Here is a 115,343-nt window from a genome sequence, read left to right on the forward strand (position 1 = left end):
AAGCAATCATCATTGATTAATATGAATATTTATAAAAAAGATAAAATTTGAGAATTAATTTTAGAAGAATTAAGTCATCAAATTGATAATAACATTTATTTAAAAAATTTTATTAATTGTAAAATCGATTTTAATGAAAAAAAAGGTTTAACAATTTATGGTTCAAAAATTAATATTGCCTTACTAAAAAATGATTTTTATTCGCAATTAAGTGCAGCAGCAGAAAAAGTCTTAAATACTAAAACTAAAATTGATTTTGTCATTATTAAACCAATTGATCATCATGGTGAAATTAGTCCTGAGTTACTAACTAAACAAGAAGAGTTAGGAATTGCTAGTTTTGATCTTGAAGAAGTTAATAAACCAGAAATCGTTTTTGATCAAATGTTAGAAAAAGACTTTTATCAATATGATAATTTCATTATTCATGAAGGTAATAAGTTTGCTGTTGAAATTGGACGAGGTTTTATTGACAATCTTAGTAACAAACTAATTAAAATTTGTTTTTTTTATGGTGGAATTGGAGTTGGTAAAACTCATTTTGCTTTTTCACTAATTAACTATGCTAAAAAAATTTTTAAAAACAGTAAAAAGATTTTATATTTTGATAGTTTTAAACTAACTTTAGAATATAACAACTTACTAAAAAACAAAGATTTTGATTTTCAAACTTTTATTGATAAATATTCTAAATGTGATTTACTAATTATTGATGATTTACAAAAATTTCAAGAATTAATTAAAGTTAATACTATTTTGTTTAACTTAATTGAATATATGTCAAAAAATGATAAAAAAATTATTTTCTTCTCTTCTGAACGAGTTCAAGATTTAGTTGGTTTTGATGAAGCATTAAGATCAAGAATTTTATCAGGCAGACAATGTGAAATTAAAAAACCAAATCCTGATGCAATTAAAATTCTAATTAAAAGTTATATTGATAAAGTTGCACCAAACTTAAAAATTACTGATGGTGCAATTAACTACTTAGCATTTTTATTAGGTAAAGACATTCGAGTTGTTTTTGGTCATCTATCAACTTTATTGTTTTATTTAGTTACAGGTAAGCAACTGATTATGGTTGATAGTAAAACAGTTGAAACAGTAATTGAGCAAACAGGAATTATTGGTACGATTCCTAAAAATGGTATTGATAATGAATATAATTACATTCAACGAATTTGTGAAAAACTAAATGTTAATCTTGAAGAAATTTTAAGTCCATCACGTAAACAAGATATTGTTAATAATCGTAATATTATTGCTTATATTCTCAAAACTGAAATGAAGTATAGTTTAGCTAAAATTGGTAAAATTTTACAAAGAGATCATAGTACAATTAGAAACTCATTAAACCAAATTAAATTGGAATTTAAAAATAATAAACATTTTAAAGACTATATTAAAAGTATTACTCCCTCAATTAATTCAACTGATAACTAAAAATTTGAATTAGTTATTCACAAATTACTCCTACTTTTGTGGATAATTACTCTTTGGGAAAACTTATTTGACAATAATTAAATTATTATTTATATATTTATTTTAATTATTTATTATATTTATTTTCTTAAATTATAAATAGATATTTAAAACCTAATCTTAAAAATCTTCTTATACAATTAATCTTATTAAGTAATAAATTAATAAAAGAATAAATAATATCACTATATGGGTCGTAGATGAAAGAGAAGATTAAGAAGAAGAAGAAAACCAAGATCACCAGAAGAAGTTTTATTATTAATAGTTAGTACTGGGATTGCAATTATTATTGCTATTATTGTTACTATTGCAATAAAATAAAACTTAATAACGATATCAAAATTAGCATTAGTAAATAAATTTATATCAGATATAATTACTAAATTACTTTATCTTAAAACCTTAAGATATTTTATTAATAAGAGTTTATTTTAATTATTAGCATGAAATTAAAAATCTCACTAAAAAACTTTAAAAAAATTAAAAATATTGCTAATATCTCAATTTCTAATTATTGGTTTAGAAGAGAGAGTGAAGGCGTTTTAATTATTTGTGAAAATAAGTATTTATCAGTATATGCTTCAGATAGTTTAATGAATGTTAAGTTTCGTATTCCTGAAGATAAAGATTCACTTCAGATTATTCAAGAAGGTAAAATTTTTATTGACGCTAAAATTTTAATTAATCTAATCGAACACTTAACAGATGATTATGTTGAGATTTTTAAAACTGAAAGTGATAATTTTCAACTAAATTGTGGTTCATATAATTGTAGTTTATCTTCATACAACCAACCTAACTTTAAGTTTGAAGATTTTGATACAACTAATTATCAAAAAATCGATTTTGAAAAAAGTTTTTTAAAAGAAATTTATTTACGCTTTAAAGACTTTGTTAAACAAAACAATGAAAACTATACAAGCAACGTTAATAACAGCATTATTGCAATTAATTTTAAGAACGTTGATAAACAATTAAAAATTTTAAGTACTGATGCTTATAGTGTTGTTTATGGTTGTTTTGCTCATGATAGTCTTGATTTTGAATTTAACATTATTCCATCAGTAATTAATAAAATTTTACGATTAGTTAATGAAAATGAGCAAATAATCGAATTTTATTTAAACAAAAATAACTTAATTATTAAAAAAGATGATGTTTGTATTAAATCACGTTTAATTGATGAAACATATCCATCAATTATTCATTGGTTTGAAAAAGAATATGATCGTAAAATCGTTGTTAATAAAAATAACTTAATTGATGCAATTGATCGTAGCTCACTTTTAAGTGATAGTTTACCAAAAATTATTTGTTGTGAAATTGCTGGAAACAAATTGATTATTGAAAATAAGGGTAGTCAACGCGGTTCATCTAAAGAAGAAATTATTGTTAAAAATATTACTAAAAAGAATATTTCAATTTCTTTTGATTCACAAAAACTAAAAGCCTTATTACGTAATATTGATTCTGAAAGTGTGATTTTAGCACTAACTGAACCAACTCAACCAACAATTATTAAGCCACTTAATACTGATTGTCCCTATCAAGAAATCATTTTACCAACAAGAAACCACCATCAATAATTAGTATATTTAACTGAACAACTTAATATAAGTTAGTAACTAAATTAATAATGTGATATAATAACTTAATTACTATCTTCTTAAATTTATTAAATTTAAGAAATTAGTAATAACTTATCAAAATAAGATTTAATATAAGTTTAGTTTATCTATCTTTCAGTTAAGTTTGTTATGAATCGCACGACGACCGCCAAAATTGGCTTTTTTACTTTATTTGCAATGTTTGTTGGATCTGTTATTGGAATTGGGATCTTTCTAAAAAACGGTTCTGTCTTTAAGTCTTCAGAATTTAATCCAACATCAATTCTTTTAGCCTGAATTATTTCTACTTTAATTTGTTTAGTTACAGCTCTTAGTTATGCTGAAATCGGCTTATCCTCATTTTCGCGTTTGGGCCTTGGGCGCTGATCAGAAAAATATGGTGGTAAAGGCTTAGGTTATTTTGTTAAGTTTAACTTACCAATTTTCTACTATGGCTTACTACTACCAGGAATTTCATATTATTCAGCAGAAATGTTATTATTAAACTTTACTGCTGTTAATGGTGGCATTTTAAAAGATGGTTTAGGTCAGTATTCAACAGTTAGTTTAGTTGTTTTCTTAGGAACAGCACTATACCTAATTTTTTTAATTCTTAACTATATTTCTTTGAAATTATCAGGACACTTTCAAAAATTTAGTTTAGTTGTTAAATTTATTCCATTAATTGCCGTGGTTATTTTTGGAGTTGTTTTTGGTGCAATTTCACCAAAAAGCAGTTTATTCTTTATTGAAAACAATCCTTCAGCAAATCCTAATATTGCAATAAAACCATTTAACTTTAATGCTGTTATTATTGGCTTACCTGGAATTTTATTTGCTTTTGATTCATTTTTAAACTTTGGCCCACTTGTGCCTAGCATGGAAAACCCAAGAAAAAAACTACCAATTTTAATTACTGTTTCAATTGTGACAATTGGTGCTGTTTATATTCTAATTACTATTGCCCAAATTTTAGTTCATGAAGGAATTTCTTGAAACGTTTTCAATCCTACTTTATTACAAGAAGCTTTTGGTGTTAGCAAATCTACTGCAGAAAGTATTTCTGGAGGAATTACTCAAGCCTTTTTTGCGCTAATTTTAATTTCTGTATTAGGAGTATTAAACGGTTTTGCTGCATCAAGCATTAAACTATTTGCTGGAACAGTTGCTGAACAGAAAATTGTTGGTACTACTTGGTTATTAGAAAAAGCTAGAGGAAATGAAGATTTAGCAGGATTATACTTACAACTAATTATTTCGATTTTCTGATCATTAGTTTATATTGCTGTTATTTATGGCTTTAATAGTGATGTTTATATTGATGGACTAACAAATGCGCCAACTTTATTCTTCTTTTTAATTTATGGTTTATTACCATTATTATCAGCAGTAGAAAAAATTAAGTTACGAGTTAAAAAAGATCGTAGATTTTGGATTCATATTACTTTCTGTATTATCTCTTTTTTAGGTTGTTGGTTAATTGTTTTCTATCAAACATTTTATGTTTTCATTATTAGTGCTCTTAAAAATTCTAACCAAACAGTTCAACAAGCTTTAGGTTGAGGTGGATTTGCTGATCTAACACCAACATCACCAGCTAATTATGAATCAGTTGCTTATGTTTTCATTGGTTTAGGCGTTGTGTTCTTGTTTTTACCATTATTAAACAAATTAATTATGGCAATTGTTAAATGACATTCTGATCGTGGTGATAGTGATGAAGCAATTTTTAAAGTTGAAGCACATAAAGAATTTAAAACTAACTATCCTAAACGTAGTTTTTCTAATCCAAACATTTCCAAACAAATTCGTCAGAACTTAAACTATGGTCTATCTAGTTTTGAAGAATTTATTCATAATAAAAGAAAATAATTAAACCTAAAAGTTAATTGATTATTTTTAATATTAACCACCTTTTAAGTAAGCAGTTGAAGGTGGTTTTTATTATGCCATCAAACAAAAAAAGAAAAATTGAATTTATGCAAGAAGTTATTGTTAAAACAAGTTATATTAAATTATCACAACTACTAAAATTAGTAGGCATAATTAGTTCTGGTCATCAAGCCAAACAGTATTTACTAAAAGAAAAAGTAATGATTAATAATCAAATTAGAACTGAACGTGGTGCCAAAATTTATCCTAATGACATTGTAATAATCAATAATCAAAAATTTATTATTAAACAAGGTTAAATTAATCGTTTTTTAGCAACAATTATAACCAAAAAATCACTTATTTTTTAGTTAAAAAATTCTGCTTTATTTTCGACTCATTTTTAAGTCAAAAATAGGGCTAAAAATAAGGGGTCAAAACTGCATTTTATTAAGGTATAGAAAGGATTTAATGATATAATTAGAACTAAGAAAAATATCATTTTTATTGAGTTAAAAAATTAGTAAATTTTTGGATTATTTAGACTAAATAAAAGCTATAAAAATTTTGTTAATTTTTTTCCAAATAATTGTTGCAATTTTTACTGCATTTTTTTTCTTCAAAAAGTGATATTTTTCATAATAAATTAATGAATCAATAATTAATGATATTGATTATTGATTAAATTAATTAGTAAAAAAATTAAGGTAATTTCATTAAATCAATAATGAGTGAAAATAATAAACAAAATTTATCTAATCCAAAAGATAAATATGATCATAGTGCGATTCGTGTTCTTAAAGGCTTAGAAGGGATTCGCATTCGTCCAGGAATGTATATTGGTGATACAGGAGAAAATGGTTTACACCATTTAATATGAGAAGCGATTGATAATGCTGTTGATGAAGCATCCCATGGTTATGGAAAGGAAATTGTTGTTCGACTTAAAGCTAATAAAGTTGTTTCAGTAACTGATTATGGTCGTGGTATTCCTGTTGATATTCATCCTGATACTAATATTTCAACATTAGAAACAGTTCTAACAACAGTCCATTCTGGTGGGAAGTTTAATAATAACACTTACACCCATTCTGGTGGAACTAATGGGGTTGGAATCACTTGTGTTAATGCTCTTTCAGAATGGCTTGAAGTAAATGTTTATCGTGATGGGAAAAAATACCAAGCGATTTTTACTGATGGTGGTAAAATCAAGCAAGCAACAAAAGTAATTAGTGAAGACATTGGTTCAAGAACAGGAACAGAAATTAGTTGAAAAATTGATGATACTATTTTTGATCCTGAAACTAAATATAATTCTGATGATATTAGCAATCGTTTAAAAGATTTGGCCTATTTAAATCCAGGAATTAAATTTGTTTTAATTCAAGAAGAAATTAACAAAGAAAACGCTTGAGAATCAGAAAATGGTATTGTTGATTGAATTAAAGAAATTAATAGTACTACTGATCGTCAAGGCTTGAATGGTGTTCCAATTATTTCTGGATCATCTACTTCAGCAATTAATAACTTAAAAGTTAATTTTGCCTTTCAGTATGTTAAAAATCTTGATCCAAAAATTGATGATTTTTCTAACAACATTGCTTTTTCTAACAACATTCATAACAAAAACGGTGGCGCGCACATTAAAGGATTTAAAAACGGATTATCTAAAGTAGTGAAAAAATGAATGTTAGATGATAAATTAATTAAAAACAGTAATGAAATTAAACAAGAAGATGTTACTAGTCCACTAATAGCAATTATTTCAGTTTATTCTTCTGATCGTAATTACAAAAACCAAACTAAAGATGAATGACCTTCACCAAAAAGTATTAAACCAATTGAATATATTGTTGCTGAACAATTTGAACGTTATTTATTAGAAAACCCCCAACAACGAAAATTAATTTTTGAAAGAATTATTGAGCAACGTAACTGAAGGCTAAAACTTGATCGCGATAAAGAAACCCAACGTAAAACATTATTAGATTCATTTAGTTCCCTACCTGGAAAACTAGCAGATTGTTCTACTAAAGACCCAAGTATTTCTGAACTTTATATTGTCGAAGGTGATTCTGCTGGTGGATCAGCCAAAAGCGGTCGTGAACGTGAGTTTCAAGCAATTTTACCCTTAAAAGGAAAAATTTTAAATACTGAAAAAAAGAGTGATACTAGCAGTTTTTCAAATAATGAAGAAATTAAAAGTTTAATTAATGCGATTGGTTGTCAGTATAGTGATAGTTTTAACTTAAAAAAACTCCGTTATAACAAAATTATCATTATGACTGATGCTGATGTTGATGGCTTACACATTCGCATTTTATTACTAACTTTCTTTTATCGTAACATGAGACAATTAATTGATGCTGGTCATGTTTATATTGCTCAACCACCACTGTTTCGAATTAGTTACACTAAGAAAAATTTGTATTTAGCAACAGAAGAATTATTAGAAGAATATAAAAACAAGCATCAAAATGAACGATATGAAGTTAGTCGTTTTAAAGGATTAGGTGAAATGTCACCAGAACAGTTGTGAGAAACAACAATGGATCCAAAAAACCGCACACTTTTAAAAGTAAATATTGCCGATGCAATTAATGCTGATCAAATGTTCTCTGCACTCATGGGAACTGATACTAAACCAAGAAAAGAATTTATTTTAAAAAACGATAAAGAAATTAAAGATTTAGATATCTAATTACAAATAATGAATAACAAAAATAACAAACAAAATAAAATTGATAATATTGCTGCATCATTAAGTTTGTCAAAAATTAATCCAGTTGAAATTACTGAAGAATTAAGTCGTTCGTTTCTAACTTATTCAATGTCAGTAATTACTTCAAGAGCTTTACCTGAAGTTCGTGATGGTTTAAAACCAGTTCATCGTCGCATTTTATATACAGCTTTTGTTGAAAAATTAACTAGTGATAAACGTTTTCGTAAATCAGCAAACTTAGTTGGGATGGTAATGGGGTTTTATCACCCTCATGGTGATGGTTCAATTTATCAAGCTTTAGTTCGTTTAGCCCAAAATTTTTCAATGCGCTATCCCTTAATTGAAGGGCAAGGTAATTTTGGTTCGATTGATGGTGATGCTGCTGCTGCAATGCGTTATACTGAATCACGACTTTCAAAAATTGGTGAATTATTTTTAGAAGGAATTGATGAAGATACTGTTGATTTTATTGATAATTATGATGGCACTAGAAAAGAACCAACAGTTTTACCAACAGTTGTTCCTAATATTCTAATTAATGGGATTCAAGGGATTGCTGTAGGAATGGCTTCAAATATTCCCCCACACAACTTAATTGAAGTTTGTAATGGTGCTCAAGCCTTATTAAAAAACCCTAATATTACTAGTAGTGAACTAAACCAATACATTTTAGGTCCTGATTTTCCAACAGGTGGTGAGATTCATAATGTTGATGGGATTGAAAACTATTTTGCTACTGGACGTGGTAGTTTTAAAAACCGTTCTAAAACCCATTTTGAAAAAATTAATAATCACAATTGTATTGTTGTCACTGAAATTCCTTACATTATAACTAAAGAGAGTTTAATTAAACGAATTGTTAGTTTAGCAAGACCTAAAGCTAATGAACCAATTGTTGAAGGAATTAAAGATAAAATCGATGACATTAATGATGAATCAAGTAATCGTGATGGCATTAGATTAATTATTAAACTAAAAAAAGATGCTAATCCTGATTTGGTTTTAAATGCCTTATACCGTCACAGTCCCTTACAGTGTAATTTTTCAGTTAATTTAACTGTCATTGTTGATCAAAAACCAAAAGTATTGGGCATTAAAGCAGTTTTAGAATTATATTTAAAACACCAGTATCAAGTATTAGTGCGCAAAACTAATTTTAATTTAACTAAATTTAAAAAACGCATGCACATTCTTGAAGGTAGAAAAGTTGTTGCTGATCATATGAATGATATTATTAAAATCATTCAAGAATCTGATCATGTTGAAATTGATTTAACTAATCTTTATCAGTTATCAAAAGAACAAATTAAAGATATTCTAGATTTACCTTTAAAAAATTTGCAAAAAATCGAACGACAAAAATTATTAGAAAATATTGCTGAATTACAACAAAACATTATTGATCACCAATTGATTTTAGACTCACATGAAAAACAAACAGAAATTATTAATGAGAAAATTGAAACAATTAAAAATAAATATGGTGATCCAAGAAAAACAGTGATTTATCACAATTCCACAGGCAGAATTGATAATCTAACTTTAATTCCTAATACTCCAGTTGTGATTACTTTATCTGATAAGGGTTTTCTAAAACGTACTACAATTGATGATTATCGCACTACTAATCGTGGTGGAGTTGGTGTTAGAGCTAATGCGATGTATTCAGAAGACTTCATTAAAATGGTTTTAGTTGCTAATGCTCATGATCAATTATTCTTTTTTAGTACTAAGGGAAAAGTTTATACTGCTCCAGTGCATAAGATTGAAAAAACTGAACGAGTTGCTAAAGGAAAAACTGTTAAAGAACTTTTTAAATCATTAGAAGATAATGAAAAAATTGCAACTGTTTTAGTCAATCAGTCAAACTTAAATCCTGAAACTAGTTATTTAGTATTTGCAACTAAAAAAGGAATTGTTAAAAAAACTAGTTTAGCTCATTTTATTAAAATTAATAGTAATGGTAAAAAAGCGATTACTCTTAATGAGGATGATGAATTATTATTCGTCTTTTTTGCAACTGATCAAGATGATATTTTATTAGCATCATCACAAAACCGCATGAACCGTTTTGCAGCGAAAAACTTACGCGCGTATGGCCGAACTGCTATGGGAGTACGTGGTATTAACTTAGCAGCAAATGATCAGTTAATTTCAGCATCTTCAACTCAAAGTGGTCATTTAGTATTATCAATTAGTGAAAATGGCATTGGTAAATTATCTGAAGTTAAAGATTTTAGATTAACTAAGCGAAACTCTAAAGGTTTAATTGCCCAAAAATCGAACGAAAAAGCGGGTAAAATGATTATGTGCTTAATTGTTCATGGTAATGAAGACTTATTTTTAATTACTGATAAAGGTTATACTAACCGTTTTAATATTAGTAGTTTAAAAGTTCAAGCACGAAATACGACTGGAGTTAAACTATTAAACATGGAAAAATTAAATGATCAAAAAATTGTTTATGCAACTAAATATTTTGATCCTGAAAACCAAAAAAACCAATCTGAAATTGAAGTGAATGCTAGTGATGTTAATAAAGAAACTAATCATGATTTAGAACAAAATGATCAAATAGGAAATGATGATTTTGATAATGATCATAATTTTTAGAAAAAAACTTATTTAAAAATAATTTATGCAGATTTCTAATTTATTATCAAAAAACTTAATCTTTTTTAATCAAAGCTTTAGTTCAAAAGCAGCAGCATTAAAATTTTTAAGTCAAAAATTAGTTGCTTTTAAGTATGCAAGTTCACAACAGAAAGTATATGATCTTTTTAGTGAACGTGAAACTATAGCAACAACTGGTGTTGGTGATGGGATTGCTATTCCCCATCTGCGTGATCCAGTAATGTTAAAAAGCACTATTGCTTTTATTAAAGTTAAACCATTAGACTGAAAATCTTTAGATCAAAAACCAGTTCAGTATATTTTTGCAATTGCCATGTCAAAAGCAGAAGGTGAAAGTTCTCATTTAACTGTTCTTGCTAATTTATCAAAATTATTAATTAATCAAAAATTTATTAATGATTTAAATCAAGTTAGTAATGCCAATCAATTAATTAACTTATTTAATCATTATGAAAACTTAGTTGCAACTAAAACTAACGATCTTATAACTAATGATGCTAATTATGATGTTGTAGCAATTACAGCATGTCCAACAGGCATTGCTCATACTTTTATGGCTGCAGAACAATTAGAAAAAGCAGCTAAAGCATTAAAAGTTAAAATTAAAGTTGAGTGTCAAGGAACTGAAGGTGCTAAAAATGTTTTAAGTGCACAAGAAATTAATCATGCTCAAGGTGTGATTTTAGCAATTGATCGCGCTGTTGCTACTGAACGATTTGCTTCATCTAATAATGTAATTGAAACTACAACTTCAAAAGCAATTGCTAAACCAACTGAATTAATTAAAGCAGTATTAGATCAAAAAGGAAGCAAACTAAAAAACATTACTAGTGATAGTGTTCAAGCAACTAACTTTAGTCAAGAAGGTACACTTTCTTTTAATGGTTTTTTCAAAAAAGGTTATCGTTCGATTCTTACAGGTGTTTCTTATATGCTACCATTTGTTGTTTTTGGTGGCATTATGATTGCTTTAGCGTTTTTAATTGATATTCTTTCACACTATACAGGAGTAATCAACTTAAATACAATTGGGTTTAATCAATTAGGTGGAGCGACTGCTACAGCAAAATGATTTGGTACAATTGGTCATCTTGGGTTTGATTTAATTGTGCCAATATTAGCAGCATATATCTGTTTTGCTATGGTTGGAAAAATGGGTTTATTAGTTGGTTTTGTTGTTGGTTTTATGGCAACAGGTAAGAGTAATAGTTTATTAAATTTAATTAACTTAAACCGAGTTGTTGTTAATATTGGTAATCAACCAATTAATATTATTGATGTTAATTCAGGTTTTTTTGGTGCAATTATTGGTGCGTTTATTGCTGCAGCAATTTTAATCGCTCTAAACAAATATTTATTCAAATATATTCCCCAATCATTAAGTGGGATTAAAACAATTTTAATCATTCCCTTAATTGGTACAATTTTAGTTGCTACTGTTTTCTGATTTATTAACATTCCCTTACAGTTTTTAAATTTAGGTTTTACTCACGTTTTAAACTTTTTAGAATCAAGACCTTATATTGCTTGATTACTTGGTTTAACTTTAGGGGCAATGATGGCGTTTGATTTAGGTGGTCCAGTTAATAAAGCAGCATATGTTTTTGGAACAACAACTTTAAGTACAGCATTAGCTAGTCAATTAAATAGTGATGGACCAAGTGGTTCAGTAGCAATGGCAGCAGTGATGATTTCAGGTATGATTCCTCCATTAGGGATTGCTCTATCAACTTTAGTTGGTAAAAAATATTGAACAGTTGAAGATCGTAGTTCAGCAATTTCCAACTGAATTTTTGGTCTAAGTTTTATTTCAGAAGGTGCAATTCCTTTTACTGCTAAATATCCTAAAATTCTTGTTCCTGCTAATGTCATTGCAGGAGCACTAACAGGATTAATTTCAGTCTTATTTGGTTTAAGTGTCCAAGCACCACATGGTGGCATTTTCGTCTTTTTATTATTTAATTCTAATTTAGTTGTTTCAAAAGGCGCTAGTTTAGGTTTAGGAATTGCCTTATTCATTTTAACTTTAATTATTGGCACAATCATTCATGCTGGATTTTTACAATTATTTTTCATTTTGAATGATCAAAAAGATAAAAACCGTGCTTTAATTAAATTAAACCAAATGACTAAACTACTAATTACTAAAACTAATAATTTGAAAAAAATTAAAGATCGTTTTAAAAAATAAGTCTTATTTAAATAATGATCTATACTATTACGTTTGCTCCAGCAATTGATTATTGGATTGAAATTAATGATTTTCAATTAAATCAAGTTAATCGTTTTCAAAATGCTAATTTATATCCTGGTGGTAAAGGAATTAATGCTGCAATTATTTTAAAACGACATCAAATTAAAACTACTGCAATTAGTTTTTTTAACCAACAATCTTTAGAATTAATTAATCATTTTTTAGTTCAAGAAGACTTAGTTTTAGAAAACATTGCAACTGAACCATTAACTCGAATTAATGTTAAGTGTTATAGTACTAATAATTACTTTGAATTAAATGGTGCTAAACCTGAAATTAATCATGATCATTTAGAACAATTATTTAGTTTATTAAATAAAATTCAACCTCATGATTTAGTGATGATTATGGGCAAGGTTGATCATTGCATTGTTTTAAGTGTTTTAGAATTTTTAGCTCAAAAAAAGATTGCTTTTATTATTGATACTGATTCAACTAATAATCATCAATATTTGCAATATCAGCCATTAGTAATTAAACCAAACTTATTTGAACTTAAAACAAATTATCATTTTAAAATTGATAATCAAAATGATTTATATCATGCAATGAGTTTATTACAACAACAAGGTGCAAAATACGTAATTGTTTCTCAAGGTGAAAACGGTTCAGTTTTATTAGATCATTTAGGTAATTTTTATCAAGTAACAATTAATTGCAACAATTTAAAAGTAGCATCAGCAACTGGTGCAGGTGATAGTTTAATTGCCCTTTTTAGTGCTTTAGTACATCAAGGAATTAATGTAATTGATGCTTTTGTTTATGCTAATGCTGCAGCAGTTGGCACAGTAAGTCAAAGTTGATTAGGTAATCAAGTATTAACTGAAAAATATTTAGCAGCAGTTAAGATTAAATTAATCAATTGCAAATCTTAATGCAAAATCTTAATGATAAACATAAATATTGATTAAAATACTACTAGTATTAATTTTTATGGTTTAATCATTAATGATTTTTTGGGATCATAGCTCAGTCGGTTAGAGCACGCTCCTTATAAGGGCGAGGTCATGGGTTCAAGCCCCATTGATCCTACCATTTATATTTTTAATCAACAATCTAAATAAATTAAAAAACTATTGCATATTTTTCATAAAAATGTTTGCAATAGTTTTATTTTTTTAATAATTTATTTTTTAATAGAAATTAAAAACAACTTTATTCATTAGTTTCATGATTAAATTGTTCAACAAGAGTTTTATCATTTAAAACTAAACCTTGAATTCTTGTGAAAAATTTTAAGGCTTCACGAATCCCTTGCACACCATAACCTGAACTTTTAATTCCTAAAAAAGGTAAAATATCAGGTCCACGACTTGAAGCACGATTAACATTAACAGTTCCAGTATCAAATTTATGAGCTAATGCTACTGCTTGATGATAATCTTGAGTAAAAATCGATCCTTGTAAACCATATTCTGATTGATTAATTAAACTAATAGCTTGATCAATGTTATGATAACGAATAATTGGTAGAATTGGTGCAAATGGTTCAGTTCAAGCAAGATCCATTTCTTGAGTGACATAATCTAATAAAACTGGACTAACTAAATGATTTTTAATTGTTAGTGGTGCACTTAAGTTTTTAGCACCTTTACTAATAGCATCATCATAAAGTTGCTTAATCAATTGCACAGAAGATGCTTCAACTAAAGGAGTAATATTACTATTATCCTTTGCTGATCCAACAACTAATTTTGCTACTTCTTTAACTAATTCAGGTACTAATGTTTTTGCTTTTTGATCACTAACAAAAACCCGCTTAATTGCAGTACATCTTTGTCCTGAAAAGTTGTATGCACCTTTAACAATTTCTTTAGCAGTAGCAAGATCATCAGCATCATCTAAAACTAATGCTGCATCTTTACCACCTAATTCTAGAACATAAGGTTTCATCATCATTTTAGCAGCAATTTTTTTTCCTGTTTCAGTTCCTCCAGTAAATGAAACAATTTGCACAGCTGGATGTTCAACTAAATAATCACCGATTTCTGAACCTTTACCAGTAACATAATTAAAAACACCAGGGGGTAGTTTTTTACCATCAACCACTAAATCAGCAAATAGTTGTGCTACATAGGCGCCAACTAATGATCCTTGACTAGCAGATTTGTGAACAATCGTATTACCAACAATTAATGCTGGAGCAATTTTTGCCATCATTAAATTAACAGGATAATTAAATGGTGAAATTGTTAGTGCTACACCATAAGGTTTGCGAAAATAAGTTGCTACTTTTTCTTTAGGCATACTAACTTCAGTAGCATGACTGAAAACTTCTGGTGTTTCAACTAGTTCTAAATAAGCATGAACAGTTTCAGTAATATAATCAACTGTTCTTAAAACTTCAGTTTCAGCCTCTTTAAAACTTTTAGCAATTTCTTGAACCATTAAATCAGCAATAACTTTAGCATGTTCTTTTAAACTAGCAGCAAAATTGAGTAAAAATTGCGCTCGTTTTTGATGATCAAATTGACTTCAAACTAAAAAAGCATCACTAGCAGCCTTATATGCTTGATCAATTTGGGTTTTTGATAAAGCAGGAAAAGTACCAATTAGTGCTTGATTTTCTGGATTATATACTTTTACTTTTTGCTCACTATTAACAAATTGACCATTAATATAGGCAGAAAAATCTTTCATAAAAAATTCCTTTTAACAAGATAAATAATTAAAATTATAAAATAAAATTATAAAATAGTATTAAATATAATTAAGATTATATTTAAGATAAACTGATCATAATCCTACTTTGATCAGTTTAGTTATTAATTTTTGCTTGCTTATTATTAAGATCTATAAGATAAGATTAATTCATGAATCATAGTTTAATTATTCATTCTCAAAAAATTTGACAATTAATTAGTGAAGCTAAAATAATTGTCATTTTTCATCATATTAGACCTGATGGTGATTGTTTAGGAGCACAATTTGGTTTAAAAAAAGTTATTGAAACTAATTTTCCTGACAAAATCGTTTATTGTCTTGGTGATAGTAAAAACTTATTTCCTTTTCTTGATTTTCAAATGGATTCAATTGATGATATTCCCATTGAAGCAATTAATGATCATTCTTTAGCGATTGTTGTTGATGCTAGTAATGCTAATCGAATTGAATTTGGTGATTTTTTAGTTAATGCTAATTTCACTAAAAGAATTAGAATTGATCATCATCCTAATGATCATGATGTTAATTATGATTATGCTTTTATTGATTCAAGTTATGTTGCTTGCTGTCAGCAAATTTTAGCATTAGTTCAAGCAAGCAACTTAGTAGTTAATCGATCAATTGCTAATTATTTATATTTAGGAATTAACACTGATTCAGGGGGGTTTAATTACAACCAATTAGATCAGAAATTTTATGAACTAATTGCTTGATTGTTTGAACAGACTGAATTTGATTTTTTTTATATTAATAAAAACTTGAAAATGAAAACAGTTAGTGAACTAAAATATGCAGCAGAAGTTTTAACTCATTTTAAAAAGGAAAATCGTGTTTGCTCTTATATTGTCACTGAACAAGTTTTAAATAAATTTAATTTAACTGATGCGGTTGCTAGTGCAGTTAATTTAATTGCTAATGTTGATGATAGTTTAATTTGATTATTTTTAATTGAAATTGACAATAACCAATATCGTTGTCGATTAAGATCAAATCAGATTAAAGTTAATCAAATTGCTATTCAATTTAATGGTGGAGGTCATGATTGAGCAGCAGGAGCAACAATTAATCGCTCAGATCAAGCAAAATTATTTCAAGTAATTAATGAGGCAATTAATCATTATGTCCAAATATCATAAACCAAATGAAATAATTATTTTTAAACAAATTGCACAACTAATCACCACTCATGATAACATTTTTATTTTTCACCACCACTATCCTGATGGTGATTGTTTAGGAGCACAATTTGGTTTATTACACTTAATTAAGACGAACTTTGCTAATAAAAATGTTTTTGCTGTTGGTGATCATGAAAACTTATATCCTTTTTTAACTAAAACTAATACTAATACTGATTTAAAAACAATTGATCAGCAATTTTTTAATAACTCTTTAGCAATTGTTGTTGATTCAGATAACATTAGTCGAATTAAATTAGCAGAATATTTATTTCAACCAAATCATTTTACAACATTACTAAGAATTGATCACCATAAAACTAAAGCAAACATTAAATATGATTTTGAATGGGTTGATCATACTTATAGTGCTGTTTGTGAACAAATCACTTGAATGGCTAAACAACTTAACTGAAAAATTAATTTAATTGGTGCACAATTTCTTTATTTAGGAATTTATACTGATTCAGGTTGTATGTCATTTGAAAAAACTAATGGTCGTACTTTTCAAACAGTTGCTTGATTATGTCAGCAAGGATTGCAAACTGATAAAATTAATGCATTATTAAACCATCAAAAAGAAAACTTATTACGCTTTTATGCTTTTGTTTGATCAAACTTTAAAATTGAAGCCCAGTTTGCTTATTGTTATATTAGCTTAGCAACAATTGAAAATTATCGTTTAAACATTGTTGAATCAAATGATGCTAATTTAATTGGCAACATTGAAGGAACAAAAATTTGGGCCTTTTTTATTGAACTAGATCAAACAAGAGTCCGAATTCGATTACGTTCTAATTCCATTAGTGTAGAAAATGCTTTAGCAAAATTTAATTCTTATGGTGGTCATCACTATTCAACTGCAGGAATTTTTGATAAATCTTTAGTTCCTAAATTAATTGAACACTTAAAAAATTTTAGTCTTAATGAACAATAAAGCCCTTTTTTATCAACTAGCAGAAACAATCTCTGAACATGATCAAATTGTTATTTTTCACCACACTCGACCTGATGGTGATTGTTTAGGAGCACAATTTGGTTTATTACATTTAATTAAAGATAATTTTCCTAACAAACAAGTTTTAGTTTTTGGTAATCATTATGATCATTATTCTTTTTTTAACTGAAAGTTTGATCAAGTTGAACAAGTTAGTGATTTTAGTCAGTATTTAGCAATTGTTGTTGATGTTAATAGTCATCAACGAATTGAATATGGTGATTTATTTTTAAAACACACTTTTAAAAAAATCATTCGTTTTGATCATCATGATAGTAGTTCTAACTTAAAAATCGATCTTGAAATTGATGATCCAAGTTATGGAGCAACTTGTGAATTATTAACTGATTTTGCTTTAAGTGTTAATTGGAACATTTCTGAACAAACAGCAACCTTTTTATATTTAGGAATTGTTACTGATACTGGTAATTTTTGTTTTAGTGCAGCATCAATAAGAACGTTTGCAATGGCTTATCAATTAATTAAAAATAATGCTAATAAAAACTGAATTTATCAAAACTTAAAACAACGTTCATTACATGATTTGCAAATCCAAAGCGAGATTATTAATAATGTTAAATGTGAAGATCGTATCATTTACTATTATATGGATTTAGCAACCCAGAAAAAACTAGGAATTAATTCACCCCTAAAAGCTAATTTAGTTCATCTTTTAAATAATATTGAGTCATATCAAATTTGAATTTATTTTACTCAAGAAAATTTAAACCAAATTCGTTGTGAATTTCGTTCGAATCAATTTAATGTTAAACAACTAGCAGAAAAATGAAACGGTGGAGGTCATATTTATGCTTCAGGTTGCATGATTGACACTAGTGATAAAATTGCTTTAATTGTTGCTGATGCTAAAAAAATTATTAACAACCAGTTTTAAAATTACTTAAATAAACCTTCTTTTTGATTGCACTAATTGATCATGTTCAGTACTTAAGTTTTTAATTCATTTAATTTTATGTCTTAAATAAATATAAAACCATCATTTAACTACATCTGAAGCAAAAAAGATTAAGTATGCTAAAGGTAAGTTTGCTCTAATTGCTGGTGCAATTGGTAAAATGGCATAAACTAAAATTGCTAATCAACCTAATTGCATTAAATTAGTTACCATATTAGCAATTGAAACAATATTATTTCTACCCCCTGAACCAATAATTCTTAAATTAGTTAGTAATAACATTCAAACAGGGTTATATAAAACTGCTACAAAAATGGTATATTGTAAAGTAGTTAAATAATACTGACCAGCTTCATGAGCAACTTGATTAACATTAGATAATTTATTTTTTTGATTAAGAATGACATTTTCTTCAACTCCTGAAGCAAACCCAGGCAGATGAACAAAACCAACAATTAAGATCATTGTTAATAATGATAGCATTAAAGCAGTTAAAAAATTAATTCCTAAAACTTTTTTAGCATTAGCTAGTGCTAATTCAACTTGATTATTAGCAATTTTTGTGCCAATAAAAAAGTTAATATTACCATTAATTGCTTGAAAACTTGAAGTCATTAAATTAGTAATTGCTAATGTTAAACTTAAAACAGCAGGACCTGTAATTAAATAATTAGGATCACCTAATGTTGCAAAGCCATCATTTCAAATTGAAGAACGAAAAACAACTAAATTAATTGCTAGTGAATAAATTAAAATGCCAATTAATCTTTTATTAAATTGAATTAAAATTGCTTGACTAAACTTTCAAAAAGTAAAATAGTTAATAACAAGATAATGATTAATTTTAGTCATTACAGCTACATTTAAAATTAAAGCAACAACTCGTGAAATAATTGAAGCATATGCAGTGCCAACTGCACCATATTTTGTAGCATAAACAAAAATTAAATTAAAACTAACATTAGTTAATAAAGTAATTAAGGTATTAAAAAATGAAGCTTTAGCATAAGCAACTTCACGTAACAAATTACCTGAATTATAAGTAAAAGCTAATAAAATTCAAGTAATGGCAATAATTCGTAAATAAGTAATCGTTTGTTCAGGTGCTTTATCATTATCATGTGAAAAAACTTCAAGAAATGGTTGGGGAATAATTCAAGCCACTAAAGCAAAAATAATGGCAATTAATAATGAAAAACTAATCCGAAAATTAACAACTTCAATTACTTGCTGATATTTCTTTGCGCCATAAAACTGACCTACTAGAGCAGAACCAAAAATACCAATACCAATAAAAAAACTGGACACCACAGCCGTTCAAGAATTAGCATATCCTAATGAAGCAACAGCATTAGGAATAGAAGTTACCATGAAATTATCAATAAAAGAATTTAATGCAAAAAAGACTGCACCAAAAACAATTGGTAAAGTTTTAGCTAAATATAATTTTCACTCTTGCTGATCAGTAGGAAAATATTTTTGAATTTGTTTGAAAATGTACATGGAATCACACTATAATAAAAAATACATGCTTTTTTAGGGGCATGTATTATTTTCTATTTATTAGTTTTTATATAACTGTTATAAAACAGAATAATTTTTTAACCCAATTTGTTTTCAGCTATTGCTTGTTTTAAAGATTCAAAAGCTAATGCTTCATCTTCACCATCAACAACTAATTCAACAACAGCACCAGTTTTAGCGCCTAATGCCATTAAGTTCATTACTGATTTAACATTAGCCTTTTTCTCACCAACAACTAATTCAATTTTTGATTCAAATCTTGTTGCTACAGCAACTAATTTAGTTGCAGGACGAGCATGTAGACCAATTGGATCTGAAATTGTAAACTTGTACTTTAACATATGTTCCTTAAATTAATTTTTAAAAATTGCTTGTTATTTTGTTTTTAATCTCTTGATTGTCACTAATCATTTTTTTGATCTTATAAAAAATCTAAAAATTAATTGAATAATGATTCAATCCTAATAAAAATTATAATCAATTAGTAGAATTAAAAAACGATTTTTCCTAATTTAAGAAAAACAATTTTTCAATTATCTGATTAATTAATAATGATTAACCTCTTAAATTCAACACTTTAATTAAATCACGATAGGCATTAATATTTTTGCTCTTTAAATAATTTAATAGCCTGCGTCTTTGAGCAACTAATTTAAACAAACCACGTTTAGAAGAATAATCTTTTTTATTATTTTTTAAATGTTCAGTTAAATATTTAATACGCTCAGTTAGTAGTGCTACTTGAACTTGCACTGAACCAGTATTAGTAGTTGAACCACCAAAAATCGTAATTAATTCGGTCTTTTTTTCTTTAGTAATTGCCATTTGTAATATAAGCAACCTTTCATCTATCAATTGATTAATTAGTAATTTAACCTAAAAATAATTAGTGAAAGGTCTAATCATAATTAAGTTAAAAAAGAAACTAAAAAATTATAACTTATTTTATTTGTTCTGTACTAAAAACTTTTTGAATTAATTCTTTTTTATTTTCTTCTCAAACTGGTAATTGACGGGTTTTATGCAACTTTGATTGCTCATTTTTTTTAGTTCACGTACTTAATAAATTAGTTTTTTTATTAATTAATTTGCTTCAAGAACGACTTTGAAAATTAATTACTTTTAAGTTTTTATCTGATAATAGTTCTAAATTAAATTTAGAATAATCAACGTGATTTTTATAAGCTAAAAAATAATCACTAATTGGATTAGTTGGTTGGTGTGATCATAAATAATCATTTTCATTTAACCACTGAATTCATTTTGATTGGTTTGGTAAAATAATTTGTGGTTCTTGATCATCACGATCATGATCTTTTAATAAGTTTTCTAATGATTCTTTTGAAGTTGCTGTTAAATAAACATATTTGTATAATTCTGGATCATAACAATTAACTCCAAGATACAAACAATTTTTTCTAGGATTAATTTTAAGTGTTTTAGCAATTTTAAATAAAGCATTAACCCGTTTAGCATTTTTAGGAGTAATGTATAAGTGCTGATCTGAAACAAAAATATCAGATTCAACAATTAAATTCATTTTTGATAAAAAATCATTTTTAATTTCAATCATTTTCTCTTGATTAGCTTCAGGAAAAATAATTTCTACTCCACTAACTTCTAGTGCATCAATCGCATTTAAAAAATCATTTCATTTTTGATAAAAAACAACTAATTTAATTCCTTCATTAAAAGTTTTATTTGTGAAATATTTACTAACTCAATTATTTAATTCATAAGAAATTTTCTGACCCTTAACATCATTAATAACAACATATAAATCACGTAATGTAGCAATATGAGCAATCGTTTTGACATCATCAATGGCAAACTTAATTTTAAACATTTGTGAATCTGCTGCAATATTGTAAATAATTGCTCCTGAATTAGCAATTAAATAACCACTACGTAAATTTAGTTTTTTAATTTCTTTAACAGAATCAACTAAATTTTCATTAGTCATAATAATTAAATTTTGTTCGCCACTAATTCGTTGTAATAAGTGTTTCATGTTATTTCGAGTATCAAGATCATATTCGAAATTATGAAAAAAATCAACGTCAATGACAATTAATTTAGAGTCAAAAATCATATTTTTTATTCAATTTTAGTTTTTGGTTTTTGATTTAAACTAGTTAGTTTAACAATGAAATCATCCAAACTAATTTTAACTGTTTTTTCATTACCATATTGACGAAAATTAATTTGTGATAAATAATTAGCTTCTTGATCACCAATAACAATTTGATAAGGAATTTTTTGCAATTGTGCACTACGAATTTTTTTGCTTAAACGCTCATTAGTATCATCAATTACTGCTCGAATTTGTTTTTGTTGTAATTGAGCTTTTAATTCTAATGCTGCAGTTAAATGTTTTTGATGATTCACAGGCAAAATAATTACTTGTTTTGGTGCTAATCAAAAAGGTAAAACCCCTTTGTATTGCTCTAATAACAAAGCAAAAAAACGTTCTAAAGTACCAATAATGCCAATATGAATTAAAATGGGTGTTTTAGCATCACCATTTTCATCAATGTAAGTTAAATTAAATTTTTTAGGTAATAAAAAATCTAATTGAATTGTTGCAATCGTAATTAATTTCTTACTAATTGTTCGCATTTGAAAATCAATTTTAGGACCATAAAATGCTGCTTCACCAACTACAGGATGATAATTAATTCCTAAACGTTCTAAAGCTTGTTTTAATTGACTTTCAGATTGTTGTCACATGATTGGATCATCAATAAATTTGATCTTATCATTAGGATCATGTAAAGCTAGATCAATTTGATCAAAACTAATTTTAAAACCACTAGCTGCAGTTTTAATCATACTATAAGCAGTATTAATTAAATCATTAATTTGGTTTTTGGCAATAAAAGCATGATTGTCAATAATTTCCATACAACGAACCCGTTCTAAACCAGTTAATCCTCCAGAGTGTTCATAACGGTGTAACACAGCATTTTCACCATAAATTTTGGGCAACATTTTATATGATCATAAGTTTTTTTGAAATAAAACGATATGGTGTGGACAAGTCATTGGTCTTAAAATATAAGCCTTATTTTCAAGCACAATTGGTGGAAAAATATTTTCTTGATAATGATCTCAATGACCTGAAGTTTGATAAAGTTCTTGTGAGCCTAAAATTGGTGTTGTTACTAAATCAACTTGATGAGCCATTTGAATTTCATTAACAAATTGTTTAATTAAATTTCTTGTAATATTACCATCTTCTAATCACATTGGTAATCCTGCACCAATAATTGGATCAAAACTAAATAGGTTTAAATCTGATCCTAATTTCCGATGATCATACATTTTTAAATCTTCTAAAATTTGTAAATGATTAACAAGATCATCAGGATGATCAAAAGCAACACCATAAATTCTTGTTAAACTAGCTTGATTACTATCATTGCGCCAGTAAGCAGCAGAAATTTTTAATAATTCAAAAGCTTTAATTTCTGCAGTATTTTTAATATGACCACCCTTACATAAATCAAAAAAATTCGATCCAGTATAAACAACTTGTAAATCTTCTTGATCTAAACTATTAATGATTTCTGTTTTATAAGGATTATTTTGATAAAAAGTTAACAATTCTTTTTTTGATTTTAATTGCTCACTAAATGGTAGTTTTTGATTAATAATTTGTTGCATTACTTTTTTGATTTTTTTAAAATCTTTACTTGAAACAACTTCATTACCAAAATCAACATCATAATAAAACCCTTCAGCAATAGCAGGACCAATTGCTAGTTTAGCATTAGGATAAAGTTGTAATAATGCTTGAGCTAATACATGAGCAGCACTATGATTAATTTCATATTTAATTTCAGGAAAATGGTTCATAAAAATAACAGATTGATTTTTTAATTAAAAATTCATTTGTTGATAAGTTCGCGGGAATGGCAAAGCGTCTTTAATATTTTCAGTTCCTGTAACATACATCACTAAACGATCAAAACCTAAACCAAAACCAGCTGATCGATAATAACCATATTTTCTTAAATCTAAATATCATTGTAATGATTCAATTGGAATGTTTAGTTCTTGACAGCGTTTTTTTAGAACATCATAACGATATTCTCGTTCAGACCCACCGACTAATTCACCAACACCAGGAACTAGTAAATCAGTTGCAGCAACAGTAATTTGATCATCATTAACTTTCATATAAAAAGCTTTTAAGGATTTAGGATAGTTATAAATGAAAACAGGGCCTTTAATTACTTTTTCACACAAATAACGTTCGTGTTCAGTTTTTAGATCCATACCAAATTCAATTCGTGATTCTTCAAACTTAACTAAGTTGGCTTTAATATCATTTTTAAGCACATCAATTGCTTGCTGATAACTCATACTAGCAAATTTTTGATGCAGAATCCGATTTAAATTATTAATTAAATCTGGTTTTTGGTTTGCTTTAGCTAAATAATTTAGTTCAGGCTTACAATTAACTAAAATGTGTGATAATAAATGTTTCACTAAACATTCAATTAAAACAAAATTATCTTCTAAAGTAGCAAAACTAACTTCAGGTTCTAACATTCAAAATTCAGCTGCATGACGACTAGTAAAAGATTTTTCAGCTCTAAAAGTTGGACCAAAAGTATAAACTCGTTTAAATCCTAAAGCATATGCTTCAGCATGTAATTGTCCTGAAACTGATAAATGTCCTGGTTTTTTAAAAAACTCTTGGTTGTGATCAACTGGTTTAATTTGAAACGTTTCACCAGCACCTTCACAATCAATTCCAGTAAAAATTGGCGCATGAAGTCACATAAAATTTAGTTTACTAAAAAACTCATTAATAGCAACACACAATTGGTTTCTTACTAATTGAATTGCTTGATAAAACTTAGTACGATGACGCACATGAGCAATTGAGCGTAAAAATTCAACAGTTTGTTCTTTTTTTTGAATTGGAAAATTGTGACAAGAAGCTAATAAAACAACTTCTTTAGCAACTAGTTCATATGGTTGAGCAGCATTTGGTGTTTTCTTAAAATTACCACTAATTCTAACTGCAGCACCAAGTTCTAGTTTTAGTGCATCATTAAATCCTAGTGTATCATGTTCTTTATAAACTACTTGTAAGTCTTCAAGACATGAACCATCATTAATGTTTAAAAAGCCTAATGATTTACCACTTTTACGATTATGATTAACTCAACCAACAACGTTAATGAATTCTAATTTATCTTGTTGTTCTCTAAGATCTTTAATATCAATAATTTGCATAATTAATAATTTTATTTCTTTTGTTCTAACTTACTAATTTTTTCAATTCGTTGACAGTGTCTTCCACCTTCAAATTCAGTGGTTAAAAAAGTTTTAATAATTTCTCTATTATCATCAAAACTACTAAATCGTGATGATAAGCATAAAACATTAGCATGATCGTGCGCAATTGCATAATAAGCCAATTCCTTACGATCAACTAATGCTGCTCGAATTTGAGCAAACTTATTAGCAGCAATACTAACACCAACACCTGAACCACAAATAATAATGCCATAACTTTGAGTATCATTTTGAACTTTTTGACAAACATTAGCTGCAATATCAGGATAATCACAAGCTTGAAAACTATTAGTTCCTAAGTCTTCAAAAGGACAATCAATTTCTGCTAAAAAACGCTTCATATCTTCTTTTTGACCATAACCAGCATGATCTGCACCAAGATATACTTTTTTAACTTGTAGTTTTAGTTTCATTGTTTTCTTCCTTTAAATTATTGCGTTGATAATCAGCAACAAAATAACTTCATTTATTAACATTCGTTTTTTGAAATGCTGATTTATTTTTACTAGCAATTTCATCTCAAGAATGATGGTAATTAAACAACTGGTTAGAAAATTGTTTAATTACATCTTCATTTTCATAACGAAAAACATGGTATGCTAAACTAAATTGGAAAAACGATCATAACACTAAAGTAACAATATTACTAATACCAATAAAAGTTAAAAAAATTCCTAAAAATCCAACATTAGAAATATTGCCAATTAAACTAAAATTATTAGCGCCAATGCTATGAGCGTTTTTAGCAACAACATAAGTAATAATAATTGCAACAAAATAAAATGTTTGACTTAATATTGAAAAATAAGCACCATTTCTTAAATATCTTGTTGGGTTTTTAGTAAGATTAGATAAGACAACTTTGGTTTTTTTAAAAAGATAATCTTTATTTGCTAATCACAAATAAAGACTCATTAAAACAAAATTAATTGTAATTGTTAAAAATAAGTATACTGGATAAAATGCTGTTTGTAATAAATCAGGATTTAAAAATCTGATTAAAATCATATAAATTGCTAAAAAGAAAAAAATTAAGACAACTGATACTAAAGCAAAATATCAGTATCAAATTTTTCATTTAAACTCAGGCAATTGATTTTGGTTTGTAATTTTTTGATTGGATCGCTCAGACATTAATTAAATACTTCCATCATAAAATACCAATAATTAATTAAACTAATCGCTGCTGTTTCACTGCGAAGAATATTATCATTCAATTTTATACTAATAACTTTATCTTTTAAAATTTCAAATTCATGAGTTGCAAATCCAGCACTAGGTCCAACAATTAAAGCAGCATTTTTAATTTTTTTATTAACTAATTGGTTGTTAATTTTTTGATTTCTACAACGTTCATCAGCTAATAAAACAATTTGATAATCTTTCAATTGCTCTATCATCTCTTTAAACTGAATTGGTTGCTTAACTTCAGGTAAATAATATCGGTTTGCTTGCTTAGCAGCGCTAATAATAATTTTATTTAAACGTTCAATTCGAATCAGATCATTTTTTTGACTGTAGTGAAAATAAACGGGAATAAAACAATCACAACCTAATTCAGTTAGTTTTTCTACCATTAAATCCCAATTTTTTTGCTTACTAACTGGTAAATAAAAAGTCGTCTGATAATTTTTAGTTGTTAGTGGCATTTTTGCTAAAATCAAACAAGCAATTTGATTAGAACTAATTTGATCAACTTGACATAAATATGGTTGGTTTTGATAAACACAACAAACTTTTTCTTGCAACTTAATTCTTAAAACATTAACAGCATGATGATAATCTTCTGCTGACAAATATAAAAGATCATTAATTTTAGTTTTAACAAAAAATTGACGCATTATAAACTTTTAAAATAATTCTCTAAAACAGCATTAACTAATTTATACTCACATTCACTAGAATATTTTTGTGTTGTAATTACTGCTTGTTGAATTAAAACGTTTTTCGGAGTATTTTTAACGTGATATTCAGCAACTGCTTCAAGAATAATTGATAATGTTGTTTGCTCAAGTCGATTAATCGTTCAATCACTTCTTAAAAATGCTGAAATTTGTTTAATTAATTGAAATTTATTAGCTAAATAATAATCAAAAATTGATTTTTCAAAATCAGTTCACTGATCATAATTAATGATCCGTGATTTATAGCCTCTTAGAGGAATTGCAAAAATTAAATCCGAAAAAATTGTTTCAATGACAAATATTCTTCTTTTTCAAAAGGGCAACCTTTCAGGTTGATCAGTACTCATATTTTTATTGTTCTTTTTCTTTTCTTTGTAAATATACTTTAAAATTGTGGTTTTTTAACCAACGGTAATGAATCATTTCATTTCTTCAAAAACCTAAAATGACATATTTTTTATTTTTGTCTAATAATTTTAAGTTTTTTTGATCATCAAAATTATCCATATAAATAAATTGCTGGTGAAATTGATAAAATTGATCTACTTCTTTATTATAAATAAAAACTAAAACTTGAATTTGCTTCTTAGTTAGTAACTGAATAATTTTTTTGTTAGTTAAAAAATTAATTCGATATTCTAAACCTAAAATATTTTTAAAATCATTTCAAGTTAATAAACTAAGTATTTTTTTTCAATGATTTTTTTGATAAATTAGTTTGCAGTATCAATATTTGGTTGATAAATAATTTAATCAATGTTTCATATTTTATCTAGGTAAAGATTTTTTATAAACAAAAGTAAGGATGATATATTTTTTTGCTTCTACTTTAACTAAAGCATAAACTGGCTCATCTTTATTTCAAAATTCTTCACTTAAAATGCAATAATCCAATTCGGGGGCACTGATATAATTAATTTCATATGCATCTTCAACAGCTTTAGTTATTATATAATCTAAATTGATTGAATCAACATTTTTTAGCATTGGAATTCTTTCTTGAGCACGAGTTCTAGCATGTTCAGTTAAAACAAATTTAGTTCTATGATAAAAGTGCATTTTAAGAATACCTGACTGAATATTTGTTTTAATTATAAATCAAAGCAAATAACTACAAAAAATTATTTACTTTTTTAATCATCATCACTAATAATTTTTGGTTAAAAATTATTAGAAATTTATTAATTATAGTTATTAAATTAGTAGTTTGACTAATTTTTCAATTGAAAAACAAGTTAATTTTTTAATCTTAAAAAAATGATCATTATTAATAATTTACTAATCTAATTTTAGTGCTTTAGATGACAATTAATCTTTTAGTTTGCTTTCTTTTTGCGATAAAAAAGATTAGAAAATTTTTTATTAGAATTAGTTGATTTTTTAATTAATTCTGATGATAGTTCAATAATTTTATTTTGACACCAAATAATTGCATCAAACCATTTTCTTTTATTAATAATTTCTAAAATGATTTGGTTTAAATTACTATCAAACTTATTGTTTTTATTAGTTAGTGTGTACCAGTAGCGATAAAGTTTTTGAGCAAATAGTTTATGACCAAGAACATTAGCAATCACTTCTTTATAAAAATCAATGCTTTCAGCAAAAGTTTCATATTCTTGATCAACAATTAAGGCTTCATCATAACTAGATAAAATTCGTTCAATAAATTTATTAGCTTCATCAAGATAGTTACTAATACTTTGAATTAATGAATCATCTGGTTCTAATAAGTTTTTTGCATAATCTAAAATTTGGATTAAAAAGATTTTAGCGGTTCAGAATTTTTTAACAATCATTTTAAATTGATCGTTTGATTGATAAATTTCTTGATTTAAATCACTTAAGTTCAAATTGGTTGCTACTAACAATTTGGCAATTTCAGTATTAAATTTTAGTAAATCGCGATTAGTTGTTTGGGATAAATTGTCTTTAGCATTATTTAAGTTTTTGACATTTAAACTTAAGTTTCGAATTGATTCAAACAATTTATCTGATTTTTCAAAAATAGCAACACTAGAATTTTCTAACTCTTGTTTTCATTCTTTAATAATTGCTCCAGCCCATCTGACAAATGACTCAAGCATGTAACTGCTTTTATTAATAATTTCTTCTTCTAAAATTTTTTGATTTAATAATTCTTGCTCAACTTTACTTAAATGAATTTTCGCATCATAAAAAAAGGCTGACTCAAGCATTAAGTTAATAATTTTTTTCGTTTTAGTAAATTCACCTTTTTTTAGAGCAACTAAAGTATTTTCATAATTAGTGCTAATTAGTTTATCACTTTGATTAATATCTTTTAATTCTTGAGCTGAAAAGTGCAAATTTAGTTCGTTTTTAGTTTTTTGGGCATTTTGAAAAACATCAGCAATTTTCTGCATTTTTTTTCAGTTTTCATAAGCATTAGAATTTCATTTAGCATAAATACAAATGTTTCTGACAACTTCTTCAAATTTTTCTAACAATTCTTGTTTATTAACAACACTAATCAAAAAATTAATTTGTTTTAAATCATTTTTAATAATGTCAATTAAACGGAATAAGTTTTTGTTAAAAAAATCTTGAGGCAACAAATTCTTAATATAAAAATTATCTATTTCAACAAAGATTTGTCTTAATTGAATTAGTAATTTTAAACTACTTTCTTTAAACGCTTTTGAATCTAAGGCATTTTTATCAATATTAGTAATTGATTCTTTTAACATTGCAACATCATTCTTAATTATGTTGAATCTTTTTTTATAATTGCTAAAATCAGATTCATTTTTAATTTTTCGCAGTAGAAAAATATTTTGTTTAGTAATTTTTAAATTTTGTTCATGCACTTTAATCGATCGTTTTAAAAAGTGAACAATCGAATTTAAGTGATAATCTTTTGTTGTTATTGAATTGATATATTTTTCTCTTTTAACGACTTGACTATTTTCTAAACGGTTAAATTGAATCAATAATTTATTTTCTTCTCGTTGAATTAATCAAATTTTTAATCATAAAAGAAAAATAATTAAAAAAATAGTGATGAATAAAATCGCTATTGTTAATAATGCGATTTGTAGAAAATTCATGATTAAACTTTTTCAATTTTTATTCTAAAATTTTGATATTTCTAATATAATATTTTAGTTAATTTTTTTATTGCAAAATTATTACATTTAATAAGTAATTTTAAATTAAAAAGTTAATCTTTATTGTCTATTTTTTAAAAATCTTAAAATTTGATAATAACGATTCAATTAATTATTATAGAGGCAAAAATGTCAAATTCAAAAACCGAAGTTGAATCAGTAGTTGCTGAAAATACTGAGCAAGCCCGCAACGATCATCGTGTTGAGGAAGCTAATTCAACTGCATCAGAAAATTTAGATCAAGATAAGAAAAAAATCGAAACCAATCCTTTAGTACCACTATCAAAACTAATTAATGGCGGTGTTCACATTGGGCTTAAACCAAATAAATGGAATCCAAAAATGAAACCATTTATTTATACAAAAAAATTTAATCACATTATTGATATTCGTAAATCAATGAGTTTTTTAAACACATCATTTCAATATTTAGTTGATTTGGTTCGTGCAGGTGGTGAAGCGCTTTTTGTTGGTACTAAAAACAAATTAATTAGTGAACTAATTAAATCAGTTTGTGAAAAAAATAACATTTATTATGTAACCCAGAGATGATTGGGTGGAACTTTAACCAACTTTAAGCACATTTCTTTTTCAATTAAGAAATTAAATTCTCTAAACACCTTATTAGCAGACGAAAAATTGCAAGAAGGTCGAACTAAAAAAGAAATTCTTGATTTAACTCGTGAACGTGATAAATTAGAAAAATTTTATGGTGGAATTAAAAAAATGACAAAACTTCCTCAAGTTTTAGTCTGTTTTGATCCCGTAGAAGATAAAAACTGTATTTTAGAAGCTAGAAAAATGGGCATTCCTGTTATTGGAATTGCTAATACTAATGCTGATCCGACAATCATTGATTTTATTATCCCTGCTAATAATTTTTCGATTCGTTCAGCCTACATTCTTGTTAATGTTTTAGCTGATGCTGTATTGTATGTTAATCAAAGTCCAACAACAATTGCTTTTAGAAGTGAAGATGAAATTGTTTTACCAGAAATTCAATCAAGAAATTATGGTTCAAAATCAAAACGAACAACCTTACCTTCATCCCATCATAGAAAAAATCAATTTACACCAATTAATAAAAACATTACAACTGAAAAAAGAACTGCTTAAAGTAATTTAGTTGTTATCAATTTAAAACAAACAATTTAATTTGTTAAAATAAAATATTAATTTATTTTATTTTAATGCGCCAGTAGCTCAGTAGGATAGAGCACAAGCCTTCTAAGCTTGGGGTCAGGGGTTCGAATCCCTTTTGGCGCGCCATTATATAATTTCTTAATGATTAATCAAGACAACTATTAACCAATAGTTGTTTTTTTATTGCTGAAAATGCTAAAATTAAACAATGAAAACAAAAATTATTTTTGGACTTGGCAATCCTGGTTGACAATACTATAAAACTCGTCATAATATTGGATTTATTATTATTGATCACTTAATTAAAAAATTTGATTTTAGTAATTCAGCCAATCGTTTTATTGCCGAATGTGTTTATGGTTACTATAATGATCAAACTAAAGTGATTTTGATTAAACCACAAACTTATATGAATTTATCTGGTGTTTGTGTTTTAAACATAATGCAATTTTTTAAAGTTAACTTAAATGATATCTTAATCATTTATGATGATTTAGATTTAACTTTTGGCAAAATCAGAATGAAACAAAATGGTTCAGCTGGTGGACAAAAAGGTATGGCTGATATTATTGAAAAACTAAAAACAGATCAAATTTATAGAATTAAATTAGGAATTGGACCTAAAAAAGGCGATGCTAAAAATTTTGTTTTAAGTAATTTTAGTGATCAAGAACTTTTAGCTATTGAGCAAATGTCAAAAAAAGTTTTTATGGCATTAAAAATGTTTTTAGATGATCAAAAACCTGAAAAAATTATGAACTTTTTAAACTAGGTTTTTTGTTTTTAATTATCAATTTAATTTTTCAAAATAATTTTCATAAAATAAAAGTTACTATTAATCCTAATGATGTTCCACTAGTAGCATAAGCAATTATTTCTTCTTGAGTTAATTGATTAGTTGAACTATTTGCTTTTTGATTAGTTTGTGTTTGCTCAATGAGTGAGGTTTGGTTATTGTCTTTAGTTTGATTATTGTTATCAACTTGATTAACTAATGAATTTTGATCTTCACTATGTTCAGGATTTTGATTATTAACAACTACTTGATCTTCTTGATCAGAAACTGCTTGATCTTGATTTTGATCATTATCTAATGTTGGATCATGACTACTTTGATTATCATTAGTATCATTTTGATCATTCTTATTAGGATCATTTTTACTAATAACAGGTTCATTACTAGAATTTTGATCATCACTGGGCTTTAAATGATTTTCAGGTTGAACTTGATCATGATCATTTTGATCATTAGAAACTATTTTTTAGGTTGACTTGGTTTTTGAGTTTCTAATTTATTAGAGTCATTTTCTTTTTTTCTAGTTTGATTTTGATAATCAAAATAATATTTTTTTACCCCTTTAATTCCATTCTTATTTAAAATCACAATTAGTTCTAATCGATCTTTTTCACTAATCAATTTCAATTGATAATCAGAACGAATAATTCCTTTCTGAATGCTATTTGATGGTAATTCTAATAGTTCTGATCAAACATTATTTTCATTATATGATGAAGGTGGATTTGTGATTTTTGTAGTTTTAGTTATTGGAGCTAATGTATTAGGATTATGAATTACAATTGGTTTTTGATAAAATTGTTTTCAAATATTTAAAGTTTTCTGATCAGGATTTTTAGGTTCAATTTTAATTGCAAATGTTTCTTGCAAATCATTAACATCATCAATAAACTTAAAATCTAATTTGTCTAAAGTACGAAAGTCCCAATTAAGATCTGCTTGAGATTGAAGCAATCTTTTAATTGATTCAACATTATAAATTTCTGAATTTAATTGATCAGAATTAACATTAATGTTTCTAGTAATTGTTTTTAGTTTTTTTAAACCAACAATTTCTTGATCACGATAAGCTGATTTTGTGAAATCAAAGTAACGAATTTTTAATTTACCATTTAAATCATCAGGTAAAACTTTTAGTTTTAATTCTTTAAGATATAAGTTATTATCAATTAATCCTGAAGCGTTTTTTAACTCAAAAACTTCTTTTAAATTTTTATAATCTAATAAATCAGATGGATAAAATTTTTTAGCTTCATCTGTTTTTAATTTAACTTTTTCAATTACTTGATAATTAAAGTTTTTTAGAACATAATTTTTTGTTGTTTCAAAAAAGGGATATTTTTTGGCATTAACTTCAAAATTTCAATCTTGTTGATTAAAACTAAGTAAGCGATATTTACTGGATTCAACTTTAGCATGAATTTTTAAATCAGTAATATTAATTTTGTCTTTAAAATTTTCAGAATAAATAATATGTTCAGCAGCACCATTAATAATTTCAAGCAAACTATAATATCGTGTATTAGCATTATGATTATTAATTTTATATTCTAGAGCAAACTTAAATTTTGAAGCAACTGCTAAAAACTTTTTTAAATTAATTTTTTTCTCTTTAATTTTCAAATCATTTAATAGAATTCTAATTTTGAAATTATTATCGATTTTCTTAATTGGTTGCACTGAAAATAAGTGATCAAAATTAACATGATAAACATCATCAAGATACTTATTTTTAACTTTATTTTTTTCAATTAAAGGAGTAAATTCTTGAACCACTTTTTTATTACTTTTTTGTGGTTTAATAAAAAATTGGAGATTAATTGGATCACGAAAATTTTTAATGTTTTGGGATGCAAAATATTTTGTTCCATAATATGAAGTACCATACTTTTGATCAATTAAAGTAAGTTTATGTGAATTTTTATCCCAACCGGTTTTAGTAATAATTACTTTTTTAGTTGGTTGATAATGAAGATAATTAATCATTTGTTTTGTGATATCATCAATTATTTCAATAACATAATTACTTTGATCATCATAACTGACAAATTTTGGGATCGTTTCATTTTTATTTAATAAATCATATTGAAGATAAACTGGCACTTTTGATGTGTTTTGCTCTAAATTAATTTTTAATTTAAATTGTTGTGAAGCAAAATCACCACGTTTTTTAAAACTAGTATAAAACTTTTCAGTGGCATTGTAACGATAAGTTCCTTTTGAATCAAGTCAATTAATTGGAGTAATTTTTAATGTTTTAGCAATATTTGCTGCTTCATTGGAATTAAATTTTTGATCAATGATATTTCATTTAGAATAATTAATGAGCGCATTGCGATCATTCAATGCAATCTTACTAACTGAGGTATTTTTATTTAATAAAAAATAAATTGGAACTTGATCGATTTGATAATTAGTTGTATAATAAATTCGTTTAATTTGATCTATAGAACATGATGGTGGTTGATTGTGACACAAATGAGCAATTTTATTAGCATTAGTAATTACTTCTGATTCAACTGAGAAAATACGACGATTATTAGATTGATTAAAATAAAATATATCATCACTTGCAACTTGACGATAAACTTTTAGTAGATTAGTTTTTCTTTTTTTAACAAATGTTTGATAATCTAATTCACCTGCTTTAAATTGTTCAACTAAAGCATCAGAAACTTTAATTTTAGAACTATCATATAACTGATAACTAGATTGATCTAATTGTTCTGAAATCGAATTAGTAGAACTATTATGTTGAATTATTTTTTGATTCAATCAACTTGAAGATGATCATGATTGATTGGAATTAACTAATAATGATGGAACTACTATAGGAATATAACACAATATTTTAATTAATGATTTTTTTAGTAATCACACAATAATTTCTTCTGCCTTTTATTTTTTACTTACTACTTATTCATTAAGTTAAAAATTACTAAAAGCAGAATTTGATTGATAATCATTTAAAAACTATTGATTTGAAATTAAATTATTATTCTTTAAATGTTGAATTATTTTTTCTTTAACTAACTTTTCTTTGAAAACTCATTCATAAGCAAAAATACTAAAAACCTTATAACCTTTGAGTTTTAATAATTGATCTAATTCTAATTGTTGATTAAAATCAATTTGATCATTATTAATTAATTTAATTAATAAAACAACGCGATTATTTTGATCACTAATTTGAATTAAATATTGTTTAATTGCTTGATTGAAAACTAATTTAACATGATATTGTGATGATAGGATTTGTAAAATTCAATGACCAATTTCTTGATAAAAATTTAGTGCTAAATTACTTAGTTTTTGATGATTGTGATTTTGGGAATTATGAACTAGACATTGAAAAAACAACTGATTAATTTTGTTTTTAAATTCTAATTTCTGTTCTTTTAAACAATGATAAACAATAATTTTATTTTTAGTTCAAAATAGAAATTTTTTAATTTTAATTAATGATTTAGGATCATTATAAAAATTTTGGTTATCTAAAATATTATTAGTTAATGAAATACGATCAGATAAAACTAAAATTAATCGATCAACAAAAAACTTAATTTCTTGATCTAAATCAACAATAATTAATCAACCCTGATGACAAGCTTGTAATAAACTAGAATTAATAACAATCATTTTTAGTAATTGGTTTTTAATTTTTGTATCTTTGACAACAACTAAACAAGTTGATTTTTGTTTTTGATAAGTTAATCATGTTATTAAATCACTCACTAATTTTTCTAAAATGCTTAAAAGATTTTTTTCAGGATAATTTTGATCTTTAATGGCAATTGAAACAAACTGATCATTAATGACTAAATTATTAGTATTAATAGTATGAAAATTAGGATCAATTAATTTAGCAATCGAATAATTATTAAGATTTAAGTTATAAGTTAAATCATTTTGAACAACATTATTTTGATTAATTGCTGCTAATATTTTTGGATTAAGATCATTTTTTTGATACAAATAAAACACTTGGTTATTATTAGGAAAACTTAAAATATCTAATAACATGTTTTGCTTAGTATGACTAATAAATCAGTATGAAGATAAAAATTGGTTGTGAGCAATTTTTTGATTTAATTGATGATGCTTATTTAAATCTCAAATAATAAAAGGGAATAAATCAATAATAATTTTTCAATAGTGTTTTAAGAAAACACTTGGTAGTAAACCGATTGGTCTTTTTTCAACTAAATCAAACATTTCAAAAATGATTTTTTGTTTTTGTTCAGAAGCTGATTGAATTCTCTTTTGTAAATCTAGAAAATAATTTTGAACTAAAATTTTGTTATCATCTTTTCAATTAATTGCTTGATAATTTTTATTAGTTAATTGCAACAAATTTAGTTTTTGAAATTTTTGAAAAATTGATAAATCTTTGATTCATTGATAATTAACTAATGCTAGAAATTGATGTTGATCTTTATCAGTAAAATTTAGTAATAGTTTTAAATCTTTTTGAGAAACATAAAATAAATTACTAGTTGCAGCATGATAGAAAAACTTATAAATTTCTGTGTAATAAATTTGATCTTCTTCAGTTAAAGTATAAATTCTTACTCGATCAGGAAATTTATGATCTTCAATGTATTTTTTTAAATAATATAAACCTTTAGCAACATTATTTTGATCATACTGAAATAAAAAGTTTTTATGAGTAGCTAAATTTTTTCAAAATTGATCATAACCATATGAATTTAAAAAATCTTTATTTTCTGTACTTAATTGACAAATTAATTTAATTTGTTGAAATAAGGATTTTAAATTAATGTTTTGTTCTTGACAATATTTAAAAGCAACTAAAGCTGCTTGTGATCAAGTTTTGTTTTTCTCTTTTTGATTAATTGTTACTAAAGCATCATCTAAACTTTGTTTTTGTAATGATTTTAATTGATACAATTGTTCAAAAATTTGATTTGCTGCTGGATTAAAATTTTGATTAGATGAACTTACTCAATTTTTTTCAAAAACTTGATCTAATTGTGCTTTAAAAGTTAATAATTGATCATAAAAATTTGTTGCTTGACTATCATCATAATTAAAAAAAATTAAACTTTTAAGATCATGATAATTATCATTCTTAGTATTAATCATTTCATTAAATAATTGATACTGATCATGAAAGACAATTGTATTTTTATTTTGCACTAAATTAGCAAACACTAAATCAAAAATTAGTTTGGCATTAATGATATTAGCAGCATTGTAGTGAATGATATTTTGTTTTTTAAAATTGAAAAGATTATTTTCATAATTAAAAAAGATTTTTGGTTGATGAAAATCAAATTTGAAATTAGTATTAAAACTTGCTAATGAATTAAATGATAAAGCATTTTTTCAATCAACAACCACATTAGTATGATCAATGTTAGATAAATAAAAAACTTCTTTTAAAACAAACTCTTGATTTGAATAATTTGCACCATTTAATTGAAAGTGATTTTTAGCAATTAAATTTGTTCTAATTTGCTGATAATTTAAAAAACGATCAAAATCATTGAAATTAAATTTTTTTAAAAAATTAATTTTTTCATTAGTTAATTCAGGATTAAATCAATAAGAGTATTTTTTTGCTTTAACTAGTTGAAGTTGATCATTAGCATCAATCAAAATTTCTACTGGAAAAAAAACTAAAGGAGCATTAATAATATTGTTTTTAGTTTGATTATGATTTGCAATAAAATTAGTACAAATAACTAATTGGTGAACTTGATTTAAATGAATGTTTTGATCATGAATTAATTGTTTTAACAATAAGTTATTTTTATATTTAAGAAAAATTTTTTTTCATTCAAACGCTTGTTTTCAAGCAATTAATTTATCTTTAGCATTTTTTAGTTCGACATACTTTAATTTCAGCACTTTTAACATTTCAATTAAAAGCTCAATATTTTGTTTTTTTAATTCAACTAAAAAATGATTAAAGTTTTTGGACTGATGAAAAATTTCAAAAATAATTTTAAAATGATAAGCAAAATCAAATTGCAAATGATTTTGATCATTATTTAAAAATGCAATAATATCTGCTTTTTTAAAATACAAACTTAAGTTAATATTTTTAGAACTAGAAAAGTTGTAATTTAGCATATGATTATTTTAATTGTTTTTTAAATTATGATTGATTTAAAAAAAGCTATTATTCAATTATTTACTGATTGAATAATTTTAAAAGATTAAAAATTGCGATTTTCTTAATTTTTTAGTAAAATCATTTATAATAAATAGAATAGTTTTATCGTTTATTTATAAAATTTAATAAGAGCAAAATAACAATTGGTGGTTCAATAATAAAAATTTACACTAATTAATTTTAAACGATTCAATTATTATCAATTATAAAAAAGGTAGACAATAAGAATTTTAGTTTTATTAGAACTTGATTTAAGGCACTTGAAGCAAAACTTAACAACTTAAACACTAATAGCATTGATTAGATATAGTTAATTGTTTTATTTTTGAAATAAACAATTATTTTTTATTGATTAAATTTTAACTAGAAATAATTTTATTTATAAGGAGTGTATAAACAAAATGGCTGTACAACAAAGAAGAGTAAGTAAAACTCGAAGAGACAAAAGAAGAAGTCATATGGCCTTAAAGGTACCGACTTTAACATCTTGTCAAAATTGTTCTAAATTTATTAGACCACACCGAGTTTGTTCATGTGGCTATTATCGTAATCGTAACATTTTAAATAAATAATTTATAAAAAGGAAATCTTACTATGTCTGATCAAGCTAAGGATGCATTAAAAAAATTAGAAAAAATTAATATTAAAAAGTATCAAAATTATAAAATTCGTGATTCATTAACGCTTTTTAATAGTGTTTTAATTTTAGATATTTTAATTATTTGTGTTTCGATTGGTATTATTATTGCCCATTATTTAATAAGATAGTAAATTAATAAAAAAGATAATAACTAATTATGACAGAGTTTAAACTATTAAAACTAAGTGCATTAGAAAAAATTTTGGATCAAAAAGACTCACTAACAAAACCTTTATTAGTTTTATTTAAGTGAGATCAATGTAGTTATTGTATTGATAATGTTCCTAAAATTGAAACAGAATTAAATTCTTCTCAATTTTCTGGTCTAACAGATAATTATTGCATTGATACTGATTCAGAAAAGATTTGAGCAGAAGATGGTTTAAATTCAAGATGAAAAATTAATGTGACACCAACTTATCAAATGTATGATGTTAATAAAAAACTAGTTTTTGAACAACAAGGTCCTTTATCACTGGAAACTTTAAGCCATGTCTTTAAAAAAATTATTCGAGAATAGTTTTTTATTATTTCAACAGTTAGTTAAACAATATTTTTTTACATTTCTTAGTTTTTTAGCAGGCTTAACCTTTTTTTTACATTTTATTATTTATAACAGCACTAGTGGAGAGTGAATTCATGCTTTAGTGCAATGAACAACACAAAGCAACATATTTGCTTTTTTGATTGTTGTATGTTATTGTTTGTTTAAAAAAAGTTTTCTTTTTAAAAACAATCTTTTAATTTTAGTGGCTATTAATATTTTGTTTGTTGCTGCAGTAGGGTTTTGATTAGTGTTGTTTCCCGTTGCTTTTGCAGGATTATCTTATTATTTATTTCAACCTAAGCCTAATGGCAGTCAGCATGAATCATTGTTTTTAACAAATTTCTTTTATATCTGAAATCATGGTGTGACTCAAATTTGTTATTTCATGTTTATGTTAGAAGCATTTAGAAATAACAAAAACAAAAATGATTCTTTAGTTCCTATTAATTTTAAAAAAATTATTTTAGTAACATTAGGATATGCTACATTTTATCTTTTAGTTTTTGGTGCCATTTTAACTACAACAACTAATATTTTTCCAGTTTATGGCATTTTTACTAATTTTAATCCTAATAAATTTGTTATTGATGATCAACAGCGAGAAATTAGATTATTTAATTTACAATTATTAGTAACCTCAATTGTCGGTTTATATTTAATTGTCAGTTTAATAACTTTTTTTAACTGAAGAATTTCATTACAATTAAATAATAAAACATCTAAAGAATTATTGAAAAATATTGTTTAAATCCATGAAAAATTATTGAAAAGATTTTTTTGAAAACTTTAAAACCAATTCTAATTCCACCTTTATTAAAAAACAGATTTTGAATGTTTCCTTATTTCATTTAATTTCTTTAGTTGCTCTTGTTTGTGCTATTGTCCTACTAGTTTTAGGATCATTAAGAGAATTAATTATTTTTGATGTTTTTGGTGCTATTTTCTTAATTTGTTTTTTTCTGTTAATGACTTTATCATGGGTTTTAATTATTTTATTAAACCAAAACACTTTTTTTGTTAAACGAATTATTGGTTCTAAATTCAATTACTTGTTTTTTGCTTTTTGATTAGGTTTTAGTTTTACTGATGCTATTACTAAATATGAATTAGAAAATAACTATGATTTTGGTCATAATGATAATAAGTTTTTAGCACCAACTAAAAAATCTGATTCAGTTAGTTCAATTAAAAATGCTAAATCTGAAACTGATATTACTGATAGTATTGTTACTACTGAAATTTTAGAAGCTGCAGCAGAAACCAAATTAATTGAGCAAAAACCAAAATTAGATGCTCAAGTTAATGATCAAGTTGAAATGGCAACTAATTCTTATCAAGATCAAGAAAGTAAGTTGCATGCTAAATTAGTTGAATATCAAGAATTACTAAAACATAAAGAAGAATTAGAAGCCAAACTTGCTAACTTAAAAAATAGTTTTGCAACTGATAGTCAAAATGAAGAAGAATTAGAAAAAACAATCGTAATTGAAGATGTGAAAACCCAAATTATGCAACAAACTTCAATTATTGTTGAAGCTGAAAAAGAAGTTGATTCACTATTAAGTGAAATTGATTTTTCTTCTCGTACAAAAATGATTCGTAAAAAAGGTGAGTTAGAAAACTTATTAGCTTATTATCAAAATAAGAAAAATAAGTTATCTTCTAAAAATTAATAATTTTATTTAATTTAATTATATAATTATTCATACCGGCAGGTTTTTAAATGGTCAATAGACAACCCCTGTCGGCTTTTTTATGCTTTGTTTTAGTTATTAATTTCAACTAAATCAGTTTCTTAGGATTAAAAATAAAATAATTCAATCTTAATAAAAAAACAAACGGATGTTAAAGTCCGTTTTTTTATTGAACAAATTTAGTAATTTTTATTATTGAAAATTGAATTAATGATAATAATTCAAATACAACCAGTTTAATAAATCTGAAGGCAGAATTTGATCTAAAGACACTTTAGTACTTAGTAAATCAATCATCTGATTAGGTTTAACTTGTTTTTGTCTCACCACAATCTGCTCCTTCTTAAAACCTTCAAGCACAACTGAGCCAAAATTAGGATGATAATATTTACCATTAGATAACACAGGGTTTTCAACATCAAAAATGACTTTTTTAATCTTTTCAACCTCCACCCCCTGATTAACCATTAAATACGGCTGATTGAAAATTAGTTGCTGACTAGTATTACTATAATACACATCATTAAAATTAATTACTGGTTTAATGCCAAAAGAAGTTAACATCATTTCTAATTGTTCTCGTGCCTGTTCTAATTGACTTTTCTCACCATTTTCTAATTCTTGATCACTAACAACTAATCCTGAACTATCAATTAAACCTCACTGGCTTAGTTTTATCTTATTGGGCAATTGATTATCACTTAAATCAATCACTTGATTATTAGTTTTATTTCTCAACTGCTCAAAATAATTTTGAGCACTAATAGTATTTAATCCTTGAAGTTGCACCACACCAAAAACACTAAAAGTTAATGAATTAAGCTCATCTTGATTTAGTACAACTTGTCGTGTTAGAGGATGAAAATTAGTTCAATTAGGCACTAATTGCAGTTTTAAGGCATTAGTAATACTAACTGTTCGTGTTGCAGTGACAAACTGAAAGTTTTTATTATTTTGATCAAACGATTGAATTGCATCTTTCACTCTAACTTTAATATTAACACTACCATTAACAAAATCAATGTTGTCAAAAGTAATTGATTCAAACTGGGTTTTAGGCACACTTTTAGTTGTTTTAGGACTTTGAGTAGTACTATCAAGATCACTGCTGAACAAGCCATTAGCAATACTATTGTTATAATATTTGTCATTCACTAATTGGTATTTTAGCAAATTAATCGCATCTAAAGATGATTGATATTGTTCAGGACTCAACTTGTTTAATTCAATTTCATTTGACACATACACCTTTTTAGCTTGATTTAATAAGCTTCTAAAACTACTAATAATACTAATGACATTTTGATTGTGTAAATTATTATTAATTACAGTTGTATCTTCTAAAGGAATAATATTTTTTTCTTTAGGTTCAAACCGATCAAAATAGTTTGATAAGAAAAAAGTAATTGGATCACTAAACCACTGATTAGCATTAGCAATTTCAGCACGATCATTACTATTAAAATAGTTGGTGACAAACAACGTGTTTGCAGGAATAGTAATTGACCCTGTTGCATCATTAATTATAATGTTACTAAAATTAAATAAATCAACTGTTGTATTATAAATCGGTTTTGCAGTTGAAGCAAACAAGACATGATTAAGAAAACCTGCTAAAGAACTAAAGTCATTATAATTAATGTTAGTAGTATTATTAGCTTGATTAAGTTTTAGTGCTCTTAATTGAGCTAATCATTCAGATGGTAGTAAGTGTTTTCATTGGGTGTTTAAAGCAGTGTTAATAATGGTTGTACCATCCTTAAAGCCACTAGTAGCACTTACTTGATTAGTTTGTGCTGTGCCTGGACTCACATTTTGGTTGTTACTACTTCCAATGACTTGCAACTTCGTTTGACTTGGATTTAGTTCAACATTAATGTTAGGTAATTTAGTTAGTGGGGTGTTAGCATCAGAACTATTACCAGCAAAAAACTTACCAAAATGATAACCACCCTTAATGCCTAAATTTTTAATTATTAGTAAGTTGGCATCTTGATTAACACTAATGGCTTGAGCTAAGTTAGTAGATGATAGAGGAGTGAAACTATTATTAGCATCAATAATGCCAAAAACTAGTTGGGATTTTTGATCATCTAAAAAAGTAGTACTTAAAGTACTATTAGTACTAGATTGGTTATTATTATTAAAATAACTAATTTTAATTAAACTTAATAATAAGTTGTTGACAGAGTTGGTTGAACTAGCATTGCTCTGAACTTGTCTTCGTGTTCTTCTAGGAGCAGTTGCTTGATTTTTTAAGCTTTCTTTTAATTGTGCTACAAACTGACTTGGATCAGTTGGAATGGTCCCATTAGATCCATCTGGCTTTATAAAAGCAATATTAGAGCGTTGATCATTTGTTTGAATTCACTCAAAAACTGAAGCAGTAGTATTAAAATGATCAATTGAACTACTAACACTTTTTAGTAATGTTTCAAATTGATCATCATTTTTTTGGTACCATCCCACACTAAAACTTAGCTTACCTGAAAAAGCATCAACAGTTAAATTAGTAATTTTCAAACTAGTATTTTTAGGTAATCAGTTAGATTGAACCAACTGATCACTATCTTGATTTTCTCCTCATGCTTGACTCATAGCTCCACCTTGCTGCTGCTTAATCATCCCTGTGCTCTGATCAACCACCCCTTGTTTTAGTAAAACAAGTGGGTGCAACTTCTTAATATCAAGCTGATAATCATAAGCTGATAAGGATTTGTTAGCCTGATCAGGTTTAATCTCATAATCAAACACATTAAAGGTGTTAATGCTAATGTTTTGATTGATATTAATAAAACCATTGGTTGAACTACCACTAATTTGGATGCTAAAGCTTAGTTTACCTTTTAGATGATCAATAATGATGTTTGATACATACTGGTTCTTATCTTTTAAATAGTCTAATAAGAAGACTTGGTTAGAAGCAACTAAGGGATCAGCTGAGTCTGGAATAACTGAAGAGGTGGTGAGAGAATTGGAAGCAGTATTGTTGCTTGTGGGTTGACCACCATTACTTCCCACAATTGCTTGTTTTTTACTCTCATCAACCTCCAAGCCAACAAAACTAATGCCAAAATGAGTATAAATCCATTGTCTTGCTGCACTTTCATCTTCAGGAACAAACTGGTTAGGATAATTATTCTGATCAGAATTAAAATCAGTCACAATCTTCCTTTGGGTAGAAGAAGATTGTTGACCGGTTTGCCCCTGCTGCTTACCCCCAGCCACAAACTCCACTTTCTGCTGCTTAAACCCACTTAAGATAATATCAACAAGCTTTACCTTCTGATTAAACTGGTCTTTAACATCAAAAGATAAGGTGACTGATTGAGCATTTTCATCTACTGATTTAACATTAATGACATTAACTTGTTGACTAATAAAATTTTTAACATAAGCTGAAGTGTCTGCTCACTCACTTAAATGGTCTTTAAGTACTTGAGAAGTAATCGTACTTGCAAAATAGTTTTTGAGATTAGTTGTTGTCTTAACATCAAAAGTTCTGGTGGTGGAAGAAGAAGAACTTCCACCATTCTTAGGATCCAATCTATACTCAATATTTTGAACTAAATTAAAATCATAACTATAGTTTCAGTTTTGTAAGGGCGCACGAATCACTAGTTTAATTTTGTTGTAGTAGAAGGAAGGGGTATTAGCATCAGTGCTAGTTTTATACTTCAACAAATTCTTATCAACCCCTAATGGGTGGATCGAAGATAGTGTTGTTGTCATACTTGAACCATTGGCAACTGTTCAATTGCCTGCCATTTTCCTGCCATTATAATAGGGCAGTTGGCCAATTAGTTGAACTAGGGGTTGTGTGCCATTGTTGATTTTGGAAGCAGCAGAACCCCCTTGAGCCCCATTATTAGTAGAGGTAGGCACCCCATTATTATCACCTGGTGAATAACTCATTATCATGCTATCCCCATTCTCTTTAAAACTCAAATCATATTCAAGCCCATTAGCATTCGCATAAAAACTCGTTCAGTCAACGTTGGTTCATTCATTTGGAGTTATTTCTTTCCCATCTCCATACAACTTAAATTCTAGTTTTTGTGGATGAGTTCTACCACTTAGTCTACCATTATTAGACCCTCATGAGTTTTGGTTGTTACCATTTTGCGGTAGTGTTCGTGTGAGTAAATAAGGAATAAAGGAGTTGAATGATTGATAGGCATCAGAATTAGTGAAGTTGGAAGTGCCAACTTGTTTGTATTTGTCTGAACCTGTGGAGGAAGATTGATTCGACCCACCCCCATTTCCTGTGGAGGGGTCTACGCCCCCTACCATGCCACCCCCACTGTTTCCCCCAAACCCTGGCAGAATTAATTTGTCAGACCCCTGCTCATCCACATGAAAATCAAACGCATAAGTACTAGTTTGTCCTTTAGATAACACTTCATTATCACTTAGTTGATTAAACCAGTGAGCATAAATCCAGCGATCAAGTGCAGCTGTGGCTCATAACTTGTATGAGTTATAGGCAGGAGTATTTGTTCCATCCAGTGTCAAATTGTTAATCCCTGCAGACATATCAATCCCATCAGAAACATCAGCCACTTGATAAGCAAAATCACGGTTAATCCCGCCTAAATAAGTGTGGCTGAAAAAGGGTGTTTTATCTCCATTATTAACCAATCCCGCTAAATTCGCTCCAACTCAAATTCGGCGAAAATAAGGGTTGAAGTCAGTGGAAGAAGATCCAATTTGGTTGTTTCATGGAGCAATGGGTTTAGCCATCACATTTGTTGGGTTGTTTTTGATCATAATTTGCTTGGAGGGGGTCCCTGTGGGTTGTGGCATACCACCCCCACTGTTTGGACCTCCGGTGGTAGACCCCCCACCAGAAAACCCATAAGTAATCTGTCCTTCTGGACCTTCCCGATCAGCTTCCTTGACCGTCAACTTCGGTCATAAATACCAGCTATCAGTTGGCTTTTGCTGTGGTCAAAAATCAAGCAACTGGTTGTTAGCAAAACTAATTTTAGGTAATGTTTGATTGACATCTGCTAGACCAATTCGTTGGATTTTGTCGTTGGCTAATCCATCACTGCTAAGACCAAACATCATGTTGCCCATTCCTGGCTTCTCATTCACCATCCCCGTACTATAATACTTATTCCAATTCTCTGGATTAGGTCCAGGTCCGTGCAAGGTTTCATAAAACCCTTGTTGATCTCCTGCCACCTTCATTAATGATTGATGATAAAACCAGAACTGCAAGTAAGGTAGTGGTTTAATCCCTAATGGAGGAACATATTTAAGCCTATTACTACTAAAATTGATATTAGTAAATAAGTTGGGAGAAACGGGGATTACTTCAATTTGATTATGACTAAAGTCAATATTATTAATGTCTTTAGTGATCATTAAGCGAACTGAACCAAAGTTGAGGCCTTTGGAACGGTTAGCATTATTACTTCCTTGGATTAATCCATTTTGGTCAGTAGTAATGCCACTTGATGAGTCATACATCATGGGAGAAGAACTGTTGTTGGCATTCATAGTTGTGCTTGGACCCACCTGATTAACATACACTCCTCCTTCCTTATTATTAAAATAAAAGTTGTCAGATGAGATGGCAGCAAGGAAGGAGGAGTAGTCTGTGATGGTTTTGTTAGCGATTTGATTTATCAACAAATTAGTGGTAATGATAATAACTTAATTAGTTCAAAAAACTATTTAATTGATCCACTTAAAACTAATCAACCTGATCCAATTAAACTAAAAAAATCAACTAATTAATTATATTGCTAATAAATCAAATGATTTTAATATTAATAATTATCAAATTCAAGCAAATGAATAAACTTGAAAATAATTAACTACTTTTAGTGAAAAAAGAAGAGCAAACAAAACCACAATTTTAATTGACTTTGGATAAAATCAGTATTATTAAAAACTAAAATTAATTTCAAATTCTTATAATAAAAAGAAAAAATAAATAATTAAAGAAAATCTTATGAATCATAAAAACAAAATTGGAGCAAAAACAACAAACAATTTAAATCATAATACTAGTGTTAAAAAGTAGAAAACGATTTTAAATCTTTAAATAATCTCAATTAACAATCTAAAAAAGTTAATAAATTGTTTAAAGAACTACAACATTTAAAAAGTGTTCATGAGGATTTATTAACTAAACAGAAACAAGCAGAACTTGATTTAGAGCAAAAAGTTCAAGAATATCAAGAAGCAAAACGAATTTTCAATAGTAATAAAATCAAAAAAATTTAATAAAATAAATCTAATTAAAAAGGAGTAAATAAAAATGAATATTGAAAAAATGAAGTCAATTGTACCTCAAAATAAAACTGACATTATTTTTAATGAATTGGGTCAAAAATTAGAACATCATCCAATTATTATTTTTTATTTTGAACGTAAAGATGAATATTGTTATTTAAAAATTCGTAGCGCTAAACACGATGATGGAAAATTTAAAAAACCTAATTTTAATGATGTTTTTCTTCCTGCAAATCCTAATGCTAAAGGCATATTAAAAAAGGATTGTTATGTTGATCCTACTAAAATTTATTACATTAAAAGGCGTGAATTTAGAGAATATGTTAAAGAAGATGATGTTTATATCATTGACCAAATTGATCCAATTAAAGGATTAGATATTTATTCTGAAGTATTACATAACTTAGATCAAGAATCGCCCTTTTGTTCAATAATGAAAGTTAGTTATGATCAAAATTTAAAAAAATTTATTAGTAAAACCGAGTATGCTCATGAAGAATTATTAAATCATGAATGAAGATTATTACAAAAAGAAATAAAGGAAGAATCTTCAGAAATTAAGGAGAAGTGAAGGAATCAATTTGAAAATTTAAAAAAAACCGTTCATAAAAACGCTCCTAACTTTTTTTGTCCTGAATGAACTAACAAACAACTTTGCGAAGATATTGCTTGTTGTATTTCTGAAGAAATTCATTATTATTGAGATGACTTTTTTTTATTATACGAGCCCTTAGATGCAGTTTATGAAATATATGCAATTTATGAAAAGTTGCGTGATCAAAAAATTAAAGTTCGTCAATCAGCCCTTGATTCTAATCGACCATATACAATTGAAAATATTATCGAGTTTGAGAACTTTTTAGAAGAAAACAATTACATTCAATATCATACTTATCAAGAAATAAAAAAAAGAAGAAAAGAATAGCAAGCAGAAAAAACCAAAAAATTCAATTCATACGAACGATAAGAAGTAATATTTAATAATAGTAATTAAAAATAATCAGCATTAATTGTGCTGATTTTTTTATCAAACAAACCTTATTTAAAAGATATTAATTAAGTATTGAAACAAATTTTCAATAGTGGTAAAATCAATAAAATTAAATGAAAGGAACTAATAATTATGAATCCAGATTTAAAATTAAAAGCGGTATTTCCTAAAAAAAGAACAGTAATAACTTTTAATGAATTAGGCAAGGGCTTAGGTCATCATCCAATTATTGTTTATTATTCTGAAGCTGAAGATGAATATTATTATTTAAAAATTCGTAGTGCTAGAGATAATGATGGAAATTTAAAAAAAATTAAAAATAAAGAAATTTTTGTTCCTAAAAATTCTAATGATAAACAATTATTATACAATGATTCTTATATTGATACAACTAAAATCTTTCGCATTAAAAAACCTGAACTTATTAGTATTATTGATTCTAAAAAAATCTATCATATAGAAAGAATTGATCCAGTATATGCAATATTAATTTATGAAACTTTAGGGAGAAACTTAGATCAAGAACCGCCCTTTTGCTCATTAATGAAAGTGAGTTTTGATCAAAATATTAAAGAATTTACTAGTGAAACTGAATATACTCATAGAAAATTAATTGATTCTGAATATAATGAATTAATTTCAGAAGACAAAATAAAGTATGATAAAACTTATCAATTTTTAATCAAAAATCGTTGTAAAACTACACTTGAAGTTTCAGAAATTTTAAATAATCTTGAGGGCAGTTTATATCATGATCGTCGTGATTATCGCTATCAAAATAGCTATCATCTTAATAGAAATAAAGAGTTTTCTAATGAGATTGAAAAATTATTTGTCCATAATTGAGATCATTTTAGAAACAAAAATTTATCTAATTTAGAAATAGAATCAGAATTAAAAATATTTAGTGATGATTTAAAATATTTATTAGAAAACAAATATGTACCACCAAAATCTATTTCATATGAAGAATTTCAAACAAGAGAAATGTTAATAAATCAATGATTAAAAAATCTAGATCCAACAAGATTAATTTTAACTCCAGCAGAATTAACGGTTTTAAAAAAGAATCCTAATTATGATTTAATTTATAAAGAATATGAACCAAAAACAAATGAAATATTATTTGAATACTTACAAGAACAAGGGATTCAAATTGATATTGATGAAGATTTAAGACTAAGATATTTTATAGAACATAAAATATTACGTGAATACATTAAAAAAGTGAATTTAGAATATTTAAAAAATAAATTCAATTCATACGAACGATAAGAAGTAATATTTAATAATAATAATTAAGTATTTGAAGCAATAATTTGATCTAAAAATAATTTCCATGAAACTGATCCATGTAATTTAAAAAGATTTATTGTTGATATTTCTCTTCTATAATTATCGTTATAACTACTATGTGTAACATTTAAAATAATAGTTTTTATTGCTAATATATTTTTTAAAAAAATCCTCTAGAATCATAATTAAAATATATTAATGGATGATCAAATAAAAAATCATCAAAAACTCTTTCAAATAGCAAATCATAATTAATTGTAAATACATTAATTCTTTTAAGTGTCTCATTACTTTCACTTTGCAAATAATCATAAAAGCATTTAATTAGTCTTAGATAATTTTTATATACTTCACGATTAGAAGAAGGGTTATCAAAATCATTTTCAAATATCGTTATTGGTTTAATCCACTTTAAGAAATAATAGACATACATCAATGCCTTTGCTTCTTTTGAAATTTTATTCTTAATAACAACATTTTTAAATGTAGGATAGTTTTCTCCAAGACTTAAACTGGGATAAATTGGCACACTTGCTTCTGCACCTATAAGAAAAATTTATATTTTTTCCTCTAATTAATTTATCTAATTCATCACACTTCATTTACTTATCTTTTTATCCCTTTATCAATACTTTCATAAACATTTTTAATAAATAGATAAAAAACTGGAATTGTATACTGAATTTGTTTTTTTAATGTAATTGTTATTAGCAAAAAATGTTTTTCACATATTTTGCTTCATATAGTTTTAAAATAAATCTATATTATGAAAACTAATTTTGTCTAAAATGTAAGTTATTTTCACATTTTCACTCTAACTATTTTCTTAGTTTTTTGCATTATTGAATGAAATAAGTAATCAGTTCAACATTAACAGCACTATCAAATTATTTGTTGATAGTTTTTCTACATATTATCTTTTAATTTTTTTATTAAGATATTTATTTTCGATATTTTTCTATTACTTATTTTTTAAGTATATCTTTTTAATAAATTATTTTCATTTGAATCAAATTAATCAATTTAATCAATAGAAAATTTTCACGTAAATCATAAATTCTTTAATAAATTTATAAATTCCTATTTTGATTGTTTGGTTTGTTAAAGAGTAATTAATATTGCGCTATCTATAAAGGATTTATATAATTGTGCAATAGATTTTTCTTTTATCTCAAAAAACAAAAAGGATAAATTTTCTCTCTAAATTTTTAGAGTAAAAATCTATCCTTCTTAGTAAGTAAATTTGTTAAATTTTTGAAAAAAACAGATTGTGAAAATCTGTCATTTATTTATTCAACTATACTTTTTATATGTTTTTTGATATTTGCTTTTCTATCAATAATAAATTCTTTGAAATCTTTTATTTCTAAACTAATTCCATTAGATAAAAATAAATCTTTATTTGTTTTATTTTCTTCTAAAACTCAATCTTTTAGAAATTTTTTATTCTTTGATTCATTTTTTTTGCCAATTAGTAGTTGTAGATTAGCAACACTATTCCAATTTTCAGATTTTTTTGCAAATTCTTGAATTTCACTTGGAATATATTTATTAAATTTTTCTTCATCAGTAAATATAGTTGCTGGATGAAGATGATCTTGATGGAAAGTTTGATTTGAAAAATCTAAATTTGAATACAATAAATGCAATACATAATCTGCATTATCAGAATCTTTTTCTGACTCTATTAAACCATCAATAAATTCATCATCAAAACTATAATTTCGTGCAGGATCATTTTTGAATGCATCTATTAATTCTTTATAAGGAAATATTTCTCCTAAATTTTTTGATAAAACAGTTCTCATTTTTTTAAAATAGAGTCTAACTGTCCACCAAATACAGATTTAATAAATGAAAGGATTAATCATTTAGTAATCTTTTCTTTATTTTCCCTATTTTTGTATGTTGGATTAATTATATTTTCTTCTAAATTATTATGATAAATATAGTAGATTATAGGTATTGCTGCATTTTTTGCTCTAAAAGTTTTATCATTAAATCCTAAGGACTCAAATAGAGTAAATGCAGATATTATACTTTTTCGTATTTTAATTCAATTTTTTTCAAATTTATTAACATTTTCATGGGTAAAATTTTTTAATCGAAATTTAACATCATCAATAAATAATACTAAAAACGTTCTTAGTACAAAATCTTTATTAATGATAAAACCTGGATGACCAATATCATATACTTCATCAACTAGTTTTTTAATTTCTTCACGCGCATCAATATTCTTTCAATTTGCTGATGCAATTGACATAAGCAAATCAGAAAAAGAGAGTGGAGTTCCACCACTATTTGTACGAATAAATATTTCAAGAATTTTATCTGAATCTTTTTCGTCTTGTGGATCATCTTGTAAATAATAGTTCAAGAGTTTTTCAATATGTATTACTGAAAATAATTTTGTTAATGTATCACATGCATATGCGTTCTTTACAAGATTGTTATCAACTATATATTTATTTACTTTTTGTAATGAATTTAAATCTAATATATCTCCAACTTCAAACCATATATATTTTAATGGATCTTTATATTTATCTAAATTTAAATCTGATTTCGAAAAGAAATCTAAAATCAAACTCTTTCTGATTATCATGTTCTAGATTTATTGGTGAAACCAAATTTAAGTATAGTTTCTTGTTGGAAGATTTTCTTCATTGTTTTTAAGCCATTTTTTTGGCGTTTTATACGCATAACTTCCTTTAAGTCCAATATACAAACTTGTCAATCTTTGTTGTCCATCAATAACAGCTTCAAAATCAGGAACAGCTTTTGTATCAATATCTTTATTAGTTGTAGCAAAAAATTCTCTGAACTATCTTATAAATTCATAAAATTTATATCCCGTTTTAATTTTGTCGTTGTTAATTTTCCAAAACATAAAAGAATTTATAGGATAACCGCGCATTATACTATCAAATAACATTTCAATTTGTTCGCTTTTCCAAATGAAATTTCTTTGAATATCTGTTAGTAAAAGTTTTCTGTCGAAAATTTTATCTATAGCATCTTTATATAGTGATTGGAGTTTGAAACCCAGCACTCATATTAATTACACTTTCAATTTAATTATTTTTGTTATTATGATTATATTATTTTAAGCATATTTTTCTATTATTCAAAAAACAAACAAATTAAACTCATGCTAATCATTTAAAAAATAATAAAATTACAAATTTTATCTCAAGTTTTTTATTTCAATTTTTGATGATTAATTTTTTGTAATTTAAATTATTTAAATATTAATTTTTAACAATTGAAAAAATTCAATTTATATATTATTAAATTTTGAAATATGTGAATAAACTAGAGTTAATCAATGTTTTTACTTAGTTCTTAAATAATTAATAAAAATTATTTAATATTATTTATTGATCACATAGTTAAATCAAGTCATTTTTTAACAGATCTGAAAATATTAGTTGATATATATTCATCAATTAAATATTTATCTAAATATAAATGAGCTTCTTCACAAACAGCAATTTCAAAACTAATGTTATATTTTTTTACTAAATCAATAATGATATTAATTGATTGATAAGTTGCAAAAAATATATTAACTTTTCTAGAAGAATTATTATATTGTTCAACGATTACTTCTAAATCACTTGTCATAGGAATTGGCATTTGAAATAAATGATCATCAGATTGATAATGATTTTTTTGATTTGCATCTTCATCACTAACACTAAAATCTGAACAAATTCCAAAAACTTTTAGATCATTAAAATCAGTTTGATTTTTTCATTCAAAAATAGTTTGTGATAATAAAAAAAATGAAGGAACTAAATAAAGAATGTTAAAAACTTGATTTGATTCATGATTTTGATTATATAGTTTTTCAACAATTTTTAATGCAGTAAAATTTCTATTAGTTCCATATTCCATATGTAATTTTCAACGATCATGGTTTTGGAAACTACTAATAGCATTATTAACAGCTTGAATTTGACGATCTGTTAATCTTTTCTTTTCAATAACTTCAAGTTCTGAATACTCATTAAATTCATTTAAATCAAATTTAGTTCAATCAATACCAATATTAGCCATTTTTTGTGGTCCAAAAATAGCAATCATTTCTTCTATATTAGTACTAATATGATCAGTTGTTGTGAAAAGATATTTTTGACTAAATTTATTAGTCATACCATCAATTATGAATTCAGTTGAACTTGCTGCAACAAAGTTATCAATATCTCTTTTGTTAATTGTATTATTAGGATGATAAAACTTACATTGAATTGCTCAATATTGATCATTATTATCTTGTACTACAAGATCAATTTCAGTATTAGATTGATTATCTTTACCAGGAAACTGATTTCACTTTCAAACTTGTTTAACTTCTTTATTAAAGAATGGTGCAGTTTCTAAAACTTTTTTACATAATGTTTCAAAAATTATTCTTTTTTGTGAATTATTAGTTTCTTTTTCTAGTTGATCAAGAATATTTAAAAATTTTTCTAAATTGGTCATTATTAATTTTTTTATCTTATTACAATTAAATTTATTAAAAACATTAAGTTATTAATAATGTTTTTTTTAAAGTTTATCAAGATATTAATTTTAAAAAAATTTTTTACTAATTCATAAAAATATTGTTTTACTTATGAAAAAAATTTAACTATAAAAATTAGACTAATTATTAACTAAATAAAATTTTATTGAATTGCTAAAATTTTAATAATAACTTAAAAAAGATCTCTTATGCAAACAAAGAGATCTTTTTTTAATGGATTTAATTAATTGTTTAGTGCAAATTAAATTTCTTGATATTCAGGTAATTGATCAATTAAATCTAGTGTTTCTAAACTTAATGTAATTAATGACAAAATTAAGTCAAAAACGTATTTACCACCTTTAATTTTATCAAATTTGTTAGGATCGTTGATAATTCCTGAATTTTTATCAACTGAATATTGATATTGATCAACAACTCATTCTAGTGGTGATTTGCCACTTATTTTGTATTTATATGTTTTTAAAGGAATATTATCAATAGTAATATATTCATTGAATATTATTGATTTATTATTATTGGAAAACGATAATTCTTTAACAGTGTAATCTTCTTTAATAATTTTAATTTTTACGCCTTGATAAGCATCAACTTTTTCATAATCAATATGCAAACTCATTAGTTTTTTACCAATATCAACATATTTTCAAAACCTATTTAAGAAAGGAATCTTAGGTAATTCTTTTATTAAATTCTTACAATATTTTCGTTGATAAATTTTGCTATGAAAAATTGCGTATATATATGCATATATATCATCTTCATTAATTTTTAAATCATTATTATATTTTTTCTGAAATAATTCAACTATTTCTAAATCAATATTAACTTTTTTATCATCAATTTTATCTTCATATCAATAAAATGGAAAACTTTGACTTCCAGATTTTAAAAAATTAAAATCTCTTATTTCATTTCCTGCTAAACAACTAAATCCCACTTTTTTTGGTGAATCAGGTATAGAAATTAATTTATTCTTTGTATTATTTGAAGGAAATATCTTTGGTCAAAGATATATAAACTCTAAAATTTTTTCATTAAAATAACAATAACGTTTAACAAAAGGTTTGTATTGACAAACACAAACATCATTTTTAGTATATTTTAATTTCCTCTTTTTTAAAGTTCGTTTAATTTGAAATTTGCTAATTTTAATTTTTGGTTTATATTTTTCTTGAATATAATTCATACGTTTTTTATATTCAAGATCATTTTCAATGGATTGAAATTCTAAATCATTTTGTAATAAATCTATTAATTTATTAAATTCATTGATATATTCAATCATTTTTTCTTTTAATGATTGCTCATCAAATGAATAAACCCAACCATTTTTAGATGTAGTTATTCCCAAAGAAAAATTTTTATTAAATATATTTTGTAAATTATTTATATTACCTTTTTTTGGAGATCCTAAATTAATAAATTTAATAGAATTAAGATCTATTTGATTTAATCAATTTTTTTTATAATCAGGAATAATTTTTTGAAATTCTAAATCATAAAAAGATTGATTTTCGTTAAATTCATTAAGTTTTTCTTTATTTAAATTTTCTGCAATTTGATAATAATTAATAAATGGTTCATTATTTTTAATATTATTTTTTACAAGAAAAACAATAGTAATATTATCTTCTTTAGATTTTGATTTTCTATAAACAAAAACTTGATTAAACTCTTTTTTTAAAGAATCTCTAAATTTTCCAAAATGAGGATTTTCAATAAAATTGTCATTAGTAACAAAGGCAATAATTCCCTTTTCACCTAAACGATCAGATGCTCATCTAAACGCTCTAATACATGAATTATGAAAAGATTTTGAATATTTAGAATTATTTTTTAAATATTTTGGATCATCTACATAATTATCAAAATACTTTGATCAAGATTTGGGTATTTTATTTTTTTGTTGTATGTGTTGTATTGGATTACCAATAATAATTTTAATATCTGCTTGATTTTCTTCTTTAGCTTTATTATGAACTTCTTGAAATAAGTTATCATTTTCAAATAAAGAAATGTTTTCATTAGAGCGTTTTTCTAATAACTGAAATGTATCAGTTAAAATAGCATGATTAAAAGACAAATATTCATTAGTTAATTTACTATAAGTATCTTCAATATTAATTAAGGAAATATAATATGCCAATAAACTTATTTCATTGCATCAAACATCATTTAAATATTTATTTCTTAAAGTTCATTATCAATTCCTAATTTTTTAAATTTTTCTAACAATCGAACAATAAAAGTTCCATCACCTGCAAATGGATCAAGAATTTTAATGTTCTCTTTTGCAATTGATTGATTAAATTCTTTTTTTAGAATTTCACTAACGGAATTAATAATAAAATCAACAATTTCAATTGATGGAGTATCAAATTTAAATAATTTTTCAAAAAGAGTTTTGATAAGTTTTTGTCTGTCTTCTATTAAATCTATTTCTTCAATTGATTTACAGAATTTTTGTAAATTTTCTTTTTCATTTTCAAGTCCATGAAATTTTCGCACCATCGATTCTATTAATTTAATTACTGAATTATTACCAATTACATTACGATCTTGAAAAATTGCTTGTAATACTGGTAAAATAACAATATGTTCAGCTAACATATTTATTAATTCTGAATCATTAATATTAGGATTTAATAAATATCTAATTGTTGTTTAATTTGTTTAATAATCTTATCAAGGTTTTTAGATCAATCATCTCAATAAAATCGATCACCACATTTTTCAACAGTTGCTGCTGTAAAACTTTTAGCAATTGATTTTAAATCTACTTCAGTTGCTAAAGTATATTTTAAAGCAGGATTTGTTGTAGGTTGATCAGTGTCAAATCCTTTTTGATCATAAAAACCATCAGGAGAATAAAATTGATTTAGTTTAATGACACAAATATTATCAGGTAAATCTCCTGTTACATCTGCTTTATTAATTTTCCAATTTAATCTTTCATCATGTGATCTTAATGCTTTAATCACTCTTCAAACAGTTTTATATTGAGCTTTTTTAACTATTTCTGTTTCAATTGATTGAACATCATTAACAAAAACAGGAATAATAACATAACCATATTTTTTCCATCACCCTTACGCATCACTCTACCAACTGCTTGAATAATATCAACTTGAGATTGTATATCATTCATAAAAATGACTCCATCTAATAAAGGCACATCAATTCCTTCAGTTAAACATCGTGCATTAGTTAAAATATGGCAATGATCAGGTTCAACTTCTTTACTTAACCAATTAATTTTTTCAGTTTTGATCTTAGATGGATCTCTACCTCTAATAACATCTGCAACAGGAATAACAATTCGATCATCATTTAAATAGTTGGCTTTAGAAAAGTGATTAAATGTAGCAGCAATATTTTCAGCCGTATCAATTCTTGAACAAAAAGCAATCACACGTTTCATTTTTTTAGGATCATAACTAAAATTATAAGTTTTGCTTGAAATTTTTGAAATCGCATTTAATGCTGCAATTACTTTAGCATTAGTATCAAAATCAATATCTAATGATCCTTTATCAATTACTTGATTATTGGTTACTTCAAAAACAATCACTTTATAATCAGTTAGTAAATCTAAATCAATTGCTTGACCAAAATTTAAACGATAAAAAAGTGGGCCATATTGTGATGTATCATCCATTGAATAAACATCATAACCTTCTTTTTTAGCTTGTTTTTTAGCACGTTCAGTATAAATTTTTTCAGTTGCTGTCATATACAAACGTTTTTTAGCAGGCACATAACGATCTTTATGAATTTTCATGAAATTAACATTTTCTTTTTCATCATGTTTAAGATAACCACCAATTGTTCTGTGTGCTTCATCACAAACAGCAATGTCAAAAACAAGTTTATGTTTTTTTGCTAGTTCAGCAATAACATTAATTGATTGATAAGTTGAAAAGAAAATATTAACTTTTCTAAAATGACTATGATATTGTTCAGCAATTTTTGTTGCATCAGTTGTAGCGCGAATTGGTAATGAATTTAAAATTTGATCACTTAATTGATCAATATTTTCAATATCAGCAGAACCAACATCTGAACAAATTGCAAAAGTTCTTAAGTCATCAATTTCTGCTTGAATTCTTCATTCAATAATTGTTTGTGATAATAGAGCAATTGAAGGAACTAAATAAAGCACATTAAATGCTTGATTAGGTTGATGATGTTGGTGATAAAGTTGTTCAACAATTTTTAGTGAAGTAAGTGTTTTACCAGTTCCACAAGCCATAACTAATTTCCCACGATCACTTGTTTTAAAACCATCAATTACAGCTTTAACAGCATCTTCTTGATCTCTTCTTAATTTCTTTTTTTCTAAGAAATTAATTTTCTGATTTTTAAAAAAATCTTTTCATTGAAATTGATCTCAATCAATATCTAATTTTGAGATTTTTTCTGGACCAAAAAAGATAAATTTATTTTGATCAATATTTTTACTAATGTTATTAGTAGTAGCAAAAAGATAGCGATCATTACTAAAAGAATGGGTTTGATTTGTCAATAACAAAATCAAAAGTAGTACTTTCAGAAACGAAAGTATCAACATCTTTTTTTTGAATTTTGTTATTGGGATTAAAAAACTTACATTGAATTGCTCGATAATTATTATCTTTATCTAAAGCAACAAGATCAATTCCCATATCAGTTTTCTTACCTCTTCCAGGAAATTGATCTCACATTCAAACTTCTTTAATTTCACTTTTAAAAAAGGGATCAGTTCTTAAAATCGCTTGACATAATAATTCAAAAACTCTACCTTTTTCACTAGTGTTTTTAACACGTTGTTCTAGTTGATTAAGTAGATCTGAAAATTTTTCTAAATTGGTCATTATTATTTTCTTTTTATCATCAAAATTTTTATTCAAGATATCAATTTATTGTTGACATCAATTATCATTATTATAGTTTTTTAACTAAATTAAACTTTTAAATCCTTAATACTATTTCTTTTCTTGTGATTTTAAATATAGTTGATATAAATCTGGACGATATTTTTTAGTTAATCGAATCCGTTCATTTAAACGATATTGAGCAATTTTAGCATGATGTCCTGATAGTAATATTTCAGGTACAGTTTGAGAATTGAAAACTGCAGGTTTAGTATAGACAGGATGATCTAATAAATAATCATTAAAAGATTCTGATGCTAAACTAACTGGATTAATTACATTAGGTATTAATCTTACAATTGCATCTAAACAAACTAACCCTGCTAATTCACCAGAAGTTAGAACATAATCACCAATTGATAAGTACTCATCAACATAACTATTAATTCGTTCATCAAACCCTTCATAATGACCACAAAGAAAAACTAAATCTTTATCCATATTTGCCAACTCAATTGCCTTTTGTTGGGTTAGAGTTTGACCACGCGGACTTAGTAAAATAATATAACGATTTGTTTGATCAATTGATGCTAAAGCTTTCACAACTGGTTCAATCATAAGCACCATACCTGCAGAACCACCATACTGATAATCATCAACTTGATGATAATTATTAGTACTAAAATCTCTAAAATTAATTGTTTCAACACTAATTAATTTTTTATTGATTGCTTGTTTAATAATTGATGTATTAACATAATGATTAATAACATCAGTAAATAAAGCACAAAAATAAAATCGACGCAAATTTATTAATTCTTTCAAAAAATTTTAGAATAATTACTTTAGTAGATAAATTTATTAGTAAATTTTATCTAAACGATTAATTAAAATTTTATTATAAAATTTAGATTAAAAAATTTAATTAATCAAGCATTATGATTGTTGTATTAAATCAAAATCAATGATTAAAATTAGTGCAAAGTGACTGATATCAACCAATTGTGAGTCAAATTAAAGATTTTCAACAATTTTGTTGCACTAATTATGATTTAATTTTGGCATATCAATTAGATGATAAAATTGTTGGTTTTATTACAATAATTAAATTAGTTGATCATTATGAAATTATTTGATTATTAGTGCATTCAGAATATCAAAACCAAAAAATTGGTACCAAATTAGTTCAAGCATTAATTCAATTCGTTCAAACAATTAATTCAACAACAAAAAACAATTATTCAATTTGATTAGAAGTAGCAACGTCTAATCAATATGCGGTTTGTTTATATCAAAAGCAAAAATTTAAAATTAATCGCCTTCGGAAAAAATATTTTAATAACCAACAAGATGCTTGAGAAATGGTTTGAAATCAAGAAAAATCATAATGATTAAAAAACTAAGGTTAATTAATCAATTTTTTCTAAAACATTCATTGTGCCAATAATTTGATTAATTTGAGTTACAGTAACAAATGCTTTTGGATCAATTTGATTAATTTTTTTAATTACTGTTGGAATTTCAATGTAATGACAAATTGTTTCCACTGTAGTAGTTTCTTGAGCATTAAAAGCACCAATTGCTCGATGATAAGTGAATGAATGCGAATAATCACTTTCAAACAAAGCTGTAACAATTTTAGTAGTATGATTAGAATAAATTTTTATTTTCACCATTTTATTTTTAGGAAAGACGCGATCAATCACAATTCCAGCAATAACTGCTCCTAATGCTGAAACAATTAAGTTAGGTGAAAATAACAACTCAAAACCCCAAGGGCTATATGGACGATTAATTGGATCAACATTAGCTAAACTTGCAGCAATATATGAGCCAATAAAAGTACCAATAAACAATGATACTGTATTAAAAATAATAACAGTTGTTCCTAATGGTTTATGTTTTTTGATGGAAAAATAATAAGAAACAAAATCAGTACCACCAGTTGATGAACCAACAATATAAATTACTGCATATGCAAATGGAGCAATTAATGAACCAACGACCGCATAAAAAAATAATGGTACAATTCTCACTAAATCATAAATTTTCTGATCTGGATTATATTCTCAAAGTAAAATTTTTACATCATATTTTTCTAATCCTGAATAAGAAGAAGATGTTTGACCAAAAATATCAACAATTTTTTCTACATTAGGAATAAAACTTAAGCCTAAACCAACAACATCAGAAATCAGAAATGAAATTACAGTAATTCTCGTGAAATTTTTACCAACACGATAATAAGAGAAAATAATTAAAGGAATGTTTAAAAAAGCAAACAATGTTCAAAATAAAACTGTTGAAACAATTCTAGATGTGATTTCATTATTAGGATTATGATTTAAAACTAAAACACTTGATAAACGACTAAATCCTTGAGCAAATGATGCTAATCCAGCAGTATATATTCCTGAATATTGAAAAAATAGTCATGCAGTAATTGCGATAATAATACTAGCAACAATCGAAATTAAATAACGTTTTCATCTCGTTTGAATGCCATAAAAATTACCAAAAAATAATTTTGGCACTGGCATTTCTGTTTTTCGATAATATTTTGCATTGTACATAAAAAATTAATTAACCATAGTAACAAAATTAAGTTTAATTATATTAAAAATACGATAAAAAAGATGCTGATAACAATTTCAGCATCTTATAAAATAACAAATTCTAGTTTAAAAATAGACAAATATTTAATTTATTATGCAAATTTTTTATTAGAACGACGTTTGTCTTCTTTAATTCGTGCTGCTTTACCTGATCTATTACGCATATAAGAAATATAAGCACGACGAACTTTACCATAACGTTCAACATCAATTTTTTCAATTAAAGGTGAATGAATTGGGAAAATTTTTTCAACTCTAACATCATTAGATGATTCTTTACGAATTAAAACATTTTCACTAACACCAGAACCACTACGTTTTAAAACAATACCTTGAAATTTTTGAATTCGAAACTTTTTACCATCAAAAATTCTTTCACTAACAGTAACTAAATCACCAGCATTAAATGAAGGATGGTGATTAACTTGTTTATCAGAAATCAATTTCAATAAAGTTTGTTGGTTAGGAATTTTATTTTTCATAATTTTTATCACATTAATTTTTTATAATTCAAAAAACGCTTCTAATTGTTTTTACTATCTTTAAAAGTTTTTCAAATGCCATTTTTTGATAATAAAGAACGCACAACATCAGTAGGTTGAGCACCATTATTTAAGTAATGTAAAATTTTCTCTTCTTTTAGAGTTGTATGATTTTTCATTGGATCATATGTACCTAATAATTCAAGATAAGCGCCATCACGACGGTTTTTAGCTTCAGTTACAACTACTCGATAAAATGGCAATTTTGTTCTTCCGAATCGAATTAAACGAATTTTAAGCACAATTAAGACCTCTTTAAATAGACATTTAGGTTATTCATTAAAATTTAATAAAATCAATTTTTAATTAGTTTTCTATTAAAAAAATGATTTTGAAACGACTAATAATTTTAATACTTTTTATAAAATTAATTTTAAAATTTTAACTTTAATAGGATTATTTAGCAAATAAATTAATGATAAGAATAATAAAATTAATTAAAATACTTTGATAAGAACAGAGTTTAAACTCTAACTGATCTATTGTATCACAAATTTCTTATTCAAAAATAAAATCTTTGATTCTAATTAATAATCATTAAGACAATAAAAATTTATAATTTAGTTTATTAATAAAAAGTATAAAATTGTTTTAATGTACAAGTTTGAAAACTTCATACTAACTTTATTGTAAATCTGATATTAGGTATATCTAAAAAAACATATATGAATATGATTAATTTAATTAAAAAACTGCGAAATGCTACGCAAGCTGGTTTTATGGATTGTAAAAAAGCCTTAGAACTTACTGCTGAAAAAATCAAGGCTGAAAATCAAAATTTTAGTGAAAATCAACATTTAGATGCAGCGATTAAATGATTAAGAGAAAATGGCATAGCTAAAGCTGCTGATAAAAATGCTAATAAAGTTGCAGCAGAAGGAATTACTTTAGTAGCTAAAGATGATAAGGGGGTTGCTTTGTTTGAACTAAACACCCAAACCGATTTTACTGCAGCAAGTGAATCAGTAGTTCAATTATCTGAAAAAATTTTAAGTGCGATTTTAGATCATCAAACAACTACTTTAGAACAAACTTTAGCACTAAAACTAGATGATAATACTACAATTAAAGACGCTTGTTTAGCCCTATCAGCAACTACAGGTGAGAAAATCGAATTACGTCGTTTAATTTATTATCCTCTAAAAGATCAACAAAGTGTTGGTTATTATGTTCATAATAATAAAAAAATTGCTGCATTTATTATTTTTGATCAAAATGCTGATCCTGAACAACTAAAAGGAATGGCAATGCATCTTGCAGCAATGGATCCGAAATTTTTAGATCAAAAACAAGTTGATCAAACATGGTTAAATAATGAACGTGATATTTTAATGACACAATTATCTAAAGAAGATAAACCAAAAGAATTTCAAGAGCGCATTATTAATGGTAGAATCCAAAAATTATTAGCAGAAGTATGTTTAGTATCACAATCTTATATTTTAAATGATACTTTAACTGTTGGAGAATTTGCTAAAAGTTTAAATGTCAAACCAATTTTTATGGCACGGTTTAAAGTTGGTGATGGCATTGAAAAAAATGAAGTTGATTTTGCTAGTGAAGTTGCTGCACAAATGCGATCATAAAAAATTTCTATCATTATAAAAATCAATTAATTATTAAGAAAGTAAATTAATTTTGAAAAAAAGAATTTTAATCAAAATTAGTGGTGGCTGTTTACAATCTAGTGATCAAAAAGAATTATTCGATCCTAAAAAATTAGAAAATTTATGTCAGCAAATTAAAATCATTGCTCAAAATTATACAGTTGGAATTGTTGTTGGTGGGGGTAATTTATGACGTGGTAAAAACAATTATTTAAACCAATTAAATGATCAAACTTCACATTATGTTGGCATGTTAGCAACAATTATGAACGCTTTAGTATTACATGATTTTCTAAAAGCAATTAATGTTCGTGCAAAAGTTTATTCAGCAATTGATGTTGCTAAAATAACTGAACCATTTAATTTTTTACACATTGAAAATGATTTAGTTTCAGATCAAGTTTTAATTTTTGCTGCTGGTACTGGAATGCCATATGTTTCAACAGATACTTGTTCAGCAGTAAGAGCAATTGAAATGCAAGCTGAATATATTTTAATGGGTAAAGATAATGTTGCAGGTGTATATAATCATGATCCTAAAAAAGATCCTAATGCCATTTTTTATCACCAATTAAGTTATGATAAAATAATTAATGATAAATTAGCTGTTATGGATTTAACTGCAGTTTCTTTATGTAAGGAGAATAAAATCAAAATTTTAGTTTTTAATCAATCTGAAAAAGACGCTTTTATTCGTGCTTTAGAAAATAAAATTACACTAACAACTATTTCCTAAGAAAAAACAAATTAAAATAAATTAATTCTTAGGAAAAATTATTATAAATATAAAGATAGATATTAATTAAAATTTACACAATTTTAATAAAAAAGATTTTTAGATATGAATCAAGAATGAAATGAATTTGAAACTAAGTTTTATCAAGAAGTTGATCATAGTTTTGAATGACTAAAAAGTGAATACAATAAAATTCGGGTTGGAAGAGCTAATGTTGCATTAGTTGAAGGAGTTAGGGTCGAAGTCTATGGAACTTTTACACCTTTAGTACAATTAGCAAACATTCAAATTCCTGATGCTAGAACTTTAATTATTAAGCCATATGATCCTAATACTTGTCAAGAAATTACTAAAGCAATTAATAAATTTAATAATGATTTAAATCCAATTATTGATAATAAATTAATTCGCATTGTAATTCCTGCACCAAATGAAGAAAGTCGTAAAAAGTCAATTAAAATCATTAAAGATTTTGCTGAAAAAACTAAAATTGCAATTCGTAACTCACGTAAAAATATTGTTCATGCAATTAAAGCTCTAAAATTACAAGAAGGTTTAGAAGTAAGTTATTTAGAAAATTTAGAAAAAATTGTCAAGAAATCTAATGAAAAAGTTGATGAAATTTTCAAAGCCAAAGAAAAAGATTTATTAACAATTTAGTTTTCTTATGAATTTAGTGATAAAAAAGTTAAATCAAATTAAAAACCCTCAATTAAAAACAGCAATTATTCGCTCAATAACTGCCTTTTTTTTAATTTTTTTTGTTATCATAATTTTAGTTTTAACTGTTTTATCCAATAATGCTTTTTTGCTTAATCAAACTAATCAAACTGATTGAGTTAGTGTTAGTAATAATCTTAGAAAAACCACTAGTACTTTATTAATGCTAATTATTAATTTCATTAGTTTTTTTGGAATTATTGAAATTGATCGCATTTTAGATCAAAAAAGAAAATTTAGTTTTAAATCAATTAATTTTGTTTGCTTATCATTAAATCATTATTTAATTGGTTTTATTCCTAGTTGATTGATTTTACTTAAAATTCTTGTTTTTAATCAGTTAATTACTAATATTTTTTTTCTAATCTTTTTTTTAGTTTTAGTCATTATTAGTTGCTGCTATTTTATGATTATTTGATTAATTCAAAATTTTAATCAACCAGCAAAAAATAATCGAATTGTTTTTTTAGTAATTAGCATGTTAGCATTTATTTTTTGAAATGCTTTTTATTATGTTGCCATTATTAATTCATGAGTAGTATTATTTTTATTAATTTTAATTCCAACTGTTAATGATAGTTGTGCTTATATTTTTGGATCATTATTTGGAAAAAGAAAAATTTTTCAAAATATTAGTCCTAATAAAACATTATTTGGTTTTATTGCAGGAAATTTAGTTGCAATTGTAGTTGCAATAAGTATTTTGAGTTTAATTATTTATACAGTAAATGCTAATTTGCAAACAGCAGTTTTTAATAATTTTTGATCGCTTAATCCAACAAGAAATAATATTCTTATTTGATGAGTTGTGATTACAATTAATTTAATTATCATTTCACTATTAAGTACGATTGGTGATTTATTTTTTAGTCAAATGAAACGTTGGATTAATGTTAAAGATTATGCTAAATTATTACCTGGACATGGTGGTTTATTTGATCGTTTTGATTCGATTATTTTTGCCTTTAATTATTTTTTCATTTTTAATCTATTGAATAATATAATTTTTTTTACTGATTTCAAATAGGATCAGTCATTAAATAACATGAATAATTTTTGAAATTATAAAGACACATTATTATCATTAGTTAATTACAATAATATTATTAAAAAATATCTTACTCAAGAATTATGTATTCTAAAAACTAGTGATTTTGATGATTTAACAAAAGTTGCAACAATTTATTTTCAAGCAAAAAAATTTAACGAAATTCACTTTCATTTAAAGTTTGATGAACTTCCTGTTTATCAAACTTTTAAAACTTTGTTAATGCATAAAAATCATTTATGTTTAGATCAAACAAAAATTTGTTTTAGTTGAAATACTCAAAACCTTTTTAATCCAAAAACAATTAGCAATATTTTAGAACTATATTTATTAGATCAATTTCCTAATAACCCTTTAACTTTAAGTTTAGCAACTCAAAAAATTCAGTTAGAAAATGATCTAGTCACATTTGTTTTTGATAATCAAAATTCTTATCAAGGTTTTCAATTCGTTCATTCTGATATTAATAAGTTTTTATCATTATTTTTTAATAAAAATAATTTAAATATCAATTTTGTTTGTTCATTTGATCAAGAAGAAAAAACACCAACTACTGAATCAGTTAAACTAGAAGTTGAGAATGAAGTATCAGATGTAACATTATCAATTCCATTATTGAAAATCGCACCATTATCATCTGAAAAATTTTATCAAGTTTGAAAAATTGAAACTAAAATTAATTTTAATAAATCCAAAAATATTATTTTACAAATTAAAAATGATAATTTATTTTATGCATGTTTACTAGCAAATAAATTATTAACTAAAGATTGTTTTAAAAAACTAAAAACTAATGATTGAATTCAAATTAAAAAATTTTCAGTAAGTGATGCTAAAGATGCTAAATCAAGTGATTATTTAGTTGATGATTTTGTTATTGTTGATCTTAAGCAAACTATTACTAAAAAAGAATCATATCCTAACCAATTTGCTAATTTAAGTTTACATACCAAATCATCATCTCATGATGGTTTATTCACTTATGAAGATTTTTTAGCAACTGCTAGTTTCTATCAACATAAAGCTTTAGGAATTACTGATTGAAATGCTGTAACAGAATATCCTTTAATTGAAAAACTAGCAAAAAAATATCAAATTAAACCAATTTATGGTGTGGAATTAGAAATTTTAAACACACCAATTGCCATTGCAATTAATTGTGACAATAAAACTGAAAAAATATCAGAAGTTAGTTATTGTATTTTTGACATTGAAACAACTGGTTTGAATGCTTTGTTTGATGATATTATTGAAATTGCTGTAACTAAATTTGATAATCACATTAAAGTTGATAGTTATCAAACTTTTATTCAAACAAACCAAAAAATTAAACCTTTCATTCAAGAATTAACTAAAATTAGTAATGAAATGCTTGATCAAAAAGGTCAACCAATTGATCTTGCTTTAAAACAGTTTTTAGATTTTATTGGTGATAGTGTTCTAGTGGCTCATAATGGTATTAATTTTGATTTACCTTTTTTAAATGCTAAATTAATTGAAAACAATTTAAAACCATTAAGTAATACTTTAATTGATACACTACAAGTATCACGGGCTATTTTTAGTGATGAAAGAAGTCATAATTTAGGTTCTTTATGTAAGCGTTTAGAGATTCAGTATGATGAAACTGTTGCTCATAGAGCTGATGTTGATGTTGAAAAATTAGCAGAAGTTTTTTTTAAATTATTTGATTTCTTTCCTAATTATCAAATTGATTTAAATGATGATTTTAATCAATTAAATCTTAAATTACAATCAAAAGAATTAATTAAAAGAAACTTTAGTAATACAATTTGTGTTTATGCTAAAAATCAAGCTGGGATTCGTGATTTATATTACTTATTATCATTAGCACATACAGAATATTTTTATAGAATTGCTACAGTTAATTGAAACATCATTAATCAAAAACGTGATAATTTAATTGTTACTAATGCAGTTGATAATTCAGAATTATGAAATGATGTTTTAATGAATAATCATGCTGCTTTTAGTGCAAAAATTAAAAATTATGATTATGTTTTTATTCCTCCACCACAAACTTTTGCTCATGAAATTAATCGTGATAATTACACTTTAGCACAAGTACAAAAAGCAATTAAATTGTTTTATCAATGAACAATTGCAGCTAATAAAAAACCAATTGCTACAGCAATGGTTAAATATTTAAATCCTGAAAATCAAAATCAATATAGTGCTATTGTTCATGCTAAACAAATTGGTTCAATTAATCACAAATTATTTAGTTATCAAAAATCAAATGAAGTTTTACCTGATTATCAGTATCGCACAACTGATTTACTAATTAGTGAAATGCAGTTTTTGAATTTATCAAAAGCAGCAATGGATGATTTAATTTTAAAAAATAATCAATCACTAGTTGATCAAGTTGATGATCAGATTCAAATTATTAAACCAAAATTATGTGCTCCTAATTTAGATAATGATCAAATCAATTTTATTAATACTGCTAAAAATAATTTTCAAAAGAAATATGGCAAAAATCCTGATCCATTTTTAGTTAAACGCTTTAATCGTGAATTAGATGCAATTACAACTCATAATTTCACAATTATTTACTGAGCTAGTTATTTATTAGTAAAAAAATCAATTGAAGATGGTTTTTTAGTTGCTTCACGTGGATCAGTGGGTTCAAGTTTAATTGCATATTTATTAAATATTAGTGAAGTTAATCCTTTACCACCACATTATTATTGTCATCATTGTCAGTATTTAGAATTTGATCATCATTTTGCTAATTCTGGTTTTGATTTAGAACCTAAATCATGTCCAAAATGTCAAACTAAAATTTATGGGGATGGTCATAATATTCCTTTTGAAACTTTCATGGGTTTTAATGCTGATAAAATTCCTGATATTGACTTAAATTTTTCAGGTTTATACCAATTAAAAGCTCATAATTTTTTACGCGAAATGTTTGGAATTGAATCATGTTTTCGTGCTGGAACAACAAGTTCGATTGCTCTAAAAACTGCTTATGGTTTTGCACGTAACTATTATGAATTAATTAAAACTGAGCCAACTGTTGGACAATTAGAATGAATTGTTAATCAAATTATTGATGTTAGACGAACATCAGGGCAACATCCTGGAGGCATTTTAGTCATTCCTAAAGAATATTCAGTTTATGATTTTACACCAATTAACTTTCCAGCTGATGATTTAGCAAGTGATTGAAAAACAACTCATTTAAAATATGATTATTTACATGATAGTTTATTAAAATTTGATATTTTAGGTCATGATGATCCTACTTTTTTAAGAATGTTACACACTTTAACCAAAATTGATCCTAGAACAATTCCTAATCATGATCCTAAAGTTTTAGCATTATTTACTGATTGTCGGGTGATGGATGTTTATCCTAGTCAAATTTTAAATGAAACTACAGGAGCAATTGGTTTACCTGAATTTGGAACACAATTTGTGCGGGGCATGTTACGTGATGCTAATCCTTATAGTTTTGCTGATTTAATTCGGATTTCTGGATTAAGTCATGGAACTGATGTTTGAACTAATAATGCTGAAAATTTAATCAAAAAAAATAATTTGAAATTAAATGAAATTATTAGTTGTCGTGATGACATTATGATTTATTTAATTAATCAAAAAATCGAACCATTATTAGCATTTAATATTATGGAAAGTGTTCGTAAGGGTAAACAAATTCCTATTAATGCTATTAATACTTTAATTGAACATAATGTTCCTCAATGATACATTGATTCAGCTAATTTAATTAAATACATGTTTCCTAAAGCTCATGCAGCTGCATATGTTTTAATGGCATGAAGATTAGCATTTTATAAACTTTATTATCCAAAAGAATATTATGCAACTTATTTTAGTATTCGCAATGATTCTTTTGATATTGAATTATTAATTAAAAATGATCCTGAATTAATTCGTGATAAATATCGTGATATTAAAAGAAGAATGAATTCTAAAAATTTCACTGAACGTGATAGTGTTAAAACTAAAGAAAAAAAATTATTAACAGTTTATGAAGTTGCACTTGAAATGTTAGCGCGAAAAATTTATTTTGCTAACATTGATTTAGCAAAATCTGAAAGTGTTGATTTTGTTCCTTTAAATCAAACAAATAAAATTTTAATTCCTTTTAATGCCATTGATGGTTTAGGACAAATTATGGCTAATAACATTGTTGAGCAAAGAAAAATTAAACCATTTATTTCTAAAAAAGATTTAAAATTAAGAACTAAAATTTCAGATACTTTAATGGGAGTTTTTGAACAATTAAAAATTGTTGATAAATTAAGTGATACTAATCAAATTTCAATTTTTGATGTTTAAAAAACTAATCATTAGTTTTTAAATAATGAGAATTGTATAATAAAAATTTTAAAATTTCTGTTTGAAATTGCACTAAATATTTATGTGAATTTAACTTAATTTTCCCTAATTCATACACAATTAATTGGTTGTGTTTTAATTCATTAATTTGAATTTTTTCATACAAAAACTTAGGTAATAAAACTAAGTCGAATTTCAAATCTTTTTTCTTTAAAAATACTTCTAGAAAATTAATTCGAGTCACATAAATTCTTGCATTAGGAAATAATTTTTTAACTAAATATTCAATTTCTAAAATTCCATTAAAAACTAAATCAACAAAAATATAAACATTAAAAATTTTTTGAGCATATGATTGAATAATATTTTCAGCTAAAAAATGTTTTAAACGGTTAAAAATTAAATCATCATATTTTTTAAAATTATCTAAAAAATCATAACGTTCAAAATAAGCACGATCAAAAATAATTAAATCGTTCAATAACTGATTATCAATAATTGGTTCATTAATTAAATAATCAATTTCTTTATTAGTTAATAAGTTATAAAGACAAATTTGTAAACTTTTATCAAACGATTGATAATGTTGGCAATAGTAAGATGAGTTTTGATTCAAACGACATTTTTGGTAAAATTTTTTTAGAAAAATTGTTTCAAAATTAGCAATTAATTTTTTATTTTGATGATTGATTTTAAGTTCATTAATCACAAAATTAAATTTATTTTTTAAAATGTCATTAAAATGATTACCATTAATTAAATCTTGTTCATTAAATTTTTGATAATAATTAGTAGAATCATAATTAAGAAATCGATGAGCATAGGTGATTGAAAAGTTAATATAATTCCATCGTTCTAATTGGTGTTGGTGACATCATTTTTTATTAATGTCACATAAAATTAAATCTTCATGATAATTATCAATTGATAAAAACCATCAAGCAGCTACAAATTTAGCAAGGCTTTTAGGACAGAAGCAATGATTTTTTAATTCAACATCTAATTCATCTTTAAAAACATCATTCATTTTCACCATGATTCGATGGTGTAAATTTAAAAAAATCCTAAACTTAGTCATTCACTTTTTTTCTTTTTGATTTAAAAAACCAATGACTAAATAAAAAACTTCAGAAGCAGAATATGAATAAAAATTTTTTTCGCGGATTTTAATTTCTTCTAATTTTCTAATCGTTTTAATCGATTTCTTGAAACACAAAGCGTTTTTCAACTTCAATTAGCCTTTAATTACATTTAATTTTTATTCCAAAATTCAAAATGATTTTTCTAAAAACTAGGGCAAATTATTAGTTATCAAATCAATAAAAATTTCACATAATTACACAACAATATAATGATTTTATACTAAAAAAAAGTGATCTTAAAAATTTTAATCTTATTAAAGTTAATTGATTTGTGGGTTTTATCATTAAATTTTTAATTAAAATCACTTTATAATTTAATTAATTAAAATCTTCTTAAACTAAAATTTATTTCCTTCTAAAAACAATTAAAAAGTTATTAAAATATGCCGTTTTTACCTTCGATTTATAATGTTAGTCAGTATAGTTTATTATCTTCTAGTTTAAAAATTGAACAAATCATTCAACATGCTATTACTCATCAACATACAAGTGTAGTAATTACTGATTATAAAAACATGTTTGGTTATATTGAATTTTATAATCAAGCAATTAAAAATAATTTAAAACCAATTTTTGGATTAGTGATTAATTATCAAAATCAAGCTGAATTAATTTTATTGGCAAAAAATAAAAATGGTTTTAATAATTTAATTAAAATTTCTAGTCATGATCAATTTGATCTGCAATGATTGACAGATTTAGTTGTTATTGTTAGTGAAGGAACATTTGAAAATGATCAGCTAGATGTTTATTATGCTGATCATCCAACTAGTCCTAAAAGAATTTATTTGCGTAAAAATTTGTTTTTTAATCAAGAAGATTATCAAACTTATTGTGCAATGATTGCAATTAAAAATAACACTACTTTAGAACAAGAATTAATTAATCAAAATTATCTAACTAAAAATTATTTAAATCAAGAAGATTTAATTGATCTTAATGATCTAGGAGTACAAAATTTATTTCAAGTTTTAAATCAGTGTCAATCATTTTCATTAAACCAAAAATTACAAATTTTAAATTTTCCTACACCAAATAAAATTAGTGCTGAAAATTATTTAATTAATTTAGCTAAATTTGGTTTAGAAAAAATTGTTTTTCAAAACAAAAAACTAACAATTGCTCAAAAAGAAAAATACATTCAACGATTAAATTATGAATTAACAATTATTAATCAAATGCAATTTGCTAATTATTTTTTAATTGTTCATGATTATGTTTCTTTTGCAAAAAACCAAGGAATTTATGTTGGTCCTGGACGTGGTTCAGTTGCTGGATCATTAGTAGCATATGTGTTAGGAATTACTTTAGTTGATCCTTTAGTTTATAACTTATATTTTGAACGCTTTCTTAATCCTGCAAGAACTAATATGCCTGATATTGATATTGATTTTATGGATACAAGGCGTGAAGAAGTAATTCAATATTTATTTGAAAAATATTCTAATGATTATGTTGCTCAAATTATTACCTTTCAAACCATTAAGGCTAGAAGTGCAATTCGTGATATTGGTCGAATTTTAGCAATTGATTTAAAAACTGTTGATCAAATTGCTAAAACAATTCCTTTAGCCTATAATGAAAATTTAGCATTAGCAATTAAAGAAGTTAAAGCATTAGAAATTTATTACAAACTCTATCCTAAATTATTTAACTTAGCTTTAAAAATAATTAATACTCCAAGACAAATTAGCATTCATGCAGCTGGTGTAGTTTTATCAAACCAAAAATTTGGTGAAAAAATTCCTGTGATTAAAAATGCTGCTAATTTAAATTTAACCCAATATAGTATGGAATATCTTGAAGATGTTGGTTTAATGAAAATGGATTTATTAGGATTAAGAAACTTAAGTTTAATTTCTGATGTGATTAAATTAATTCACCATCATAAAAATGAAATTATTTTTATTGAAACGATTGCTTTAGATGATCCAAAAGTTTTTGCTTCATTACTAACTCATGGTACTACTGGTATTTTCCAATTAGAAAGTGAAGGAATGACAAAACTAACAATGCAATTCAAACCAAAAACAATTGAAGATCTTTCCTTAATTTCTGCTTTATTTCGTCCTGGTCCACAAAAGCATATTAATGAATTTCTTAAATGTCGCTTTAATCAGCAAAAAAACCCACCATTACATCCTAGATTAAGTCAAATTTTAGATCAAACATATGGATTTATTGTTTATCAAGAACAATTAATTGCTGTAGTTGTTGCTGTCACTAATTGTGATTTAGCACAGGCTGATTTGTTTCGATGATCAATTGCTAAAAAAGAAGAAGCAAAATTAATAGCATTAAAAGATCAATTTTTTCAACAAGGATTAAAAAATGATTATGATCAAAAATCTTTAGAAAAAATTTGAGATTTTATTTATCAGTTTGCTAATTATGGTTTTAATCATTCTCATTCAATTTCTTATGCTATTGTTTCATATTGATTAGCTTGATTGCGTTATTATTATCCACTAGAATTTTATTGTATGCTTCTAAGTTCTACAGGTGATATTAATCTTTGTATTAATCAAATTCAAGCATTAAATTATGTTGTATTACCACCAGATATTAATTATTCTCAAGCTGATTTTGTAATTAATAATAATCAAATTTATTTTGGTTTTAGTGCCATTAAAGGTTTAGGTAGTGAATCAATTAAAAAGATTTTAAAGATTAAAAAAATGATGAAAAATCAATTATTTGTTGATTTAAATGACACACTTTTACATTTACTAAAAAATGGAATTAATCCTAGTATTCTAAAAATCCTAAATCATGCAGGATGTTTTAATCAATTATTTACTAGTGGACAAAATAATTTATATGTTGATTATTTAATTGAAAATCTAACTAAACCTGCTTTTCAATTAAAATTAGAAAATAACTTAATGGATCATATGGAATATCCAATTATGACTCAAGAAGCAAAAATTAAATATAATGAATACCAACAAAATTTATTAGGTTATTCTTTTCAAGATCATAAAGTGAAAAACTTTAGAACTAAAACTAAAATTCAAACTAAATTAAACCAATTAGTTAATCAAAAAACAATCTATGAAGATTATTTAGTTGTAATTGAAAATGTCAAAGAAGCTAAAACAAAAAACAATAAATCAATGTTATGAGTTTATGTTTCAGACGAATCACAAAATGGTAAACGCTATCCTTATTTTGGTCACAACCAAAATTTATTTTTAGAAGCAAACTTGACTAAAGAAGTGTGCATTTTAACATTTGAATCTAAAAATAAAGACCGAATTCGAATTAAAGAAATTAAAAAGATCATTCATGAATAAATATCAAGAAATTTTTAGTACTAAAAAAGCAATTGTGATTGATGGTTTATCACTAATTTATCGTGCTTATTTTGCTACTTGATCACAATTAGCAACTTATTCCAAAAATAATTGAGTGCCAACTAATGCTGTTAGAATGATGATTATTATGGTAAGTTCATTACTAAAATTAAAACAATATGATTATGGTCTAGTTGCTTTTGATTTATCACGCAAATCATTTCGTACAGAATTGTTTACTGATTATAAATCTAATCGTAAAACAATGGAACCTGACTTAGTTAATCAACTACCAATTATTCAAAAAGCATTAGAACTTTTAGGTTTTAAAATTATTGCGCTTGATAATTTTGAAGCTGATGATATTATTGGTAGTTTTGCTCAATTTTGTAATCAAGAAAAAATTAATGTTGACATTTTTACTTCTGATCGTGATTTATTACAATTAGTCAATCAGTTTACTACTGTTAATATTTTAAAAAAAGGTGTTTCTGATATTAAAATTTATAATTATCAAAATTTTGCTACTATGAATGATGGCATTAATCCTGATCAAATGATTTATGTTAAAGCATTAGCTGGTGATAGTAGTGATAATTATAAGGGCGTAAGTAATATTGGACCTAAAACAGCAATTAAGTTAATTAAAGAACATCACAATATTGAACAATTATTTGATAATTTAAACCAATTGCCAACTAAATTACAAACAACTTTAATTAATCATAAAAACCAAATTGAATTGTTTTTAAAATTAGCAACAATTCTAAAAGATGTCACAATTCCAAAACAACTAGAATATTATTTACTAAAACCAGATCAAACTGAAGCAGTTGATCATTTTCTTAAACAATATCATTTAATTAATTTAAAAAAATTTTTTTAATTTTTATGCCTGAATTACCAGAAGTTCAAGTTTTTATTAATCATTTAAAACCATTAGTTACTAATCATAAAATTATTGGTTTGCAATTGAATTGTCCTAAAGTTTTAAAAAACATTAGTTATCAACAATTTGCAAAAAACCTAATTAATTTTCAGTTTACTGATTTAACTAGAATTGGTAAATACTTAATTTTTCATTTAAGTAATCAAAAAGTTTTGGTTTTACATTTAAGAATGGAAGGTAAACCATTCTATCAACACCAAGATCAACCTTATGATCAAAAACATGTTTTATTTAAAATTCAATTTGATAATCATTATGAACTAAGATATCATGATATGCGCAGGTTTGGAACAGTTCATTTATTTGATCAAAAAGATTATTTAGCACAAAAAGAATTAGCTAAATTAGGATTAGATCCAACTCAAACTAAATTTAATGTCAAATATGTTAAAAACCAATTATCTCAATCACTAAATCGTAGTGTAAAAACGGTTTTATTAGATCAAACCAAAATTTCTGGAATTGGTAATATTTATGCTGATGAAATTTTGTTTGCTGCTAAAATTCATCCTAAAACTTTAGTTAAAAATCTTAATGATGCTGATTTTAAAATGATTACTAAAGCAGCAAAATCAATTATTAAAAGTGCAATTAAACATCATGGTACAACTATTTTAAGTTTTCAATACAAACACAATCAATCAGGCACATATCAAAATCGTTTGAAAGTGCATACCCGTAAAGGTTTAAAGTGTCATCATTGTCAAACTAAAATTAATAAAATTAAAGTTAATAATCGTGGTACTTATTTATGTGATCAATGTCAAGTTTGAAAAACTTAATTACTTAAATTATCATCTTTATCGATCAGGAAAATGTTCGTTTAAAAATTTAAGAACACCATCTTGATCAGCAGGATCAGTAATATATGTTGCAACTGATGCTAATTCACAACTAGTTCTACCAACATAGACACTATTTTTAATTTCTTTTAAGCACATATAATCATTTTCACTATCGCCAAAATAAAGTACTTCATCCATATCAGCATCAAGTTTTTCAATGACATACTGAATTGAAAAATATTTATCAACTGATTTACAAAAAATATCTAAAATATCACTTTCAGAAGTTAAGCATTCTAAATTAGGTAAATTTTTTTTAACATAGTTTTTAACAATTGGATTTTTTTCAGCAGTACAGACTAAAAATTTTAAAACCCCATCACGAGAAATTAGTTCTTGATCTAAAGGAAAATATTTTCACATTAGTGTTCCTAAATTATTTTTAACTGCAGCTTCATTTAATTGTTTAATTCTTCAGTTTTTTAAATTATTAGAATAAAGTCGTTGAGAACTGAAAATAAAAAAATCACATTGCAATGATTGTAAATAAGAAGTTAGTTTACTAACATCAGTAGGAGCAATTTTAGCAATATCAATATGTTTAAAATCTGAATAAGAAATGCTTGCACCATTATTAGTAATTGTTGGTAATTCAGGAAGAATTTTTGCAGCAACATATTTAACCATTAAATAATGTCGACCAGTAGCAATTCCAAATTTAATATTATATTGATTACGAATTTTAAAAATTTTTTCAACTAAATTAAACCTTAATGTTTTATTACGATCTAAAATCGTGCCATCAAGATCAAAATAAATGTACTTAATTTTTGTTTCCATATTTTTTATATCAATTTTATAAAATATTTAATCATTTTAAAAATTTTTAATAAATAGCTTCACTAATTGTTGAAATACTAATTTCACTTAAACGACTATGTGAATCCCGACTAATCATAATTAAATCATTATTTTGATTATATACTGCTTTATAAATATAGATTACAGGATCAAAATCAGTTATATTTGAATCATTGTCCTTACAAATTACAATTTTCGTATTACAACGTAAAACAATATGTCCATTAACTGCTAAAAATTTTAAAATATCATTTTTAATTAAATTTTTATCTCAATTAAAAAATAGTTTTTCAGCAAAACCCATTTTAAAAATTCGGGTTTTTTCACCCTTTTCTTTTTCATAAAAGATTTTTTTGCAATAGAAAAACTCATCAAAATTTAAAACTGTATTAGGTTGAAGAAAATCATTAAAAACATTTGAATCTTTTAGTAGTTCATTAATGTTTTTTAATCATTTTTTACTTACTGAAACATGAAAATAATAAGGGTTTTTTGAAGGAGGATCTAAACTTAAAATACTATTATTTGTTAAATAATCATCAACAATTCAGTATTTACAACGAACTGGTTTTAAAATTTTACTTTTTTCTAATCGACTTAGTAAAAAATGACAACGAGTTTTAGTGATTCCTAATTTTTCTGACAAACTTTTTTCAGAAATAATATTTTTACCAATTTTTCAATCGCCACACTGAATTTTCAACATTACATAACTAATAAAAAAATGTTTAGTATCATTTGTTTCTGGAATTAAATTAATTTCATTATGATTGATATCATTAAAATCAATTTGATAATTTGATTCATTATTTGAATTACTAGTTTTGCTTACTAATTTACCACGTTTTTTATTTATTTTTTCAACCATTCAATGAATCCTTTTCTAATTTAATTTAAAAGTTTTTAAGCGATTGTAAATAGTTATTAAGTGTTAATAAAATGATTTTAAACTAAAAAATTTATGCTTTGTTTTCTGAACCAAATAATTTAATTTTAGCTAAAACCACTGCTTCAATTGCATTAGTTCCATCTTTTAATAATTTACGAGGATCAAATCCTTTTTTGATCATATTTTCAGCATGACCTGCTTTTATATATTGTGATACAGCATTAGCAAAAGCCAATTGTAGTTCAGTATTAACATTAATTTTAGCAATTCCTAAACTAATTGCTTTTTTAATTTGATCATTAGGAATTCCTGAACCACCATGTAAAACCATTGGTTTTTTAATTGTTTGTGAAATCTGATCTAAAACAGTAAAATTTAATCCTTTTCAATTTGCTGGATAAACACCATGAATATTACCAATACCAGCAGCTAACATTGTAATATCAAGTTGAGACATTTGCACACACTGATTTAAATCAGCTAATTCTCCTGCAGAAGAAACACCATCTTCTTCACCACCAATTGAACCAACTTCAACTTCAATTGAAACATTTAGTTTTTTTGCTTGTTCAACTATTAGTTTAGTTTTTGCTAAATTTTCTGCAAAACTTAAATGTGAACCATCAAACATAATTGATGAATAACCATGTGCTAAAGCTTCTTGACAACCTTCATAAGTACCATGATCTAAGTGTAATGCAACAGGAACAGTAATTTTTAAATCTTGGATTAATCCTGTTAGCATTGCTGCAACTGTTCTAAACCCACCCATATATTTCACTGCACCTAATGAAGTTGCAATAATAATTGGTGATTTTGCTTTCTCAGCAGCTAATAAAGTTGTTTTGGTTCATTCTAAATTATTAATATTAATATGAGGAATGGCATATTTTCCTAAATAAGCTTTTTCGATCATTGTTTTTGCATTAGTTAAAACGGCACTAAATTTTTGATTCATATTATGTTGATTTTCCTGTTTTTTGATTAAATTAAAATGATTAGTTCAATTAGATTGGTATGAAAATGAGATTTTATTTTCAATTTAGAATTTAATAATTTAAAATTTTTATTGAATTTAATTATATATTTCTAAATTTAAAAATCGATATTTTAATTAAATTATCATTACTAAATAAATGATTATTAACAAAATCATTAAAAAATTAAATGATTGATTGATGATTAGTGCAATAAGGAATAAATTTATGTTAATTGGTGATAAACCATTTTCAAGAATTGCTGATTCAAATAAAGAAAAAGCATACCAATTATTTGTTGCTAAAATTAAACCAATTTATCATGAAAATAATTTTACAAAAATTTATATTAGAACGATTTATGATTATGTGGCAATTAATGAATTAGAGTTTTTAGAAATCTATCTTTTTTCATTACTAAAAAAATGAGTGGCAGTTAATGAAAAATATGATTTAAAATATTTAAAAAAGTATCAAAAATTAATTAAGTTTCTTGAAATTGAAAATAAATTTGGTTTTTTAGAATATTACTACTGAGAACATTTAAATAATATTATTTTCACTAAAAATAGAACTTTAAAATCATTGAATCCTAATTTTTCAATGCATAAAAAAGAGACTAATTATTTCTTTTATTCTGATTTAATTTTTCACAGTGACGCACCTAAATTACACATCACTCATTTACAATGTAGTTTATTTGTAACTAATAAACGCTTAATTATTGTTAGCCCAACTATGTATCTTGTTTTTAATTTAAAAGAATTAAAAAACTTAAAATTAAATTCTAATAACGTCCGTTTTGATTTTGAAAAAATTTATTTTATTTTAGAAACTAATATTCCTGAAGTGATTTATATTTCTTTAAATCGGATGATGCAATTGAAAAGATAAATAATCTCATGTTACCTAATCATCTTAAAGCAAAAATGAATATTGTGCCTAAAAAGCCAGGGTGTTATTTATGAAAAAATCAAAATCAAGAAATTATTTATATTGGTAAAGCAAAAAACTTATTTAATCGAACTCATTCATATTTTAGTAAATCAAATAATTTAAGAACTCAAAAAATGGTTTCAGAAATTAAAGATTTAGATTATTTTATTGTTAAAAACGAAAATGAAGCTTTAATTTTAGAATCGACTTTAATTAATAAACACCGACCTAAATATAATGTTTTATTAAGAGAAAATAAAAATTATCCTTATTTATTTTTAACTAAAGAAGCAAAACCAAGATTACTTTATACTAGAAAAAAAATTGCTAATTTAGCTGGGCAGTATTTTGGTCCTTTTGCTACTAGTGGATCACAACCATTTGAATTGTATAACCTTTTAAAAAAAATTTTGCCAATTCAAGATTGTAAACATAATTGAAACCAAGAATGTTTTAATTGTGAAATTTTAAAACGGATTAAAATTCCCCTTTTAGCAGAAGATCAGCAAGATTTTAAGAGTATTGTTAATTTAATTAATAAAATTTTACAAAGTAAATCAACTGATTTAATTGATTATTTAAAACAACAAGAAAATCAATCTAAAAATAATTGGGACTTTGAAACAGCACATAAATTTTTAAATTTACAAAAAGCATTAATTGAAATTAATCAAAATCGTTACATTCAAATTAGTCGTAGTCAAATTGATGTCATTGGATTTAAGGTTGATGAAAATTTTATTGCAATTACTATTTTTAGTTGGGTGAATGAAAAACTAATTGCTAAAACTGAAAATGTTTTTGCTTATGTTGAAGATTGGAAAAATAGTTTTAATTCTTTTTTATATGAAATATATAAACAACAAAAAACTAGTTTAAAAGTTTATTTATCATACAATGATGAATTAATTAAATTATTAGAATCAAATCTAAAAGTGAAATTTGTTGTACCACGAAAAGGGAAATTTTTAGAATTAATTACTATAGCAATGCAAAATGCTGAATCAGCATTAGAAAAATATTTACTAAAACATAATGGTCAAATTGCCCGAACTGCAGAAGCTAATCATTTACTAAAAGAATTATTAGAATTATCAAAACTAAAACGAATTGAAGTTTTTGATGTTAGTCAATTTTTTGGTACTTATCCTGTTGGAGCAATGGTTGTATATGAAAATGGTTTACCAATAAAAAATCAATACCGTAAATATTTAATTAAAAATGCTGAAGGCACTTCTGATTATCAATGTTTAAAAGAAGTCTTATACCGTCGTTATACTAATTTGACAAATCCTAAATTAACTTTACCTGATTTAATTATTATTGATGGAGGTAAAACCCACTTAAATTTATTAGAAAAATGTTTAGTTGATTTAGCCCTAACTATCCCTGCAGCTAGTTTAGTTAAAGATAATAAACATCGTACTAGAACAATTATTTATCAAAAACAAGAAGTTAAAATTGACAAACCGAATTTAATTTATTATTTAACTAACATTCAAGATGAAGTTCATCGTTTTGCGATTACTTTTTTTAAAAAACGAAACATTAAGGGTCAAATGAAAAGTGTTTTAGATGATGTTAGTGGTTTAGGCAAAACTAGAATTAAATTATTATTAGATAAATATCATGATGTTTATCAATTGCAAAAAGCTGAAACTGAAGAATTAAGTCAATTAATTCCTAAAAAAATCGCAATTGCTTTAAAACAAAAATTGCAAAATTGACTTGATCAAAAACAAAAAATAAAATAATTATTTAATTCTTATTTATAATAAATATAAATTAAGATATTAAAAATCGGTTATTTATGCTCTTAATAGTCTCAATTTGGAATCAATTAAAAAAATTAATCTAATTAAATAAATTTAAAATATAATAGTTTTATTATGAAAAAAGAAATGTACTTTCAAATCGAAATTTTTTGTTCATCTTGTTTAGCAAGTATTGATAAAGTTTTTAAAAAATATCACAATGTTGCTTATACAGTAGATAGTATTAATGGTATTTTAAAAGTAGTTGATAATCAAAATGAGTTAAATGATCAACAGTTAATCAAGGAGTTAAAATCTATTGGGATTAAAATCGAAAAATTTGAGTAAAACAACAAAAAATTTAATCAAACTATCTGTTATTTTATTACTTAGTTTATTTTTTATTTATACAGCTTCAGTTATTCTAACTGATCTTATTAAAAAAGGATCAGGAGTGCATTCAGGATTAGGATTATTAAATAATCAATTAGTAATTCCAATTATTGTTTTTAGTTTTATTAACATTTTTATTTTGCAGATTAAATTTTTTAGAGAATATAAATTATTATTTAAAAGAATTTTTCGTATGGACTTGCTAATTACTTTAGCTAGTCATATTACTTTTTTGTATGCTTTAATTAATTTGATTATTAATCAAGTTCAAAATAATCCAATTCTTGAATATCATTTTTGGGATGTTAATATTGTTTTATTTTTATTTTTTACAATTGGTAGTTTTTTAGAAAACAAACTAAAACAAAAAAATACGATCAATATTAGAGAATTATTGTTTTTTTTAAATAAAGAATCAACGATTATTAAAAATAATGAAAAAATTAAAGTTCAAAGAAGAGCAATTAAAAAAGATGATTTAGTGCTAATTTCTAAAGGTGAAATGATTTGTGTTGATGGCTATTTAATTGATCCAGTTGCCTCTTTAGATTATTCTCAAATTAATGGTGAATTTATGCCTAAAACACTTAATAAAGATGAAGTTGTTTTATCAGGTGCTGTTAATTTAGGTGAAACAATTAAAATAAAAGCAAAAAGTGATGTTAATGATTCTAGATTAGTTAATGTAATTAAAAATTTAGAAAAAATCGTTCAATCAAAAACTAAAATTGAAGTCCTTTCACAAAAAATTACTAGATGATTTATTCCTAGTGTTTTATTATTATCATTAGTTACAGCAATTATTTGACTAATAAGTGTTTATCTTGCCCAACCTGATTTTAGTAATACAATTTATCAAAAAATCTTTGGTTCACAAAGAAATAATCCTTGATCAATTGCGATTTGAGTTGGTGTTTCAATATTAGTAATTGCATGTCCATGTGCGTTTGCGATTGCTACACCAATTGCAATTTATATTGCTTCAGCAGTTGCCACTCAAAACAAAATTTTCTTTGCTAATGCTGCTGTTTATGAAAGAGCCTTAAAGCTAAAATACATTGCTTTTGATAAAACAGGAACACTAACAACAGGTAAAATTAAAATAACTAATTTTTTTGGTGATCAAGAAAAACTAATTTTTGCCAAATCATTAGCACAATTATCAACTCATCCAATTTCTAATGCAATTAATTCTTATATTGAAAATAAACAACATTTATCTTTAGAAAATGTTAAAGAAATTCCTGGAATTGGTATGTTTGCTGTTTATCAAAACAAAGAGTATTTTCTAGGTTCATTAAATTATGCAATTAAAACAAATAAAATTAATCAGATTCAGTTTGAACAAAAAGAAAGTAGTTCTTATGTAGTTTTATGTGAAGATAATAAAGTAGTTAATCTTTTTGAAATTACTGATCAATTAAAAGATGGTGTTAGAGAAGTTTTAAAATTTTTAGCAAAAAATAAAATTAAACCTCTAATTTTATCTGGTGATGATATTGTTCATGTGCGTCATATTGCAGAAAAACTAGGCATTAGAGATTATTATGCTAATTTATTACCTGAAGATAAAGCTAATATTATTGAAAAATATCAAAAAAATAATCAAGAAGTTGGTTATGTTGGTGATGGCATTAATGATATTCTTGCTAGTAAAAAAGCTCACATTTCCTTTTCTTTTGCAACAGGAAGTGATTTAAATAATTCTTTAAGTGATATTACTTTAAATGAAAATGATTTAAATTTAATTCCAAAAGCAATTTTTTTAATTAAAAAAACGCTAAAAACAGTTAAACTAAATTTTTTATGAGCTGTTCTTTTTAATTTCTTAGCAATTCCTTTAGCTATTTCAGGAATAATATTTCCTGAAGTTGGAGTATTTGCTATGTTTGCTTCTTCTTTTTTAGTGTTATTTAATACAATCTTTTTTAAATATCGAACTAAAAAACAACTTAAAAAAATATAGTTAATTAATTATTATTTAATAGTTAATTAACTATTAATTATTTAAAACATTCAAAAAACTCTTTGATAAATTTTATTAAAGAGTTTTTTTATTGGTTTTTTAATATTTCACCTGCTCCCCCTACTTTCATCAATCACCAAATTAGGGTTGTTACCATTTGCATTATATTTAATTGCTTGACCCAAATCAGCTTTAGTAATTGAATTACCACCACTCACCCCCCCACTAATAGAAGCAAAAAACATTTGTGGACTTTGATTAAACATCTGCACTACTTGATCAATGCTTTTACCTCTCAAAACATCTTTTAAATCTTCTGGTTTTTTCCACTCAATAGTTGTACTTGTAGTACTAAATCCAGCTCATTGATAAGTTGCTATTAGTGGGGCAATTTTTTTATTCTCATCAGCTGGTAAATTAATCGTTCAAGTCACAGTTCCAGCTAAATTGTTAGCTAATAAGCTAAAGGCTTTTTTCTTATCTTCTTCTGTTTTTTTAACTCATTCAGCATTGTTAGTTGTCACTGCATTCAAATCTAGTAAATCAGCTGCTGTAACTGCACTTGCAGGTTTTTTGATTAACTCATAATATTTTTGTTTTTTGGTTTCATCAGAAGTGTAAGCACTTTCAGTGAAGAGTTTAGAAGAAGTTTGATTAGTTGTACCACTCACACTAGTTCCAATAAAACTAGTACTTAGTTTTTTCAATCCTTGATACACAAACGTTTTAGACTTTCATTTGCTTGGAAACTCTAAACTATTATTATTACTAAACTTAAATGAAGGAACATTAACTTGAAAACTAATAGTTCCAGAAGTTGCATCTTTAGTTAAGTTAGTAATATACTGTTGATTAACATTGTGTAAATCACTATGATTACCATTAATAATATCTGCTGTTGTTTTAGATGAATCAGCTAATAAATTACCTAAATAGTTGGTTTTAAGGGTGGCTGCAATTTTATCTTTAGTTATTTGATCATACCCCATTAAGTTGCCATCAGTAAAGAGATTTTGAATGCTCTTAGGTGCAGGCAGAACAATTGTGTTTGATTCTGATTGATCATTTTGGTTTTGCTGCTTAGTCTTAGCCATATCCACATCAGTTCAAGTGCCTGTTTGATCTTCCACCTGCAACTGCCCCTTAACAAAGCCAGTCACAGTTTGATTAATATTTTGATCAATTGTTCGTGTTTCATTTTTAGTTGCTTGAACTTCATGATTTTTAGGCAACAACCTTCCATTTGCAGAATATCCTGGCAGATACACTTTAAACTGATACTTTAGTGTACCACTAGTATCATCAAAGTCTAATTGCACTTTAGTGCGATCTAGTTGTTGTAAATAAACTTGATCAAATTGTTTACTTGATTTTCAAAACTGGTTTTTTCCAGTTAAAATATTTTCAGCACTAATAACTTGAGCAAATTTGTTTTTGTATTGGCTTAGGTTGAGGTTATTGTTAGTGTTAGTCCCTGCTGGACTCTTCACTTCTTTAGCTAAATTTCCCTCATTCTGCAACTCACTCTCTACCTGATTCACGACATAAAAATAGCTCGTATAACTATATAACCCATTAGTATTAGTATAAGCTGATTTGTATGGGGTATTCTCGCCTTGTCTAATCCCAAAACTACTAGGTTGCTTAATATTTGTCAATCATAAGTTAGGTGCAAGTCCAAAAAGTGCTGCATTGTTGTTGTTAGTGAAAAATGCGCGCAAGCCTGGAACAACACCGTTTGCACTTGGACTAATAATATCAGCATTGTTATTTGTCAACTTCAAAAAACTGATTTTATTATTCACTCCAGTAGTATTGTTTAAAGTTTGCCCACTAGGACTTAAACTAATTGTTTGATTGACATTATCAGTAGTAGTTGCATCATAAAAAACATTGCCATCATATACAGGTGTGTATGCTTGGCGGCGGTGAGATCTAGCAAAGCTTTTAGCACTTACTAAATATGTTCTAAATGGTTTATAGCGGGTTCAGTGGATGGGGGAAGAATTGCCTGAAGATTTGTCTCCAGTGAAAAAACTGGGGCTTCAATTCCCACTAAATTGTCTCACCCCCCATCAGCCATGAGGGTCTTGTCCGTTTTTTCCACTAATAAAATCACTAATGTTGGGGGGGATGGTGTTATTGCCAGATGAATCTTTAAACTTCTTAAAATCACTTGCTTTAGGTACGGTTCATTTGATGCCTTGACTATTATCTGATCCGTTTTTATAAGATGTACCCGCATAAGGATCAGGTTGTCCCTGTTGGTTCCCTCCATTACTAGTCATCTGGACATTATTATCCCACATGTTCCCTTCAGTCCCATCAGCCCTACTATCCTCCTTCTGCTCAAACAACCCATAACCATTAAATGATCTTATAGTATAAACACTATAAGTGTTTCAAATGTAGCTTGTTCCTGGTAAATATTGCTTAGTTTGTCCAATTTGATTAATTCAAGGATAAATACTATCAGGTTCAGGAACTAGTAGTTCAGCATTGTTATTGTCTGAGAAGGGACCTTTTTGGTCTCTTGAAGCAGAATTATACTTACTAATAATATCTTGTTGCTGCATATAATACCCTGACATCTTAAAATCCTCACGCCCTACAAACAAGTTGACACTTTTAGTTTGAGGAGCAATAATTGCATTTGGATCATAATTCACATTGCTTTGACTAAAAATCATGGGCGCAACTAAATGGTTGTTAGCAAAGTTGAAGTAGGGTTGATTGCCTCCAGAGTCAACCATCATGTTGTTATTAAGACCATTATTAAAAGTAACATTACTATCAAACTGGTTATTACTATCTGGCACATCATTAAAATTACCAAAAGTTAGTCCTTTAATTGGAAAAGGCATTGACCTTCATCTAGCTACTTGCTCATCTGTGTATTTTCAAGATTTGCTGTTGCCACTCCCTGTTTTCTCACTTGTAGCATACACATTAATTCCATATGGGCCACGAATGCTTGGATCTTGGATTGGAAGTAGTCCTTCAGTATTACTTGTTTGCTGCAACGAATATCATGGAATGCCATACACTCCTAGTGGATCTTTTTCTGTTCCAATTCCTAATAAGTTGTTAGCAAGATCAAAGTAGGCGAGCTTAATTTTTAAGTAGTATCTAGGGATTTGTTTAATTTGGTTATTATTTAAGGAGAAGTATCTTGGAACATCTTGATGAATTGGGTTGGTGTATTGTGCTAGTGCTTGGGATTTGGTGACATTATTAGAATTTGCCCTAGTTGTTTGATCTTTAGAAGAATTTGGGTTAGGATCTTGACACATCTCTGTGTCACTCTCATTACTTGCATTTGCACACCAATCAAACGGATCAAGTACATATGAACTAACATCAATCATTTGCTTTAAATGAGCATTATTAGCACTAATTTTATATAGTTTTGGGAAATGAGACTTTTCAAACTTGATGGGATAATTGCTATTACCAAATTGTAAATTAATTAGAAAACATTTTTATTATCAAATATCAATCAAGATGTAATAATTAATTTATGTTATTAAAACTATTAATTATTATTTAATAGTTAGTTTTAAATTTAAATTTATTTTTGAAACAAAATAGTAAAAGAATCATAAAAATAAAATAAAAATATCATGCATTAGATTTCTAAACATGATATTTTTATTATTTATTTAAAAGTGAGACTGTTGGTTTATTAAACCATTGTTTCTTTTGTTTTTTTCAAAAACTCACTCATTGCAGGGAATTGGTTTAAATCAGGGAATAATTTTGTATCAATAAAATATTTATAAACACTATAAAGTTCTTTTCGATTAGCAGTTTGACCCTGTTCTCCCTTATAGTGCAAGTCTCTTTTAACAATATTAAAATTATCACTAATAGGGAAATTTTTAGGATCTACAAATGATAAAGCTTGATCTAAACTAATGTTAAATTGTGCTTGAAGCATTACTAAAGTTGCAAGAAGAACAGTTGAAGTAGGTTGAATTCCAAACAACTTTGTTTTTACATTATTTTTTTCAAAATCTTTCTTATCTTTATCAAATAAAAGTGAATTTCCACTTTCAATTTCTTGCATGTCTAAAGCAAGCATGTTCTCTCAAGAAATAGAAGGATCTAAAATAATTGCTTGACCTTCATGTCCATTAGTAAAATGTTTGATGTATTCTAATGCTTGTTCTCCTCTATAAACTGGATGAAGTTTATAGAGATAATTGTATTCACTTGAAGGATAAAGCTCTAATATTTTTTTAAAGTATTGATGCAACTCACTTCGAGATTGAGTGTCTGAAATAATTCTTCATTCTTTACCTTGATCTTGTCTGAAAAGTGAAGAACCAACAAAAATTAAATTCTTTTTATTTTTATCTAATTTTTCTTTTCCATGAACAATCAAATCTTCTAGTTTTTTATTATGTAAATTAACTAACTTATTATAATCATCTAAAAATTCTTTTTCATTTAATTCAGGCAGATATTTATTTAGATATTTAGCTATATTAGAATAATTAAGTGGATAATCATGAATGTTAATTTTAGCTCAACTTAAATTTTTTTTATCTAAATCATCATTAAATGCTTGAATATATTTTCCTGATAAATTATAAATACGGAACTTTTCTTCAAGAGTATAAAAATAATGATAATCAATTTGAGATGGTTTATCAGTTTTTAAACTATCTCATGCTTGAAGAAGTTGCTCTTTTGTATAATGCTTTTTTTGATTTTTAATGTAATTAATGTAATTATCATTAATAAATTTATATGGTTGAGCATTTCCATCAGATAAAATAACAATTTTATTAGCGTGTTTTAAGATAAAATCTCTAGCTTGTTTATTTAATGCAGTATAAGAAATATCAGGAATGTAAAAATCAAATAAATTCACACACTTATCTAAATAAGGTTTTAAGTAGGCTCTTAGTTCTTGTTCAGTTCTTGGAAAAATTGAATAATCAGAAAAATAATCTGAAAAAGAATAATTTTCTAAATATTTGGGATTATCAAGAACTAATAATTTTCCTGAGTTAACATTAAATTGTTGTGAATATGTTTTTAATGCTACATCTCCATATTTACTTAGTAAATGTGCAAAATTAAATCTTTGTGGTTCATTATTAAGTGTTTTTTGATAAGAATTGACTTCAGAATCAATTAAGTAAACTACATCATTATAAGGGTGTTTATTTTCTTGTTTATTAATAAGTTGCAATTGAGCTACTAATGCAATAAAACTAGAAATAAAAAATTGTGATGCATTTCGAGATATAAAAACACTTGGATGTTCATTATATGCTGATTCAATTATTTCATTGTTGAATTTTTCAAATTTTAATCCTATTGGATCATTTTTTATACTTTCAAGATTTAAAGTTGGTTGATTAATATTACTATTATTTTCCTTCATTGTTTTTGAACTACAATTACATGGAGCAACTGAGTTTTGACTACATGAAGCAGCTATTAGTGAAGCGCTCATAATTAAAGGAAAAATTAATCAATTTTTTTTATAATTTTTATATTTTTTCTTATATATATATATATATATATTTCATATGGATAAATTGCTTATTTAATTAAATAAAATTTAGTTAATAAGAGTTTTTACATCTTTTAACTATTTAATATAATTATGACTGAAATTTTACATTTTTATTAATTTTCTAAAAAAAAAGGGATTATTGTGGATTAAAGAATGAAAAAAAATTTTTAAGAAAATTTGATATATCAGATTTTTATAAACCACTTCTGCATTGTTAAACTATTAATATGTATAGCTAATTAAAGCATGAAGAAAAGACGCCATAATTTTCTTAAAACGGTCATATTATTTATTTGTGTTAATACTATTATCAAAAGTGTAGTAAATTTAATGCAACTTTGTTTGCAAAATTTTTGTGTTAAATAAAAGTATTATGCAACATCAATTTTTTCTTATAAATAATTTACTAATTAAATTAAAAACATACATATAGATTATTCAAAAATCTTTTATTTTTTAATTTAAAAATAAGTTTTAAAATCAATTTTGAATATAAAAAGCATACGTTTTTAAGTTCTTTAATGTTGTATCAAATAAATGTTTTTGTATGTAAACCAATATGATAATTTTTATTATATTTTTGAATTAATTTTTGATTATTTTGAATGTATTTAATAAATTCTAAAAAACCAATTTTTCCTTATAATTTTATGATTGTTTATAGTTTAAAAATTAAACATTTTTAGCAATATAAAAATAGTTTTTTTAACTTTTTCACTAAGTAAAAGTTACTTAATATATGACTATAAAATAATATTATTTTCTAGTTTAAAATCTTTAAATAAACGTTTATTTTCACTATGATATTTTTCATATCTAGACAATAGAAAGAGTTTTTTAATTAATAAATCCAGCGATCAAGTGCAGCTGTGGCTCAAGTACCATAACCTGCGTTTTTAGCAGTAGTAACAGCACTATCAATCCCATCAGGAACATCAGCCACTTGATAAGCAAAATCACGGTTAATGCCCCCTAAATAAGTGTGGCTGAAAAAGGGGTTATCTTTGCCATCACTAGTTAAACTATATAAATTCGCTCCAACTCAAATTCGGCGAAAATAAGGGTTGAAGTCAGTGGAAGAAGATCCAATTTGGTTGTTTCATGGAAAGATGGGTTTAGCCATCACATTTGTTGGGTTGTTTTTGATCATAATTTGCTTGGAGGAAGTCCCTGTAGGTTGTGGCATGGCAGTTCCAGATCCATTGGAGGAAGCAGGGTTCGCCCCTACCAGACCACCCCCACTGTTTGGACCCCCACTATTTGACCCCCCACCAAACCCATACATAATCTGTCCTGCTGGACCTTCCCGATCGTTTGCACCAACCGTCAACTTCGGTCACAAATACCAGCTATCAGATGGTTTTTGCTGTGGTCAAAAATCAAGCAACTGGTTGTTAGCAAAACTAATTTTAGGTAAAGTTTGATTGACATCTGCTAGACCAATTCGTTGGATTTTGTCGTTGGCAAGACCTGTACTATCAAGACTAAACATGTTACTCCCCGATCCTGGTCTCACATTCACCATCCCCGTACTATAATACTTATTCCAATTCGCTGGATTGGGTCCAGGTCCGTGCATTGCATTATAAAAGTTAGTATCTGCCACCTTCATTAATGATTGATGATAAAACCAGAACTGCAAGTAAGGTAGTGGTTTAATGCCTAATGGAGGAACATATTTAAGCCTATTACTACTAAAATTGATGTTAGTAAATAAGTTGGGAGATACAGAGATTTGCTCAATTTGATTATGACTAAAGTCAATATTATTAATGTCTTTTGAAATCATTAAGCGGGTGGAACCAAAGTTGAGGCCTTTGGAACGATCATTAGCTTGTTTGCCTTGGATGAGACCATCTGAGTCAGTAGTAATGCCACTTGCTGAGTCATACATGTTATTGTCTGTGTTGTTGGCATTAGAAGAACCATTTTGCTGATTAACATACACTTCTCCTTTATTATTATTAAAATAAAAGTTGTCAGATGAGATGGCAGCAAGAAAGGTGGAGTAGTTTGTGATTTGTTTGTTGGAATTGTTAGCAATGGAATTAGAAGAACCAGAGGTTCCATTACTACTAGTAGTAGTAGTAGTAGGCAAATGCCCATAAGTTTTCTTAGGAAGTTCTGTCATCAACCACTTCATGATGGCTTTGACTTCATCCCGATTCATAACATCACTCGCATCATAAGTGTAGGGTTCTTCAGAAGAAGAAGCAGAAGAAGAAGAAGAAGAAGAACCAGAACCACCTTGGTTCTGACTATCATCAGTAGAACCCAACCCCTTCCCATTAGTTCACAAACTTTTTAAGTACTGATAATAATCGTATTTGTCTTTAGTGGAAGAAGCAGGGGTAGCACCAGAAGCAGAAGTAGCAGACCCCCCATTCCCCTGGTTCATATTCATATTTGCAATCTCACTATCACTCAAATACCCCGTATTTTTCTGATTCATCCCATAACTACTAAAATTACCAATCACCCTAATTTGATTATGAGAAGCACTAATAGTTTTTAGTGCTGGAAAATTAGTAAAATTAACATTAGGAAAATAGTGTAATTGATTATCATCAACTTTAAGTGTAGCAATCCCATCATATAAAATGTGATAATTAACTTTTTGAGTAATTGGATCAGGTTTAACACTTGCAACAAGATTGTAAATGCCAAGACCCCAGCGAATATAAGGATTAAAAATTTCAGCAATACTAGTTAAGTTGTTATTTGATAAGTCTAAAGTTAAGTTGGGCTTGTTGAGTGCATTAAATCAGTCATCTCGACTGAAACTAGTTTGTTTAGATTGATTAGTTGAACTAGTTCAGCCTAGAGTGGAGGCAATTGCTTGAGCAATTGCAGGTGTTGGGAATAGTTTGGATAATTTGTTGCCACTTGTTTCAATTTTAGGTCATTGGTCATTAGCAAACAACCCAGGTGGGGGTGCTTGTTTAACTAGTTTGACTTTTTTAGTACTTTGATCATAATGAACATATCTTAAGTTGATATAGTCATAGGCGTTGGCAGATAAAGTATTATCAACTGAGTTTTTCACACTTGTTGACATAGTGATAATGCCTGTAGGTGGATTTTTTTGAGTGAATGATAAACCTTGGGATTTAGTTGATTTATCTTGCAAGGTGGAGATGTCTACACCTAAAGGAAGTGATGAAGATGAATTTCCTACTTGTCCTTGCTGATAAGCTAGAACTCGTGCTTGACTAGGAGCTAGTTGCTTTTTAGTTGTTGTGTTGTTTTTGACTTGCTGGTATATGCTAATACTACTTGTAGCACAAATAATGACTGTTAGGATGTAGCCTAAAGTTTTAGTTAGAGATGGTTTTTAAAATAAAATTTTTAAAAAAAATGATAACTAAGATAAGAAATATAGAAAATCATTTTAGTAATCTTAATTAGAAAAATCAAGCAAAAAATATAATTTTTAATTCAAATTTAATTGCTTATGTTAAAACCAAACTAGAATCGTTTATTTTTTTAAGAAGATTTGTTCCATAAAAGTATTTTTTTAGATATTTAAAAATATAATTTAATTATCTACTAATAAGATATAAGGAAAAATAATGAAAAAAATTTTAAATAATGTTAATGATGTTGTTGCAGAAATGATTCAAGGAATCACTTATGCTAACAAAGATGTTTATAAAGTAGAAGACTATAATGTCATTGCAAGAAAAAATAGCAAAGACAAAGTTGTTTTAATTTCTGGTGGTGGAAGTGGACACGAACCTGCACACGCGGGGTTTGTGGGATATGGCATGCTTGATGGAGCAGTTTTAGGTGAAGTATTCACTTCACCTGCAGTAGATCAAGTTTATGGTGCTATTAAAGCAATTAATAAAAATCAAGGCGTATTATTAGTAATTAAAAATTACACTGGAGATGTGCTAAACTTTGAAATGGCTGGTGAAATGGCAAGTTCTGAAGGCATTAATGTTAAATCAGTGATTGTTAATGATGATATAGCAGTAGAAAATAGTTTATATACAGCAGGAAGAAGAGGAGTAGCTGGTACAGTTTTTGTGCATAAAATTGCTGGTAGTGCTGCTGAAGCTGGTCAAAGTTTAGATCAAGTTTATCAACTAGCACAAAAAGTAGTATCACGAACTAAAACATTAGGAATGAGTCTTGGTGGAGCAACAATTCCTGCTAGTGGTAAAAAAAGTTTTGAACTTGTTGAAGATGAAGTTGAAATGGGTCTTGGAATTCATGGTGAACCAGGAACACATAAAGAAAAACTTGCTACTGCACATCAACATGTTGAAAAGATGCTGGAATTGTTATTAAAAGAAAGTGATCTTCAAGATGAAAAAATAGCAGTACTTGTTAATGGGCTTGGTTCAACAACATTAATGGAGTTGTATATTATTAATAAAGAAGTTAATCAACAATTACAAGCAAAAGGAATTAAGATTCATAAATCACTTGTAGGAAATTATATGACTTCATTAGAAATGCCTGGCTTTTCGATTACTTTACTTAAATTAGATCCAGAAATAGAAAAATACTTAGATTTTGAAATTAAAAGCACATTATTTTAAGAGTTATTAAAAAGAATGAATTCTCAATTAATTATTAAGATTATTAAACAAATTGGTCAAATGATTGATCAAAAGGCTGATGAATTAACTGAATTAGATCGCTTAATTGGTGATGGTGATCATGGGATTAACCTTAAAAGAGGTTTTGATGCACTAAGAGCAACAATAGATAATTATGCAGATAAACCTGCTAAGGATCTTCTAAATCATATTGCTATGACTTTAATGAGTAAAGTTGGTGGTTCAAGTGGACCACTATTTGGTACAATTTTTTTAAAATTAGCACAAAGCACTAATTTTGCTGAAGGTATTTTAGCTGCTGCTAATGGTGTGCAAATGCGTGGTAAGGCTAGTGTTGGTGATAAAACAATGGTTGATATTTTAACTCCCTTTGCTCAAACATATAATGATTTATTAAATCAAGGAATTTCTAATGTTCAAGCGCTTGAAGATGCTTTAGTTGAATCCCATAAACACTTAGAACAATCAAAAAACTTAATTGCTAAAAAGGGAAGAGCTTCATATTTAGGTGAAAGAAGTTTAGGAATTACTGATCCAGGAAGTCAAAGTGTTTATTATATGCTTGAAATTGTTGTTATGGAACTAAAAAACCATGGTTAATTTTGTTGTTGTCTCACACAGTAAAAAACTAGCTAATGAAGCAATTGAATTAGCTAAAATTATGAAGCATGCAGATTTTGAAATTATTAATGCTGCTGGTTTGCCATCAAGTGATGAATATGGAACAGATGTTAATTATATTATTGAAAAAATTAATCAAGTTAACACTAAAGACGGAGTAATTATTTTTTGTGAAATTGGTTCATCTTTAATGAGTTCACAAATGGCAATTGAAATGCTTGCAGATCCCAATGTTGTTTTAGCAGATGCTCCATTAGTTGAAGGTTTATGTATAGCCACATCTTCAAACTTTGCTAATAAAACTATTCAAGATATTAATGCACAATTAATAAAACTGAAAAACTTTTCTAAAACAAGTACATAAATAAACAAAAGTAGTAAATTAACTTGTTGTCTTTTTTTATAATACTTTTTAAGTTTTTAAAATTTTAAAATTCATAAAAATAATTTTTTCAAATTTATTTTCTAACAATTTGATTAAAAATACTAATACCACTTGTAGCATAAAAAATTACTATTAAAATGTAGTTCATTATTAAATCAATAAAAAACACTTCCTTGTTAATTTAAGGAAGTGTTTGTTAATTTATATTATTGTTTGATTATTTACAGTAGACAAATTATCCTAAAAAGAAAATAATTCTCTAATAATCGTAGTTGAATCAGGGAATTTCACTTTATTAAAATCAGTTTTAGGAGCAATGAACTTACTTACACTAGTTTGACGATCTTCTAATTCAGTACTATATTTATTATCTTTTAAGATTCCAATTTGATCAGGATTTAGGGGATAATTGGTTGAAACTAAATAAGGGCTTAGTGAAACAACTGTACTAATTAATTCTTTTAAAGTTTTTTTAACACTCTTAGAAAAATTTAATGCGTGCCCTTGAGAAAAATCACCTTGTAAAATTTCATCAAATACACTAAATAATGGTAGTTGAATAATTGATACGTATGGTTTTAAATAAGTATTTAGTGGATTTTCATAACTTGCAATTGCAGCAGTTTCAAATCTACTTAGTAAATCAGGTTTTGTTGCATTGTTTGCTGGATCAACAACATCACCGTCTTTAATAATTGTTTTAATGATTTTTTCATACTGATTATTTCGAGTAGTACCATTAATAGATGCTGTTGTATTTGAATAGAAATTTTGATAATTATCAGCCAAAGATTTTTGATCACTTAATTTTCAAATTAGTTGCAAATTAGTTTGGTTTTGATTGGATTTATTTGAAATATCTTCTAATAAAATACCCGGTTTAGCACTAGCTACTAATTGGTTTAAATTTAATTGATCATTTGAAGTATAACTTGAAGAAATTGTTTTGTTTGGATTTGCTAAAGTTGTCGTTGTTTCATCTATTTGTTGATCATTAGTTTGGTCTGTTTGACTATCATCTATTATTTCATCTTCAATTGGACTTGATAAATCAATTTCTTCCTCACCTCCTAATAAATCAATTTCTTCACTATTTGTTGTCTCATCATCAAATTGATCTAAATCTGTTAAATCGACAGTCGATCTTTTTGCTCTAATTTTAACAGTTTGATTTTGACTTTGATCTAAATTAGGCACAAGTGAATCAACTTTAGATTTTAAATTAGTTTCAGTATAAAGTGGTTGATCATTAATTGTCTCAGGCAGATCATAAAAAGCATTGGAAACTAAAGCGGTAATTTGTGAATTAGAAAATTCGAATTTCCTTTCTAATAATAAACGTAAAAATTTTTCAACAGGACGTTCCACTCGTTTTTTTAGATCATTATCATTTAAACCTTCTTTAGTGATTCAATTTTTAGATTTAGTATTTGTTGATTGTGAATTAGGCACATAAAAATAAGTTAATATTTCAAACAATGCTTTTATATCAAATTTTTTAACTCTATCAGCCACTTTTGTAATACCAGTTGCAGCAAAAACATTTGCATTGCTAATAGTAGTTTGCACAGCGTTTAACTTGCTAAAAAATGGAATTAAAAATTGATATAACCCTGATAAATCAGTTGAAGAATGGACTTGATCAACTTGTCATCCTAAAGTGTAATTATTAGCAATTTTATGATCAAATGTTTTTGCCATATAAAGTGATAAATTACCATTTTCCACTTCATAAGTTGTACTAATTTTTGTTCCTTTAGGAATGTTTAAGTTACTTAAATCCAAATCACTAGCAACACTTGTGATAATTGAATTTAAAGGGTTTTTATTATCACTTACATCAAGACCAAATGCGCCTAAAATTACTTTTAAATTTAATACTTTGCTAACATTATATTTTCGTTCTGGTTTTTGTTCATTATTTTCCGTTATTGTTGCATCAGTTGCATCATTATTTGTAGTAGTAACTGAATCATTAGTTATAGTATTTAATTTAATAGTTAAATCTTGATCTAATTCAACTGTTTTAATGTATTTTAAAGAAACTCTAGGTTGATTAGGAATTTCATTATTAATCACTGGATCTTTAATTCAGTCTAAACGAATTTTTAGATGATCATAAATAAAACTTGCTAAATCATAATCAACAAAAGTTTCAATAAAAGCATAAATATCATCTAAACTAGGTTTATCACTTTGATCAAAAATACTTGCAATTAAATTAATTGCTGTTAATGGAATGCCAAAACCTGATAATATTTTTTTTCTTCCTGCTAAAGTTGTTTCATTATAAATTAGATCAATTAATGAATAAGTTTTACCATCATTTTGAGAAACATTTTTAATTGAGAAATATTTTAGAATGTTGTAAATATCTTTAACTAAATTAACATAATAAATTTTTGTTAAATTAATTTCACTATGATTTAAATCGGCTTTAATTTCTTGAGAAGTTAAATTGCTAATATTTTTAGTTGTTTCTTGATTTAATTTAGCAAAATCAAAGCCAGTAGTTAGTCTTGTATAGTAAGTGTTTAAAGCAAAACTACGAGCAAAAATAAAATCTAAATGATGTAATGTTTGTTCAACAAAACTCAAGTTTGATTGAACTGAACTTGATTGTAAAATTTGGTTGTTATTATCACCAACTACAACTTTTAAATTATTTAATTTAGCACTAATATTATTTTCACTACTATCAACAGTTCAGGCTGAAAAAAATTGATCAATTTTACCATCTGAAGCATTATTTTTTTTCAAGTTGGGATTAATGTGTGCTTGATTAAACTGAATCACTATTTGAGTTAGTGCAAAGGCAGGAATCATTACACTATTAAATAAATTTAATAATTGATTATTTTGGTTGTACAAACTAAAAACTAATTTAAAGTTTTTAATTAATAAATTATCATTAGATTTTACAAGCTGAAAATCAAGTTTTAAATTAGTAAAATCAATTTTAATTTTACTATTAGTTAAAACTAAATATTTTAAGTTATCTAAAATATCATTTCTAATTTGCTCTTTAGATAAATTAGTAATAATATTTTTATATTTTGGTGCTTTTAAAATATATTCAGGATTTAAATCAGAATCAAACCCTTGAAATCTAGGATCAATATCAGATGATCTTTGAAATTTAGTTGTTTGATAAAAATTGTTAGAAAAATTTAACTTAGTTTCATCACTACCACTTAAAACATCATCTAATGTACCATTATTACTATTATTATTATTATTATTATTTGAATTATTATTATCATTATTTAATGGTGGTAGGTTTGGTAATAATGATTGATTATTAGTTCGATTAGATGTTAAATTCGTTTTAGAACGAACTAAACTATTGTAATTAGGTGCACATGCAGATAATACACTAGTAGAAATTAATCCTAGTGTTGCTGATAAAAAAATTTGTTTTTTTAAACTTTTTTTAAATTTCATATTAATTAAGAAATCTTTTTCAATTAATTAGTTAAAAAAATTCAAAAAATTAAATGAAAAATGTTATTAATTCCATTTTAGCACTAAGATTAAAAAACTTGAGTAACTTACTGTTTGATTAATAAAGGATAATTTAGGAAAATTAAATTTAGTTTTAAATTTATTATCTTATTATTATTTTTTTAAAATTCTTTTTTGATTAAAACAATAAGATTAAATTAAATCAATTTTTTGTGATTGAAACTAAGTTAATAATAAGTTTTATATATCAAGTTTTTTGATTATATAAACAATTATTAACTAATATTTTTATCTAATCTTCTTTTAGATTTAATTTAACTCAAACAGTTACTAATCTAATTTTTTTAATTTTTAAAAGGATATTAATGAAACAATAAAAAAACACAATTGTTTGATTAATTGTGTTTTTTTACAAGATGAAGTTGTTTGTTTAAAATTAATTTATTAATCAGCAAAGATTTTCATTGCCACAGGTAAAAAGATTTTTTTCAATTTGAAATATGATTGGAAGAATGCTGAAGCAAAGATCGTTAATAATACACCAATACTAGATAAGAAGTATCAAGCTAATAACTTAATTGGTAATAATAAAGCAACAGAATTTAAGATAATACCAATATATGTTTGTAAGAATAATACTGCTAATGGCATACTTACAACTAAAGAAATAGTTAGTACTGGTAATAGATAAGTTAGGATAGTAACGGTATTTTCTCAATTATTAAATCCTAACATAATCATAATAACTGATAATTGTTTTAAATCATCAATCATTAATGAAGTAACCATTAACACCATAATAATTAATAATGGAATGAAAATAATTAAGATGATTGAGACAAATGATTGAACTGTATTTGATAAACGATCAAATAATAAATTAGTTGTATTTGAATCATTTAAATTAGTAATTCATGGATTAATTGCAAGATCACCATAAACATTTCTTAAGAAAGTAATAATATCACTAACTTGTACTAAGTTACTTGGAATATTAAAACGAGCTCTTAAATTATCAATATTGGATGGAATATTAATTCTACCAATTTGGGTTTGTGGTTGTAATAACAATTCTTTAGTTGCAGCTGAACTTGGATCAAACTGAATTGGATTATAAATTCCTGAATTAGCAAAGACTGAAAAGGCTGAAGTAAACTGAATTGGTTGAACTCTTCGACCATCTTGTTTAGTAAACAATCCATTATAACCATATTCAGAATTTAATCCTAAAATTGTATTAGCATTTTTTTGGGAAATAAAGTAAGCAGTTTGATAATATGCTTCATTAAAGCCAACAACTTTAAAGATGACATTTTGACTTGAATTAGTTCGATTGATTCGATCAGCAAAACGTTTAGTAATATTATTAGCTTTAAAAGTTAATAATTGATTTAAATGCAAATTATATTTTTTAGCAGTAAATAAATTAACAATAATTGGATATACTGGCTGATTATCATCTGTTGTTTCAATATCTTGATATAGTAGTTGATTAATCGTTTTACCATTTTCATCAGTTAAATGAATATAACTTCCCCTTGCATCTTGTTTTAGTCCAATAATGTGACTATTATCTTGTTGATTAGAGAAATTACCATTTATGTAAGTGAAAGTTTGATCACCATTTAAAACTTGATCATACTTAATTTCTGAATTGAAACTAGAAGCAGTTAAACCAACATTTTGTTGAGCATCAGTTTCAGGAATCCCTGTAGTAGTTCATTGTTTTGTTGGATTACTATAATCAGCTAAAACAACTTGATCACCTAAACTAATTTTGGTTGGGCCAACATCAGGATGAGCAAAAGCAGGATCATTTAAAATTGATAAAATTAAATATAAGAAATCAGGTCGGAATAAAGCAAAATAAGAATAACGGTTTTCTGGTTTATGATCATTATTATTTTGGAATGGATTTAAGTATAAATACACTGTTTTTCTACCATCTAAATAATATAGTCCTGGTGTAAGTTTATTTTCTGAATCATTACTATTACTATTAATTTTTGTAATATCTTCAGGTTTAATTAAATAACTTGGTCGACCATTAAATGAATCACCATCATTAAAGTCTTTAACATCATATTGTAATTGGTGCATTGTAAAGAAACGGTTAATGAAGAAAGCACCATAACGACTAGAAATAATGTTACGAATTAAACGAATGTTATTATTATCAATTTGATTTAAAATTGCTGGTGATACTTGTTGTAAAATCGGATTAATAATATCTCATAAGTTAACTCTTAGTTTTAAACCAAAATCATTAAATTCAATTGTATTATCAAGTAAGATTTTAACTAAAACCCGATTTAATAAAAAGTTTAAATTTTTTTGTGCATCAATTCGATCATCAATTGAGAAAATTCAGTAATTAGCATTATCACGATATAAACGGTTTAAGTGCGGTAATTTAATTTTTTTCTGATTTGTTGGTGGTTGAGGATTTGGTTGTGGTTGAGGACTTGCTGGTTGAGCACTAGGTTGTGACTGAGCATTATTTGAATCAGGAACACTATTTCCACCAGCACTACCACCACTACCACCAGCATTAGCACCATTATTTCCACTACCACCAGCACTATTATTTGTACTAGGATCAACAACTCCATTACCACCAGCAACGCCATTAGTACCAGCAGTTGCATTAGGATCAGCAGATGTATTGTTATCAGTAGTTACATTAGGATCAACAACTGCATTAGGATCAGTGTAAGTAAATTCATGAAAATCTTCATTTTCTGTCATTCAACGACTACTATATTCTTTTTCTGAAGAAGTAGTGTAAGAAACATATTCTTTATTAGTTCCATTATTATTTTTTAATAATGGGGCTTTATTTTTATACAAATCTGCTAATGGTTGAAATAACGGTGTTCCATCTGGTGCTAAAACAACTTTGTTACCATCTTTTTGATCTGTATTTTCTGCTTTAACTGGAACATAATCAGCATAATAAAATTCTGATGAATCTTTAGAAATATCTGGTGCAAAAGCATTTTGGTGCTCTTCAATACTTCTAGCATTAACAATATTAGTATTTTGATTATTAGAACTAACTTTTAATTGACGTGCTTGAGGAGATGAATAATAAAAGATATGTTGTTTAGCATTATTACTATCTAATTTTGGTAAACTATTTGATTTGAAACGTTTATTAGTTGCATCTCATTCAGAACGTAATAAGAAATTAGATAAAATACTATTTTGAACTCAACTATTAGTTTTAGCAGGATCAAAATGCAATTCTTTATTTAAATTAGTTAAAGCTAAAGCAGGATTAGTACTAATTTCAGTTTTATAATTTTGAGCAAATTTATTAACACTATTTTGGAAGTAGTTATTAATGTTAGAAGAAACTAATAAAGGATTATTAGGATTAACATCAAAATCTAATTTATTTAGTTTTTCATTATTTTGATCAAAATATAAAGCAGGAACTTTTTGACTAATATTATTTAAATAAGTTTGTCCTAACTGATTATATGATAATAATGGTGTTTGACGATATTCTGAAGTTGGTGTTGTATATTGCACTGCATAATCAAATTTTTTCGTACTAATTTCATGTGAGGCAACTTTAGTAAACTGACCAATATTAGAAAAGGTGAAAATTAAAATCATCATCATCAATGAACTCATACCAGATAATAATAAAATTCTTGGCATTGAGTTATTAACAACAATTAAACGAAACTTCCACAATGGTGTTAGTGAATTGAACAAACTATTAACTTTTAAACTGAAACGATTTTGTTTGAAAATCGGATTTTCACGAATTAAGTTTAATGATGAGGCTTTTAGAGTTAAAACTGAAGCAATAATCGCTACACCTGCTAATATTGCTAATGGAACAGCAATATGACCAATTAGTGTTAGAAAACTAAAGTCTGCTGGTGTTGAATCTAAAAATCAGTAGTTAGCAACAATTTTAAAGACATCTGATTGAGTTAATAAACCAATGAAATAACCCAAAATTGGACCAAGTACTGCAGGGATGGTAACAAATAAAATTGAAGATAAAATAATTGTTAATTTTGATGCACCATTAGCACCTAGATTACCAAATACTTTAGAATAATTATTAAAGTATCGACGAATTAATACGACAACACCAAATAGTGTTAGAACAACAACAATAATAATTAGTAAGTAACTAGTTAAATTTAAAATTTGAACGATTCGATCAACAAAGACTAGTCGATAAGCACTGGCTGAAAAAGTCATGCTAGTATCATCAGCATTATAAAAAATTCGCTGATCATTACCATAATTATTAATTTGGGCTGCTAATTCAGTTAAAAACTGTTTAGTTAATCCCATTGCTTTAATTTGTGATGGTACTGATATAGCAACATAATTTTCAGGAGTTCCTGCAGGATTACGTGCTAGAAAACGACTATAACCATTACTATTAGTATAAATTAATGCTTCATTGCTAGGATTAGGAATTAAGTTAAATAATGAAATTGATGGAAAAACAAAATCAGCTGTAATACCAATACCAACAATAATTGATTTTAATCCACCAGCATTAAGCACATACTGTTCATTTTTAGGATCATTAACAAAATTATTAACTTTTTCTTCTCATTGCTCTTCATTAATTGTTTGAGCATTAGCTAAAGATTTAAAAGTGTTATAAATTTCATTGCTAACAGGTGTTTTATTAAAACGACGGGCAAATTCTGGTGAAACAACAACAAAATGAGCAGTAGTATCAGTAATTGATGCAGGAGCAGGAATTTGAGTAATTTTTTGTAATGGTGAATCAATTGCAATTAATGGTCTGAAAAAATCAACTGAAGTAAAATTAAAGTTTAACTGATAACCATTATAGTTTCAAAAACCATTTTCAATTTGGTTTAAATAATCAGTAATTTCTTCTTTTTGTTGTGGGGTTAGAGCAACATTATTTTTGTCTTTTAAATATGCTAAATATGCTTGAAAAGTATCACGAATTTTAGTAGAAGTATATTTAGCACGAATTAGTAATTCAATAAAAGGAATTTCTTGACTTACAGGAATGTTGCGACTAAAGTTTCTTCAATTTAATCAGTTTTGTAAAATTTGATAATTATTATAACTAGGTCGATAAATTAAAGGATTACCTGATTGAATAATTAAACGATCAACATAATCAACATCTGGCTGATCATTACTTTGAATGATTTTATAACTAATAACAGGTGCTGCATTAGCGTTTGTTGCTTCAGTTTGATTAGAACTATTATTAGTTTGATCACTATCATCATTTGATTGATTAACAACAATTGATCGAATGTTATTGTTGTTAACTTGATATACTTTGGTTTCTTTAGTAATCGGATCAGTAAATTGAAAACGATCTAAAACATAATTAACATTTCATAAATTATGTTTAATAATAAAATCTTTAATTGCAGTAACTTGATCAGATGAACGGGTGTTGTTATTTGAAATAATGGCGTCTTTAATTGCTGCAGTTGCTGTATCAAACAATAATTTTTTATCACCATCATTTAAAGTAGTACCACCCTTAAAAGCGTTAATAACAATTTTACGAATGTTTGGATCAGTAGAAGTAAAAATGAATTTTTGAGTTTCTGTTAGTTGTTGAAACATATCTTTATCTTCATTTCCAACAATACTTTTTACTTCATCATAATTATTAGCACTTAATTCAGCATTAACTTGATCAAAGTTTTTAATGGTATTATTATCATTAGCACTAGCACTCTTTTTTTGTCATTGATAAAAAATGATTTTATAAATATTTTGAGCAATTTTGTCAGGAATTGTTGTGTTATTAATATCAATTGGTGCCACTGGTGCTTGTTGACCACTTCCAGCAGCTGCATTATTAGCAGTACTACTTGTAATATCAATTTTTTTGCTATTAACTAAGTTTTTAATAATGTTAACAAGATTGCTAGTAGGAATTTCATCGATTCTTAATTCATTATCAATTGGTTCTAATAAACTAGTTGCAATTCTTTGATCAAAATCAGTTAAATTGTAATTAGGATTATTAGTATTAACTATTTCTTGGTGTTTAATTACAACTGATTTTTTATTAGGTGTAGCTACTGGATTAGGATTAACTACTGGATTATTTTGTTTAGGTTGAAAAAAATCAAAAAATTCTCTAAAGGCTTTAGTTCAACTAGAATTGTTATTAGATTGAGAAGGATTTAAAATGTTAGTTGCAATATTAACTTTTTTTGAAACTGGAATAAAACCTTCAAATTTAGTTGTATCTTTAGCACCAACTGCAGGTGCTTTTGCTAAAAATGCTGAACCTGAACCTAGTTCATAAATTCCAACTTCATCACTTTTGTTGCTAACAGCATTGTCAAAAATATTTCTAACGTAGTTAAAACCAACAATTTCTGAACTAGATGATGCATTTTGTTTTAAAATTCTTGGTTCACTAACAGGACCATTAATCCCACATTGTTGGGTTACAGGAATTTCTTGAGTTTCAACTAATTTACCATCTTCTTTAAATAAAATTCCTTTGGGATTTAAAAAGTTATAAATTAATTGTGGTTCAGAAAAAGATGAACCTTGACGATAACATGCTGGTGGGGTTGCTTTATCATTTCTAATTGGCGCAACACCACTATTTAAGACTCAGTTATTATCAACTTTACTATATCCTCTACCAACTGTTGAATTAATGTTACTAACAATTTTTGAACGATATTGTGGTTGGTTTTGAGCAATAAAACTAGCAAAACCATAACCATAACTAGGATTAATAACAGCATCATGAACATTAGATTGATCATTTACTTGATTAACGTTTTTTTTCAAATTGTTAATCAAGTTCGTTGTTGTTGAATAAACTGTGCTAATAACACCAATTAAAAAGACCAATAAAATAATTGATAATCAATTGGTCTTAAGACTTCTAAAAATATTTTTAAGAAAAACTAACAAAGTAAAAAAATCCTTTTAGACTTTTTTAATATCAATAAAACAAGATATTTTTTAAAAATATGTTGTTATTATCATGAAATTGTATTAATTTTTAAATTAGATACATCATATTATATAAAAGGTAAGTTGTAACTTATGAATCAACCTTTTATTTGATAATTTAATAACCAAAAAGATTATGATCAATACTAATCATAATTTTTTGTATTTGCATATAGTATTAATATTAAAAATTGATTTTATTATAAATAAGATTTAATAAAAGCAATAATAATTATTAATTTTGATCTTAATAAAAAATTAGTATAAATTAGATTAAGCATTTACTTAGTTTTTAAAACTCAAAGTCTTCATCTTGTAATTCTTCAATTTTAGTTGATTTAATATAACCATTACCTTTAGTTGAAAAGAAATCATGGTTTTTAGTTTGGGTGTTAATTCCATTTAAAACAATTGGATTAACATCTTCAGCAATTGATTTGTATTGGGGATCATATCCAAGATTTTGCATTGCTTTATTAGCATTGTATTCGACAAAAATTAAAACTTGATCGACTAAATTGACTTCATGATACAAACTTTTAGTGTATTCAACTTCAATTTTCATTAGTTCATCAAGTAATTTAATCACGTTTAAATAAATCTCACCTTTAGTTTGATGATTAAAAGTTTCTAATAGTTTAGTTGAAAGAATGCCAATATATAAACCATGAATTGCTTCATCACGAATAATTAAGTTAATAATTTCAGCACTTTTAATCATTAAACCCCTACCAGCAAGAAATAAAGGATAGAAAAAACCAGAATAGAAAAGGAATGATTCTAAAAAAACTGAAGCTACCATGGCCATATACAAGTCTTGTGGACTTTTAATATTTTCATAGTAATTTAAAATCATTCTTAGTTTTTTTTGTAATTTAGGTTCTGTTTCAGATCATTGAAATAATTCATCAATTCGTTCAGTTGTTGATAAAGTAGAGAAAATTGAAGAATAACTTTTAGCATGCATTTGCTCCATCATTCCCATAAATTGAAATGTTGCTTTAGCATGCAAATTATCAAAATTAAGTGCTAAATTGCTCATACCAACTGCACCTTGATATGTATCAAGTAAAGTTAATCCTGATAAAACCTTTTCATATAAATCTTTCTCAATCTGATTTAATTTAGTCTCTCACTGTAATTTATCATTAGATAATGGAATTTCTTCATCAACTCAAAATTGTCTTACATTTTGATCTCAAAAAATTTTAGAATAATCATCTTCCATTCTGTTTCAGTTAACTGCTCTTAAAAATTTTTTCATATGCTTCAAAATCTCAATCTCTTCTTACTAATCTATTTCAAATTTTACAATTTTATTTTTATCAATTAAATTTTTCTTCTTAGAATCAATCTTTCATTTTCATCTTAAAAAAAGTGATTAATCACTAAAATGATCAATTTTATCTAATTAAAATGCTTTTTAGTTGGGTAAAATTTAACTTAAAACTTAAAACTTTTTTAAAAAATTTTTATAAAATTAATGATTAAACAAAGATAGTCAACTATTATTAATTTTTTAAAAAAATGCTTTAAAACGTTTATTTTAGTTAGAATTATTAAACATTTGAACAATTATTGATAATAAATTTTTAAAAAATTGAATAAATTTGTTATCAAATTTTGATCAAATTAATCTTTTTTAAAATATTTAAATTAAATTTTGGTTTATTAAATAAGTTACTTTTTATGTTACTAATCTATGCTAGTCGCACTAATAACATTCAACGGTTTATTAACCGATTGCAAAAAATTGAAAAAATAATTCATTTGCAATCAGATAATTTAATTGTTAATGAACCTTTTTGTTTAATTACTTATACTGATAAAATTGGTGCTGTACCTGAAATTGTTGAAAAGTTTTTAGTTAAAAACCATCAGTGACTTAAAGCAGTAGTATCAAGTGGAAACCGTAATTTTGGCAATTTTTTTGCTCGATCAGGTGATTTAATTGCTCAAAAATATCAAGTGCCCCTATTAATGAAGTTTGAACTTTCTGGAACTGAAGCAGATGTTGAAAAATTTGAAACTCTTTTTAAATCCTTAAGCAATCAAGTAAGTAAAATTAAGCAAGCAACAAATCAAAAAATGCGATCAATTGAATTTTTATTTCATTCCTAATTATTATTAAAAATTAAATTTTAAAAAGATTATTGATTAGTTAGATTAAGCAAAATGAATATTAAACAAGCCCCAAAATACATTGAATATAACAACTTATTAAATCAAAGAAAAAAAGATGGTTTTTTTGATTTAGAAAAAGATCAATTAGCCATTAAGGAATATCAAAGATCAATTGAAGATTTAACAATTATTCATGGTGATACCATTGAAAACATCCAATGACTAATTGAAAATAATTATTATTCTGATTTTTTAGCTAAATATAACCATCAAGATGTGATTCATTTAGCTGAAAAACTTAAATCATATCGTTTTTCATTTACTTCTTATATGGCCATTAGTAAGTTTTATGAAAGTTATGCATTAAAAACTAATGATCGAAAAAATTTTTTAGAAAACTATGAAAATCGTATTTTAGCTGTTGCTTTAGATTTAGCTAATGGTGATTTTCAATTTGCTGAAAAACTTGCGATTGCTATGATCGAACAACGTTATCAACCAGCAACCCCAACTTTTTTAAATGCTGGTAAAAAACGTAAAGGGGGTTTAGTTTCTTGTTTTCTACTTGAAGTTGATGATTCACTAAATTCAATTAACTTCATTATTTCTAATGCAATGCAATTGTCTAAAATTGGTGGTGGTGTTGCTATTAACTTATCAAAACTGCGTGCTCGTGGTGCAGAAATTTTAAAAATTAAAAATTCAGCCTCAGGAGTGATGCCAGTTTTAAAAATTTTAGAAAACGTCTTTTCTTATGCCAATCAACTAGGTCAAAGACCAGGAGCAGGAGCGGCTTATCTAAACATTTTTCATTATGATTTAAAAGAATTTTTAGATTGTAAAAAAATTAATGCTGATGAAAAATCACGGATTCAAACTTTATCAATTGGTTTAATTATTCCTAATAAGTTTTTTGAATTAGCAGCAGCAAACCAACCATTTTATATTTTTGAACCATATACGATTTATAAAAAATATCACAAACACTTAGATGATTTAGATATGGATCGATGGTATGATCGTTTAATTAATGATCCTGATGTGATTAAACGCAAAGAAAATCCCCGCAGTATTTTAACACAAATTTCTAAAACACAATTTGAATCAGGTTATCCTTATATTATTTATCGTGACAATGCTAATAAGTCTAATCCTCTAAAAGGTTTAGGACAAATTAAAATGAGTAATTTGTGTACAGAAATTTTTCAAATTCAAACAACATCAAAAATTAATGATTATGGATTAGAAGATCAGATTGGTTATGATGTTTGTTGTAATTTAGGTTCACTTAACATTAATAATTTAATGGAAAAAAAAGATATTGAAAATTCAGTTGATGTTGCTATTAGAGCATTAACTCAAGTTTCTGATTTATCTAATATTACTAATGCTCCAGGTGTTAGAAAAGCTAATCAAGAATTACATGCAGTTGGATTGGGAGCAATGAATTTAGCAGGATGATTAGCCAAAAACAAAATTGGTTATGATGATCCATTAGCAATTGAATTTGCTTCAGTTTTATTTGCTGCAATTAATTATTATTCAATTAAAACTAGTTGTCAAATTGCTCAAGAAAAAAAGGTGAAATTTGTTGGTTTTGAAAAATCAGATTATGCTGATGGCTCTTATTTTGATGATTATTTAAGAACAAATTATTTACCTAAAAGTTTAAGAATTATTGAAATGTTTGAAGGAATTAAACTACCAACAATTGCAGATTGAGTTCAATTAAAAAAACTAGTGCAAGAACATGGGTTATATAATGCTTATCGTTTAGCAATTGCACCAACCCAATCAATTAGTTACATTCAATCATCAACCGCTTCAATCCAACCAATTATTGATACAATTGAAACACGAATGTATGGTGATTCACTAACTTATTATCCAATGCCATTTTTAAATCAAGAAAATGTTTTATATTACAAATCAGCTTATCATATTAATCAATATAAAATGATTGATCTAGTTGCAGCAATTCAAAAACATGTTGATCAAGGAATTTCAACAGTTTTATATGTAACTAATCAAACATCAACAAGAGAATTAGCCCGATTATACATTTATGCTTGAAAAAAAGGTTTAAAATCACTCTATTATACACGAACCAAAAACTTAGAAGTTGATGAATGCTTAGCATGTGCAGTTTAGTATTATTATAAAAATGAAATGGTATAATTAAAGTTATTATTTGAACTTTGTCCAATAAATTAATTAATTTTGTTTACTTAGCAAATTTTAATTGCCAATTAATAATTGATTACAATTAAAATTTATTTTTAAATTATTATCTTATAAATAGAATTTAATCCATAATGAATAAAAAAGTTACTTTAACAATTGAAATTAGTGAAAAAGATTATCAGAAATTAAAAGAACAATTAACTAAAATTAAAGCTGACCCAAATAATTTTGCTTATTTTGCTAAAGCTAATACGATTGAAGAATTAGTTGCAATTTATATTACCCAGTTTGCTAATGTTGATGAAATTTTTGGTCCCATTAATGAACAGATGAGCAAAAACATGGAAGAAGTATTAAATCAATGGAAGGAAAAAGGATTTAATTTTGAAGAATTTATTCAGTCCATTTTTGATAAAAACACTTCTAAAAATAAACAAAATTCTGATGAAGAGAAAAAGCCATTAGTTAAGAAAAAAAATTAGTTTATAGTTTTATATATTAATTTTGATAATTTATTTTTAAAAAACAACTACATGTTATTAAATGATAAAAAAACATGTAGTTGTTTTAATGAATTTAACAAAATTTTTAATAAAATAGTTTTAACATTATGAAATTTAGTTCGATCAAATTGTCTAAAAAACAAATTCCTAATCTTATTACAACAATTAGAATTGGTTTAGGGTTTTTAAGCATTCTATTTTATCTTCTAGCTTTTTTAGATAAGAGTTCAGTTTATACTTATTCATTTATTTCAATTGTTGTCACTTTTAGAATATCAGCATTGTTTTTAGTAGCAGCAATTGTTTTTATTATTGGAGCAATTAGTGATTGAGTTGATGGTTATTTAGCACGAAAATGAAATGTGGTTTCTAATTATGGTAAGATCTTAGATCCAATTGCTGATAAAATTTTAGTCAATGGCGTTTTTATTGCTTTAGCAAGTTATGGCATTATTCCTAGTTGAATTGTAATTTTATTTGTAGTGCGTGATATTATTGTTGATAGTATTCGCATGTATTGCTTACACTATCAAATTTTAGTTGCTGCAAGAAATTTTGGTAAATGAAAAACAGTAATGCAAATGGTAGCAATTGTGATTTTAAGTTTAGTTTTTAATCAATCAATCACAAGTTATACAACTGAGCAATATTGGTTTTATTATTTAGTTCAAAATGGTTTTAGTCTAATTGCTTTATTATTGTCATATCTTGCTTTAATTGACTATTGTTGGCTTTTTTATCAACAACAGAAACAAATGAGATTAAAAATTGAAAAATAACTTTTTTTATCAAAATAAAATTTTTGTCTCACCAGTGTATGGTGAACAACAGTTTTGTCATTTTTTACTAAAAAATCAAACTGAAAAAGGAATTTTATTAACATTAGATTTTTATTGTTTAAACTTAAAAAAACAATCAACTTTTTATGAACGATATATTGCCATTTTAATTAATACAATTTTACAAAAAGAAAAAAAATTATTTTTTTTAACTAACAAATTTGTTTATGCTGTTTTCATTCATTTAGATTTTAGTAATGATCATTATCAAACAGTTTTATTAAAAACAGAACAGAAAATTAAATGAATGATTGAATACATTAATCATTTTTTAATTACAAGTAAAAGTAATTATCAGTTACGTTCTTATCAAACAATTTTTGGTCAAGATTTTTTTGATTATTATCAATTAATTAAAGTTGGTGAATTAGGAATTTATAATTCTGATTATAGTGATCATCTTTTTTTAAAACAATTTGATCCTAATGAATTTATTAATAATTTAGCAATTGCTCATGAAAAAAAAGCTTTAAGTACGTTTTTGCAACAGTATAAAATTAGTTATATTTTAGTATTAAAACACGGCTTGAATCAACAATTATTTTATTTTGGTCAAATTATTGATTTAAAAAACATTATTTTAGATTTAGATGATTTTTTTATTCAAACAATTCCTGAACACTTAAAACCAATTTTTTTACGAGTTGCCAATTTTCACTTTTTAAAAAATTATGCTAATTTAATTAATCCACTTCATCCATTAGTAATAAATTTTCCAATTAAATATTTAGTTAATAATCAAAAACAGTTTCAAAAACTATTGACAAAAATTACTGCTTCAAAAATTAAGAAAAGTAATTTAATTTTTAGTTTTTATGGTCATGAAAAAATTGCTCAAACTGATCAAACTGAAATTTATCAATGATTTAGAAAAAATAATCTTAAAATATGATTAAGGAAAACTAAATAATGCTAGAACGAATTTTATTATTTATTATTGTTGCCATTAATCTTCTATTTTTAATTATTGCTTGCTATTTTTTATTTACTAATAAAAATGTTAAAAGTTTTTTTAAACAAATTTGAAAAAATTGTTTTGCGAAAACTAGAATTGATCATTTAGAATATCGGAATTTTGCTCAACAACTAGCAGGAGTGCTTAATCGTTTATCATATGATGTTGTTGGTGGTTTGATTGTCATTGAACAAAAAAACGACTTATCTGATTATGTTAAATTAGGTTATTCAGTTCAAGCAAAATTTTCTTCTGAATTCACAACTAACATTTTCTATAATAAGTCTTCACCATTGCATGATGGGGGGATGATTGTACGAAAAAATGAAATTATTTCGGTTGCTTCATATTTTCCAGTTACTAAACAACATTTAGGTTCAGTCTTTGGTGCACGCCATCGAGCAGCATTAGGAATTAGTGAAGTAACTGATGCTTTAGCGTTTGTAGTTTCTGAAACTAGTGGTAATATCTCTTGTGCTAGAAAGGGTGAACTAACAGCATTATCTAAAAACAATCAAAAATTGGCCAATCAAATTTATGATTTATTATTAAACAAAAAAAGTTTGAATACTGATATTGATTTAATTATTCACAATACTTTAGAAAAAAAATAGTGATTCAATTATCATATTTTTTAAATATGATATAATTAAGCAAATTATTTTTTGTTTGATTTTTCTTATTAGTTATTGATTGATGACTAAATTAAAATTAAGAAAATAATTAATACTAATTTGTTAATCCTTTTTAGTAATAGAGTATAAGTTAATATGAAAAATATCGACCCTAAAGATCAACAGCCAAGCAAAGAAGATTTAGATAAACGTTTGCGTATTAGTAAAACGTTTTATGATGATCAAGGCCGACTTGATTTTAAAACTAACCAACCAATTAATCAAAAAAAAGCTACTCAATTAGACAATCAAGCGCAACAAAAATCATTTGATTTAGAAAACACTAACAACAACGACACTAAAATTACTCATTATGTTGGAAGTGAAAATAAATTAGACCATCTCTTATCTGGTGAATCTCAGTTTAAAGCAAAATTAGAACAAGAATTAGATACAGTTGAAAGTTCAAATGAAACTAAAGTTGTTGATGTACCTAAGAAAACTAAATTTTTTTCTTTTAAAAAAAACAAAAAAGAAGTATTAACCACTAATCCAACAACTAATGAAACAAGTAATGATACTGAAAAAAAACTAATTTCAGTTAGTGCCTTACAAAAAGAAATTGCTAAAAAATTAGTTGGCAAAACTGAAGTTGCAACTGATCTTCCAGTTAAAAAAATTAATTATTTGATTGGTAATGATTTTAGTGCTGATCAATTAAGTAATTTAAAATCAAAGCAAAATCAAGTTAAACAGTTAAGAAATTATTTAGATCAAGCTCCAAGTGATCGTGAAACACTTAGTGTTAGTGACCAAGATCAGTTTATTAGCGGTTCATTAATTGATTTTAATAATGAATATCGAACTCATAAACAAAAAACTAATCAACAAGTTAAACCTAAAACTAAATCTCAGTCATTAGATGATCAAATTCACTATTCAATTGGTGCAGATGCTAATGTTGCAAAACTAACTAGTTGAAAACCTAATGGTAGTATTGAAACAGAAAATCAATTAAAAAAATATTTAGACCAAGCTCCAAGTGATCGTGAAACACTTAGTGTTAGTGATCAAGATCAATTTATTAGTGGTTCATTAATTACTACTAATGAACAACGTTTAGCTCATTCACTAAAAAATCAGAACAATTGAGCTGCTGAAGATTTAAAAAAACCTTTTGTTAATCAAGAAGGTAGAATTGAACTAAACCGTCGTTGCAAAGCTTCTGATTATTTAGTATTTGATCCAAATTTAGTTGCCACTGAACAAAAATTAACTGCAGTAGAGACTGAACAATTAAATCAGAAATTAGTTAATCAAAAAAAACATTTCATTCCAATTGGCGAAACAGTTTCACAAGAAAAGTTAAATACCCCCTTTAGTTATTATCATAAAGACAAACCAACTGATTCATTTATTAAAACAGCATCACCAAAAGTGAAAAGATTACTTTTCTTACAAAAATTTTCTATTTATGATCGTTTTAAAGTACTTGCAGTTTTTTTAGGCATTTTCTTTACTGTTCTTTTCTTTAGTTTACATTATTTATCATTTGAACAATTACTAGTTTATTTAATTATTGGCATTATTTTTTTAGTATTCACCGTTTTTATTATGGGATATTTTATTATCGACCGAATTTTATAAACAGTTAAAAATAAATGCATCTTTTTTAATTTGTAATTTATTAAAAGTTTAATGATTAACAAAACCAATTTTCATTTGAAAAAAATTTGAAGAAATATTTCAAGCAGATGACTGAAAACATTTAGTTATTTGTCAACAGCATTTTTTATCCTAATCTTTGTTTTTCTTTTTGTTTTTTTAATTAAAGAAAGTGTTTTAGGATTTCAAACATATGGCTTAAAACGCATTTTTTTATCAAGTGATTTTAATTTTCAAAACGCTAATTCTGGTGTCTCATTTTGATTACCATTATCTGTTACGTT

General features: G+C 25.8%; 88 protein-coding genes and 2 tRNA genes (1 of these 90 running past the window's edge). 49 read left to right on the forward strand and 41 right to left on the reverse strand.

Annotation, left to right across the window (positions count from 1 at the left end; all coding sequences use genetic code 4):
• The first annotated feature begins 21 nt into the window (after positions 1-21).
• The 10 genes from MCAV_RS00005 to MCAV_RS00050 all read left to right on the forward strand — a co-directional run bounded on the left by MCAV_RS00005 (position 22) and on the right by MCAV_RS00050 (position 13,606).
• Entirely contained in the window at positions 22-1,443 is a 1,422-nt protein-coding gene (locus MCAV_RS00005) for a DnaA ATPase domain-containing protein (RefSeq protein WP_391591848.1), read from the forward strand.
• A gap of 228 nt (positions 1,444-1,671) precedes the next feature.
• A complete protein-coding gene (locus MCAV_RS00010) occupies positions 1,672-1,803 on the forward strand; it encodes a hypothetical protein (protein WP_391591849.1) in 132 nt (43 codons plus the stop codon).
• Between the two features lie 122 nt (positions 1,804-1,925).
• On the forward strand, positions 1,926-3,068 hold the full coding sequence (locus tag MCAV_RS00015) for a hypothetical protein (protein WP_391591850.1): 1,143 nt from the start codon (positions 1,926-1,928) through the stop codon (positions 3,066-3,068).
• 171 nt (positions 3,069-3,239) lie between these two features.
• Complete coding sequence (locus MCAV_RS00020) at positions 3,240-4,961, forward strand: APC family permease (protein ID WP_391591851.1); 1,722 nt, start codon at positions 3,240-3,242, stop codon at positions 4,959-4,961.
• Positions 4,962-5,035: 74 nt separating this feature from the next.
• The gene (locus tag MCAV_RS00025; protein WP_391591852.1) at positions 5,036-5,281 is read left to right on the forward strand and encodes an RNA-binding S4 domain-containing protein; all 246 of its coding nucleotides are present in this window, start codon (positions 5,036-5,038) and stop codon (positions 5,279-5,281) included.
• Between the two features lie 407 nt (positions 5,282-5,688).
• Positions 5,689-7,662, forward strand: a complete 1,974-nt coding sequence (locus MCAV_RS00030) for a type IIA DNA topoisomerase subunit B (RefSeq protein WP_391591853.1) — start codon at positions 5,689-5,691, stop codon at positions 7,660-7,662.
• Positions 7,663-7,671: 9 nt separating this feature from the next.
• Entirely contained in the window at positions 7,672-10,296 is a 2,625-nt protein-coding gene (gene gyrA / locus MCAV_RS00035; protein ID WP_391591854.1) for a DNA gyrase subunit A, read from the forward strand.
• A 25-nt stretch (positions 10,297-10,321) separates the two neighbouring features.
• Positions 10,322-12,508: a fructose-specific PTS transporter subunit EIIC gene (locus MCAV_RS00040; RefSeq protein WP_391591855.1), complete on the forward strand. Its 2,187-nt coding sequence runs from the start codon at positions 10,322-10,324 to the stop codon at positions 12,506-12,508.
• 14 nt (positions 12,509-12,522) lie between these two features.
• Entirely contained in the window at positions 12,523-13,446 is a 924-nt protein-coding gene (locus MCAV_RS00045) for a PfkB family carbohydrate kinase (RefSeq protein WP_391591856.1), read from the forward strand.
• 83 nt (positions 13,447-13,529) lie between these two features.
• A tRNA-Ile gene (locus MCAV_RS00050) sits at positions 13,530-13,606 on the forward strand.
• A 120-nt stretch (positions 13,607-13,726) separates the two neighbouring features.
• Here the strand turns inward: MCAV_RS00050 and MCAV_RS00055 are convergent.
• Positions 13,727-15,211 carry an aldehyde dehydrogenase family protein gene (locus MCAV_RS00055; RefSeq protein ID WP_391591857.1) on the reverse strand — a complete coding sequence of 495 codons (1,485 nt, stop codon included), beginning with the start codon at positions 15,209-15,211 and terminating at the stop codon, positions 13,727-13,729.
• A gap of 173 nt (positions 15,212-15,384) precedes the next feature.
• On the opposite strand from MCAV_RS00055, the gene MCAV_RS00060 reads away from it, so the two are divergent.
• The 3 genes from MCAV_RS00060 to MCAV_RS00070 are packed head-to-tail and all read left to right on the forward strand — an operon-like array spanning position 15,385 to position 18,305.
• Positions 15,385-16,371, forward strand: a complete 987-nt coding sequence (locus MCAV_RS00060; protein WP_391591858.1) for a bifunctional oligoribonuclease/PAP phosphatase NrnA — start codon at positions 15,385-15,387, stop codon at positions 16,369-16,371.
• Positions 16,355-17,350 (forward strand): bifunctional oligoribonuclease/PAP phosphatase NrnA, encoded by a 996-nt coding sequence (locus tag MCAV_RS00065; protein WP_391591859.1) that lies wholly within the window; start codon positions 16,355-16,357, stop codon positions 17,348-17,350. Before MCAV_RS00060 ends, MCAV_RS00065 begins: the two co-directional genes overlap by 17 nt.
• Positions 17,340-18,305, forward strand: a complete 966-nt coding sequence (locus MCAV_RS00070; RefSeq protein ID WP_391591860.1) for a bifunctional oligoribonuclease/PAP phosphatase NrnA — start codon at positions 17,340-17,342, stop codon at positions 18,303-18,305. The genes MCAV_RS00065 and MCAV_RS00070 overlap by 11 nt, the downstream gene beginning before the upstream one ends.
• Before the next feature lie 6 nt (positions 18,306-18,311).
• Here MCAV_RS00070 and MCAV_RS00075 read toward each other — a convergent pair whose 3' ends face one another.
• The 13 genes from MCAV_RS00075 to MCAV_RS00135 form a co-directional block, all read right to left on the reverse strand.
• Entirely contained in the window at positions 18,312-19,829 is a 1,518-nt protein-coding gene (locus tag MCAV_RS00075) for an MATE family efflux transporter (RefSeq protein WP_391591861.1), read from the reverse strand.
• Between the two features lie 98 nt (positions 19,830-19,927).
• Positions 19,928-20,191 (reverse strand): HPr family phosphocarrier protein, encoded by a 264-nt coding sequence (locus MCAV_RS00080; RefSeq protein WP_391591862.1) that lies wholly within the window; start codon positions 20,189-20,191, stop codon positions 19,928-19,930.
• Positions 20,192-20,405: 214 nt separating this feature from the next.
• Positions 20,406-20,675 (reverse strand): 30S ribosomal protein S15, encoded by a 270-nt coding sequence (gene rpsO, locus MCAV_RS00085; protein ID WP_391591863.1) that lies wholly within the window; start codon positions 20,673-20,675, stop codon positions 20,406-20,408.
• A 115-nt stretch (positions 20,676-20,790) separates the two neighbouring features.
• Complete coding sequence (locus MCAV_RS00090; protein ID WP_391591864.1) at positions 20,791-21,942, reverse strand: hypothetical protein; 1,152 nt, start codon at positions 21,940-21,942, stop codon at positions 20,791-20,793.
• Between the two features lie 5 nt (positions 21,943-21,947).
• Positions 21,948-23,708 carry a threonine--tRNA ligase gene (gene thrS, locus MCAV_RS00095; protein ID WP_391591865.1) on the reverse strand — a complete coding sequence of 587 codons (1,761 nt, stop codon included), beginning with the start codon at positions 23,706-23,708 and terminating at the stop codon, positions 21,948-21,950.
• 24 nt (positions 23,709-23,732) lie between these two features.
• Complete coding sequence (asnS, locus tag MCAV_RS00100; RefSeq protein WP_391591866.1) at positions 23,733-25,100, reverse strand: asparagine--tRNA ligase; 1,368 nt, start codon at positions 25,098-25,100, stop codon at positions 23,733-23,735.
• 11 nt (positions 25,101-25,111) lie between these two features.
• Positions 25,112-25,576, reverse strand: a complete 465-nt coding sequence (gene rpiB / locus MCAV_RS00105; protein WP_391591867.1) for a ribose 5-phosphate isomerase B — start codon at positions 25,574-25,576, stop codon at positions 25,112-25,114.
• Positions 25,554-26,297 carry a hypothetical protein gene (locus MCAV_RS00110; RefSeq protein ID WP_391591868.1) on the reverse strand — a complete coding sequence of 248 codons (744 nt, stop codon included), beginning with the start codon at positions 26,295-26,297 and terminating at the stop codon, positions 25,554-25,556. Before MCAV_RS00110 ends, rpiB begins: the two co-directional genes overlap by 23 nt.
• Positions 26,297-27,004 carry an RsmE family RNA methyltransferase gene (locus tag MCAV_RS00115; RefSeq protein ID WP_391591869.1) on the reverse strand — a complete coding sequence of 236 codons (708 nt, stop codon included), beginning with the start codon at positions 27,002-27,004 and terminating at the stop codon, positions 26,297-26,299. Before MCAV_RS00115 ends, MCAV_RS00110 begins: the two co-directional genes overlap by 1 nt.
• On the reverse strand, positions 27,004-27,414 hold the full coding sequence (locus MCAV_RS00120) for a transcription antitermination factor NusB (protein ID WP_391591870.1): 411 nt from the start codon (positions 27,412-27,414) through the stop codon (positions 27,004-27,006). Before MCAV_RS00120 ends, MCAV_RS00115 begins: the two co-directional genes overlap by 1 nt.
• Before the next feature lie 4 nt (positions 27,415-27,418).
• Positions 27,419-27,832, reverse strand: a complete 414-nt coding sequence (locus tag MCAV_RS00125; protein ID WP_391591871.1) for a hypothetical protein — start codon at positions 27,830-27,832, stop codon at positions 27,419-27,421.
• Between the two features lie 3 nt (positions 27,833-27,835).
• Positions 27,836-28,126 (reverse strand): hypothetical protein, encoded by a 291-nt coding sequence (locus MCAV_RS00130; RefSeq protein ID WP_391591872.1) that lies wholly within the window; start codon positions 28,124-28,126, stop codon positions 27,836-27,838.
• Positions 28,127-28,383: 257 nt separating this feature from the next.
• Complete coding sequence (locus MCAV_RS00135; protein ID WP_391591873.1) at positions 28,384-30,135, reverse strand: hypothetical protein; 1,752 nt, start codon at positions 30,133-30,135, stop codon at positions 28,384-28,386.
• Positions 30,136-30,324: 189 nt separating this feature from the next.
• Between MCAV_RS00135 and rpsB the strand changes: the two genes are divergently transcribed.
• The 4 genes from rpsB (at position 30,325) to MCAV_RS00155 (ending at position 32,604) form a co-directional block, all read left to right on the forward strand.
• Positions 30,325-31,311, forward strand: coding sequence for a 30S ribosomal protein S2 (gene rpsB, locus MCAV_RS00140; protein WP_391591874.1), 987 nt, complete (start codon positions 30,325-30,327; stop codon positions 31,309-31,311).
• A gap of 76 nt (positions 31,312-31,387) precedes the next feature.
• Positions 31,388-31,464, forward strand: a tRNA-Arg gene (locus tag MCAV_RS00145).
• An 82-nt stretch (positions 31,465-31,546) separates the two neighbouring features.
• Complete coding sequence (gene pth, locus MCAV_RS00150) at positions 31,547-32,110, forward strand: aminoacyl-tRNA hydrolase (protein ID WP_391591875.1); 564 nt, start codon at positions 31,547-31,549, stop codon at positions 32,108-32,110.
• A 182-nt stretch (positions 32,111-32,292) separates the two neighbouring features.
• The gene (locus MCAV_RS00155) at positions 32,293-32,604 is read left to right on the forward strand and encodes a hypothetical protein (protein ID WP_391591876.1); all 312 of its coding nucleotides are present in this window, start codon (positions 32,293-32,295) and stop codon (positions 32,602-32,604) included.
• On the opposite strand, the gene MCAV_RS00160 is transcribed toward MCAV_RS00155, so the two are convergent.
• On the reverse strand, positions 32,594-35,014 hold the full coding sequence (locus MCAV_RS00160) for a hypothetical protein (RefSeq protein ID WP_391591877.1): 2,421 nt from the start codon (positions 35,012-35,014) through the stop codon (positions 32,594-32,596). The genes MCAV_RS00155 and MCAV_RS00160 overlap by 11 nt on opposite strands.
• Before the next feature lie 93 nt (positions 35,015-35,107).
• Positions 35,108-38,233 (reverse strand): hypothetical protein, encoded by a 3,126-nt coding sequence (locus tag MCAV_RS00165; RefSeq protein WP_391591878.1) that lies wholly within the window; start codon positions 38,231-38,233, stop codon positions 35,108-35,110.
• A gap of 444 nt (positions 38,234-38,677) precedes the next feature.
• Between MCAV_RS00165 and rpmF the strand changes: the two genes are divergently transcribed.
• Genes rpmF through MCAV_RS00190 form a run of 5 tightly spaced genes read left to right on the forward strand, consistent with a single transcriptional unit; the run spans position 38,678 to position 41,136 of the window.
• Positions 38,678-38,848, forward strand: a complete 171-nt coding sequence (rpmF, locus tag MCAV_RS00170) for a 50S ribosomal protein L32 (RefSeq protein ID WP_391591879.1) — start codon at positions 38,678-38,680, stop codon at positions 38,846-38,848.
• A 22-nt stretch (positions 38,849-38,870) separates the two neighbouring features.
• Complete coding sequence (locus MCAV_RS00175) at positions 38,871-39,044, forward strand: hypothetical protein (protein ID WP_391591880.1); 174 nt, start codon at positions 38,871-38,873, stop codon at positions 39,042-39,044.
• A 29-nt stretch (positions 39,045-39,073) separates the two neighbouring features.
• Entirely contained in the window at positions 39,074-39,436 is a 363-nt protein-coding gene (locus tag MCAV_RS00180) for a hypothetical protein (RefSeq protein ID WP_391591881.1), read from the forward strand.
• A complete protein-coding gene (locus tag MCAV_RS00185; protein ID WP_391591882.1) occupies positions 39,408-40,211 on the forward strand; it encodes a hypothetical protein in 804 nt (267 codons plus the stop codon). The genes MCAV_RS00180 and MCAV_RS00185 overlap by 29 nt, the downstream gene beginning before the upstream one ends.
• 4 nt (positions 40,212-40,215) lie before the next feature.
• On the forward strand, positions 40,216-41,136 hold the full coding sequence (locus MCAV_RS00190) for a hypothetical protein (RefSeq protein WP_391591883.1): 921 nt from the start codon (positions 40,216-40,218) through the stop codon (positions 41,134-41,136).
• Positions 41,137-41,364: 228 nt separating this feature from the next.
• Here the strand turns inward: MCAV_RS00190 and MCAV_RS00195 are convergent, their stop codons facing one another.
• The gene (locus MCAV_RS00195) at positions 41,365-46,797 is read right to left on the reverse strand and encodes a hypothetical protein (RefSeq protein WP_391591884.1); all 5,433 of its coding nucleotides are present in this window, start codon (positions 46,795-46,797) and stop codon (positions 41,365-41,367) included.
• Positions 46,798-47,250: 453 nt separating this feature from the next.
• Between MCAV_RS00195 and MCAV_RS00200 the strand changes: the two genes are divergently transcribed.
• The 3 genes from MCAV_RS00200 to MCAV_RS00210 all read left to right on the forward strand — a co-directional run bounded on the left by MCAV_RS00200 (position 47,251) and on the right by MCAV_RS00210 (position 49,672).
• Positions 47,251-47,397, forward strand: a complete 147-nt coding sequence (locus MCAV_RS00200; RefSeq protein ID WP_391591885.1) for a hypothetical protein — start codon at positions 47,251-47,253, stop codon at positions 47,395-47,397.
• 34 nt (positions 47,398-47,431) lie between these two features.
• Positions 47,432-48,331, forward strand: a complete 900-nt coding sequence (locus MCAV_RS00205; protein ID WP_391591886.1) for an Mbov_0400 family ICE element protein — start codon at positions 47,432-47,434, stop codon at positions 48,329-48,331.
• 198 nt (positions 48,332-48,529) lie between these two features.
• Positions 48,530-49,672 (forward strand): Mbov_0400 family ICE element protein, encoded by a 1,143-nt coding sequence (locus MCAV_RS00210; RefSeq protein WP_391591887.1) that lies wholly within the window; start codon positions 48,530-48,532, stop codon positions 49,670-49,672.
• Positions 49,673-49,853: 181 nt separating this feature from the next.
• Here the strand turns inward: MCAV_RS00210 and MCAV_RS00215 are convergent, their stop codons facing one another.
• The 11 genes from MCAV_RS00215 to trmD form a co-directional block, all read right to left on the reverse strand.
• Positions 49,854-50,222: a hypothetical protein gene (locus MCAV_RS00215; RefSeq protein ID WP_391591888.1), complete on the reverse strand. Its 369-nt coding sequence runs from the start codon at positions 50,220-50,222 to the stop codon at positions 49,854-49,856.
• Between the two features lie 760 nt (positions 50,223-50,982).
• Positions 50,983-51,501 (reverse strand): hypothetical protein, encoded by a 519-nt coding sequence (locus MCAV_RS00220; RefSeq protein ID WP_391591889.1) that lies wholly within the window; start codon positions 51,499-51,501, stop codon positions 50,983-50,985.
• The gene (locus tag MCAV_RS00225; RefSeq protein WP_391591890.1) at positions 51,474-52,283 is read right to left on the reverse strand and encodes a hypothetical protein; all 810 of its coding nucleotides are present in this window, start codon (positions 52,281-52,283) and stop codon (positions 51,474-51,476) included. The genes MCAV_RS00220 and MCAV_RS00225 overlap by 28 nt, the downstream gene beginning before the upstream one ends.
• 237 nt (positions 52,284-52,520) lie before the next feature.
• The gene (locus MCAV_RS00230) at positions 52,521-52,748 is read right to left on the reverse strand and encodes a DUF262 domain-containing protein (RefSeq protein ID WP_391591891.1); all 228 of its coding nucleotides are present in this window, start codon (positions 52,746-52,748) and stop codon (positions 52,521-52,523) included.
• A gap of 311 nt (positions 52,749-53,059) precedes the next feature.
• A complete protein-coding gene (locus MCAV_RS00235; protein WP_391591892.1) occupies positions 53,060-54,184 on the reverse strand; it encodes a DEAD/DEAH box helicase family protein in 1,125 nt (374 codons plus the stop codon).
• 284 nt (positions 54,185-54,468) lie between these two features.
• On the reverse strand, positions 54,469-56,376 hold the full coding sequence (locus MCAV_RS00240) for a type ISP restriction/modification enzyme (protein ID WP_391591893.1): 1,908 nt from the start codon (positions 56,374-56,376) through the stop codon (positions 54,469-54,471).
• 44 nt (positions 56,377-56,420) lie between these two features.
• Entirely contained in the window at positions 56,421-56,840 is a 420-nt protein-coding gene (locus tag MCAV_RS00245; RefSeq protein ID WP_391591894.1) for a hypothetical protein, read from the reverse strand.
• Positions 56,841-56,872: 32 nt separating this feature from the next.
• Positions 56,873-57,211, reverse strand: a complete 339-nt coding sequence (locus tag MCAV_RS00250; protein ID WP_391591895.1) for a hypothetical protein — start codon at positions 57,209-57,211, stop codon at positions 56,873-56,875.
• 32 nt (positions 57,212-57,243) lie between these two features.
• A complete protein-coding gene (locus MCAV_RS00255) occupies positions 57,244-58,761 on the reverse strand; it encodes a DEAD/DEAH box helicase family protein (protein WP_391591896.1) in 1,518 nt (505 codons plus the stop codon).
• Positions 58,730-59,083 (reverse strand): hypothetical protein, encoded by a 354-nt coding sequence (locus MCAV_RS00260; RefSeq protein ID WP_391591897.1) that lies wholly within the window; start codon positions 59,081-59,083, stop codon positions 58,730-58,732. Before MCAV_RS00260 ends, MCAV_RS00255 begins: the two co-directional genes overlap by 32 nt.
• Positions 59,084-59,194: 111 nt before the next feature.
• Positions 59,195-59,890 carry a tRNA (guanosine(37)-N1)-methyltransferase TrmD gene (gene trmD / locus MCAV_RS00265; protein WP_391591898.1) on the reverse strand — a complete coding sequence of 232 codons (696 nt, stop codon included), beginning with the start codon at positions 59,888-59,890 and terminating at the stop codon, positions 59,195-59,197.
• Positions 59,891-60,021: 131 nt separating this feature from the next.
• On the opposite strand from trmD, the gene MCAV_RS00270 reads away from it, so the two are divergent.
• Positions 60,022-60,471, forward strand: coding sequence for a GNAT family N-acetyltransferase (locus MCAV_RS00270; protein ID WP_391591899.1), 450 nt, complete (start codon positions 60,022-60,024; stop codon positions 60,469-60,471).
• Between the two features lie 21 nt (positions 60,472-60,492).
• Here the strand turns inward: MCAV_RS00270 and MCAV_RS00275 are convergent, their stop codons facing one another.
• From MCAV_RS00275 to rpsP, 3 genes are all read right to left on the reverse strand, one after another.
• Entirely contained in the window at positions 60,493-61,656 is a 1,164-nt protein-coding gene (locus tag MCAV_RS00275) for a DUF2179 domain-containing protein (RefSeq protein WP_391591900.1), read from the reverse strand.
• Between the two features lie 134 nt (positions 61,657-61,790).
• On the reverse strand, positions 61,791-62,180 hold the full coding sequence (rplS, locus tag MCAV_RS00280; RefSeq protein ID WP_391591901.1) for a 50S ribosomal protein L19: 390 nt from the start codon (positions 62,178-62,180) through the stop codon (positions 61,791-61,793).
• Between the two features lie 41 nt (positions 62,181-62,221).
• A complete protein-coding gene (gene rpsP / locus MCAV_RS00285; protein ID WP_391591902.1) occupies positions 62,222-62,482 on the reverse strand; it encodes a 30S ribosomal protein S16 in 261 nt (86 codons plus the stop codon).
• A 429-nt stretch (positions 62,483-62,911) separates the two neighbouring features.
• On the opposite strand from rpsP, the gene tsf reads away from it, so the two are divergent.
• The 5 genes from tsf to MCAV_RS00310 all read left to right on the forward strand — a co-directional run bounded on the left by tsf (position 62,912) and on the right by MCAV_RS00310 (position 70,686).
• Entirely contained in the window at positions 62,912-63,826 is a 915-nt protein-coding gene (tsf, locus tag MCAV_RS00290) for a translation elongation factor Ts (protein ID WP_391591903.1), read from the forward strand.
• Positions 63,827-63,878: 52 nt separating this feature from the next.
• Positions 63,879-64,583 carry a UMP kinase gene (gene pyrH, locus MCAV_RS00295; protein WP_391591904.1) on the forward strand — a complete coding sequence of 235 codons (705 nt, stop codon included), beginning with the start codon at positions 63,879-63,881 and terminating at the stop codon, positions 64,581-64,583.
• Between the two features lie 105 nt (positions 64,584-64,688).
• A complete protein-coding gene (frr, locus tag MCAV_RS00300; RefSeq protein ID WP_391591905.1) occupies positions 64,689-65,243 on the forward strand; it encodes a ribosome recycling factor in 555 nt (184 codons plus the stop codon).
• Between the two features lie 7 nt (positions 65,244-65,250).
• On the forward strand, positions 65,251-66,330 hold the full coding sequence (locus MCAV_RS00305; protein ID WP_391591906.1) for a phosphatidate cytidylyltransferase: 1,080 nt from the start codon (positions 65,251-65,253) through the stop codon (positions 66,328-66,330).
• An 18-nt stretch (positions 66,331-66,348) separates the two neighbouring features.
• A complete protein-coding gene (locus tag MCAV_RS00310) occupies positions 66,349-70,686 on the forward strand; it encodes a PolC-type DNA polymerase III (protein ID WP_391591907.1) in 4,338 nt (1,445 codons plus the stop codon).
• A 4-nt stretch (positions 70,687-70,690) separates the two neighbouring features.
• Here the strand turns inward: MCAV_RS00310 and MCAV_RS00315 are convergent, their stop codons facing one another.
• The gene (locus tag MCAV_RS00315; protein WP_391591908.1) at positions 70,691-71,914 is read right to left on the reverse strand and encodes a hypothetical protein; all 1,224 of its coding nucleotides are present in this window, start codon (positions 71,912-71,914) and stop codon (positions 70,691-70,693) included.
• A 297-nt stretch (positions 71,915-72,211) separates the two neighbouring features.
• On the opposite strand from MCAV_RS00315, the gene dnaE reads away from it, so the two are divergent.
• The 3 genes from dnaE to mutM are packed head-to-tail and all read left to right on the forward strand — an operon-like array spanning position 72,212 to position 76,855.
• Positions 72,212-75,124, forward strand: coding sequence for a DNA polymerase III subunit alpha (gene dnaE / locus MCAV_RS00320; protein WP_391591909.1), 2,913 nt, complete (start codon positions 72,212-72,214; stop codon positions 75,122-75,124).
• Positions 75,117-76,010 (forward strand): 5'-3' exonuclease H3TH domain-containing protein, encoded by an 894-nt coding sequence (locus MCAV_RS00325; protein WP_391591910.1) that lies wholly within the window; start codon positions 75,117-75,119, stop codon positions 76,008-76,010. Before dnaE ends, MCAV_RS00325 begins: the two co-directional genes overlap by 8 nt.
• 5 nt (positions 76,011-76,015) lie before the next feature.
• Positions 76,016-76,855 carry a DNA-formamidopyrimidine glycosylase gene (mutM, locus tag MCAV_RS00330; RefSeq protein WP_391591911.1) on the forward strand — a complete coding sequence of 280 codons (840 nt, stop codon included), beginning with the start codon at positions 76,016-76,018 and terminating at the stop codon, positions 76,853-76,855.
• Between the two features lie 18 nt (positions 76,856-76,873).
• On the opposite strand, the gene MCAV_RS00335 is transcribed toward mutM, so the two are convergent.
• The 3 genes from MCAV_RS00335 to fba all read right to left on the reverse strand — a co-directional run bounded on the left by MCAV_RS00335 (position 76,874) and on the right by fba (position 79,566).
• A complete protein-coding gene (locus MCAV_RS00335) occupies positions 76,874-77,698 on the reverse strand; it encodes a Cof-type HAD-IIB family hydrolase (protein WP_391591912.1) in 825 nt (274 codons plus the stop codon).
• Between the two features lie 46 nt (positions 77,699-77,744).
• Positions 77,745-78,587: a hypothetical protein gene (locus tag MCAV_RS00340; RefSeq protein WP_391591913.1), complete on the reverse strand. Its 843-nt coding sequence runs from the start codon at positions 78,585-78,587 to the stop codon at positions 77,745-77,747.
• 91 nt (positions 78,588-78,678) lie between these two features.
• Positions 78,679-79,566 (reverse strand): class II fructose-1,6-bisphosphate aldolase, encoded by an 888-nt coding sequence (gene fba / locus MCAV_RS00345; protein WP_391591914.1) that lies wholly within the window; start codon positions 79,564-79,566, stop codon positions 78,679-78,681.
• Positions 79,567-79,813: 247 nt separating this feature from the next.
• On the opposite strand from fba, the gene MCAV_RS00350 reads away from it, so the two are divergent.
• The 4 genes from MCAV_RS00350 (at position 79,814) to MCAV_RS00365 (ending at position 84,634) form a co-directional block, all read left to right on the forward strand.
• On the forward strand, positions 79,814-80,479 hold the full coding sequence (locus MCAV_RS00350; RefSeq protein ID WP_391591915.1) for a hypothetical protein: 666 nt from the start codon (positions 79,814-79,816) through the stop codon (positions 80,477-80,479).
• Between the two features lie 8 nt (positions 80,480-80,487).
• Positions 80,488-82,275: an excinuclease ABC subunit UvrC gene (uvrC, locus tag MCAV_RS00355; RefSeq protein WP_391591916.1), complete on the forward strand. Its 1,788-nt coding sequence runs from the start codon at positions 80,488-80,490 to the stop codon at positions 82,273-82,275.
• A gap of 147 nt (positions 82,276-82,422) precedes the next feature.
• Entirely contained in the window at positions 82,423-82,623 is a 201-nt protein-coding gene (locus tag MCAV_RS00360; RefSeq protein ID WP_391591917.1) for a hypothetical protein, read from the forward strand.
• Positions 82,616-84,634: a heavy metal translocating P-type ATPase gene (locus MCAV_RS00365; RefSeq protein WP_391591918.1), complete on the forward strand. Its 2,019-nt coding sequence runs from the start codon at positions 82,616-82,618 to the stop codon at positions 84,632-84,634. The genes MCAV_RS00360 and MCAV_RS00365 overlap by 8 nt, the downstream gene beginning before the upstream one ends.
• A gap of 41 nt (positions 84,635-84,675) precedes the next feature.
• Here the strand turns inward: MCAV_RS00365 and MCAV_RS00370 are convergent, their stop codons facing one another.
• From MCAV_RS00370 to MCAV_RS00380, 3 genes are all read right to left on the reverse strand, one after another.
• Positions 84,676-88,002, reverse strand: coding sequence for a hypothetical protein (locus MCAV_RS00370; protein WP_391591919.1), 3,327 nt, complete (start codon positions 88,000-88,002; stop codon positions 84,676-84,678).
• Positions 88,003-88,319: 317 nt separating this feature from the next.
• Complete coding sequence (locus MCAV_RS00375; protein WP_391591920.1) at positions 88,320-90,104, reverse strand: hypothetical protein; 1,785 nt, start codon at positions 90,102-90,104, stop codon at positions 88,320-88,322.
• Between the two features lie 904 nt (positions 90,105-91,008).
• Complete coding sequence (locus MCAV_RS00380) at positions 91,009-93,297, reverse strand: hypothetical protein (RefSeq protein WP_391591921.1); 2,289 nt, start codon at positions 93,295-93,297, stop codon at positions 91,009-91,011.
• A 442-nt stretch (positions 93,298-93,739) separates the two neighbouring features.
• On the opposite strand from MCAV_RS00380, the gene dhaK reads away from it, so the two are divergent.
• Genes dhaK through dhaM form a run of 3 tightly spaced genes read left to right on the forward strand, consistent with a single transcriptional unit; the run spans position 93,740 to position 95,723 of the window.
• Positions 93,740-94,717 carry a dihydroxyacetone kinase subunit DhaK gene (dhaK, locus tag MCAV_RS00385; RefSeq protein WP_391591922.1) on the forward strand — a complete coding sequence of 326 codons (978 nt, stop codon included), beginning with the start codon at positions 93,740-93,742 and terminating at the stop codon, positions 94,715-94,717.
• Between the two features lie 15 nt (positions 94,718-94,732).
• The gene (dhaL, locus tag MCAV_RS00390; RefSeq protein ID WP_391591923.1) at positions 94,733-95,338 is read left to right on the forward strand and encodes a dihydroxyacetone kinase subunit DhaL; all 606 of its coding nucleotides are present in this window, start codon (positions 94,733-94,735) and stop codon (positions 95,336-95,338) included.
• Positions 95,331-95,723, forward strand: a complete 393-nt coding sequence (gene dhaM / locus MCAV_RS00395; protein ID WP_391591924.1) for a dihydroxyacetone kinase phosphoryl donor subunit DhaM — start codon at positions 95,331-95,333, stop codon at positions 95,721-95,723. The genes dhaL and dhaM overlap by 8 nt, the downstream gene beginning before the upstream one ends.
• A gap of 261 nt (positions 95,724-95,984) precedes the next feature.
• On the opposite strand, the gene MCAV_RS00400 is transcribed toward dhaM, so the two are convergent.
• The 3 genes from MCAV_RS00400 to nrdF all read right to left on the reverse strand — a co-directional run bounded on the left by MCAV_RS00400 (position 95,985) and on the right by nrdF (position 107,439).
• Positions 95,985-99,188 (reverse strand): hypothetical protein, encoded by a 3,204-nt coding sequence (locus MCAV_RS00400; RefSeq protein ID WP_391591925.1) that lies wholly within the window; start codon positions 99,186-99,188, stop codon positions 95,985-95,987.
• Between the two features lie 465 nt (positions 99,189-99,653).
• Entirely contained in the window at positions 99,654-106,007 is a 6,354-nt protein-coding gene (locus MCAV_RS00405; RefSeq protein WP_391591926.1) for an ABC transporter permease, read from the reverse strand.
• Positions 106,008-106,467: 460 nt separating this feature from the next.
• Positions 106,468-107,439, reverse strand: coding sequence for a class 1b ribonucleoside-diphosphate reductase subunit beta (gene nrdF / locus MCAV_RS00410; protein ID WP_391591927.1), 972 nt, complete (start codon positions 107,437-107,439; stop codon positions 106,468-106,470).
• A 425-nt stretch (positions 107,440-107,864) separates the two neighbouring features.
• Between nrdF and nrdI the strand changes: the two genes are divergently transcribed.
• From nrdI to MCAV_RS00450, 8 genes are all read left to right on the forward strand, one after another.
• On the forward strand, positions 107,865-108,296 hold the full coding sequence (nrdI, locus tag MCAV_RS00415) for a class Ib ribonucleoside-diphosphate reductase assembly flavoprotein NrdI (protein ID WP_391591928.1): 432 nt from the start codon (positions 107,865-107,867) through the stop codon (positions 108,294-108,296).
• A 54-nt stretch (positions 108,297-108,350) separates the two neighbouring features.
• Complete coding sequence (nrdE, locus tag MCAV_RS00420; RefSeq protein ID WP_391591929.1) at positions 108,351-110,450, forward strand: class 1b ribonucleoside-diphosphate reductase subunit alpha; 2,100 nt, start codon at positions 108,351-108,353, stop codon at positions 110,448-110,450.
• 164 nt (positions 110,451-110,614) lie between these two features.
• Positions 110,615-110,965, forward strand: coding sequence for a hypothetical protein (locus tag MCAV_RS00425; protein ID WP_391591930.1), 351 nt, complete (start codon positions 110,615-110,617; stop codon positions 110,963-110,965).
• Between the two features lie 128 nt (positions 110,966-111,093).
• Positions 111,094-111,765, forward strand: a complete 672-nt coding sequence (gene pgsA, locus MCAV_RS00430) for a CDP-diacylglycerol--glycerol-3-phosphate 3-phosphatidyltransferase (protein WP_391591931.1) — start codon at positions 111,094-111,096, stop codon at positions 111,763-111,765.
• On the forward strand, positions 111,755-112,735 hold the full coding sequence (locus tag MCAV_RS00435; RefSeq protein WP_391591932.1) for a hypothetical protein: 981 nt from the start codon (positions 111,755-111,757) through the stop codon (positions 112,733-112,735). The genes pgsA and MCAV_RS00435 overlap by 11 nt, the downstream gene beginning before the upstream one ends.
• Positions 112,735-113,394, forward strand: a complete 660-nt coding sequence (locus tag MCAV_RS00440; protein WP_391591933.1) for a diadenylate cyclase — start codon at positions 112,735-112,737, stop codon at positions 113,392-113,394. The genes MCAV_RS00435 and MCAV_RS00440 overlap by 1 nt, the downstream gene beginning before the upstream one ends.
• A gap of 156 nt (positions 113,395-113,550) precedes the next feature.
• Complete coding sequence (locus tag MCAV_RS00445) at positions 113,551-115,041, forward strand: hypothetical protein (RefSeq protein ID WP_391591934.1); 1,491 nt, start codon at positions 113,551-113,553, stop codon at positions 115,039-115,041.
• Positions 115,042-115,170: 129 nt separating this feature from the next.
• On the forward strand, positions 115,171-115,343 hold the beginning of the coding sequence (locus MCAV_RS00450; RefSeq protein WP_391591935.1) for an ABC transporter permease subunit. Its footprint extends 1,900 nt past the window's final position; the window shows 173 of its 2,073 coding nt (coding positions 1-173); it begins with the start codon at positions 115,171-115,173; its stop codon lies beyond the right edge, outside the window.

The sequence above is a fragment of the [Mycoplasma] cavipharyngis genome (assembly GCF_042984175.1).
Taxonomy (GTDB): domain Bacteria; phylum Bacillota_I; class Bacilli_A; order Mycoplasmatales; family Mycoplasmoidaceae; genus Mycoplasma_N; species Mycoplasma_N cavipharyngis.